Here is a 114038-nt window from a genome sequence, read left to right on the forward strand (position 1 = left end):
GTCGGCGCGTCGGCCGGTCGGTGATCGAGGGACGGATGCTGGCGGCGGTCGGACCCGACTACATCGACCGCACGCACCGCTACTTCGAGCGTTATGGGCCGCTGACCGTCTTCTTCGGCCGTTTCATCGGCGTCGTGCGGACGCTGACCCCGCTGGTCGCCGGGTTCAGCGGCATGCCGCATCGGGTGTTCACCCTGTTCTCGATCCTCGGCAGTTTCTGCTGGGCCGCCGGGATCATCCTCCTCGGATACTTCCTCGGCCAGGTACCGCTGATCCGCGATCACCTCGAGGTGTTCATCATCGCGTCGGTCCTGACGGTGGCCGTTCCGATGGCGATCGGGGTGACGCGCCGTTATCTGCAGCGGCGGCGGGGAGCGGCCCGGAACGAGGTGGGTGATCGCGAGGCGGGCGGTCAGCCGTAGAACGGCTCCTCGTGCCGCATCGGGGCGAAGTCGTCGGCCACCGTCGCCGCGAGGTCGACGAAGGCGTGGCGGGTGGCCTTGCTGACCAGTTCGAGGTCCACATCGGCACCCTCGGAGAGGTGGTCGTCGAACGGGATGACGTGTACCGCACGGCAGCGGGTGAGGAAGTGCTGCGCGAGTTGATCGGTGTCGATCGTCGACGCCCCGGGACGCGACGCGCTGAGCACGACGATCGCTCGGGACACCAGATGCCCGTGCCCGTGCGCCTGTAACCAGTCGAGCGTCGCGCCGGCGCTGCGGGCCCCGTCGAGCGCCGGTGAGGACACCAGGATGATCGTGTTCGCGAGGTCGAGCACGCCACGCATCGCCGAGTGGGACAGTCCGGTGCCGCAGTCGGTGATGATCAGGTTGTAGAACCGCTGCAGGATGGTGATGACGCCGCGGTACTCCTCTTCGCTGAACGCCTCGGCCATCGCCGGATCCCGTTCGGAGGCGAGAACCTCCAGTCGGCTCGGCGCCTGCGACGTGTGGGCCCGGACGTCGCTGTAGCGGTAGACATTGTCATCGGCGAGCAGGTTGCGCACCGTCGACGCGGTCTGCTGTGGGACGCGCTGGGCGAGGGTCCCGAGATCCGGGTTTGCGTCGACGGCGATCACCCGATCACCACGCAGCGACGCGAACGTCGAGCCCAAACCGACTGTGGTGGTGGTCTTTCCGACGCCGCCCTTGAGGGAGAGCACCGCGATGCGATAGTCGCCGCGGACCGGCCGGCGCAGCCGCTCGAGGAGCTGCTGATGGCGCAGATCCTCGGCGGAGTCGCCCGGGTTGATGGTCCCCGCCGAGAGGGTGTGGACCGCACGTCGCCAGCCTCGGCTGGGCGCCCGACGGGCCTTGCGCAGCAGCGCGACCTCGTCGAGGGTGGGCCCGGGCGCATGGAATCCGTTCGGCGCCGGTGCGGGAGTCGGTGGTGCGGATGCGTGTACGGGTGCGAGGTTCGGCGACGGGACGAATGCCGGTGGGGGCGGGCCGAATCCGGTCCCGGGTTGCGGGTGATGGGTCGCGGGCATCGGCTCGGGTGGGGGAGCCGATGGCGGAGTGGCCGGCGGGAACACTCCCGTTTCCGGTGCGACGGTCGGGTGCGGCATCGGATACCCGGGGGCCACCGCGACCGGTGCGCCCGGTCCCGGGGCGGCGTCGGGCGGGGTCGGGTGCACGGGTGGGGTCGGGTCGACGGGCGGCACCGGAGCGAACTGCAACCAGGGCGGCGGCATCGGTGCCGGGAGATCCGGTCGGGTCGGTTCCTGTTGCGCCGTGTGGTCGTGAGTCATCGTTCCCCCTGCCCTCGATGGGACCTTGGTCATTGCTCCTGGGTCCATTGCTGCTGGTGATCGCAGTTCGGCGAGTTTATACACGGCGCCGCCGTCGACGAACGGTCTCGGGTGAGATTCGCCGAACCGGGGGCCTGTGGATTGTTGCGCTGCACGGCCTGTGATCTGTGGCATCATCTCATCTCACTGTGATCGGCGCCCGATTCATCCCAGTCGACCGAGATGCCGGTGAAAAGAATTTCGGTCGAGATGGAACCGATGAGGCGGGACGCGCGTCCAACGTGAGGAATCAAGAGGGGGACATGATGATTGATCACGCCGACCCGCCGGTGCACGGCGGTGACCATCCGACGTCGAGCGCGCGATCCCGAGATGGCGGTGTCTCGGTGGTGACCACCGCCGAGGGACTCCCACTGACGGTGCGCATCGCCGACGCGCGGTTGTCGAGCCCGCCGCAGGCGCTGGCCGACGAGATCCTCCGGCTGTGCCGACAATCGTCGATGGCGGCCGGGATCGCGCTGCGCCTACAGTTGGCACAGTCGGGCACTCCTGCCGACGTCCTGGACTCGCTGGGCCTGCCCACGCCGGACGATCTGGCCGGGCAGGAACTCCGCGATGATGACGATCACGGCGCCCCGGCGTCCTGGCTGCGGTCGGTGTAGGCGAGATGACCTGGGCGATGGACGAATTGGAGGCCCGCGCGGCGTCGCAGTTGGGACGTCTGCAGGATTTCTCGGAGGCGCTGGCCGGGATTCGGGTGCGGGAGACCTCGGCCGACGATCTGGTGACCGTCGAGGTGGACGGGGCAGGGGCACTGACCGGACTGTGGCTTGCCGATGTCCCCGCCGGATTCGGCGGGATGCGCCTCGGCGAATCGATCGCGGCGACCGCGATGCGCGCGGCGCATCGCGCCTTCGCCCGGCGGGCCGAACTGACCGAGGATTTCGCGGCCGCGTTCACCGGGTGAACCGGCAACCACATCACCACGCACCACATCAACACGCATTCACATCGACCACGCCGGCGACGTAGGTGTGTTGGATCAACGAAGTCGATCAACCCAGCCGATCAACAAGGGGGAGAACGTGGACGACGTCACAGTCACTCCGGGAACGCTCGAAGGTTTCGCGGCCACCCATGCCGCGATCGGAGCCGCGGTGGCCTCGGCGGGGGCGGTGAACGCTGCGGCCACGACAGCGGCCATGGTCCCCGTCTTCGGTCTCATCGGGCAGGAGTTCTTGGGCGCCTTCATCGGCGCACAGGCCAATCACCTTCTGTCCGTGGGCAATCTCGCGGCGGTTCACGCCGCCACGGCGGCCGGGGCGGTGGCCGGTCTCGCCGAGTTCGAGGCCGTCGACGCCGCCAATGCCGCCACGCTCCGGGCGGGGCGGTGACCGGCGGGAACCCCGGCGCCCCGGGGCCGGCGCCGGCGATCCCCGCCGCATCGGAGATGTCGGTCAACGACATGATCGCCGCGACACCGCTGGGACCCATCCTCGACCGGCCGGTCGGCGAGGTGCTCGCCGGGCTGGGACTGCCGCCACTGCCCCAGTTGCCGTCACTTCCGCCGATGCCCGGTCTACCACCGCTGCCCGTCATCGACGTGGGTCAGCTCGTCAAACCCATCGTCGATCTGCTCGGGGGCTTCGGTACCGGCGACCTGTCGGCGGCCGAGTTCGACCCCACCACGATCTTCGACGGACTGTCGACGGTCCTCGAGACGTCGATGTCGATGGCCCAGGCGGCGATGAAGATCGGGGACCAACTCTGGAGCGGTCAGGCGTCGATGTCGGCGATCGCGAAGACGGGGGAGGCCGGAGTCGACGGTGGGCGCCTGGCCACCCAGGGCACCGGGATGTCGATCGACATCCAGGCCGCCGCGGGCATCGTCGCGGCCGGTGTCGCGGCGCTGCAGGCGGTCCTGGTCGCCACCATCGGCCGGATCACCGCCGCGGTGGCGTTGTCGGGTCCCGCCGCGCTGCCGGTGGCGGTGTCGCTGGCCGGGGCCGGGCTCGCCGAGGCGTCCGCGGTCGTGGCCGCCACGCGCGCCCAATTGCTGGCACCCACAACGCATATGACGGTCAACGGTGCACCCGTCCCGGTGACCGGGGCACCCGCGGTGACCGCGGGATCGTCGCCGTCTCCGTTCGCGATGGCGGGCACGGTTCTCGATGCCCTGTCGCCGCTGGTGTCCACCGCGGGGCAGGTCCCGTCCATGGTGGCCGCACCGCTTCGGCAGGCGCTGACCGCGGCCGGCCCCGCGATGCGGCCCGCGGCGTATGAGACCACGACCACGACGGCCGGCGCCCCCGTCGGCGGACGAGGCGCCGAGGCCGGCCGCACGATGACGGCGGGCGGCGGAAGCGCGCCGAACGGCGGTGGATCGGGCGGCGGTGGTGTCGGTGTCCCGGCGGTGCCGTTGGGCGCGGCCCGGCCGTCGGTACCGACGATGGTCGGCGCCACCGAGCCGGCCGCCTTCTCCCCGGGATCGGCCGTGCGAACCGCGGCGGTGGCGAGTGCACCGATGCCCGCCTCGATGGCGCCGCTGGCGGCGGCCGGCGCGGCCCGCGGAGCTGGCGTGTCCGGCGATCCGCACGACATCCCCGACTATCTGGTCACCGAGGACAACGGGGTGCGGGTGGTCGGCCTGGTGCCCGACGTGGCACCGCCGGTGCTCGGCGCCGACGCGGAGGCCGAGACCGAACCCGGCCCCGACATCCGTCTGCAACTCGGTCTGGACCTCCCACGGTCCTGATGGCCGTCATCCCTCGTTCCCTCGAACCCGCCCCCGATCCCCTGGAGTCCTCATGTCATCTCGGTTCCTCGCCATCGATCCATCCGAAGTGGCCTCCGCTGCAGCCGATCTCGACCGGATCGCACAGCGATTGACCGATGCGCTCGGAATGGCGCGACCAGTCACCGCGGTGACCGCGCCGGCGCGTGACGAGGTGTCGGTGGGCACCGCCGCGGCGGCCTCGGAACTCGGGACGCAGTTCGGCGTCGACGCCGCCTCGGGAATCCACGAGTTACGCAAGATCGCCGCGGTGCTGCGCGCTGCGGCCTCCGGCATGGACGCCGCCGACGATGCGAACGCGGCCGGGTTCCGATGACCGGATTCACCGGAGTCATCTGGGATGCGCGGACTCCTCGGCGCCTCGCCGACGATCTCGGTGCCGGACCGGGCGCCGCGCCACTCCACGAGGCCGCCGCGTCCTGGCTGGCGCTTGCCGACGAATTCGGCACGGCGGCAGCGGAATACGCATCCATCGTCTCCCGGCTGCGTGAGCACTGGGAATCGGGGGCGGCGCAGCCCGCGCTGGATCACCTCGCGAGGGTCACCGGGTGGCTGGTCGAGGCCGCAGCACGTGCCACGACCACGGCGTTGACGCTCGGTGCCCAGGCCGCCGCCGTGGATGCCGCCCGCCTGGCGATGCCCGACCTCGGTGAGATCGACCTCCTCGCCTCGATCGCCGACGCCGCGCTGTCGGTGACGGCACTGACGCCCCTGGCGACCGGCGCCGCCGCCCATGCCGAGCGGGCGGTCCACGACCAACGGATGCGCGCCGCCCGGGTGATGGAGGCCTATGAGGCGGCCGGAACGCCGCTGTGCACCCGGCCACCGGAGGCCGCACCGGCGCCGATCGTGGTGTCCGATGCCGCCCTCGTCGCCGAGCGGCACCCGGCGCCGCGGCCTCCGGTCCAGGAGCATCACCACCCGAACGCCGCGAGCGCCTCCGGTGCCGGATCGCTTGCCGCAGCCATGATTCCGGCCGTCGCGGTGCCACGCGGCAACTACCACCCGGTGGTGCCGACATCGTCTCCGGTGGCACCGGTGGCGACGGCGCCGAAGGTCTCCGACGACGCGCTCGCCCCCTCCGCCGGTCTGCCGCCACCGGTGTCGCCGGCGGCGCCGACCGTCGGTGAGCGGGCCACCGTACGTACGGTCGTCGACGCCGAGACCATGCCGGCGGCCGGGGACTCCGCGGAGGTGCCGCAGACGTGGGCGGAGGTGGCGGTGGCCGCGGGGCCCGCGCCCGGCGCGCCGGATTCCCGATACATGACCCAGACGGTGACGCCGGCCGAGGGGAGCGGTCGATGATCGCGACCTCGATCCGACTCGACACCGGTGCCGCGGTCAGGCTCGCCCAGCGGTGTGGGATGACCGACTGGCCGGTGGCGATGGCGGTGTACCCGAGCGCGGACCGGATCGACGAGGCGACGGCGGCCGCAGCTCACGCCGATCGCATCCTCGAATCCTCCGGGCTGCTGGACGCGGGCCGGCCGGCCGCGTGGGTGAGCGACGCCGTCGAGGTCCTCGCAGACCCGGAGCGTGAGCTCGAGATCCGCACCGTCGCAACCGATACGGTACGCCGCGCCTGCCTCGTCCGGCGCGGCACCCTGCACACGCTCGTCATCGACGATGGTGCGCAGATGGAGCTGGGGCTCGTCGAGGCCGCCGACACCGCGCGACTCGGCGAACTGGTGAGCCGCGACGTGATACCGGCGCTACACGGGGTGTGCCCACCGCTGCGGATCGGCGATATCAGCGCTCCGGCAGACGAACTCGCACAAGTACTGCGGCATTCCGGGGACCGGGCGGCGCTGGGTTCGGCACTGGCCGGCATCGGTGCCGATCCGGCCGACACCGCGCAGCTGTGCGCGGCCCTCCTGTCGTGCCGGCGGAGAACCGAGATCGTGGCGGTCGGCAGGGCCGATCACCGCGCGGTGCACAGTCGTGGGACCGTCGGCATCGCCGACACCGAACGTGGACGAATCCTGTTCAGTCCCAACAAATCTCCTGACGGGAGCGTGTGGACCACCATCACCTCCGGGATCGATTCTCGCATCGGCCGGGCCATCGCCGGGCTGCTCGAGACCATCCCGGGCGGTGGGTGGTTTCCGTGACCTCGTCAGGTCCCGACGGGGTCACCGCCCCGACGGGAATCATTCAGTGGCACCCGCCCGGGTTGTCGCTTCGGGGGCATCGCGATGCCGGTGCCGACATCTATGAGGAGGAGCACCGATGAATCTCAATGGAGCTGTTGATCTCGACGTCGCGTCGGGAATGTCCACCGCGCAATCGGTTTCGCAGATCGTCGACGAGATGCAGGGCATCATCCGGCAGATCGCCGGCACCGCGTCGACCGGCATGGCCAGTTGGAACGGCCGGGCGTCCACCGCCTTCGACTCCACCCACTCGGACTGGAACTCGTCGGCGACGGCACTGAACCAGGCCCTCGACGACATCCGGACGCAGTTGACCGCCGGTTTCACCGGTTACGAGGACCACGACGGGGCCGCGGCGGGAGGGTTCGGCGGTCAGGGTCCGCTCAACCTGTAGACCCGCCCCGACCCCGGCACACCCATTCACCCACTCATACACATCGCATCACGACAGAAGGAGATCGACATGTCCGGAAGAATCCGATACGACTTCGGCGCCCTCGGTGACCTCGAGGGCGGTCTCGGCGCCCAGTTCAACCGCCTCGAAGACCTCGCATCGCAGCTCAAGACCCAGGTGGCCGCGCTCGACGGCAACTGGCATTCGCCAGCGGCGAAGCAGGCCTACGACCAGGCGCAACAGACCTGGGACCGGGTCTTCAGCGGGTCCCGGGAGCAGTTGCTGGGCATCCAGCGCGGCGTCACCAACGCCCGCACCGTCATGGCCGACACCGACAGCACCATCGCGCGGGGCTTCGGTGGACTCGCCTGAGGTCTGAGGGCGAAGACTCTCGATCCCGTCGCCCGGCCGGGCGACGGGATCGAGAGCGGGCGACGGCGGCCGGTCGGAGGAGGACCGCGCGCCCACCCCGGCCGCGCTCATCCCGGCTAGAGTCGGTGTGTTCATCGCCATCTGGGCATGTCCGGCAATTGGGAGGAAGTCGTGTCCGCCGAGGGGTCCAAGAAGGCCATCATCGCGGCGCTGTCGGCCAACGCCGGCATCGCCGTCGCCAAATTCGCCGGATTCGCGATCACCGGTTCGTCGTCGATGCTCGCCGAGGGTGTGCACTCGGTGGCCGACACCGCCAACCAGGGATTGCTGCTCGTCGGCCAGAATCGGGCGGGCAAACGCGCCGACAAACTGCACCCGTTCGGCTACGGCCGCAGCCGCTACTTCTACTCCTTCATCGTCGCACTGGTGATCTTCGCCCTCGGATCCCTGTTCGCCCTGTACGAGGGTGTCGAGAAGATCACCCACGCACACGATCACGGCCTGGAATCGCCACTGGTCGCCGTGATCATCCTGCTGGTCGCGATCTGCCTGGAGTCCTACAGCTTCGCCACCGCCGTGCGCGAATCCCGACCGCTGAAGGGATCGGCGAGCTGGTGGCGATTCATCCGCAACTCCCGCAATCCCGAACTGCCGGTGGTGCTGCTCGAGGACACCGGGGCGCTGATCGGTCTGGTCCTGGCCCTCGGTGGTGTCGGGTTGACCATGATCACCGGCGACGCGATCTGGGACGGCATCGGCACCGTCTGCATCGGTGTGCTGCTCGGCGTCATCGCGATCGTGCTGATCGTCGAGATGAAGAGCCTGCTGATCGGTGAGGGTGCCACCGACGAGGAGGAACGCCAGATCCTCGACGCCCTCGCCGCCGACGGCGTGGACCGGGTGATCCACATGAAGACCCAGTACCTCGGACCCGACGAACTGCTCGTGGCGGCCAAGATCGCCATGCCGCCCTCGGCGGACCTGGCCACGGTGGCCACCGCGATCGACGATGCGGAGGGACGGATTCGCGCGGCGCTACCGCAGGCGCGGATCATCTACCTCGAACCCGACATCGACCGCAGCGGTCTCGGCCAAGGGTGAGCTGCCGGGCCGACATGTCCTTGGGCCGAAGGCGAATTGCGCGCGGGTGAGCTGTCGGTCCGATAGCGTCGGGGAGATCACGTCCACACCGGCGCTCACGTGCGCCGAGGAGATGAGGAGGTCGAGCGCATGGCGAACCCGTTGACGCGCATAAAATCGGTGGAACAGTCGATGGCCGACACCGACGAGCCCGGCCACCAACTCCGCAAGAACCTCACCGCCTTCGACCTGATGGTCTTCGGCGTCTCGGTGGTGATCGGTGCCGGTATCTTCACCATCACCGCGACGACGGCGGGCAACAAGGCCGGACCCGCGATCTCGTTGTCGTTCATCATGGCCGCCATCGCGTGCGCGCTCGCCGCGCTCTGCTACGCGGAGTTCGCCTCGACGGTGCCGGTGGCCGGCTCGGCCTACACCTTCGGCTACGCCACCTTCGGGGAGTTCCTCGCCTGGATCCTCGGATGGGATCTCATCCTCGAATTCGCGGTCGGCGCATCCGTGGTGGCCAAGGGGTGGTCGTCGTATCTGGGCAGCGTCTTCGGATTCTCCGGCGGCACAGTCGATGTCGGATCGGTGACGATCGACTGGGGAGCGGTCATCATCGTCGCGGTGGTGACGACGCTGCTGGTCCTGGGTACCAAACTGTCGTCCCGGTTCAGTGCGGTCATCACCGCCATCAAGGTCGCCGTCGTCCTGCTGGTGATCGTGGTCGGGTTCTTCTACGTCAAGACCGAGAACTACAGTCCCTTCGTGCCGCCGGCCGAAACCGCCGGGGACGCACACAAATCCGTCGACTCCTCGCTGTTCTCCCTCATCACCGGCGGCGGTGAGAGTTCCTACGGCTGGTACGGCGTCCTCGCCGCGGCCTCGATCGTCTTCTTCGCCTTCATCGGATTCGACGTGGTGGCCACCACTGCCGAGGAAACCCGCAACCCGCGCAAGGACGTGCCGCGCGGCATCCTCGGGTCACTGGCGATCGTCACCGTCCTCTACGTGCTGGTGACGATCGTGGTGACCGGCATGGTCAGCTACAAGGACCTGGCCACCTCTGCCGGCGACGGGGAGCCCAAGAATCTGGCCACCGCCTTCGCCCTCAACGGCGTCACCTGGGCGGAGAAGACCATCGCGATCGGCGCACTCGCCGGTCTGACCACCGTGGTGATGGTGCTGATGCTGGGGCAGTCGCGGGTGTTGTTCGCGATGTGCCGCGACGGTCTGCTGCCGCGCGGGCTGGCCCAGACCAGCCCGCGATTCGGCACCCCGGCCCGGCTGACCATCCTGATCGGCGTGGTCGTGGCCGTCGTCGCCGGGTTCTTCCCGATCGACAAGCTCGAGGAGATGGTGAACGTCGGCACCCTGTTCGCGTTCATCGTGGTCGCCGCGGGCGTGATGATCCTGCGCGCCAAGCGACCCGATCTCGATCGCGGGTTCACCGTCCCCGGCGGACCGATCATCCCGGTGCTCGCGATCATCTCCTGCGTCTGGCTGATGCTGAATCTGACTGCGCTGACCTGGATTCGGTTCGTGGTCTGGATGGTGATCGGGGTGGCGATCTACTTCCTGTACGGCATGCGGCACTCGATGGTCGGCAAGCGGGAACGCGGCGAGGTCGACGACGAGGTCAGCCTCGACAAATCCTGACCGACGGCGCCGGTGGCGGCGCGGTCTGTGTCCGATAGCCTGATGCTCGGACAGCGCGGTGGTGCGCCGATGCGCGCGAGGGGACCACTGCACCGACAGATCTGACCATCACCGACCAGATACGCCGATACGCAAGGGGACCAGATGACCGCACTCCAGGCAGAGCACAGCAACGGAATCGACTTCAAGGTCGCCGACCTCACGCTCGCCGATTTCGGCCGCAAGGAGATCGAACTCGCCGAGCACGAGATGCCCGGACTGATGTCGCTGCGCCGGGAGTACGCCGACGTCGCACCGCTCAAGGGGGCCCGGGTCTCCGGGTCGCTGCACATGACCATCCAGACCGCGGTTCTCATCGAAACCCTGGTCTCGCTGGGCGCCGAGGTCCGGTGGGCGTCGTGCAACATCTTCTCCACCCAGGACCATGCCGCTGCCGCCGTCGTGGTCGGACCGCACGGCACCCCGGATGCGCCCGCGGGCGTTCCGGTCTTCGCGTGGAAGGGTGAGACCCTCGAGGAGTACTGGTGGGCTGCCGAGCAGATGCTCACCTGGCCCGATGAGCCGGCCAACATGATCCTCGACGACGGTGGCGACGCCACAATGCTGGTGCTGCGGGGCGCCGAGTTCGAGAAGGCCGGTGTGGTGCCCTCGGCCGACGAGAACGATTCCGCCGAGTACAAGGTGTTCCTCGACCTGCTGCGCGCGAGCTTCGAGAAGGACGCCACCAAGTGGAGCACCATCGCCGAATCGGTCAAGGGTGTCACCGAGGAGACCACCACCGGTGTGCTGCGGCTGTACCAGTTCGCCGCGGCCGGTGACCTCGCCTTCCCGGCGATCAACGTCAACGACTCGGTCACCAAGTCCAAGTTCGACAACAAGTACGGCACCCGCCACTCGCTGATCGACGGCATCAACCGCGGCACCGACGTCCTCATCGGCGGCAAGAAGGTGCTGATCTGCGGTTACGGTGACGTCGGCAAGGGCTGTGCGGAATCGCTCGCCGGCCAGGGCGCCCGCGTGCAGGTCACCGAGATCGACCCGATCAACGCCCTGCAGGCGCTGATGGACGGATTCGACGTCGTGACGGTCGAGGGTGCGATCGGCGACGCCGACATCGTCATCACCTCCACCGGCAACAAGGACATCATCCTGCTCGATCACATGAAGCAGATGAAGCATCAGGCGATCCTGGGCAACATCGGCCACTTCGACAACGAGATCGACATGGCCGGACTCGAGCGGTCCGGCGCCAAGCGGATCGTCATCAAGCCGCAGGTCGACCAGTGGATCTTCGACGACGGTCACTCGATCATCGTGCTCAGCGAAGGACGTCTGCTGAACCTGGGCAATGCGACCGGCCATCCGTCGTTCGTGATGAGCAACAGCTTCTCCAACCAGGTCATCGCGCAGATCGAACTGTGGACCAAGAACGACGAGTACGACAACGAGGTCTACCGGCTGCCCAAGCACCTCGATGAGAAGGTCGCACGCATCCACGTCGAGGCGCTCGGCGGGGAGCTGACCAAGCTCACCAAGGAGCAGGCCGAATACATCAACGTCGACGTCGAGGGCCCGTACAAGCCGGAGCACTACCGCTACTGATCGGCGCCTTCACCTTTCGATCGAGATGACGACAGCCCGGCGGATGCCCGCCGGGCTGTTGTCATCTGTAGGTCTCAGGCGGTGATGCCGGGTTCGGCGCCCGGGCAGTAATACCAGGTGGCGTCCTCACGACGGAACGTCGCCGCGTTCTGCTCCGGACTCGTCTGCTGTGAACCGAGCTCCAGGTGGGTGGTCACCGTCGACTCGGCGATGTCCCCGTTGACCGAGCGCAGGGCGAGTCGTTCCAGCACCAGCGTGCCCTGCTCGGTGGGCACCTCGACCGCGCTGCGGGCCTCCGAGCACACGGTGCCGGCGATCCGGTTGCGGTCCCGGGTGTTGAGGGCGTCGACGTAGCGCTGCATCGCGTCGCCGATCGCGTAGAGCGTGGCCTGATCCGGACTGCCCGACTGCTCCGAGGTCGTCGGGGGTTCGGTCCCGTCCGTCGGATACGACCCGCCGCCACCCTGCGGGAGGGTGGTCGTCGAGGTGGTCGGGTCGTCGGCGACGGTGGTCGAGGAGTCGCCGGTGTTCACCACGATCAGCGTCACCGCGAGCACGACGATCACCACCACGGCCAGCGCACCACCGATGATCGCGACGAGTGCGCCGGTGTTGCGCGGCGGCGGTGGGGTGCCGGGCGGGACCCCGGGACCGGGGCCCGGCACATACTGCGGTGGCGGGCCCTGCGGCGGAGCGCCGAAGGGCTGGGGTGGCGGGCCCTGCGGAGCAGCGCCATAGGGTTGTGCGGGAAACCCCTGCGAGGGTGGCCCCGGCGGGACGAATGCCGGGCCCGGCGGTGCCGCCTGCGGAGGAACCGGGGCCGCCGAACCGCCCTGGTGAGGTGCCATCGGGACCTGATGGGTCGTGGTCGGGCCGTAACCACCCGTCGGACCGGTGGGGCCGGGGGTGCCACCCTGAGATGGCGGATAGGTCATGAATCATCCTCGCGACGTGGGGTCGGCACCAGGCTATCCGACGTCGCCGCCGACCGGCCGTGACCCGTCATTCGGTGAGCAGATCACCGAGCACGGCCGGGTCGTTGTCGCTGACCAGCGTCCACGGCGACACCCACGATCCCGCCGCCAGCCGACGGTAGATCTCGTCCACCCGCACCTGCAGATCGGCATCCTTCTCATAGTGATCGCGGGGCCGGCCGGGGTCGGCGGCGGCACGGGAGGCCGCGCGATCCATGGCCACCTCGGCGGCGACACCGAGGAGCAGGGTGTGGTCGGGCCGGGGGATCGCGAACCGTTCGAACTCCAGGTCGTGCACCCAGCAGACGACCGCGCCGTCGGCGGGCTCGCGCAATCGCGCGGCGCTGTAGGCGGCATTGGACGCGACATACCGGTCGGCGACGACGACGTCGTGGGTGGCCAGCGCCTCACGGAGCTCGGCGGCGGCATCGCGGCGATCGAGGGCGAACAGCAAGGCCATCGCATACACGCTGTCCCGCAGGTCGCCGTGATCACCGTGTAGCGCCTCGGCGGCGATGTCGGCGTGCACCGATCGGTGATAGCGCGGAAAGGTCACCGTGGCGACCCGCGCACCGAGGCCGTTCCAATGGTCGAGAAGTCCGGTCACGAGTGTGTTCTTACCGGCGCCGTCGAGTCCCTCCACAGCGATCAGACGACCCAACGTGTTCTCCTCCGCGATTCTCGCCCCGACGATGCACGCCCGGCGCGTCGATCATGGCCGGACGGTCACAACAGTGTCACCATTGTCACCATGAAGCCACGGATCCTCGTCGTCGATGATGATGCCGCGCTCGCGGAGATGCTCACAATCGTGTTGCGGGGTGAGGGTTTCGAACCGTTCGTCGTCGGCGATGGGACGCAGGCGCTCACCGCGGTGCGCGAGATCCGGCCCGACCTGGTGCTGCTCGACCTCATGCTGCCGGGGATGAACGGCATCGACGTGTGCCGCGTCCTGCGCGCCGACTCGGGTGTACCGATCGTGATGCTCACCGCCAAATCCGACACCGTCGACGTGGTGCTCGGCCTCGAATCGGGTGCCGACGACTACATGGTCAAACCGTTCAAGCCGAAGGAACTCGTCGCCCGCGTGCGCGCCCGGCTGCGCCGCACCGACGAGGAGCCGGCCGAACTGCTGTCCATCGGGCCCGTCGAGATCGACGTCCCCGCCCACAAGGTCACCCGCGACGGCGTGCCGATCTCGTTGACGCCGCTCGAGTTCGACCTGCTGGTGGCGCTGGCCCGCAAGCCGCGTCAGGTGTTCACCCGCGACGTCCTGCTCGAGCAGGTGTGGGGTTACCGGCATCCGGCCGACACCAGACTCGTCAACGTGCATGTCCAGCGGTTGCGGGCAAAGGTCGAGACCGATCCGGAGAACCCGGAGGTCGTGTTGACGGTGAGGGGGGTCGGCTACAAGGCCGGCCCGCCGTGATCGGCCGCAACAGACGACGCGTCAACAGCACCTTCGGGCGACTCACCCGCTCGGCGAGTTCGCTGGCCTCGGTGTTCGGCCGGATCTGGCGTCGATCCCTGCAGTTGCGGGTCGTGGTGTCGACGTTGGTGCTGTCCGTGGTGGTGCTGCTGATCCTCGGGTTCGTCCTGATGAGTCAGATCACCGACCGGCTCCTCGACGTGAAACTCAGTGCCGCGACCGAGGAGGTCGAGCGTGCCCGCATCGCGGTGGAACGCGACCTGGCCGGTGGCGACGCCAACATGTCGGTGCAGAACCGGCTACGGCAGACGCGGTCGCTGCTGACCGACCGTGACGCCGACAGCCCGCAGACCATGGGAAATGTCGGCACCTTCGACACCGTGCTGATCGTGCCCGGGCCCGACGGCGCGGTCACCGGCGTCGGCCCGATCACCGAGATCCCGAGCAATCTGCGTGACATGGTGGCCGGCGGGCAGATCGCGTATCAGTACTCGTCGGTGCCGGCCGCCGGTGGCGGGACACAGCCCGCGTTGATCATCGGCACGCCGACCAATGCGTCGGTGCCGGGACTCGAGTTGTATCTGGTCTTCCCGCTCACCACCGAGGACAACACCGTCGCCCTGGTGCGCGGCACCCTGCTCACCGGCGGTCTGGTGTTGTTGGGGCTGCTCGCGGCCATCGCGTGGCTGGTGTCGCGGCAGGTCGTCATCCCGGTGCGGTCGGCGTCCCGGATCGCGGTGCGGTTCGCCGACGGCCGGCTCAAGGAACGCATGCCCGTCCGCGGTGAGGACGACATGGCACGACTGGCCATGTCGTTCAACGACATGGCCGAGAGTCTGTCCAAGCAGATCACCCACCTCGAGGAATTCGGCGGCCTGCAACGCCAGTTCACCTCCGACGTCAGCCACGAACTGCGCACGCCGCTGACGACGGTGCGGATGGCCAGCGATGTGCTCTACGAGGGCCGCGACGAACTCGACCCGGTGCGCCGGCGGTCGGTGGAACTGCTCGACAAGGAACTCGACCGGTTCGAGACGCTGCTGAACGAACTGCTCGAGATCTCGCGTCACGACGCGGGCATGGCCGAACTCGCCGCCGAACGCATGGACATGGCGATCCCCATCGATGCGGCGTTGGCGACCGTCAGCCACCTCGCCGACGAGACCGGCACCGAACTGGTCCTCGATCTCCCGGCCGAACCCGTCCTCGCCGAGATCGATCCCCGACGCGTCGAACGGATCCTGCGCAATCTGCTGGCCAACGCCATCGACCACGGCGAACGCCGCCCGGTGACGCTGACCATGCGCTCCGACGGCGACGCGGTGGCGATCACCGTCCGTGATCAGGGCATCGGCCTGCGCCCGGGAGAGGAGAAACTCGTCTTCAACAGGTTCTGGCGGTCGGATCCGTCCCGGTTCCGACGATCCGGCGGTACCGGTCTCGGATTGGCGATCAGCATCGAGGACGCCCGACTGCATCAGGGACGACTCGAGGCGTGGGGTGAACCGGGGCAGGGCTCCTGCTTCCGTCTCACCCTGCCGCTGGTGCGGGGGCACAAGGTGCTGGGCAGCCCGCTGCCGCTCAAGCCGGTGGGGTCGGGCAAGGCATCGCGCACCGCGGCCACCACGACCGCCGGGCGTGAGGATGCCGATGACTGAGCCGATGCGACGACGGCTGATGGTGGCGGTGTGCGGCGTGGTGGCCGCGCTGACGCTCGCCGGGTGCGGGGGAGTGCCCGACGATTCCGCACCCCAACCGATCAGTTCGTTCGCACGTGAGGGCCCGACCAACTCGGTGCCCGAACCGGAGTCGGACATGGACCCGGAGGCGTTGGTCCGGGCCTTCCTCAAGGCGTCCGCGTCACCGACCGACGCGCACGCGGCCGCGCGCAAATTCCTCAGCCGTGCCTCGGCGTCACAGTGGGACGACCGCGGCGATTCGATCGTCGTCGAGAAGATCAACACCTACGTCGATCAGCGCAGCGAGACCGCCGTGCGGATGCGGCTCGTCGGCGACACCGTCGGTGTGCTGCGTCCCGACGGGCAGCTGCTGCCGTCGAGCGGGCAGGTGGAGGCCACCATCACCATGATCCGCGTCAACAATCAGTGGCGCATCGACGGCACGCTGCCCGACCAGACACTCATCGACCGGGATCAGTTCGAGGTCAGCTATCGGCAGGTGTCGGTGTACTTCACCGACCGCACCCGCACCCATCTCGTCACCGACCCGCGCTGGATGTATTCCGGACAGGACTCCGACCCGACGACGTTGATCACCACACTGATCAACGGTCCGGCCACCGATCTCGCGCCCGCGGTGGATTCGGCGTTGCCCGCCGGTGCGGCGTTACGCGGTCCGGTCACCCCGATCCCCGGTGGCGGCGTACGAATCGATCTCACCGGCATCGGCAACCCCGACGTCCGGGATCGGACCGTGCTGGCGGCCCAGCTGGTCTGGACGCTGAGCGGTGCCGAGATCGGCGGACCGTATGTGATCAACGCCGACGGTGCGCCGCTGGTCGCCGACCGCTCCGGGGGATGGCAGACGGCCGACGTCCGGTCGTTCGATCCGAACGCGATACCGACCACCGACGTCGGACTCAACATCGTCCGCGACGGCGCGCTGCTCGACGTGATCGACAACGGAACGACCCCGGTCACCGGCGAACTCGGGACTTCCCGTCTGGTGCGTGCGGCCGCGATCGCCCCCGACGGCACCCGGGTGGCCGCGGTCCTCGCGGTCGCCGGGGATCCGGCCCGGCGGGACCTCGCCATCGGCGACTACGGCGGCGACGTCGTCACCGTCACCTCCGGGACCTCGATGACCCGCCCGTCGTTCGGGTCCGGGGACAACACGGTGTGGTCGGTCGTCGACGGTCGGCCGATCGAGTGGATGCGCGACGACGGCGGTGCCACCCGCATCGTCAATGTCAACGCCGATCAGGTGACCGGCCTGGTCCGTGGCCCGATCACCGAACTGCAGATCGCCCCCGACGGTGTGCGCGCGGCGATGATCGTCGACGGACAGGTTCTGTTCGCGGTGATCGCGACCAACGACGACGGCCAACTGTCCCTCGAGCAGCCGCGGATCGCCGCGTACAACATCGGCAATCGCGCGGTGTCGCTGGACTGGGCGTCGCCGACCACGCTGGTCATCGCGCGGGATGCGACCGATTCGCCGGTGGCGCAACTGTCGATCAACGGCACCCCGGCGGTGGGATTGCTCAGCGGGAACGTGTCACCGCCGGTCACCGCGGTGGTGGCGAATTCGTCGACGGTCTACATCGCCGACCAGCGTGGCGTGCTGCGCCTGGGCAGCACCAACGGCCAGGCCGACGAGTACTGGACCGAGGTCGAACCGGCGATGACGCCGGGCACGATCCCGGTGATCCCCTGACGCTCACGCGCCGGCCAGCACCAGCACCGCCGCGACGTCGATGCCGTGCGCACGCAGGACCCGGACGGATTCCGCGGCGGTCGCCCCGGTGGTGAGCACGTCGTCGACGAGGACGGTCGTACCCGCCGGCAGGGGATCGATCCGACGCAGCCGGATACGGCCGCGCAGGTTGTCCCGGCGGTCCCGCGCATCGAGTCCGGCCGAGTCTCGGGTGGTCGGCGCGGTGACCAGGGCGCTGATCACCCCGGCGCGCGGGCCGATGCGTCGCGCGGCGACCCGCGTCATCGCGGTGACCGGGTCGCCGCCGCGTCGACGGGCGGCCAGGGTCCGGGTGGGCGCCGGGACCAGATGCAGCCGCGGGGCGTCGGGGAGCTCACCCCAGCGGGCCAGGGTGATCAGCGCCGAGCCCAGCACCGCCCCGAGCGGCTCGGCGAGACCGCGACGTTGATGCTCCTTCAGGTCGAGGATGCCCCGTCGCAGCGGACCCCGGTAGCGGCCCGCCGCCCACACCGGGATGTCGATCGGCACCCGGGGGCGCAGTTCCACCGGGGCGTCGTGGGTTGCTCTCGCGCATCGCACGCACCAGTCCTGGCCCTGCGCGCCGCATCCGGCGCAGCGTCGGGGCAATGCCAGATCGGCGCCGTCGACGACGATCTGACGCAGCGTCGCATACAGGTCCGAGGTAGCCGACACGGGCGCCAGTGTGACAGGCGGCCGGCGGTGACGTGCCGGCCCGCACCGGCCCATCGGCACCGGGTGTGGAGGGCGGGTGATCTGGGGATCGCGGCGCATCTCCAGCGGCCGTCCGACGGGTCCGACCGGCCCCGTAGAGGACCTTCGTCCCCTCTTCGGCGGGAGATTGTGACGCACTGATCGGAAACATGGCCGCGGAGCGAACATCCGACTACGGTCGAAGGTACAAGAGGTTGACAGGTCATCGCGGACCGCGGGGATGTGGTTCGCGCGGGAGGTGAGGCCATCTGCGTCATGGGTGCCGACCGTCGGTCGGTACTGACTCGGTTCCTGCTCCTTCACTGCCGGGCGAACACCAGAATCGTCGAATACGCAGGGCGCCAACAATTTTCACATCCTCTTGGGCGTCCGAGGTTCGATCCGCCGGGTTCGCGGCATCGTGGGGGCGCACTTTCCAGGAGGTAGTTGAATGTCATCTGTCATCCACCGCAAGGGCCAGCGCGAATCCAAGGTCGCCGCGGTCGACGACTACGACAACGATTCCGCATTTGTCGTTCCCCCCGGGACCGTCGAGTCGGAAGAACCCGCCGAACCCACCGCGACAGTGGTGTTCAGTGGTCGCAACGTCGACATCCCTGACCATTACCGGATTTACGTCGGCGACAAGCTCGCGCGACTCGAACGGTATGACCCCAGCATCATTCGCTTCGACGTCGAGCTGAACCACGAACGCAACCGTCGGCAGTCCAAGGTCTGTCAGCAGGTGGAGATCACCGCGGCAGGCAAGGGCCCGGTGGTCCGCGCCCAGGCGCACGGCGAGAACTTCTACTCCGCTCTCGAGTCGGCACTCGACAAGATCGAGTCCCGGTTGCGTCGGGTGAAGGACCGCCGCAAGGTGCACTACGGTAATCGGCGTCCCATCTCGGTGGCCGAGGCGACCGAGGTCGGCGCCCCACCGCTGAAGGACAACCAGCTGTCGGTGGACGGGCCGCTCCCGGATTCCGCGGAACCGCAGTGGGATGACGGGGTCGCCGAGCGCACGCCAGGGCAGATCGTTCGTGTCAAGGAGCATCAAGCGGTGCCGATGACCGTCGACGACGCGCTGTACGAGATGGAACTCGTCGGACACGACTTCTTCCTGTTCCATGACAAGGAGACCGACAAGCCCTCGGTGGTCTACCGGCGGCATGCATTCGATTACGGCCTGATCCGTCTGGCCTGACCCGATCGAGCCGAGGACTCGCTGGTCGGCACACCGGCCGATCAGTTGGTCCTCAGGCGACCTCGGTACCATGAGAACCGGTCTGTGCGCTGCGCAGGCCGGTTCTCCACGTTTGTCGACATGAGTTAGGGACTCGATCCACGGTGCTGAACAAGCTGCTGCGCGTCGGTGAAGGCCGCATGGTCAAGCGACTCGATGCCATCGCATCGCACGTCGAATCACTCTCCGACGAGGTCGAGGCGCTCAGCGACGACGAATTGCAGGCGAAGACAGCCGAATTCAAGGAACGCCACGCCGACGGCGAGTCGCTCGACGAACTGTTGCCGGAGGCCTTCGCGGTCGCCCGGGAGGCGGCCTGGCGCGTGCTCGACCAGAAGCACTTCCACGTGCAGATCATGGGTGGCGCGGCCCTGCACTACGGCAACATCGCCGAGATGAAGACCGGTGAGGGCAAGACCCTCACCTGTGTGCTGCCCGCCTACCTCAACGCCATCTCCGGCGACGGCGTGCACGTCGTCACCGTCAACGACTACCTGGCCAAGCGCGACTCGGAGTGGATGGGCCGCGTCCACCGCTTCCTGGGCCTGGACACCGCGGTGATCCTCACCGGGATGACCCCGGACCAGCGTCGCGAGGCCTACGCCGCCGACATCACCTACGGCACCAACAACGAGTTCGGCTTCGACTACCTGCGCGACAACATGGCGCATTCCCTCGACGATCTCGTCCAGCGCGGCCACACCTTCGCCATCGTCGACGAGGTCGACTCGATCCTCATCGACGAGGCCCGCACCCCGCTGATCATCTCCGGCCCGACCGAGGGATCGAGCAAGTGGTACGTCGAGTTCGCCCGCATCGCGCCGCTGCTCGAGCGTGACGTGCACTACGAGGTCGACATCAAGAAGAAGACCATCGGTGTCCACGAGGCGGGCGTGGAGTTCGTCGAGGATCAACTCGGCATCGACAATCTCTACGACACCGCGAACTCGACGCTGGTCAGCTACCTGAACAACGCCATCAAGGTCAAGGAACTGTTCCACCGCGACAAGGACTACATCGTCCGCAACGGTGAGGTCCTCATCGTCGACGAGTTCACCGGTCGTGTGCTCGACGGCCGGCGCTTCAACGAGGGCCTGCACCAGGCCATCGAGGCGAAGGAACGCGTCGAGATCAAGGCCGAGAACCAGACCCTGGCGACGATCACCCTGCAGAACTACTTCCGCATGTACGACAAGCTCGCCGGCATGACGGGTACCGCCGAGACCGAGGCCGCCGAGTTCGACCAGATCTACAAGCTCGGGGTGCTGCCGATCCCGACCAACAAGCCGATGATCCGCAAGGACCAGGGCGACCTCATCTACAAGACCGAAGAGGCCAAGTTCGCCGCGGTCGTCGACGACATCACCGAGCGGCACGAGCTGGGTCAGCCGGTGCTCATCGGTACCACCAGCGTCGAGCGGTCGGAATACCTGTCACGCCAACTCAAGAAGCGCGACATCCCGCACAACGTGCTCAACGCCAAGTTCCACGAGCAGGAAGCCCAGATCGTCGCCGAGGCCGGACGCACCGGCGCGGTCACCGTCGCCACCAACATGGCCGGTCGCGGCACCGACGTCGTGCTCGGTGGCAACCCCGACATTATCGCCGACATCCGGCTGCGCAAGGCCGGACTCGACCCGGTCTCCACCCCGGATCAGTACGAGGAGGCGTGGGAGGAGGCCATCGAGACCGCGCGTACCGACGCCGCCGAGGAGGCCGAGAAGGTCCGCGACGCCGGTGGTCTCTACGTGCTCGGCACCGAACGGCACGAATCCCGCCGCATCGACAACCAGCTGCGTGGCCGGTCCGGCCGTCAGGGTGACCCCGGCGAGTCGCGGTTCTACCTGTCCCTCGGCGACGAACTCATGCGCCGATTCAACGGTGCCGCCCTCGAATCCATCATGAACCGGGTCAATCTGCCCGACGACGTGCCGATCGAGGCCAAGATGGTCACCAAGGCCATCCGCAGTGCCCAGACGCAGGTCGAGCAGCAGAACTTCGAGGTCCGCAAGAACGTCCTCAAGTACGACGAGGTGATGAACGAGCAGCGCAAGGTGATCTACGCCGAGCGCCGCACCATCCTCGAGGGCACCGATCACCGGGAACAGATCCTGGAGATGATCGCCGAGGTCGTCGGCGCGTACGTCGACGGCGCGACCGAGGTCGGGTACGCCGAGGACTGGGATCTCGACGAATTGTGGTCGGCACTGAAGACCCTCTACCCGGTCGACCTCGATCCGAAGGAGGTCGTCGGCGAGAACGAGTACGGCGAGCGTGACGACATCTCCGCCGAGGAACTCAAGACCATCCTCATCGCCGACGCGCAGGCCGCCTACGAGGGCCGCGAAGAGCAGATCACCGAGGTCGCCGGTGAGGGCGCGATGCGTCAACTCGAACGCACCATCCTGCTCAGCGTCCTCGACCGCAAGTGGCGTGATCACCTCTACGAAATGGACTACCTGCGCGAGGGTATCCACCTGCGGTCGATGGCCCAGCGTGACCCCGTCGTGGAGTATCAGCGCGAGGGCTACGACATGTTCAGCGGCATGCTCGAGGGCCTGAAAGAGGAGACGCTGCAGTTCCTGTTCAACGTGCAGGTGCAGACCGAGGCCCCGCCGGTACCCGCACCGGCCGCCGCGACCCGCCGCGAGCCGGCCCCGGCACTGGCCGGTGCCGCCGCCGGGAACGGGTCCGCGAATACCGCCGCGCGTCAGGCACCACCGGCACTACGGGCGGTCGGGGTGTCCGACTCGGCCCCGGATGAGTCGGAAATCAGCTACTCCGGTCCCGACGAGGACGGATCGACCGTCGTGCACAGCGAGGCCGACGAACTCGAGGATCCGGCACTGGTGTCGGCGACGCGGCGTGAGCGTCGCGCCGCGGCCCGCGCCCAGGGCAAGACCACGGGTGGCAAGCCGCCGAAATCCAAGAAGAAGCGCCGCTGAGGGACGCCCGCGAAAAAAACTTCGCAACGGATGGAACCGAAAGGGCGTGCGCTGCGTCCGATCTTGCATGACGCGCACTTTCATCCGGACCCAGCAACCCCCGGCACCGCACGCCGCCGCCGACCCAAGGCCTGATCGCGACAGACCTGATCCCGACGGCCCGCCCGTACGACTGGAGATCGTCCCGGCGCCGGCGTGTGAACCCGTCGGCGTGCCCAGCAGCGCCGGCGACACCACCGCGGTGCTCGCGTCGGCGCCACCGCCCCCGGTTGCGCCGGCGCGGCGGGCGCCCGTCGGCGTACCGGCGGCGACGATCGAGGCGCGTCGCTTCGCCATCGCGATCATCACCGCCGTGTTCGAGGTGATCGACCGGCGACGCCCCGCCCATCACCTCGAACCGGTGATGTCGGCGCACCTCGTCGAACACGTCGACACGTTGGTGCGGGCCGATCTCGCGCATACCGATCCGGCGGGCGTCGGTGAGGCGGCACATGTCCGGCGCGTCCACATCCAGATGCGCGATGCCACCACCGCGGAGATCTTCGGCAGCTACGAGCGGGGACGCCGGGTGCGGGCCTTTGCCGGCCGGATCGAACGGGTGCCGTGCCGGGTTCGCCAGGCGCCCACACGCAATCGCCCCACGATCCCGGTGCGCGTCGCATACCGTTGGCGGCTGGTGGAATTCGCGCTCACGTGAGCGTGGTCTAGAGGCCCGCCCCGGACGGGGAGACGAGGATCTTCACGGCGGTCTCGTTGTGATGGAGCAACGTGTCGAATCCGTCGTCGACGAGGTTGTCGAGGCCGATGCGTCCGGTGATGAACGGTGCCAGGTCGATTCGGCCCTCCTCGACCAGTCGGATCGTCGCCGGATGACTGTTGACGTAGGCGATGGTGCCGCGCACGTCGAGTTCCTTGAGCACCAGTCTCTGCATGTCGATCGATCCGGGATGGCTCCAGATCGACACCACCACCGCCACGCCCCGGGGTGCCAGGGCATCGACGAGGGCGTCCAGACCGGGCTGGACCGACGTGCATTCGAAGCCGACATCGGCGCCCCGACCGTCGGTGATCGCACGCACGCGCGCGGCGACGTCCTCGGCGGACGGGTCGATCACATGGTCGGCGACCTTGGCGTCGAGTGCCTTCTGACGGCGCAGCGAACTCGGTTCGCTGATGATGGTCCTCACCCCTTCGGCCTTGCACACCGCCGCGGTGAGCAACCCGATCGGTCCGGCCCCGGTGATGAACGCGGTGTCGCCGCTGCGCGCACCGCTGCGTTCCACGGCGTGGAAACCCACCGAGAGCGGTTCGATCAGGGCCGCCTGATCGAGCGGGATCGTCGGCGAGATCGGATGTACCCAGCGACGTTTCACCACGATCTTCTCGCCCAGCCCGCCGCCGCATCCGCCGAGGCCGATGAAGTTCATGTCCGCCGACAGGTGATAGTCGTGACTGTCGGGTCCGGTGTCGACTCCCTCGCCGATGATGTAGGGCTCGACCACCACGTGATCGCCGACCGCGACGTCGTCGACGCCGTCGCCCACGGCGTACACCACCCCCGACATCTCGTGGCCGAGCGTCACCGGCGCGCTTTCCCCACTGATCGGCTGCGGATGCCCGGCCGGTGGGATGAAGATCGGGCCGTCGGCATACTCGTGCAGGTCGGTTCCGCAGATGCCGCACCAGGCCACGTCGATGCCGACGGTGCCCGGTGTCACCACGGGTTCGTCGATGTCCTCGATCCGGATGTCGCCGCGATCGTAGTAGCGGGCTGCACGCATGGAGATCTCCTTTGATCGGGTGCGGCGCTCGGCGATGACCACCGCATCCCCGGAGTCAAACCGCCGTCGCGGCGGAGAGTCAAGCGTTGCCGGGAGTTGCAGCGGGGGCTGCGACGGCAACCGCTCGCGAAGGGAAGTGTGAGACATGTCCTAGGATCGGCGACGTGGTCAATCGGCTGTCCCCGCGTGAGGCGATGTACTACTTCATGGATCCGACGGGGGCCACGAGTCATCTGGGCGCACTGCTCGTCGTCGACGAGGCGTCGTCGGAGCAGGCCGATCAGACACCCCCCGTCGATTACCCGTCGCTGGTGTCGCTGGTGGAGAACCGACTGCAGATCGCGCCGCGCTACCGGCAGGTCGTGTGCCCGGTGACGCTGGGTCTGGCCCGGCCGGTGTGGGCCGACGACCCCGATTTCGACATCAACTTCCACATCCGGCGATCCGGTCTGCCGCGTCCCGGTTCGATGGGCGATCTCGCCGATCTGATCGCCCGGGTGATGTCGCGGCCGCTCGACCGCTCGCGGCCACTGTGGGAGATGTATCTGATCGAAGGTCTCGGCGACGGCGGCCATGCCCTCCTCACCAAGACCCATCGATGCCTCGTCGACACGTACGGGCCGGAGATGTCGGAGGTGATCACCGACGAATCGGCGCAGGTCCGCCACCTCGATCCCGACGTGTGGATGCCCGGCCATCCCCCGGGCGCCGCCGCGCTGGCGATCGGGGCGGTCGCCGAGGCGGTGTCGCGTCCCGGTGAGTTGTTCGAGTCGGTCGTCGCCGGCAACGGTGTCATCGGCGGGGTCCGCTCGCTGGTCGGTTTCACCGTCGACCGGGTGGGAGACCTGCTGGCCCAGGTGACCGACTCGACGCCGTCGAGCCCGCTGGACGCACCGGGAACCTCGTCGCAGATGTTCGCGGTGGCCTCGGTGCCCCGGCGGGACTGCGCGAAGATCGCCGAGCGGCACGGCTGCACGGTCAACGACGTGGTGCTGGCGATCATCGGCGGCGTCCTGCGGCGGTGGCTGCTGTCCTACAACGTGGCCGCCCCCATCACCGACACCGTGCGGGTGGAGATCCCGTTGACCACCCGCGATCCCGGGGTGATCACCTCCGCCGAAGCCGGTGATCGGTGGGTCGACGTCGGCGCGCCGGGTTTCGTCACCGATCTGCCGATCGGGGAGGACAACCCGACCGTGCGACTCGCGCAGGTGGCCGGGCTGGCCGATCGGTACTCGCAGTCGTCGCGGCGGGTCACCCAGGGGCCTCGCCCGATCCTGTCGGAGCTGGGCGTGGTGCCCTTCCCCGAGCTGGGTTCGTGGGCGTTCCGGTCGTGGGGAAAGCGCGGTTACAACGTCCCGATCGCCATCGGGGCCGCACCCGTCGCCGATCGGTATGTGTTGGGGCGCAAGGTATCCGGCATCTACTCGATTCCCGGGCTGGTGGCCGGGCATTCGCTGTCGATCGGCGTCGTGGAGTATGCCGGAGCGTTGCGGTTCGCCTTCACCGCCGACCGGGGCGTCATCGCCGACCTGCCGGCGCTGGCCGACTACGTCACCGAGTCGTTCGAGGAACTCGTCGGTGCCGACTGACCCGGACCGGCGGCCGGTCGGGGCGTCTCCTACGCTGATCGGCGTGTGGCGCAGCGGCGGCGAGTGTGACGAGGTGTGGCGATGAGGGTCTATTTTCCGGCGACGTTGACGATGCTGACGGCGCTGCAGTCGACGGGGGAGTTCACGCCGGTCAGTGGCACCGGGTTCGCACTCACCCCGGCGCTGCGGGAGTCGTTCCTCGCCGGCGACGACGAGGAACTCGCCGAGGTCGCCATGCGGGAGGCCGCGCGGGCGTCGCTGCGGTTGCTCGCCGACGATTCCTCGGAGCTGCCGATCCGGCGGGTGGTGGTGGCCGCCGACGTCTCCGATGCCACGCTGCGGCCCGATCTCGACGTCGCGGTGGTGCGGGTGGCGGGCCCGATCCCGCGGACCTCGATCGCCTCGGTGCACGTCGACGGCACCGACGCCGAGCCGGCGGTGCGGACGGCCGTCGAGGTGATCGATGCCGCCGATCTCGGTGACGAGGACGCCGAACTCGCCGTCGGCGACGTCGAGGACTTCGATCTCGCCTGGTATGCCACGCAGGAGCTGCCGTTCCTGCTCGAGTTGCTCTGAGTCCTGCTCCCCGGACCGCCATCGCGGATCAGGTTTCGGTGGCGTAACCTACGGGTGCGTAGGTTACGCCTCGATCGTCGGTCGGGGCGCACGGATCGAGAACTAGAGGACGGTGATCGATGGGCATCCGGGATCGCTTCGAGGCGCCGGTATCGGGAATCGCGGCACGCAGCCGGGCCGGCCAGTGGGTGCGCGCCGCCGTGGCGCGGATGACCACTCCGCTGCTGCCCGACGACTATCTGCATCTGGCGAATCCGCTGTGGTCGGCGCGTGAACTGCGCGGCCGGATCGAGTCGGTCACCCGGGAGACCGATGACACGGCGACCATCCGCATCCGGCCGGGCTGGGGATTCACCTTCGACTACGCCCCGGGCCAGTACATCGGCATCGGCGTCCTCGTCGACGGCCGCTGGACCTGGCGGTCGTACTCGCTCACCTCGGTGCCCGACACCACCCGGACCGACGGCCTCGTCGCCATCACGGTGAAGGCGATGCCCGAGGGATTCCTGTCCTCGCATCTGGTCAACGGACTGACACCGGGCACGATCGTCCGGCTGGCCGCCCCGCAGGGGGAGTTCGTCCTGCCGGATCCGCTGCCACCGAAGATCCTCTTCGCCACCGCGGGCAGTGGCCTCACGCCGATCATCTCGATGCTGCGGACCATGACCCATCGTCATCAGCGCACCGACATCACGCTGATCCACTCCACCCCGACGCCGGAGAGTCTGCTGTTCGCCACCGAACTCGACGACCTCGCCGCGTCCGGGATGATCGACCTGCACGTCCGCCACACCCGGGTCGACGGGAAACTCACCCCCGCCGATCTGACCACCCTGTGTCCGGACTGGACCGGGCGGGCCACCTGGGCGTGCGGGCCGTCGGGCTTCCTGGAGATGCTGACCGGGGCCTTCGATTCCGCCGGGGTCGCCGGGAACCTGCACATCGAGCGGTTCGCCCTCGAACGCGGGGCCGTGGGGGCACAGGGCGGCACGGTGACCTTCGGACGGGCCGGCCGCAGCGTAGAGGTCGACGGGGCGACGACCCTGCTCGAGGCCGGCGAGTCGGCCGGGGTCATCATGCCGTTCGGCTGCCGGATGGGGATCTGCCAGAGTTGCGTGGTGATGCTCGACAAGGGCTGCGTGCGTGACCTGCGGTCCGGCGCCGAACACGTCGAGGGGGAACGCATCCAGACCTGCGTGAGCGCCGCGGCCGGGGACTGCACGATCGACGTCTGACACGCATCGCGACCGGGGGTCGATACCGGTGTTCGCGCCGCCGTCCCCGCCGACGGGTTAGGCTCGATGGGCGACGCTGTCGACCACGGAGGAGATCCGCGTGCGAGCCGAACTGATCGAACTGACGACGACGAGCGATGTGCCGGTCCTGTCCGACGGCGTCATCACGCTGCGGGCACATCAGACCGACGACGTCGAGAGAGTGGTCGGGTACGCCACCGACCCGCTGACGATGCGCTGGGCGAAGATGCCCTCACCCTATGGCCGATCCGACGCCGAGCGTTTCATCATCGGTGCGCTGCAGGGCTGGCGGGACGGCAAGTCCATGATCTGGGCGATCGAACACGAGGGCCGATTCATCGGCAGCATGGATCTGCGGGGTTCCGGCCGGATCGTCGACATGGGTTTCGGTCTGCACCCCGATGCGCGTGGTCTCGGCCTGGTCCGTCGGGCGATGGTGCTCGCCATGGAGTACGCGGTCGCCGAGCGTGACGTCGAGGTGGTGCGCTGGGAGGCGGCCGAGGGCAACCTGTCGAGCCTGAAGGCCGCCCACGCTGCGGGCTTCACCCTGGTGGGGCGGCTGCCGGACTGGCTGGAGATGAACAGCGGCGTCGTCGACGCATGGTGCGGCAAGTGGCATGCCGGCGACAGCTTCGACCCCAAAACCACCTGGCAAGCAACGACTTTCGAGACCGAACGGTTCCGGCTGCGGCCCCTGGAGGTCAAGGATGACGAACGGATCCGGGAGACCCTCGACGACCCGATTTCGCGTAGATACCTGTTCGGTCGTCCCGATCCGCTGACGATCGAGCATGCCGCCGCCGAACGCACCCGCAAGTGGTGGACCGCCGCGTGCGGGCAGACCTGCACCTGGGCGGTCGCCGACCGCGAGACCGACAAGTACATGGCCGACATCTCGCTGTTCAAGATCGATCCCGTCGTCGGTGCCGAGGCCGGCTTCTACACCCACCCCGAATCCCGCGGTCTCGGCGTGCTCGGGGAGACGTTCCCGGCGGCGGTCCGCCACAGCTTCGATGTGCTCGGGCTGCGCCGGCTGACGATGTTCGCCGCGGACTCCAACGAGGGCAGCAAGAAACTCGCGCTGCGCGCCGGATTCCACGAGTTCGGTACCCAGCCACTCGCGGCCAGCTCCGACGGGCACATCGAGGACCTCGTCGGATACGAGTTGCTGCGGGACTGATCCGCCCCCCGGCGCGAACCGCCCGGTGGTCCGCGCCACACCTCACCATCGTTCATTGCAATGGCTGGACACCACGCCCGGCGACAACCTACGCTGTCGTAAGTTACGGAAACGTAGCCGTAGGCACGAGGGGTTTGTGCCCGCGGCGTGAGTCGAGAGGGAGCGCATGGCAATCACCGACATTCCCGAATACGCCCACCTGTCCGAATCCGACATCGAGGCCCTCGGGGCCGAACTCGATGCCATCCGCGCCGACATCGAGGCGGCGCGCGGCGAGCGGGATGCCCGCTACATCCGCAACACCATCCGCTTCCAGCGAGGTCTCGAACTGGCCGGGCGGACGATGATCGCCGGATCACGCAACCGGACCCTGTGGTGGGCCGGTGCGGCCACCCTCGGGGTCGCGAAGATCGTCGAGAACATGGAACTCGGCCACAACGTGATGCACGGGCAGTGGGACTGGATGAACGATCCCGAGGTGCACTCGACCACCTGGGAGTGGGACAACACCGACCCGTCGGCGCACTGGAAGCACACCCACAACTACATCCATCACAAGTACACCAACGTGCTGGGTATGGACGACGACGTGGGCTACGGACTGCTGCGCGTGACCCGCGATCAGCGCTGGCGGCGGTTCAACTACGGCAACCTGGTGTACAACACCCTGCTGGCCCTGCTGTTCGAATACGGCGTCGCCGCACAGCATCTCGAACTCGGCAAGAAGCGCAAGACGCCCGAGGCCAAGGAACAGTTCCGCCGCGACCTGAATGATGTCGGCCGCAAGGTCGGCAAGCAGGTTGCCAAGGACTACCTCATCCACCCGTCACTCGTGGCCGCGGCCGCGGTGGCCGTCGGTGGCGACAAGCGCTCGGCGGCAACGGCTTTCCGTAAGGCGGTGACCGCCGATGCGATGGCCAGCGCCATCCGCAACGTGTGGAGCAACGCGGTCATCTTCTGCGGTCACTTCCCCGACGGTGCCGAGAAGTTCACCAAGCAGGACGTCGACAGCGAGACGCAGGCCGAATGGTATCTGCGACAGATGTTGGGCAGCGCCAATTTCCGGTGCGGTCCGATCCTGGCCTTCATGAGCGGGAACCTGTCGTATCAGATCGAGCACCACATCTTCCCGGATCTGCCGAGCAACCGGCTCGCCGAGATCGCGGTGCGGGTGCAGGCGCTCTGCGAGAAGTACGACCTGCCCTACACCACCGGCTCGTTCCCGCTGCAGTACGCGAAGTCGTGGCGCACCATCGCCAAACTGTCGCTGCCGAACAAGTACCTGAAGGCGACCGCCGACGACGCGCCGGAGACCGCATCCGAGCGCCGGTTCAAGCAGGATCTGCCGGCCGGGGCCCGGTTGGCGTCGACCACCGATCCGATGACCGGGCGTCGCCGGGGACTGCGGTCGGCCATCAGGGCGCTGCGTGACCGTCGAAACGGGGGCCGTCGCAACCGACTTGGACGGTCGTCCCAGGTCATCGGGTCGCGGGCGGCCTGAGTGCAGGTGGCCCCGGTGGGTGTGGTGAGGGCATAATCGACGGCGATGGCAATCACCGAGATCAATGAGTACGCGCACCTGACCGACGCCGACGTGGAAGCGCTCGGCGCCGAACTCGAGGCCCTTCGACGGGAGGTCGAGGCCGACCGCGGTCTGCGCGATGTCAGGTACCTCCGCCGCACGATCCTCGCCCAGCGGGCCCTCGAGGTCACCGGCAGGGCGTTGCTGCTCGGCAGCCACAAGCGTCCGTTGTGGCTGCTCGGGACGGGTTCCCTCGCGCTGGCCAAGATAATCGAGAACATGGAACTCGGGCACAACGTGATGCACGGGCAGTGGGACTGGATGAACGATCCCGAGGTGCATTCGACCACCTGGGAATGGGACATGGTGTGTGCGTCGCCGCACTGGAAGCACTCCCACAACTACATCCATCACAAATACACCAACGTCGTCGGCATGGATCACGATGTGGGCTACAAGGTCCTGCGGGTGACCCGAGACGAGCCGTGGGCACCCAAGCGTCTGATGCAACCCATCTCCAACATCGTGCTCGCCGCGACGTTCGAATGGGGTATTGGCCTGCACGACATTGCCGTAGGCGACGTGCTCACCGGTAAGAAGTCCCGCGCGGTCGGCATTCCCCAGATCCAGGAGTTCGGCCGCAAGATCGGCAAGCAGGTCGCCAAGGACTACGTACTGTTCCCGGCCCTGACCGGACCCAATTTCCGGCACACGCTGACCGCGAACCTCACGGCCAACCTGATCCGCAACCTGTGGGCGTATGTGGTCATCTTCTGCGGTCACTTCCCCGACGGGGCCGAGAAGTTCACCGTCGACACCCTGGACAACGAGACCCAGGGCCAGTGGTATCTGCGACAGATGTTGGGCAGCGCCAACTTTCGGGCCGGACCGGCGATGGCGTTCATGTCCGGGAACCTCTGCTATCAGATCGAACACCACCTCTACCCGGATCTGCCGAGTAACCGGCTCGCCGAGATCGCTGTCCGAGTGCGCGCGCTGTGCGACAAGTACGACCTGCCCTACACCACCGGCTCGCTGTCGTTCCAGTACCTCAAGACGCTGCGGACCATCAACAAGCTCGCCCTGCCGGATCGGTTCCTGCGTGACACCGCCGACGATGCCCCGGAAACCGCCTCCGAGCGCCGCTTCGTCGGCACCGACCGGGCTCTCGGTCTCAAGACGGCCATCGCCGAGGTGCGTCGGCGTCGGCGGTTACGCCGTCGCGCGAGCGCGTAAGCGTCCCTGGGCCGCGACACCCTGGACCTCGTGCCCGCGCTCGGTGATGGCGAACCACCCCCACAGCGCCAGTCCGGCCGCGGCCGCGACGGCCCCCGCGGCGCAGACCAGTGACCACCCGCCGGTCTGATAGGCCCAGCCGCCGAACGCGGAACCGAGGACGCCGCCGGTGAAGTAGGCGACCATGTACGCCGTCGTCAGGCGAGAGCGGGCCTCGCCATCGAGTGAGTACACCGCCGCCTGGTTGGCGATCTGCACACCCTGCACCCCGAAGTCGAAGACCAGCAGGGCGATGATCAGCACGATCACCTGATGCGCACCCACCCACAGCAGGCCCCAGCTCACCAGCTGGACCAACCAGACGCCGTACTGGGTATGCCGTAGGAAACCGCGGTCGGCGAGCCTGCCGACCCGGGGTGCGGCCATCGCGCCGGCCACGCCGGCGAGACCGAACAGCCCGATCGCGGCGTCGGAGAAGTGATACGACGAGCCGTGCGCCCCGGCGAGCAGGAATGCGATCGCCGTCCACATGGCGCTGAATGTCGCCATGTTGAGTCCACCCAGCAGCATGCGGTGACGCAGGACGTTCTCGGTGCGGATCAGGGTGAAGATGGACCCCAGCACCCGCAGATAGCTGTTTCCGCCCGTCGACGTGGCCGTCTGCGGGGCCCGGAACCAGACAGCAAGGGCCATCGCGACCTGCACGACCGCGGCCACGACAAGGACCGTGCGCCACCCGCCGGCCTCGGCGATCAGGCCGGCGATGACCCGGGAGAACAGGATGCCGATGAGCAGACCGCTCATCACCGTGCCGACCACCGCGCCACGCTCGCCCGGTCCGGCGATCGCGGCCGCCCACGGGACGACCACCTGCGCCGCCGACGCGGAGATCCCGACGGCGAACACCATCACCATCAGGACCGCGTACGCAGGTGCCGCGGCGGCGATGGCCAGGCCGACGCACGAGACGATTAGCAGACCGCTCACCAGGCGTCGCCGGTTGACGAAGTCGCCGAGCGGGACGACGAGCGCGAGGCCGATCAGATAGCCGGCCTGGGTGACCGAGATGATCAGCCCGGCGGCGGTGGTGGAGACCCCGAAATCGGAACCGACCTCATGCAACAGTGGCTGCAGATAGTAGAGACACCCGGCCGACGATCCGGCGGTCAGCGCGAACAGCAGGACGACGACGCGACTCAGTCGGGTGCTCGTCGATGAGGGCGTCGTATCGATGGACGAGTGCATGTCACCATCGTGGCGAACATCGGCCATGATGAAAAGCGATAGATTTCGATATAGACATCTCGTCGGGAGATGGTCCGCGACCGGAGGGTGATCATGGAACTCCGACAACTCGAGTACTTTCTCGCGTGCTGCGATGCCGGCACGTTCACCGCGGCCGCGAAGTCACTGCACGTGGTGCAGTCGGCGGTGTCGTCGTCGATGGCCAAACTGGAGAAGGAGGTGGGTGCGCGATTGTTCGATCGCACCACCACGGCGCTGGTCCTGACCGAGGCCGGACAGGCGATCGTCGAACCCGCCCGCGCCGCGCTACGCGCGCGGTCGGAGATCGTGGAGGCGATCGGGGCGTTGCGCGGTGACATCTCCGGGCATGTGTCGGTGGGTGCCCTGATCAATATCGCCACCATCGATCTCGCCGAGGCCTTCGGCGAGGTACACCGGCGGCATCCGGGGATCACCATCGCGATGCGCCAGAATCAGCAGGGCAGTGCCGGCAACGTGCGCGGAATCCGGGACGGGACACTCGATCTGGCTCTTCTCGGTGGATTGCCGGACCTGGTCCCCGGCGTCGTTGCGCACCGATTGGCCGCGGAACCGTTGGTGCTCGTCGGCTCTCCGGATCATCCTCTGGTGCAGGCCGGCTCGTTCTCGGTGGCCGATCTCGCCGACGAACGCACAATCGATTTCCCTCCGGGGTGGGGGACGCGGGCCATCACGGATCGTTATGTGCCGAATCGGCGGTCGGTCATCGAGGTGGCAGATCAGGACTTTGGAATCCAGTTGGCGCTCAACGGTTTCGGACTTAGTCTGGTACCCGTCAGCGTGGTGGCCGGACATCCGCGGGCGCGTCCGGCGCACTGCCGGGACGCCGACCTGACCTGGGTCATCTCCATCGCGCACTCGGCCACCCGGACGCCGTCCACGGTGGCGCGGGCGGTGCTCGACATCGTGCGCGAGGTGACGACCGATCCGCCTATCGAGAACGGTTCTCAACACGTCTAGGATCTGAAGGCATGAGCGGACCGACCCTTGCCGATGTCTTCAACTCCACCAGCGCGGATTTCGACGCCGTGACGCCGACGGTGTGGGGGCCCGCCGGTGCTGCGCTCGCCGCCGCCGCGGACCTGCGCGCCGGCGAATCCGTGCTCGACATCTGCTGTGGCACCGGCGCCAGTGCACTGGCCGCCGCCCGCCTCGTCGGTCCCGAGGGTTCGGTCACCGCGGTCGATTTCGCCGCCGACCTGGTCGAGCGGGCCCGCGCGAAAGCGGACACCGAAGGCTTGCGCACCATCGACTTCGAGGTGGGCGACGTCACCGCCCTGCCTCAGCGATACCGGTCCGACTTCGACGCCCTGGTATGTGGTTTCGGTGTGTTCTTCCTCCCCGACATGGACGACACGGTGCGCAGTCTCCTGGCTGTGCTGCGCCAGGGTGGTCGGGTGGCCTTCGCGGTCTGGCATGAGGACGCACTGCACGATTTCACCGCCGCATACTTCGCCGAGGTGTCCCGGGTGACCGGTGCACCGCCACCGCCGTCGTTGCGCGCACCGTCGGACGGCCCGCGGCATCCGATCACCCGTATCGACACGGTGGACAAGATCACCGTCTGGCTCGAATCCCTCGGCACAGTGCACACATCGGCGACGGTGTTGCCGTTGCGGGTACCCCGTACTGACGACTTCTCGTGGGCGATGGTGCTCGGCAGCGGAATGCGACGTGCGCTCCTCGATCTGGATGCCGGGCAGGTGACCGACATCCGAACGGGATTCCTGCGTCGTCTCGCCGACGACGGCATGCTCGAGGTCAACTGCGACACCATCATCGCGACCGCGACCCGACCCGGGAGTGATTGAGCGGGAGCTGGAATGTCCGATACGCGGGTGCGGTGACGTCACGACGTCAACGCGCCCGAGATCCGAGATGCGTTGGTCCGCATCATGTTCAGGTAGGTATCGGCCTCGGTTCCCGGGCGATCGAGGGATTCGGAGTACAGCGCGACGATCTCGATGTCGGACCCGGTCTCCTTGGCAAGTGCCTGGGCGAGGCGGTCGGGCTGTGAGGTGTCGACGAAGATCGCGGGGACCGATGATTCGTTGATCGCGCCGACCAGTGAGGCGAGATCGGAACTACTGGGTGAGGCCAACGTGGTTCCGCTCGGGATGATGGCGCCGACGACCTCGAAGTCGTATCGGTCGGCGAGATAGCCGAAGACGTGGTGATCGGTCACGAGTTTGCGCCGGTCGGCCGGAATCGTGGCGAACTGGTCGGTCATCTCCTGATCGAGTCGGGTGAGCTCGGCGAGATAGTCGTCGGTGGCCTGCCGCAGCCGGTCCGTGACGATCCCGTCCACCTCGGCCAACGCCCGCGAGATGGCTTGTGCCGCATCCTTCATGCGGGTGGGATCGGTCCAGAAATGGGGATCCTGGGCACCGGCCGCGTCCCCGGTGGTGTAGGCCAGCGGCCGGGCCGCCGCGGCCGCCTCGACGGTGGGCACCCCGTCGTCGGCGGCGGCGCTGACGTGTTGTTCGATGCCTTCCTCGAGTCCGAGGCCGTTGTAGACGATCAGACCGGCGGTGCGCATGGTGTTCGCCTCGCGCGCCGAGATGCCGAAGGAATGGGGGTCGGCATTGGGTTTCATCAACGTGGTCACGGTGGCCTGGTCGCCGACGAGCTCGGTGACGACGTCGCCGAGGATGTTGGTGGTGACCACCACCTGAGGGTGATCATCGGCGTCGGTGCCACACCCGATCGCGGCGACGGCCGCGACGAGGACCACGAGCATGGCCACAAGGCGACGCGTCGAGTGTGTGATCGCGCGTCGTGGGGTGGTTGTCATCGACCGACCTCCACCATCAGCTCCGGTGCGCCCTCGGTGGGAAACGTCCGCGCGACCCGCAAGGCGTCGGCGTGGTCGACCTCGACGATCTGATCGGTGGCCGGGGCCGAGAGGTAGGCACGAGCGGAGTCGACGGTCAGCGCGGAGTCCGCACCGGCGCCGGGTATCTCGGCCGCGGCGATCAGCCGCCCGTCACCGATGGTCACACTGCGCAACGTTGCGGCCTCGGTGAGTTCGACGAGGTTCGCGTCCCGGCCCGGCGCCACGGCGGTCGCGATCGGGTCCGCCGACGCCGTCCACTCGAGGGTTCGCGTGGCGGAATTGATCGCCCACACCCCGGCCGGGGTGGGTGCCGCCGCATAGTTGCTCCGGGGCCGGAAGGTGAGGTCGGTGGCCCGTGGTCCGCGGGAACCGTACTCGAGGAGCTGACTGCTGACCCGGCCGACGGTGGTGGTGAACAGGGCGATGCCCTGTTCGCAGGAGACGGCCACCACGTTGCGCAGCATCGCGGCGCCACGGGGATCCGCACACCGTTGCTCGGTACCGAGCGACGTGCCCTGCGCGTCGGCGTGGACGAGGGTGTCCGCGGGCTTGCCCGGATCGGTGCCCCGGGCCATCACCAGACCGTCGCGGTAGGGGACCGCGAACCCGGACGTGCTGCCGGTGGACAGGGTGCGTAGCTCCGTGACATCGCCGTTCTCCAACGCTTTTCGGTCGAGGAGCATGACGCTGCCGTCCTCGGAACCGATTGCGGTGAGCGGGCCCGCCCCGGCGATCGAGGTGACCGCGGCCGACGCCGTCACGGTGCCCAGTGCGGCGGAGGGGGCCCGGTAGTAGTGGACGTGATCGCTGTGATCGACGGTCCAGCCGCCACTGTCGACCACCTCGATCGTGGTGCCGTCGGTGGCGTAGACGAACCGCCCGTCCTCGTCGAGACGCCGAGCGGGGATGCTCAGGTCGACGGTCGACGTCGCTTCCGTTGCCACGTCGATCAGCCGGAGCCGCCGGTCGCCGGTGGCGGTATACGCGAGCGAGATCTGGGGTTCGGGCTTCTCCTGTGCGCCTTCGACATACCCGTGCGGCGTCGTCTCATCGGAAGCGTCCGAACCGGTCTGATCATCCGCGCCGCACCCCGACAGCGCGACGGCAGCGCCGGTGATCATCGCGATTGCGGCTGGTCGGATTCGATTGCGCACCTGCGCACGTCCTTTCGTGTGTGAGTGCCCACGTCCCCGATGGTGACGCGGCGCAATGCCCGGGCGGCGGTCCGGACGACGAGGGTGAGGAAGAACAGGATCACCGCGGTGGTCGCGATGGTGGCGCCGGCCGCGGTGGCGGCGTGCCACGAGACCAGCAGGCCGATCACCGTCGACGCCGAGCCGAATACGAACGCCACCCCCATGGCGGCCGGTACCCGACGCACGATCAGCAGCGCACTGGCCGACGGCGCGACGAGCATCCCGAAGGCCAGCAGGGTGCCGACGACACTGAAGGCGCCGGCCATGGCAACCGCAAGCGTGAGCACCATCATCAGATTGGTGGTCACCGGCCGTAGCCCGAGGGTGCGCGCCTTGCGCTCGTCGAACGTCACCGCCAGGAACGCCCGATAGAACGCCGTGGTGACGAGCGCAACCATCGCGACGAGCGCCAGGAGCCGGATGATGTCGCCGGTGGTGATGGCGAGGACGTCGCCGAACAGGAATGCGGTGAGATCCGTTGCGAACGACGAGGAGTAGGACACGATGATGACACCGATCCCCAGCAGTCCGACGAACAAGAGGCCGATCGAGGTGTCCCTGCCGAAATCCTGATGGGTTCGCATGGCCTCGACCCCGAGGACCATGACCACCGCGCTCGCCGCGGCGCCGATGACGAGGTCGATGCCGAACAGGGAGGCGATCGCGACGCCGGGGAGCATGGCGTGTCCCATGGCCTCACCCAGAAATGTCAGCCCGCGGGCGATCACCCAGACGCCGACCAGTGCGCACAGTGCCGACAGGGCGATGCCGCCCCAGAGTGCTCGCTGGACGAAGGCGACACCCAGTGGTTCGAAAAGTCCGACAAGCACAGCATAATGCTATCGGTTGTCATTTGCGGTAAAGAATGGGGGTGTGTGCGGTGTCGGGCTTCGACGTTCGTGGATTGGGTTTCGGCTACGGCGCCACGGCGATCTTCGACGGCTTCGATGCCGACGTCCCCGCGGGCCGCGTGACCGCCCTCGTGGGTGGCAACGGATCGGGAAAGAGCACGCTGCTCAACATCTTTGCCGGCATCCTGCGGCCGGACGCCGGGGAGATTCGACCACGTCCGCAGCGCCCGGCCATGCTGGCCCAACGCACCGAGCACATCGACGGGCTTCCGTTGACGGTCCGGGATTGCGTGCGCATCGGTCGCTACGCGCAGGTCCCGTTCTGGCGTCCGCTCGGTGCGCGGAACCGTCGGGCCGCCGACGAGATGATCGAACGTGTCGGCATGATCGACCACCGGAACGCGCGGTTGCGCGACCTCTCCGGCGGGCAGCGGCAACGGATGATGATCGCGCAGACGATGGTGCAGCAGGCCGACCTCTACCTCCTCGACGAACCGTCGGCTGCTCTCGACACGGCGGGTAAGCAGGTGCTGTTCACGCTGCTGCGAGAGAAGGCTGAGCAGGGGAAGGCCATCCTGATCGCCACCCACGACGATGACGAGGTCGACTTCTGTGATCGGGTGATCGACCTGGGCCGGCCGACGGGCGGGTGACAGTACAGACTTCCCTGAATACAGAATCGGGTGTACCGTCACGGGCATGGAGACTGTGGTCGCGGCCCGGGACGCCTTGACGAGATTCGGTTACGCCCTGTCGGATTCGACGCGCACCCAGGTTCTGCTGCGGCTGCGCAGCGGCGGCGCCTATCCGTCGGAGCTGGCCGACTCGATCGGCGTCACCCGGCAATCACTGTCCAATCACCTGAGCTGCCTGCGTGGATGTGGGTTGGTCGTCGCGGTGCCCGAGGGTCGCCGGACGCGCTACGAACTGGCCGACCAGCGCATCGCGCACGCCCTCGACGACCTGCTCGGACTGGTGTTGGCGGTCGATCCGGCGTGCTGTGCACGTTCGGCGGACGAAGGGTGCTGCTGATGGCCTCAGAACTGGGCATGCCCGCCATCGGTGCGTCGACGGACCGCGACGAACGACGAGAACTGTTGCAGCGCCGCATCCGGTGGTTCGTCGCCGCGACGATCACCTACAACGTGATCGAGGCGGTCATCGCTCTCGGCGCGGGGACGCGGGCATCCTCGGGCGCGTTGATCGGGTTCGGGCTGGATTCGGTGATCGAGGTGTCCTCGGCGGCCGCGGTGGCCTGGCAGTTCGCCGGGAAGGACCCGCAGCATCGGGAGAAGATCACCCTACGCATCATCGCGTACTCCTTCTTCGCGCTCGCCCTCTACGTCAGCGTCGACGCGACCCTGTCGCTGGTGGGTGTCGGCAGCGACGCGCGGCCGTCGACGGTCGGGATCGCCGTGGCCGCAGCCAGTCTCGTCATCATGCCGGTGCTGTCGTGGGCGCAGCGTCGAGCCGGGCGGGAACTGGGCTCCCTCACCGCGGTGGCCGATTCGAAACAGACCCTGCTGTGCACCTACCTCTCCGCGGTACTCCTGGTCGGGCTGGTTCTCAATGCGGCGCTGGGCTGGTCGTGGGCCGATCCGATCGCGGCCCTGGTCATCGCGGCGATCGCCCTGCGTGAAGGTGTCAACGCGTGGAAGGGGGATGCGTGCTGCGCGCCGTCGGTCGGAGCACATGCCTCCGCCACCGCCCACGATTGCGACTGCTGTGATGACTGAGTGGTCAACGCGGGCATGAATGCGGTTGTCGCGGATCAGCTTTTCGGTGCTGATTTCGTGACCGAAACCGCGGCGTGCGCCTGCTGACCGTGCCCGACGACGCCCTTGTCGTCCAGCGCCGCGGCGGTCGCGCGCACCCGATTGTTGCTCAGCCACACGATCAGCCAGACGGCGCACACGATGGTGACGATCAGGAAGCTCGGGGGAGCGTTGAACATCGCCGCGAGCATCAGACCCGCCCAGACCGACGCGACGGACAGGACGGTCGAGCCGATCATCGCGCGCAACGGGCGGGGCGTGAGCATGATCGCCGTCGCCGCCGGCGTGACGACCAGGGCGAACAGCAACAGCGTGCCCACCGCCTGGACGGCCATGGTCACGGTCAGACCCAACAGGGCCATGAAGACGATCGACAGCGCGCGGATCGGGACGCCCTTGGCCTCGGCGACACCGGGATTGACCGATGTGTAGAGCAGCGGCCGGTAGATGAATCCCATGCACAGGGCCAGAAACACCAACAGTCCGGCGAACACGAGGAGTTGATCGTGGGTGATGGCCAGCAGGTTGCCGAACAGGACGTTGGTCATCGTCGAAGAGTTCTTGGTGGCCAGTGAATTGAAGAACAATCCCAGGCCCGTCGCGAACGACAACACGGTGCCGGTCACCACCTCGCGTTCGCCGGCCTTCTTGCCGAGGAACCCGATGACCAGTGCGCCACCCACGCAGAAGACGCCGAGGCCGAGGGTGACCGGAACCCCGATCAGTACCGCCCCCGTCGCGCCGGGGAGGCCGATGTGCGCCAGCGCATGTGCGGCGAAGGCGGTGTTACGGACCACCACGAAGTAGCCGATCAGGCCGGCGGCCAGAGCCGCCAGCGTGCCACCGATGAGGGCATTCTGCATGAACGACGTGGTGAAGATGGTCCACCAATTGGATTGATACCCGATCGCGTACGCCGTCATGGGATCACGCGCTCCTGGTGTAGAGCTCGCCCTGCGGCGTGCGGAGAACCTGAATCCGGGTGCCGTACAGGTGGGTCAGCAATGCCTCGTCGATCACCTCGCCGGTCGCCGCATAGTGCGCGTGGCCGTCCAGGAGATAGATGGCACCGGTGAGGAACGGCAGGAACGGATTGAGGTCGTGTGCCACCACCACGATGGTCATCGAGTACTCGACCTGCAGTCGATGGAGCAGGTCGACGATCTCGTGCTGGCTGCGCAGATCCAACGAGGCGAGTGGCTCGTCGAGAATGAGCATCGTGGGGTGGCCGACCAGTGCTTCGGCGATGGCCACCCGCTGTCGCTGACCGCCGGAAAGGGTCGCCAGGCGACGGTCGGCGAACTCCTCGGCGTTGACCGCCGCCAGTGCCTCCGACACGCGGCGTCGATCCGCCGCAGACGTGCGACTGAACGCCCACCGGGTGCCGTTGAGGCCCAGGAGAACCGCATCCCGGGCCCGGATCGCGCCGCCGGATTCCTCGGCGTAGTGCTGGGGGACGTATCCGATCCGATCGCGGTCCTCACCGGGAGGGCGACCGAACACCCTGATCGTGCCCCGCGCGGGAATCAGCCCCAGGATCATGTTCAACAGGGTGGTCTTGCCGGAGCCGTTGGTTCCGATCACCGCGTAGATCCCGTCGGCGGGCACCGAGAAGGTGCCCTGGGACCAGATCACCCGGCCCCCACGAACCGCACTGACGTCGTCAAACGTCAGTGCGGGTGGAGTCGTCGGGTCAGGACTGGACACCGAGTGCCTTGGCCAGCGACGTCAGTTGGTCGACCTGCCAGGACTCGAAGGAGTTCTGGCCCGGCGGCACCGTCTCGGTCACCTCGACCACCGGAACCCCGGCACTCTCGGCGGCGGCCCGGATCTGCTCGGGGGTCGATCCCTCGGTCTGGGTGTTGTAGATCAGCACGTCGACCTGACGATCGGACAGGGTCTTGATGAACGCCGCGAGGTCGGCCGGGGACGGATCGCTCTCGTTGGCCGCGGCGGCGGCGAACCCGGCCGGGGTCTTGTCCACCAGCCCCACCGCTTGCGCCATGTAGTCGAACACGCCCTCGGTGGCGGCAAAGGTCTTGCCCGATGCGCCGGCCTTGATCTTGGCGATCAGATCGTTGTACTCCGACAGCGAATCGGTGAACGTCGAACGCTGCGTGGCGAAGTAGGCCTGTGCGTCCGGGCTGATCTTCGACAGTCCTTCCGTGACGGCGTCGGCGACCTTGGTGACCGCGGTCGGGCTGTACCAGAGGTGCGGGTTGGCGCCGTCGGCGGTGCCGGTGACCTGCGCGGCGTTCACCACCGGGGCATCGGGTGCCGATGCCGCGGCCAGCTTCGACGCCCACACGTCGTAGTCGGCGCCGTTGACGACGACCATCTGCGCATCGGTGAAGGCGGCGCCGTCGGCCGGACTGGGTTCGTAGTCGTGGGGATCGACCGAGCTGCTGGCCACGATCGTCTTCACGTCGGCGCACTTACCGCCGAGTTCGGAGACGATGTCACCCCACTGGTCGACGCTGACCACCACGTTCACCGGGGTGGTCGGGCATGCGGGGGCGTTGGCGGCGGGTCCGGAACTGCTCGACGACGCGGTATCGGAGTCCGAACTGCATGCGGCCAGTCCGAGTGGGACCAGAAGGGCCGCGGCCGCGACGAGTCCCAGCCGCCTGGAGAAGAAGGTCATAGCCGGTAATGATAACCGGTGCCAGCAAGGCGGGTGCGGTCACCCGGGCGGTTCGTCGTCCGGATGGCGATCACGGCCCGGTCGTCGTGGCGATCATGCTTGGCCCATCCCTCGAACCGATCACGCCGCGGTACCCGGCTATCGCAGCGCTGCCGCGATGGCCGGGTACGCGATCTCCCCGGTGCCCGGCTCACAGCGTCCCGGAACATCTTGAATCTCCCCGACGAAAGACAGTGCGGCGCGGGTTGATTCGATCAGATTCCGCTCGCCGATCTGTGCGTGATACAGATCCAGGTTCATCCGGAGGTGGGGCCAATCCACCTCGCGCACCAGCACCATGGTGTCCGCGGCGCGCGCGAATGGCACACCCGGATGATCGACGGCGAGATTGAGGTTCTCCAGCGTGAACACCCGGTCGTGGCGTTCGCCGATCTCGGCGAGCCGACTCGGCGTGGCGACGGCGGTCCGCCACAGCTCGTCCGTCACGACCTCCACCGGGTCGACCGGTAGCCCACACGAGCCCCCGAGGGCATCATTTGTGATAATGTCCGGACAATTTACCCGGAGAGGTGAGCATATGCGTTTGGGTCTAGTCGGTTACGGGGCGGGTGGACGGATCTTCCACGCCCCCTACATCTGCGCGGTGCCGGAGATCGAGCTGGTCGGAGTCGTCACCCGCAATGCCGACCGTCGCACCGAGGTTGCTCGTGACCTTCCGGGCACGCCTGTGTTCGACTCGCTGTCGGATCTGATCGACGCCGGCGTCGACGCGGTGACCCTCACGACACCGCCCCAGACGCGACGTGAGCTGGTGCTCGAGGCGGTGGCACGTGGCGTGCACGTCGTCGCCGACAAGCCATTCGCGCCGGATGCCGCGGGTGGACGGGAGCTGGCGCAGGCTGCGTCGAAAGCCGGTGTGCTGCTGAGTGTGTTCCACAACCGCCGGTTCGACGCGGACTTCGCGACCGTCTCCGGTGTGGTCGGTGAACTCGGTGAGTTGTGGCGGGTCGAATCGCGCTATGACCTCGACGAGCCCGGCGGCCTCGACGCCGGTCCGACCGGTGGGCTGCTGCGTGATCTCGGTGCGCATCTCGTCGATCAGATGCTGGTGCTGCTCGGTCCGGTGGCGGCGGTGTCGGCGCACCTGGACTGGATCGACCTCGAGGCCGGCCGTACCGACGTCGGTTTCAGCGTCTCGATGCGGCACCGCAGCGGGGTGTTCTCGACGGTCACCGCGAGCAAACTCAATCACATCGCCGCTCGGCAATGGCGGCTCTACGGTTCGCGCGGTTCCTACGTCAGCGACGGCACCGATGCGCAGACCGAGCAGATCCTCGCCGGCCGACGCCCGGCGGACGATCTGGCGACTTGGGGCTTCGAGCGTCCCGATCGCCTCGGCGTCCTGCATACCGGCGTCGGCGCCGTCACCGTCCCGTCCGCGCAGGGTCGCGCCGACGAGTTCTATCGGCGCTTCGCCGCGGCCGTCGATCACGGTGCACCGCAACCGGTCCCGGCTGCCGAGGGGATCGCGGTGCTCAAGGTGCTCGACGCTGCGCGGCGAAGCGACACCGAGGGCACCACGATCCACCTCTGAACTCAGGCCGCGACGCCCGGCGCGGCGATCCGTGCGGCGAGCCGGGCGTCGTGGTGTGCCTCGAGATGTTCTTCGAGCTTCTCCAGCGACACTCCCTTGGTCTCCGGCACCGAGCGGTAGACGAACACCAGGGACGCGATGTTGACGAGCACGAACAGTCCGAAGGTTCCGGTCGATCCCAGTGCCGAGTTGAGCACCGGGAACAGGAACGAGATCAGTGCGTTGGTGCACCAGAGCACGAAAACCGCGATGCCCATGGCAAATCCGCGCACGCTCAGCGGGAAGATCTCCGAGAGCAATAGCCAGACGCAGGTGCCGATGAACATCTGGACGAAGCCGACGAACAACACCATGGCGGCGAGGATGAGATAGCTGCGTGAGGTGGATTGCGGCAGTAGGAATGCCAGAGCGAGGGCGGCCTGCGAAAGTGCGACGCCGGCGAATCCGATCAAGAGCATGGTTCGGCGTCCGAGGTAGCCGAGCAGGATGATCCCGATGATCGTGGTGACCACGGAGGTGACGCCGACCGCGATGGTGGCCACCAGCGCGGCGCTCACCCCGAGGCCGCTCTGCTCCAAGATTGTTGGAGCGTAATAGTTCACGGTGTTGATGCCGGTCGCCTGCTGGATGATCGCGAGGCCGCAGCCGATCAGCACGATGCGGCGAATCCACGGGACGTCGCGCAACACCGATAGCGGTGTCCGGGATGACCCGGTCATGTGCTCGGTGTGATCGACGATCATGGCGTACTCGGCGTCGGCCTCGGCGGGAGTCCGCGACAGTCCCAGGACGGTGCGCGACTCGTCATAGCGACCCTTGAGGGCGTACCACCGCGGCGAATCCGGCAGCACCGTCATGCCGACGAGCAGGGCGATTGCGGGGACCGAGGCGACGGCGAGCATGATGCGCCAGACGTGCGGGTCGGTGACGATCTGGTCGAGCAGTGCGTTGATGGCGAACGCCAGCATCTGGCCGGTGACGATCATCAGCTCGTTGATGGTGACCATGCGTCCGCGTCGTTCGGCCGGTGCCATCTCGGCGAGGTAGAGCGGGCAGGTCACCGCCGCGGCGCCGACGCCGAGGCCGAGGACGATGCGTGCGATGACCATGATCGGCACGTTGGGTGCCAGGGCGCAGCCGACGGCCCCGACGAGAAAGATCACGCCGCAGGTCAGGAGCATGCGTTTGCGGCCGATGCGGTCGGCGACGCGTCCGCCGAAGAGGGCGCCGAAGGCGGCGCCGGGGAACAGGAGTGCACTGACGACGGTGGCCTCGGTGAAGGGCGTCAGGTGCAGGTCGTCCTTCATGTAGAGCAGTGCGCCGGAGATGACGCCGGTGTCGTAGCCGAACAGCAGACCACCCAGGGTGGCGATGACGGTCAGCTTGGTGAGAAATAGCCCATTGGAGGCGGTGGAAGTCGCACTGGACATGAGAACCTCGATTACCTTGATGACTAACGCGCGTTACTAATGCGAGTGAGGTCTACTATGTCCTGACATGGATAGTGTGTCAAGGGTCACTCTGAAAGGGGTGCGGTGATGACCGCCAACGGTGATACCCGGCGGCGCCGGACGACGATGGCCGACGTGGCCGCACATGCGGGTGTCTCGCGCACGTTGGTGTCGTTCATCCTCGACGGCAAACCCGGTGCCAGCGAGTCGACGCGGCAGCGCGTGCTCGCGGCCGCGGAGGAACTGGACTACCGCCCGGACTCGGCGGCGCGGATGCTCGCCCGCGGACGCAGCCGCACGCTGGGTGTGGTGATCGACGTGGCCCAACTCTTCGAGGCCGAACTCGTCGCCGACATCTACCCGGCAGCCGAGGCCCTCGGCTATGACGTATTGCTTTCGGCGAGCCTTCCGGGGCGCGCCGAGGATGTGGCCGGCGCCGCCCTGCTCGACCACCGGTGCGGAGCATTGATCCTGCTCGGGCCGTCGCTGGGGGCCGAACGCATCGAGGAGATGGCCGGACGCGCGCCGACGGTGGTCGTGGGCCGCTGCCTACCGCCGGCGCTGCTCGCCGGAACGCTGGCCGCGTCGCGCACCGACGACGCCGTGGGAATGCGATTGGCGGTCGACTACCTCGCCGACCTGGGTCATCGCGACATCGTGCATGTCGACGGCGGCGGGGAGCCGGGTTCCGCGGAACGCCGAGAGGGCTATCGCGTGGCGATGGTCGATCGTGGTCTCGGTGATCGGGTGGCGGTCGTCGCGGGAGCGCATGACGAGCGGGCCGGTGCGCATGCCGCGCGAGAAATACTGGCGCGCAATGCCTTGCCCACCGCCGTCATCGCCGGCAACGATCGATGTGCGCTCGGCATCCTCGATGTCTTCACACGCGAGGGTGTGGATGTGCCGGGCGAGGTGTCACTCGTGGGATACGACGACAGCAAATTGTCGGACAACCCGCGCATCGACCTCACCACCATCCACCAGGATGCACCGGCGCTGGCCCGAGAAGCGGTGCGGCTGGCCACGGGCATGGTGGAGGGTGCGGCCATCGACGTCCATGACGTCGTGCTGCAGCCGTCGCTGAAGGTGCGTGGTACGACGGCGGGTCCGCGGTGAGACACTGTCGACATGGCGGACGAACTCATCGAGCGATTGGACCATCTGGTACTCACTGTTGCCGACATCGATGCGTCGATCCGCTTCTACACCGAGGTGCTCGGGATGAGCGAGGAGACCTTCGGTGAGAACCGAAAAGCGTTGCGGTTCGGCACGAGCAAGATCAATTTGCACCTCGCCGGCCACGAGTTGCAGCCGGCCGCACGAACGCCCACGCCCGGAAGCGCGGATCTGTGTTTCGTGATCCGTCGGGATCTCGATGACGTGCTGCGCGCGTTGACCGACAAGGGCGTCGCGATCGAGGAGGGGCCGGTGGAGCGGACCGGGGCGCTGGGGCCCATCCGCAGCATCTACCTTCGGGACCCGGACGGCAACCTGATCGAACTGTCCACCTACGGATGAGCGACAGCCCGGGTGCGCGAACCTCTCGGTTGCGCACCCGGGCTGTCGTCGTCGAGAGTTGCCGGATCAGGTAGCCGCCGTACCGGCGCGTCTCACGTCACTTCCCAGATACCTCAGCCGTTCTGTGGGAAGCCCAGATTCAGACCACCGTGACTCGGGTCGAGCCACCGGCTGGTGACGGCCTTGGCGCGGGTGAAGAAGTTGACTCCTTCGGTGCCGTGGGCGTGGGTGTCGCCGAACAGCGAGGCCTTCCAGCCGCCGAAGCTGTAGTAGGCCATCGGAACCGGGATCGGCACGTTGATGCCGACCATACCGACCTCGACCTCATTTTGGAACCGCCGTGCTGCGCCACCGTCGTTGGTGAAGATCGCGGTGCCGTTGCCGTAGGGATTGGAGTTGATGAGTTCGAGTGCCTCGTCGTAGCTTTCGACGCGCACGACCGACAGGACGGGGCCGAAGATCTCGTCGGTGTAGATGGACATGTCGGTGGTGACGTTGTCGAACAGGGTCGGGCCGAGCCAGAAACCGTCCTTGCCGCCATCGGCCTCAACACCACGCCCGTCGAGAACGACTGTGGCCCCGGACTTCTCGCCGGCGTCGACGTAGGAGGCGACCTTGTCGCGGTGCGCGGCGGTGACCAGCGGTCCCATGTCGGAGTTCTTGGTGCCGTCACCGGTGCGGATGGTCTGTGCGCGTTCGGTGATCTTGGCGACGAGATCGTCGGCGACATCGCCGACGGCCACGGCCACGCTGATGGCCATGCATCGCTCACCGGCCGAACCGAATCCGGCGTTGACCATGGCGTCGGCGGCCAGGTCGAGGTCGGCGTCGGGCAGGATGATGGCGTGGTTCTTGGCCCCGCCCAGCGCCTGCACGCGCTTGCCGGCGGCGGTGCCGGTGGCGTAGACGTACTGCGCGATCGGGGTGGATCCGACAAAGCTGATCGACTTGATGCTCGGGTTGGTCAGCAGCTCGTCGACGGCGGTCTTGTCGCCCTGCAGGACATTGAAGACGCCGGCAGGCAGGCCGGCCTCCTTCCACAGTTCGGCCAGCCAGATCGCGGCGGTCGGGTCCTTCTCCGACGGCTTGAGGACGACAGAGTTGCCGGCCGCAATCGCGATGGGGAAGAACCACATCGGCACCATGGCGGGAAAGTTGAAGGGTGAGATGATGCCGACCGGGCCGAGCGGCTGACGGATGTTGAAGACGTCGACCTTGGTGGAGGCGTTCTCGGTGAACCCGCCCTTGAGAAGATGCGGAATGCCGCAGGCGAATTCGGCGACCTCCTGGCCACGGGAGATCTCGCCGAGGGCGTCGGAGAGTACCTTGCCGTGTTCGGCGGTGATGATCTCGGCCAGCTCGCCCTTGCGCTCGTTGAGCAGCTCGCGGAACCGGAAGAGGATCGCGGTGCGCTTGGTCAGGCTGGTGTCGCGCCACGCGGGGAATGCCGCTGCGGCAGCATCGATCACGGCGCGGGCGTCCTCGACGTTGGCCAGGGCGACCTCGCCGGTGACGGCACCGGTCGCGGGGTTGGTGACCGGCGCGGTGTTGCTCGACGTGCCGGGGAAGGCCTTGTTGTTGACCCAGTGGGAGATGGTGGTGGGCATGGTAGGTGCTCCTGGGATGTGTTGTCGTTGGGTTGGTCTCGATATGCCTCGGGCTCGCTGCGCTCGCTCGTGGCTACTCGACCAGCGGGGAAGGAAAGGAGTGGGGTGGGCGGGGTGGTGACTCAGCTGCTGAACTTGGTGACGTAATCGGTCATGGTCTTGAGCTGGTAGCGCGAGACCTCGTCGGCGTTCTCGTTCTCGGCGAACACGCTCGACACCATGACGGTATCGTCGCGGTCGTAGAAGCCGATCTCGCCGAGTGTGCCGAAGAACTCGTCCCAATTGACGTCACCGTCACCGATCTTCAGGTGCTGGTGGACGCGGACCGCGTTACCCGGCGGGTTGGTGATGTACCGAAGACCATGGGAAGCATGGTGATCCATGGTGTCGGCGACGTGCACGAGACGCAGCATGTCGCCGGCGGTCGTCATGATCTCACGCATGTTGCCGCCCATGTGGAACGAATGGCAGGCCACGTAGACCAGGCCGAAGTTCTTCGAATTGATCCCGCGGATCATCCGGATCGCGGCGAGACCGTCCTCGACGAAATCGTCTGGGTGCGGATCGATCCGGACGTCGATTCCCTCACGTTCGATGATGGGGACGAGTTCCTCCATCGACCGGTAGAAGGCCCGTTCGGATTCCTCCGGCTTCTCCGGGCGACCGGAGAATTCGGTGTTCATCACGTTCACACCGAGATCGACGGTGATCTGGATGGCGCGCTTCCAATAGCGCACCGCCGCCTCGCGGGCGTCCTCGTCGGGGCCCGACCACCGCAGCACCGGCAGCACCGAGGCGATACCGACGCCGGCATCCTTGCACGCCCTGCGGAACCTGGCAACGAGGTCGTCGTCGGCCTTGGGGTGATTGAAGAACGGGATCATGTCCACGTGCGGGGTCAACTGCAGATACTCGTAGCCGAGATCGGCGACGACGCGGGGGAGTTCGAGGAGCGAATAATCGTGATGATACGGGGTGGGATCGAGTGCGACCTTCATCGTCATGCTCCTTCGATCGAATTGCGCGACACCATGTCCACGGCGACTACCTCACCGGTCTCGAGGGCCTGCACACCGGCCGCACACACGGCGGCAGCGGCGTAGCCGTCCCACGCACCCGGGCCGTCGACGTTGGTCCCGGCCTTGACCGCGTTGACCCATCGTTGGATCTCCGCGTCATAGGCGGCACCGAAACGTTCGACGAACGACGGCGTGATGTCGCCTCCCCAGATCCCGGCCACCTTCCGGCCGTCCCCGGATACCGCGACACCGGGATTGCGTTGCTTGCGGATCACCCCGCCCTGGTCGAGACCGATGAAGGCCGAACCGAATTCGCCGACGACCTCGGTGCGCACCTCGTAGGCTACACCGGTCGTGACGAAGCACTCGACGTCGATGTGCCGACCCGATTCGGTGGTGAAGATCGCGATCTGCGGATCCTTGAGGCCCTGGGGTGCCGAGGGATTCGAGCCCGGGGCGTTGATCTGCACCGAGGCGATCTCCTCGTCGAAGAGGAAGCGGGTGACGTCCACCTCGTGCACGATCGAATCCTTGACGATCATCGCCGAGTCGAAGCTCGGCGGCACCGCGGGATTGCGGTGCACGCAGTGGGCGACGAGGAGCTGACCGAAGGTGCCGGCGTCGATGAGGTCCTTCAGTTGCGCGTACTCGGCGTCGAATCGGCGCATGAAGCCGACCTGGATCAGCTTGCGGCCCAGCTCTGCTTCGCGCTTGACGATCTCCAGCGAGGTCGCCACATCGGTGGTCAGCGGCTTCTCGCACATCACCGGTTTGCCTGCCTCGAGGCACGCCAGCAGCTGCTTCTCATGGGTGGGGCCGGGGGTGGCCAGGATGACAGCGTCGACATCCGCGTCGGCGATCGCATCGAGCGGGTCGTTGATCACCCGGCACCCGGGAATGGTGGCCGCGAGTTCCTCGGCCTTCTCCGGGAGGTAGTCGTTGAGGACGGTGACGGTGGCGCCCTTGATGCGGTCGGTGATGCGGGCGACATGATCGGCACCCATCATGCCAACGCCCAGGACTGCGATACGCAGGTCGGTCATGGTGTTCTCCGTGAAATGTGTTGTCGGACTGAATGACTATCGGAACGCGACGGCCGGCACCCCGCACGAACCCAGGTACTTCTGGGTGCGCTGGGCGATCGGCAGCGGAGCGTCGGGTGAGCACGGGTACATGTCCTGCTCGACGATGCCGAAGATGTCGATGTCGAGGTCGGCCACGGCCTCGAGCAGCGGCGGCATCTCCGGGATGCCCATCGGCGGTTCGGTCATGGCGCCGAGTTTGACGGCCTCACCGAAGGGCAGGTCGTCGGCGGAGACCTTCGCGCGGACCTCCTCGTTGACCTGCTTGAGGTGCAGGTACCCGATGCGTTCGGGATGCTTGCGGATGATGGCGATGTTGTCGCCTCCGCAGTAGCTGACGTGGCCGGTGTCCAGGCACAGGTTCACGAACTCGCCGTCGGTGTTCTCCAGGAACCGGTAGATGTTCGCCTCGGTGTCCACGTGCGAGTCGGCATGCGGATGGTATTGCGCACGGACACCGTACTTCTCGAACATCGCCTTGCCGAGCTCATTCATGCCGTTGGTCTTCTTGCGCCACTGCTCGTCGGTGAGGTCACGGTCCTCGAGGACCGCGCCGGTGGCGGGATCACGCCACATCTCCGGGATCACCACGACGTGCTTACCGCCGACGGCCGCGGTCAGCTTGGCCACATCCTCGATCTGGCTCCACACCGCATCCCACGAGTCGTCCTGATGCAGATGTTCGAAAACCGTTCCGGCCGAGAGCTTCAGACCGCGCGCTCCGAGTTCGGTGAGCAGCTGATCCGGGTCGGTCGGCAGGTATCCGAAGGGGCCCAACTCGATCCACTCGTAGCCGGACGCGGCGACCTCGTCGAGGAATCGGGTGTAGGGGGTCTGCTGCGGATCGTCGGGAAACCAGACTCCCCACGAGTCGGGGGCTGAACCCACGAGAATCTTCGACATCACTGAGCTCCGTTGATCAGAGTGGGGGTGTTCTGGGTGTTGGTGGGGGACAGGTACGGTCGCTGGACTGCCTTCCACTGTTCGTAGACGACGTAGGCCTGCTGGGTGGAGTCCAGCGTGGAGACCTCCGATACCGGTACATCCCACCAGGATTCACTGTCGGGGGCGCCGATCAGCGGATCGGTCTCGACGTGGATGACGGTGGTGCGCTCGGCTGCCTTGGCCGCCTTGATGGCATCGGTGAACTCCGCGGCGGTGGTGGCACGGATGACGTCGGCGCCCAGCGATGCGGCATTGGCGGCAAGGTCGATCGGCAACGTCGAGCCGTCGAGTCGTCCGGAGTCGCCGCGGTAGCGGTAGTCGGTGCCGAATCGCTGGGACCCCAACGATTCCGACAGCGATCCGATGGAGGCGAAGCCGTGGTTCTGGACCAGCACGACGATGACCTTCAGATTCTCCTGGACCGCGGTGACCAACTCGGTTGCCATCATCAGATAGGAGCCGTCGCCGACCATCACGAAGACATCGCGGTCCGGGCTGGCCATCTTGACCCCGAGTCCGCCGGCCACCTCGTATCCCATGCAGGAGTATCCGTATTCGACGTGATAGCCCTTGGAATCGCGAGTGCGCCAGAGTTTATGCAGGTCGCCGGGCATGGAGCCGGCGGCGCACACCACCACGTCGCGGGGATCGGAGGTCTCGTTGACCAGCCCGATCACCGAACCCTGGGTGAGGGCCTCCTCGCCGGTGGCGATGTTCACACCGGTGGTCGTCGGCGAATATGCCTGCTCGACAATGCGATCCCACTCGGCGGCGAGCTCAGCGACCCGTGCACGATACGCCGGGTCGACACTGTGGCCGTCGAGCAACGCATCGAGCGCCTCGATCGACTCACGGGCGTCGGCGACGACGCTGTAGCCGGAGTGCTTCACCGAATCCAGGGAGGCAACGTTGATGTTGACGAACCGCACGCCCGCACCGGTGAATGCGGTACGCGACGCGGTGGTGAAATCGCTGTAGCGCGTGCCGATCCCGATCACGACGTCGGCGTCGGCGGCCAGGGCGTTGGCGGCGGTGGTGCCGGTGGAACCGATGGCACCCACCGACTGCGGGTGGTCATAAGGCAGTGAGCCCTTGCCTGCCTGACTCTGTCCCACGGGAATGCCGGTGCGCGTGCAGAATTCGGCCAGGGCCTCGGTGGCTCCGGAGTAGATCACGCCACCGCCGGCGACGATCAGCGGTCGCTTCGCGGAGCGGATGATCTCGGCGGCCTCGGCGATGACGCGCTTCTCCGGGAGCGGGCGGGCGATGTGCCAGGTGCGTTCGGCGAACAGTGATTCCGGGAAGTCGAAGGCCTCGGCCTGCACATCCTGCGGGATGGCGACGGTCGCCGCCCCGGTCTCCACCGGGTCGGTGAGCACCCGCATCGCACCGAGTAGGGCGCCGGGCAGTTGTTCGGGACGCCAGACGCGGTCGAAGTAGCGCGACACCGGCTTGAAGGCGTCGTTGACGGTGACATCGCCCGACGACGGGAGCTCGAGTTCCTGCAGCACCGGGGAGGTGGCGCGGGTGGCGAAGGTGTCGGCGGGCAACAACAGCACCGGAATGCGGTTGATGGTCGCCAGCGCGGCACCGGTCAGCATGTTGGTGGCGCCGGGACCGACCGAGGCGGTCACGGCCCACGCCTGCAGCCGATCCTTCATCCGGCCATAACCCACCGCGGAATGCACCATGGCCTGCTCATTGCGGCCGAGCACATACTTCAGGGAGGGCTCCACGCCTGCGTTGACGTCGTCGACCTCCTGCTGCAACAGCGCCTGCCCCAGTCCGGCGACATTGCCGTGGCCGAAGATGCCGAAGCAGCCGGCGAAGAACTTCGACCGCTGCCCGTCACGTTCGACGTACTGGTTGGCCAGGAACCGCACGGTGGCCTGCGCGACGGTCAGGCGGATGGTCGGTTCACCGTGTGCGGTACGGACGCCGGTCACGCCGCCGGCGCGTCCCTGGTTGATCGGTGCCACGATGGGCCTTCCTTCTCGGTGGGTGATGGTCGGTGATCTCGATACGCCCTCGTTCCTCGGGGCTACTCGATCAGCGGGTGGTGGGTTGGGGTGCTACTCGATTGGCGGTGGGGTGGGTGCTACTCGACCAGCGGAAAGGGTAGACGCGGGTCGATCTCCTGGTGCTCCCAGCTGTCCCGCAGCCAAGTGTGTGCGGGATCGTCACAGATCTTCCAGGCGCGCTCCTCGCCCGGTCCGGCCATCACATTGAGGTAGTACATGTGATAGCCGGGCGCGGCGATCGACGGGCCGTGATAGCCGTGGGGCACGAGGACGACGTCACCGCTGCGCACCTCCTCGAGGACCTCGATCGGGCGTTCGGGGGTGCCGTACACGCGGTGATAGCCGAAACCCGCTGTGCCGCTGTTCTCCTGGATCTCGAAGTAGTAGATCTCCTCGAGCTGCGACTCGACCTCGGAGTTCTCGTCGTGCTTGTGTGCGGGATAGCTCGACCAGTTGCCGCCGGGGGTGATGACCTCGCAGGCGATCAGCGAATCGGCCTCGAAGGCATCGGCGGTACCGAAGTTGTGGACCTGCCGGCTGCAGTTCCCCGCGCCACGGAGTTCTACGGGCACAGCGGCTTTCGGGCCGTACCGGAAAGGGAGCGTCGTCGATGCCCGCGCTCCGCACAGGGCGAAGCGGCCACCGTCGGCGCTGGTGACGGAGAACTCGGAGTCGCGGCCGACGTAGGCGAAGTCGCTGGGACCGTCGAAAACGCTTGCCCGGCCCTCGAGTTCGAACTGCCGGCCGTCACACGCGACGACCGCCGATCCGGACAGCGGGATGACGATGATCTCGTCCGGTCCCGACCGCCGCGTCACCGATTCGCCGGCATCCAATTCGACCACCCAGAGCGAGGACTCGGTCCAGCCGGCCGACTCCGGGGTGACATCGACGGCCAATGGGGCCGTCGCACTTCCCGCGGGGATGTAGTACTTGCTGTTCACGCCTGAGACCCTCACTTCACCAGATTGACGGCGGTGTCGACGGCGATGGCCACGTCGTCGTCGGCGGGGTAGAGCAGGGTGCGGCCGACGATGAGCCCCCGGACCGACGGGATGGCCAGTGCGCGTTCCCAACTGGCGTATGTCTCCTCCGGCGCGGTCTGCGGGTCGCCGCCGAGCAGCAGGGTCGGCATGGTGGTGGCGTCCATGACGCGCTCCATCTCGTCGACCACCGGCAGCTTGAGCCAGGTGTAGGCCGAGGTGGAGCCGAGGCCCTGGATGATGTGCATCGACTTGATCACCGCGTCGGCGGTGAGGTCGTTGCGGACCTTGCCCTCGATCCGGTTGGACAGGAACGGTTCCAGCATCGCGATGACGTTGCCGGCGGCGAGCTCATCGACGGCCGCGGCACACGAGGTCATCATGTTCAGGGTGCCGGGGTCGTCGAGGTCGACGCGGCAGAGCATCTTGGCGCCGTTGAGTCCGGCCTCGACGGTCCAGCCCGCGGTGGCGGCGGTCATCCGGTCGTCGAGTTCGAACGAGGCGCCGGCGAGGCCGCCGCGGTTCATCGATGAGAACACCACCTTGCCCTCCAGCGCGCCGAGCAGCAGCAGGTCCTCGAGGATGTCGGACGTGGCCAGCACCCCGTCGACACCGGGATTGGCCAGCGCCGTCCGCAACCGGTCGAGCAGATCGGTGCGGCTGTTCATCGCGGTCTGATTCTTGCCGACCGACAGGGCACCGCGGGCGGGATGGTCGGCGGCGACGATCATCAGGCGGTCGTCGCCGATGACGGTGTCGCGGCGCCGGCGCCGGGCCCACGCCTCGGCGATGACGTGCGGGCGCTGCGCCCGGATCGCGGTGACGTCGGCGTAGTCGGCGCACAGGGGCGCGTCGGCGAGGTAGTCGGTGGGGGCGGGGGTGATCGCGGTGGCGAGTTCAGGCATGGATGTGCTCCTGGGCTGTGGCTGCGAGTGCGGCGACCTCGTCGGCCGTCGGCATGGCGGTGGAACATTCGAGGCGTCCGGCGACGATGGCGCCGGCGGCGTTGGCGTGCAGGAGGATCTTCTCCAGCGGCCAGTCGGCGAGCAGGCCGTGGCACAGCGATCCGCCGAAGCTGTCGCCGGCACCGAGTCCGTTGATCACATCGACGGGGATCGGTGCGACCTCGACCGTTTCATGGCGGGTCTTGCCGAGCACGCCGCGCGGGCCCTGCTTGACGATGGCGAGTTCGACTCCGAGGTCGAGCAGCGCGTCGGCGGCCTTGTGGGGATCGGTTTCACCGACGGCGATCTCGCACTCCTCGCGGTTGCCGACGGCGACGGTCACGTGTCCCAGCGCGCGCTGCACCTGCTCGGTGGCGGCGGCGGGGGTGTCCCAGAACATCGGCCGGTAGTCCAGATCGAGTACGGTGAGCGGCCGGCGGGCGCGACTTTCCCACGCGGCGAAATGTGCACTGCGCGAAGGCTCTTCGGACAGGCCCGTCACCGTCGACCAGTAGAGACGGGCATCGGCCACGGCGTCGGTGTCGATGTCGGCGACCTCGACCTGCAGGTCGGGGGCGGTGGGCTTGCGGTAGAAGTACAGCGGGAAGTCATCCGGCGGGTAGATCTCGCAGAACGTCACCGGCGTGGCATAGGTGTCGTCGACGCCGACGTAACGGTTGTCGACGCCGAGGCGGCTCAGTTCGGCGCGCACGAAGCGGCCGAACGGGTCGTCGCCGACGCCGGAGATCAGGGCCGAGTGATCACCGAGACGGGCCGCGGCGACGGTCACGTTGGCGGCGCTGCCGCCGAGGAACTTGCCGAAGCTGGTGACGTCCTCGAGGCCGACGCCGATCTGCTGCGGATAGATGTCGACGCCGCTGCGTCCGATCGCCAGCACGTCGAAGCGGGCTGATGGGCGGTCTGTGGTCACGAATCGCTCCTGGTCGAAAGTCATGTGCGGTGGGCGGGCCACTCGGGCGGTGCCCCTCCACTGTGCGACAGACCACAACCAAAAGTCAAGACTTTGTCAGGACATTCGAACCTGGCATGATCGGTGGTACGGATCACAACACCCTCATGTGACGAAAGGATGCGTTCCCATGACAGCAACCACGATTCCCGATGCCCAGCCGACGGCCGACGGTTCGGCGGCCACTGCACTACCGGTCGGCATCATCGGATTCGGGTGGATGGGCCGGGCGCATGCCCAAGCGTATGCGCGCCTGCGGCATCACTATCCGCACCTGACCCCGGCGCCCCGGCTGATGACCATCGCCGACGAGGTCGCCGACCGCGCGGCCACCGCCGCCGCACAGTTCGACGCCGGCTTCGTCACCGACTGGCGAGATCTGGTCGCCGACAACTCGATCGCCGCGGTCAGCGTGACCGCGCCCAACTTCCTGCACCGCGAGATCGGTTGCGCCGTCGTCACTGCCGGCAAGCATCTGTGGATCGAGAAGCCGGTGGGACTCTCGTCGGCAGATGCACGTGCCGTCGCCGACGCGGCCCACGCCGCCGGTGTGGCCACCGCCGTCGGATTCAACTACCGCAACGCTCCGGCGGTCGCCGCGGCCCGCGAGATCATCGGCGCCGGTGAGATCGGCGAGATCACCCACGCCCGCTTCCGCCTGTTCAGCGACTACGCCGCCCACCCGGACGGCGCGTTGAGCTGGCGGTTCGCACGTGAGCGCGGCGGCAACGGTGTGCTCGGAGATCTTGCGTCGCACGGCGCCGATCTCATCTGGTATCTCCTCGGCGACATCGACTCCCTGGTGGCCGACACCGCCATCTTCATCGATTCCCGCCCCAAACCCACCGGTGCCACCTCGGGACACCAGTTGGCCACCGGTGGGGAACGTGGGCCGGTGGAGAACGAGGACTACCTGTCCGCGCAACTGCGCATGGCCTCCGGCGCCCGATGCGTCCTCGAGGCGAGCCGTGTCTCGGTCGGGGAGCAGAACTCCTACGGTTTCGAGATCCACGGCACCACCGGCGTCCTGCGGTGGGACTTCCGGCGCATGGGCGAACTCGAGATCGGCCGCAGCGGAACCTCCGGGGTCATCCAGGATCTGCCGACCTCGACGGTATACGTCGGGCCCGGCCACGGCCAGTACGCCGCATTCCAGCCCGGTTCGGCCACCGCGATGGGCTACGACGACCTCAAGGTGATCGAGGCCGCGCGATTCTGCGCGTCGATCATCGGTCCCGACGCCGTCGCGGCCGTCGGTGCCGGTGCCACGATCGACGACGCGGTGCGGGCCGCCGAGGTTCTCGACGCGATGACGGCGTCGGTGGAACACGGCGCGTGGGTGTCACCGGCATCGGTGTCGTCGGTATCGGTGTCGTCGGTATCGGTGTCGCACGACGGGTGACCGGTGTGGGATCCGACGACGTGGCATCGGAGGCGGCGGCCACACCGCACGCGGATTTCCCTCGCGCGCTTGCCCTTCTGGGGGCGGGCGCGATGTTCATGGAGATCCTCGACGCCACCATCGTGGTCACCGCGTTGCCGTCGATGGCCGCCGATCTCGGGGTCGACGCCATCGACGCCACCGGCGTGGTCACCGCCTACCTGATCACACTCGCCGTGCTCATCCCGCTGAGCAGCTGGCTGGCCGACCGCTTCGGGATGCGGCGGGTGTTCCTGACCGCCCTCGTCGTGTTCACCGTGGCATCGCTGGGATGCGCGCTGGCGCCGTCACTTCCGGTGCTCATCGGGATGCGGGTGGCCCAGGCCGCCGGCGGCGCCATGATGGTCCCCGTCGGTCGGCTCGCGGTGTTGCGGGCGGTACACGTCGGTGACGTGGCCCGCGCGATCGCCTACCTCACCTGGCCCGCACTGGTCGCCCCGGTGCTCGCGCCACTGCTCGGCGGGCTGATCGTCGAGCACGCCGACTGGCGGGTGATCTTCGCGATCAACATTCCCATCGGAGTCCTGGGAGTCGTTGCGGCCCTCAGGATTCTGTCGCCCGACGGGCCGCGCGCAGACACGCCGCTCGACGCGATCGGCGCCGCCGGCGCGATCATCGCGATCGGCGCCGCGATGGCGGTCGCCGAAATGCTGACGGCCGCCCCGATCCGGTGGTTGGTAGTCGCGATCGGCGTGATCGTCGCGGCAGTGGTCGGTGCGCTGACCATCCGGCACCTGCGACGCGCTGCCCATCCACTGCTCAATCTCGCTGTCCTGCGCGTGAAGTCGTTCGGTTCGGTGATCGGCTACGGCACCGGTTACCGGATGGCGATCAGTGCCGTGCCGTTCGTGGTGCCGCTCATGCTGCAGTTGCGGCTGGGTTGGTCGCCGGTGACCGCGGGCGCGATGGTCACGGCGCTCTTCGCCGGCAACGTCGTCATCAAACCGGCCACGACCCCGCTGATGCGCCGGTGGGGGATTCGGCAGGTGCTGCTGGCCGTCGCGGTGGCCTCGGCGATCACGTTCGCGGGTCTGGCGTTGATCGGTGAGCAGACCCCGCCGGTGCTCATCGCCATCGGGTTGTTCGTCTCCGGCATGCTGCGCTCGATCGGATTCTCCGCCTACAACACCGTGGCCTTCGCCGACGTCGACGCCACGCAACTCGGCGACGCCAATGCCCTGCACGCCGCCGTGCAGGAGTTGGGGAATGCCTTCGGTGTCGCACTGGCGTCGGTGACCATCGCGCTGGTGGGCGGTGGCGTGGGTGCTCTCCCGGCCGGCGGCTACTCGGTGGTGTTCCTGGCGCTGGCGGTGGTGATGATCATCTGCGGTGTCGGTGCGGCCCGGCTGCCGTCTCGGGTGGGAGCCCACGCCCTGGGCGGGAATTGATCCGAATGTCCGGACAAAGTATTGACATTCGGTTGTGATCGGTATTACATCAGTGGCTAATCCCGACGGAAAGGATCGCGACATGACGCAGAGCGTGTCCCCGGAGTGTGTGTCCCGGGAGCCGGTGCGATCGCCGCTCATCGGGCTGGTCTTCGACGCGTCGAATCCCTTCGAGGCCGACCTCGTCGACGCCGTCTACGCCGCCGCCGACGCGCGTGCCGTCGCCGAATCCGCAGCGGGACAGTCGCACCCGCGCTACCGTATCGCCTCGAGCATCCACGGCCGCGCACGCAACCGGGCCCGCGCGATCGCCGATCTCGTCGACGTCGACTGCGACGCGCTCATCGTCGTCGGCGCCACCCACGACGACGCCCTCGACCTGCCGCTGCCCACCGTCATCATCGGCGAACGGATCGCCGATCTGCCCGCACTGACCATCGGGACCGACGAATGGCAGGGTGCGCACCTGGCCGTTCAGCATCTGATCGATCTGGGGCACAGCGCCATCACGCATATCGGCGGCGGTGACCATCCGTGCGCGGCCGAGCGGCAGCGCGGGTACATCGGGGCGATGACCGCCGCCGGATTGCAGCAGAACTGTCAGATCCTGCGGGGTGATTACACCGAGGAGGCCGGCGCCCGGGTCGCCCGCGAACTCCTCGATCGATTGCCGCGGCCGACCGCGGTGTTCCTCGCCAACGACCGCATGGCCTTCGGCTTCATCGATGTCATGCGAGCCCACGGGGTCTCGGTGCCCGCCGAGATGTCGGTGGTCGGTTACGACGACGGTCATCTGGCCGGCGTCGATGGCGTCGACCTCACCACGATCCGGCAGGACATCGGAGGTCTGGCGGCCGCGGCGATCGATGCGGTCGGTCGAGTGCTGACCGATGATTCCGTCGAACCCGGCGGATGCGGCTTTCTGGGTGACGTGGCACTCGAACCCGAGTTGATCGTTCGGGCGACCACCGCGGCGCCCAAGCGTCGTCGGCGGCCGCCGCGCGAACGCGATGAACCGCGCCTCCGGTGGGGCCTGATGGTCGAGCACCTCGACGACACCGTCATGAACTCCCTCGCCGACCCCGCTCTGGTCAGCGGCTCCATCGAGGTCGTCGCGAGTGCGTCGACCATGAACGCCTGGCAGATCGCCGACCGGCTCGGCATCCTCGCCAGCTACGGGCTGTACGGGGATCTGCTCGACGACCCCGACATCGACGCGGTGCTCATCGCCCTCGATGACGACCTTGCCGACGAGTGGGCGCTCCGCTCCGCGGCGGCCGGCAAGCAGGTACGTCGCATCGTGTCATCCACCGATCGCCCTGTCGCTCTCCCTCAGTTGAAAGGTATTCCGTGACATACTCTCTGCCCGCCGCACGCACACCCGATGCGCGTTCGGCGCCGGTGATGCGCTGGGGGATCCTGGGCCCCGGCTGGATCGCATCCCGATTCGTCGCGGCACTGCACAAGCACACCGATCAGCGGGTGACGGCTGTCGGTTCCCGCTCGGCGGCGCGCGCCGAGGAGTTCGCGCGGCAGTTCGACATTCCCGCGTCGCACGGCGCCTACGCGGACCTGCTCGCCGACCCGAGCGTGGACATCGTCTACGTGTGTACGCCGCACACCGAACATCTGGCGGGTGCCCTGGCGGCGCTCGACGCCGGTAAGCATGTGCTGGTGGAGAAGCCGCTGGGTATCAACGCCGATCAGGCCCGCACCGTCGCCGCGCGATCCGCGGAGACCGGGCTCTTCGCCGGTGAGGCGATGTGGACTCGATTCCTGCCGAAATTCGATGTCCTGCAACAGGTCCTCGACGCCGGAATCCTCGGGGAGATCCGGACCGTGATGGCCGACCACGGCGAGTTCTTCACCGCCGACCACCGCATCTACGATCCGAGCCTGGCCGGCGGGCCGATGCTCGACCTCGGGTCGTACCCGGTCGCCTTCGGACAGTGGGTGCTGGGTCGGCCATCGGAGATCACAGCGCTCGGTACACCCGCGAATGACGTTCTCAACGGTCAGGTCTCGGCGCTACTGCGGTCGACCACAGGCGGGCACGCACTGCTCAACACGACCATCATGTCCGATACCCCGACGACGGCGGCGATCTGCGGCGTCGACGCCGAGGTGATCATCCCCGGACCCTTCTATCAACCGGGACCGTTCGAGATCCGCCTCCGCGACGGCGCGGTGCTCTCCTACGACGAGGAGCACGGCTCACATGAGGACGGGCTGCACTACTCGGCGGTCGACGCCGCGCGCCGAATCGGTCTCGGTGCCAACGAATCCGAGGTCCATCCACTGGCCGACGCGGTGGCTGCACTCGAGACGATGGATGCCATCCGCGCGCAGATCGGCATCGTGTTCCCCGGGGAGGCCGTCGCATGACGGTCCGGGTCGGGATCATCGGAACCGGCATCATGGGTGCCGACCACGCCGAGAACCTGCACCGTAACGTCAGCGGTGCCGCGGTGACCGCGGTCGCCGACGTGAACTCCGACGCCGCGCGCCGGGTGGCCGCCGCGGTCGGGGGAGCGCGGGTGTTCGGCGACGCCACCGCGCTCATCGTCGACGACGCCGTGGATGCCATCGTCATCGCCTCACATGACTCCACCCACGCGGAACTGACCCTGGCGGCTCTCGACGCCGGGAAACCGGTGCTGTGCGAGAAGCCGCTGGCGCCCACCTCGGTGGAATCCCGCGAGGTGTGCGAGGCCGAGATTCGAGGCGGGCAGCGGCTGATCAGCGTCGGATTCATGCGGCGCCACGATCCGTCCTACGTCGATCTTCGTCGGGTCGTGAGGTCCGGGGATCTCGGCGAGATCCTCGTCGCGCACTGCGTCAGCCGCACCGTGTCGGCCGATCCGCGCGGTGACTCGGCGTCGACCATCACGAACGCGGCCATCCACGAACTCGATGTGATGCCGTGGCTGCTCGGCTCCCCGATCGTCGAGGTGAGTTGGCATGCGGGACGGTCGAGCCGCAACGCCGGACGCCGAGTCGACCCGCAGATCATGCTGTTGCGCACCGCATCCGACGTGCTGATCACCGTGGAGGTCTTCGTCAACGCGGGCTACGGCTATGACACGCGCTGCGAGGTGGTCGGCGAGGACGGCGCCGCGGCACTGACCTTGCCCGCCGCGGTGGTGATCGATCGGGCCCGGACGCGATCAGTCGGCTACCCGGCCGACTGGCGCCCCCGCTACGCCGACGCCTACCGACATGAGTTGTCCGAGTGGATCAGTGCCATCGCGGACGGCCGACCGCCGACGCTGGCCACCGCCGCCGACGGGCTCCGCGCCGCGGTCGTGGCCGACGCACTCATCGAATCGATGAACAATGGTGGCAAGGCCGTCCGGGTCGGCCACGACGTCGCCGAGGTCCCCGCGTAACCCTGATTGCGTTGACAGCGCTCTCTCTGACGTTGACAGCGCTTTGCTTGTAGCCGACTGTGCTCGCTGGGCGCTGTCAACGGAATACGGAGCGCTGTCAACGGAATACGGAGCGCTGTCAACGTAATTCGGAGCGCTGTCAACGGCGCTCGGTTAGTCGTACGCGCCCGGGATGGTCTGATCCCAGTCGATCACCGAACCGGTGACCACGCCGCTGCGATCGGACAGCAGGAACACCACGAAATCGGCGATCTCGTCGGGCTGGCCTAGCTTGCCCATCGGCACCGATCCATTGGCCTCCTCGATCCACGAGTCATCCGCACCGTGAAAGCGCTTCTGCACCTGCGCCTCTCCCTCGGTCTCTGTCCAGCCGATGTTGAGCCCGTTGATGCGAATCCGATCCCAGCGGTGGGCGTGCGCGGCGTTGCGGGTCAGGCCGATGAGGCCGGCCTTCGACGCCACATAGGGTGCGAGGTACGGCTGACCACCGTGCGCGGACATCGTGATGATGTTGACGATCGTGCCCGGGGCGCCGCGGTCGGTCATGTCGCGGACCGCGGCCGCCATCGTGAAGAACCGGGCACGGAGATTGACCGCGACGTGTTGTTCGAAGAGCTCCGGCGTGGTGTCGAGAAGTGTTCCACGACTGGTGGTTCCCGCGGCATTGACCAGGCAGTCGATCCGGCCGAACTCGGCGACGGTGGCGGTGACGGAATCGGTGGCCCCCTGCGGGTCACTCAGATCGGACTCGATGAATCGGACGGGGCACTCGGTGAATTCGTCGGCGAGGCGCTTGCCCTTCTCGGCGTTGCGGCCGCTGAAGGCGACACGCGCGCCGGCTGCGGCGGCGGTGCGCACGATCTGCGCGCCGAGGCCCTGCGTTCCGCCGCTGACGAGCACCACCTTGTCGGTGAGGAGTTGGGCACGGGCAAGCGACAGATCGGCGGTCATGGCAGGGGTCCTCTCTGGTGAACCGGGTCACAGAAAGATAATCATGATGTCAGGACAAAGTCGAGTCCTGGGCAGGACCCGTCGTGGCTCGCACGACCAGTTCGGGTGTGAGCGTGGCGGTCGACCGCTCGGTGCGATCTCGGTCGAGACGTTCGATGACGGCGGCGATCGCACGGTCGGCCTGTTCGGCAGGGCGTTGCGAGACGGTGGTGAGCGCGACGTTGCCGAGTCGTGCCAGCGGACTGTCGTCGTAGCCGGTGATCGAGACCTGCTCCGGCACCGCGACTCCCGCGGAGCGGAGCACGTCGAGGGCCCCGACCGCCAGTAGGTCGTTGGCACACACGACGGCCGTCGGCAGGTCTCCGGCGAGCAGCGAGTGTCCGGCCGTCATGCCCGCGGCCTCGGTGAAGCCGTCGGATTCGATGACCGACCCGGAGTGTGCGAGATCGTAGGACCGTAGCGCGCGCAGAAAGCCGGCGCGACGGTCGGCGGCGATCGCGCCCGACCCGCCCGACACGTGGACGATCCGGCGATGCCCCAGTCGGTAGAGATGGTCGACCACCTGCGCGATGCCCTGCGCATCATCGGTGCGCACGGCATCGACGTCCGGACCGCCGACGCGACGGCCCACCGCGACGGTCGGTACGCGTGTGGCCAACTCGCCGATCTGGGCGTCGGGCAGTTCGGTGCCGATGAGCAGCATTGCCTCGCAACGGAAATCGAGAAGTGTGTCGACGACGCGATTCTCGCCGTGCGTCGGGGTGACCGCACCGAGCACGATCTCGTATCCGGCGGCATCGGCCGCGCGGACCAACTGCTCGACGAGTTCGGCGTGAAAGCTGTTGCGGATCTGGGCGACCGCGCCGATCAGGTGCGTGCGCCGCGCGGTCATCAGTGCCGCGGTGCGATTGACCCGGTACCCGAGTTCGTCGGCGGCGGCCATGACCGCGGCCCGGGTGTCGTCGCCGACCCCGGGCGCCTGCCGGAACACCAATGAGACGGTCGCCTTGGAGACGCCGACGTGATCGGCGACATCGGCCATCGTGACGCGCCCGCGAGTGGCCATCGGCGGTCGTTCTCCTTCTTCGGTGCGGCGTGGGTGTTGACAGCGGCGGGTGACCGCCGTCATAGTATCGTACTATACCGGTCTACTAAACCGGTCTAGCGCGCTCGACGTGCGCATTCACATCGCCTCTTGCACTTCAAGGAGAAACCATGAGCCAGGATCCCGTTGGCGTCGCCGTCATCGGCGGCGGCATGGCCGGCCGCGCGCACGCGGCCGGCTACCGGATGGCGTCGACGCTGTTCGACGTCGACCGCCCCGACGTGCGTCTGGTGGCCATCGCCGACGCCAACCCCGCCGTCGCCGACGAAACCGCCCGACGCTACGGCTATGAACGCGCCGAATACGACTGGCGGGCGCTCGCGGATGCGCCGGACGTCCACGCGGTGAGCGTCGTCGTCGCCAATCACCTGCACCGGGAGATGGTGGAGGGCCTACTTGCCGCGGGTAAGCATGTCCTGTGCGAGAAGCCGCTCGCCGCGTCACTCGCCGACGCCGAGGCCATGGTGACCGCAGCCGAGGATGCGCCGGATTCGGTTGCCGCCGTGGGCTACACGTACCGTCGCTCACCGGCGGTGGAACAGATCCGCCGCGAAGTGGCCGCACAGACCATCGGCGCGCCGATCCATTTCAACGGCCACTACTGGTGCGACTACGGACTCGACCCGACCTCGCCGATCACCTGGCGCCACCGTGGCGGACCGGGGACCGGTGCGCTCGCCGACGTGGGTAGCCACCTGCTCGATCTCTCGGAATTCATCTTCGGGCCGATCGTGGAGGTGTCCGGAGCGGTTTTCCACACCGTGATCACCGAGCGACCGATCCCGCTGGGCACCACCTACGGTCACACCAAGGGCGCCGTAAGCGACGAGAACGCACCGGTCGAGAACGACGACATCGCCACCTTCACGGCCACTTTCGCCAATGGCGCCGTCGGCACCTTCTCGGCTTCGCGGGTCGCGCACAACCTGCCCGACGGCCTGGGCTTCGAGGCCTTCGGCACCGAGGGATCGGTGTCCTGGGACCTCTCCCGGCCGGCCGAGTTCCAGATCTCCCTGGCCGGCGACAACCCGGCGCTCGGCGGCTCCCGGCGCGTCATCATCGGACCCGACCATCCCTACATCCGAGGTGGGCTGCCGATGGACGCCGGCGGCGTCGGCCACGGCAAGGCGGAGTTCTTCGCCTACCAGGCGCGCGCCTTCCTCGACCAGATCGCCGGGATCGATGCCCTCGGCCCGCTGCCCGGCTTCGACACCGGGGTCCACAGCATGCGGGTCGCCGCCGCCATCGCCGGCTCCGCCGCCGCGGCCGGCGCCACCGTCAAGATCGTCTGACCCGTATTCACCTGCACCACAATCCATCCGAAAGAGGCATCATCATGAAACTCGGTGTGTACACCGCCATCCTGCACGACCGTTCCCTGCCCGAGACGCTGGAGGTCATCGGCTCACTCGGCCTGACCGGCGCGGAGATCAACGCCGGCGGTTTCCTGGGTACCCCGCACCTCCCGGTGGCCGAACTGCTGTCCGGGGAGGTGAGTGTCCGTGACTACCTCTCGACCTTCGACGGCACCGGCGTGTCCCTGGCCGGCCTGAACTGCAACGGCAATCCGCTGCATCCGGACCCGGAGGTGGGCCCCGAGGACGCCGACGACCTGCGTAACGCGATCCGGGTGGCCGGGCTGCTCGGCGTCGACCGCGTGGTCACCATGTCCGGACTGCCTCATGCGCATCCGGGTGGCCAGTGGCCGGCCTGGCACGTCAATACCTGGGATTCGGGCTACCTCGATTCGCTCGACTACCAGTGGGATGAGGTGGCCCTGCCGTTCTGGGCCGAGATCGATGCGCTCGCCCGCGAGAACGGCGTCACCGTCGCCATCGAGATGCATCCGCAGAATCTGGTGTTCAATCCGCCGACGATGAAGCGGCTCGTCGACCGGCTCGGCGCCACCAACATCGGTGCCGAGATGGATCCGTCGCATCTGTTCTGGCAGGGCATCGATCCGGTGGCCGCCATCGAATGGCTCGGCCCGCTGGTCGTCCATGCCGCAGCCAAGGACACCCGGATCAACGACAACTGCTCGATCTACGGCGTCCTCGACGAGCGGTTCACCCGAATCCCGCTGTCGGAGAACCCGACCGGACTCGGCGGCAAGCATGTGGTCAACAAGTGGCCGGAGGACTCCGCCTGGGACTTCGTCGCCGTCGGCCGCGGTCACGACATCGGATTCTGGACGCGATTCCTCGCGGCACTGGCGGCCGTCGACCCGAACATGGCCGTCAACATCGAGCACGAGGACGTCTCCCTCGGCCAGATCGACGGACTGCGTGAGGCCGCCCAGACCCTGCGTGCCGCCGACTCGGCGTTGGTGAGCTGACAATCTGACACACGGACAACTGCAGCGCGGCCCGAATTCTCGGGTCGCGCTGCAGTTCTCTGTCGGTGCCCACCCAACACTCGACCCGCGGCGGATACGAACGCGGTGTGACGAGCGGCTGGTGTCGATATACGGCGCGAGTGACCTGTGTGGCCGCATCTATATCTGCTGTGATGGCCGGCGGCGTTCAACTCCGGGTTCGGTTGTGGGAATCCGGTTGGAGAGTGAAGGCGTACTCGTCACGCAATCCGAAAAGCGCGATTCCCGCACCGGTATCCGGTGCGGGAATCGCGCGTGTTCGGGTGATGTCTTGGCTGCTCAGATGAGTTCCCTGATCCGTCGGCTCGGGTAAATACGGCCGGTGGACACCTCGTCCTCGACCTCCTCGAGGGTCTTGCCGCGGGTCTCGGGGGCCTGGGTGATGACGAACAGCAGCGCGATGATGCCGATGCCACCGAACATGAAGAACGTGCCGGTGATGCCGGTCGCCTCGACCAGGGTCGGGAAGAACAGTCCCAGAAGGGCATTGGTGATCCACAGGCAGAACACCGAGATGCCGATGGCCAGACCACGGATGTGCAGCGGGAAGATCTCCGACAGCAGGACCCAGGTGGCCACGTTGAGGAAGGTCTGCATCGATCCGACGAAGATCACCACGAGAGTCAAGATCACCCACGGACGGGCGGGATTGCCCTCGGGCAACGCCAGCGATGCGATGCCGATGAGGAAGTGGCAGGTGGTGGTGAGGCTGTAGCCGATGATGAGGGTGGTGCGCCGATTGATCTTCTGCGCCAGCCAGAGTGCGGTGATCGAGCCGACGACCGCGATGACGCCGGGGGCGATGTTGGCGATGAGTGCGGCGTTGCTGGCGAATCCGGCGTCCTTCAGGACGGACTGGCCGTAGTACATGATCGAGTTGATGCCGGTGAGTTGTTGGGCCACACCGATTCCGATGCCCACCAGCACGATGCGCCGAATCCATTTGTTGTCGCGCAACGCCGTCCAGCTGCCGTGGATCGCGGTCTCCTCCATCTCGTGGAGTTCTTCGACCATGTCGACCTCGGCCCGGGCGCGCTGCTGCGAACGAATGGTGGCGAGAACGTCGTAGGCCTCCTCGCGGCGGTTCTGGGCGATCAGCCAGCGCGGTGACTCGGGTACGCGGACCATGCCGACCATCAGGCAGATCGCCGGGAGGGCGGCGACGGCGAGCATGATGCGCCAGACCCCGTCCTCCTCGCCCCAGATGTTGCCGATGATGGCGTTGACGATGAAGGCCGCGAGCTGACCGACGACGATCATCACCTCGTTGCGGCCGGCGAGGGAGCCGCGGATCTCATACGGCGCGAGTTCGGCGAGGTAGACCGGGACGACGGTCGACGCGGCGCCGACGGCCAGTCCGAGCACCACACGTCCGACCACCATGACACCGAATCCCGGAGCGAACACGCAGATGAGGGTTCCGGCGAGGAAGAGGACCGCCAGGCCCATGATCGACTTGCGGCGGCCGATGGCATCCGACAGCCGACCGCCGATCAGCGCACCGAACGCGGCGCCGAACAGCAGGGAGCTGGTGACCACACCCTCGGTGAAGGCGGTGAGGCCGAGGTCGGTCTTCATCGGCTCCAGTGCGCCGTTGATGACACCGGTGTCGTAGCCGAAGAGCAAACCGCCCAGCGTGGCGATCAGGGCCACGGCATGAAGACGCCGCCGGAACGGTCCCGTTCCCAGCGGCGGCAGAGTCGACTGATCGTGTTTCAGACCCGGATGGTCATCGGTGGTGGACATGGTGCTCCTTGCCTTGGGTTACATCTTCCACTGTCAGTGATGACAGTCACAAGAGGATCGTAACCCAGTTTGTGCAAATGTCCTAACAAATAGTCGTCAATGGATCTCCGATCGGTGACTCAGCGCGGCATCAACCCGGCGGCACGATAGGCGGCATCGATGAACTCCATGGTGGCGACGGCATCGTCCGGCCCGATCGGCAGCGATTCGCCGGACCGCAATGCGGTGGCAAGTGCCTCGAGCTGAAAGGTGTAGGTCGCGCGGGTACTGACGTGCTCGACGTGCTCGGTGCCGTCTCTGATGATGGTCAGGCGGTCGTCGCGCTTCGGCGAGAGGTAGTCGTGCAGGATCAATTCACCGGTGTCGCCGACGATCCGACACCGGAAGGTGTAGTCGGCGTCGACCATCGACGTGGTCGTGGCGCCGGTTGCCCCGGACGGATACCGCACGTCGATCGTCGCCGATTCGTCGACCTGGCCGTCGCGGACCACGGCCGATGCCGCGGTGATCACCGGCTCACCCCCGGCGAACTCGCCCAGATGCCGAAACACATGGACGCTGTAGCAGCCCAGATCCATCAGCGAACCGCCGGCAAGATCGTAGGACCATCGCGGATCCGTCGGAGCCGGCTCGGGCATGCCCATCACGACCTCCACGCGCCGGAGATCGCCGATTATGCCGTCACCCAGCAGTTCCCGAGTGCGCGCCATCAACGGATGGAACAGGTAGTGGAACCCCTCGAGTATCGGAACGCCGGCCCCGCGGGCGGCATCGGCCACCTCGCGGGCCTCGGAGGCATTGCGGGCGAACGGTTTCTCGGTCAGCACCGGTTTGCCGGCCCGGATCGCAGCCAGATTCCACGGCGCGTGAAGCGAATTGGCGAGCGGGTTGTAGATCATGTCGACGTCGGGGGCCGCAATCACCTCGTCATAGGTGTCGACGACCCGCTCAACGCCGTACGTCGCGGCGAAGTCCTCGGCGCGACGCCGGTCCCGGGCGGCGACCACGACCAGTCGATGGCCGAGTTTGCGTGCGGGGCCGACGATCGCGTTCTCGGCGATCCGGGAGGCGCCGAGGACGCCGATCCGCAACGGTTCGTCAACCGAACTTGCGCGGTTCATACGTAGATCTCTCCGCGGGCCACGCGGCGCAGATACGACATGGAGACCGCGACATCGGCAGCGGCCGAGTCGGCGGCGGCCTCGTCGGCGAGAATCGTATCCTGTTCGAGGACAAACCATCCCTGGTATCCGGCGTCGGTGAGCGCGCCCACCACCTTGGAGATGCGGGCCCGGCCCGCGCCGAGCGGGACATACATACCGGCGGCGACGGCCTCGGTGTAGGAGAGTTCACCGCGCTGTACTTGTTCCGCGAGGTCGAGACGAACGTCTTTGAGATGCGCGTGCCGGATGCGGTCGGTGAAGGCTGCGGTGATCTCGAGTGGATCGGATCCGCCGATGAGCAGGTGACCGGTGTCCAGGCACAACCCGATCGATGAGTTCTCCAGCACTCGATACACCTCCTCGCGATTCTCGATCAGCGTGCCGACATGCGGATGCAATGCTGCCACTACACCTCTGCGCGCAGCCATCCGGTCGAGGCGATCGAGGTTGGCCAGCAGAGTGGACCATTGCGCATCGTCGAGATCGGGCCGTGCGTCGTAACCGTCGACACCGGTGGCGGCAGCGAGTACGACGACGTCACCCCCGGAGATCTCGAGTCTGTCGAGAACCTCGGAGACCTCCGGTTCCGGATCGTGGTCGGCATCGTGCAGGACCACGGGCACAAAGGAACCCACACAGGTCAGCTCGAACGACGCGAGGGTGTCGCGCAGTTCCTGTGGGGCAGAGGGCAGGAAGCCCTCCGGGCCGGTTTCGGCGGCGGTCACGCCGAGTTCGCGCATCTCTCCCAGGACCCGATCCCGGTGAACCTGGTAGCCCCAGTCGGGCACCTCGCATACACCCCAGGAGATGGGGGCGGCGGCGATACGGAGGCCGGTCGTGGTGCTCATGCGGTGTGCCGCCGATCGAGTTCGGCGAGTTCGCGGGAGAAGCGCTCCGCGTCGAAACCGCCGGCGAGGGCACGATGGACCAGTTCGGCCTGGGTTTCGCCGGCCAGCCCCGACAGTGGCTGGTCGAGGTCGAGGTTGCTGGGGAAGGCGTATCCCTCCGCGGCGGCGGCGATGACGTGGTCGACGCCGGACTGGTCGCCGGAGGCCGCCAGGTCGAGCAGCGACGGATACAGCGATCGCAGCATCGCCGACCGGTCGACGGCATCCATCGCGCGCCCGAACGCCGACGACACCTGGAGCAGATTCGCCATGCGCTTGATGTCGGTGGAGGTGTTGTGGCCGGCGGCATGGAACAGTGCGGGATTGAAGAACACCCCGTCGCCGGCACGGAGCGGAATCTGGATGTGGTGGGCGGCAAAGTAATCGCGGAACTCGGGCAGGTTGAACGCGATGTATCCCTGTTCGTATCGCTGTGAGTACGGCAGGTACGTCGTGGGACCCGACTCGAGCGGCATGTCGACGTGGGCGACCGCACCCTGCAGGGTCAGCGCCGGCGACAACCGGTGGATGTGCGCGCGGAACTGTGCGGCCGTGTCGGTCGACATGAAACCCAGGTGGTAGTCGCGATGCGGATTCTGTGCGGCGCCACCGGGATTGACGACGTTGATGGCCGAGGTCACCTGATACATCGGGCCCAGCCACGCCTCGCAGATCAACGCGAGGATGTCGTTGGCGTAGTACCGGGTGAAGGTCTCCGGGTTGCGGATGGCGAGTTTCTGCAGGGCATTCCAGATGCGGTCGTTGGCTCCGGGTGCGGCGAAATGGTCGCCGAAACTGCGGCCGGCGGCGTGCTGTTCGTCGATGATGTCGGAGAAGATCCGGGTGGATTCGCCCAGTCCGTGCCGCTCGTCGAATGCGCCTGCGAACACGACGATGCCGGGCCCGGTCAGCAGCGCTCGTGCCAACTCGTCGCCGACCCTGATGCGGACGGCCGGATCGGCGATCTGTGACCGCAGGGCAGCCGCGTCGTAGACGAGGACGTTGTGGTCGACCGATGTCGCGTACGGGTAGTCGGCGAGATCGGTCTCGGCGTCGATGGCGGTGACGAAGTCGTCGATGCGGCATTCGTCGAGCCCGAAGCGGTCGGCGCGGTGAGTCGAGGTGCGCTCGCCGGAGGGGTTGTGCACGGTCATGGGGTGTGCGCTCCTGTCCATAAAAGGAGGGATCGATGGGGAATCCCTTGCCACAACCCTGGCAAGATCCTAATGTCCTAACAAGGGCAGATATCCATCAAAAATCCCTCAGGAGTGGGCCATGCCACATCGCTATCCGGTGCGCGACATCGCCAGGCAGGCGGGCGTCAGTGAGGCAACGGTCGACCGCGTGCTGCACGGGCGATCCGGCGTGCGTGAGGCCACCGGCCGTCAGGTCGAGCAGGCCATCGCTGACCTCGACCGGCAGCGCACCCAACTCCGGCTCTCCGGTCGGCAGTTCATGATCGACCTGGTGATGGAGACCCCGCAACGGTTCTCGTCCATGGTGCGCACCGCGTTGGAGCTCGAGATGCCGAGCCTGCGACCGGCGACCTTCCGGGCGCGCTACCACTGCCACGAGCAGTGGGAGGTCGAGGCGATCGTCGCCGAACTCGACGCCATCGCGCGTCACGGGAGTCACGCGGTCATCCTCAAGGCGCCGGACGCACCCGAGGTCGCGGCCGCGATCGGCAGGTTGAGTGCCGCGCGTATTCCGGTGATCACGCTGGTGAGTGATGTGCCGATGAGCACGCGGATCGGCTATGTGGGCATGGACAATCGGGCGGCCGGCGCGACCGCGGCCTATCTGATGTCGCAGTGGCTGCGGCACGTCGACGCTGACATCCTGGTGATGACCAGCAGCGCGGAATTCCGGGGCGAGGAGGAGCGGGAGAAGGGTTTTCGTGCCGCGATGCGCCGCGACGATCCGCACCGGCACATCACCTACGTCTCCGGCTCCGACGGGCTCGACGTGACCAGTCGGAGGCTGACCACCACGGCGCTGCACCACAATTCACGGATCGCGGCCGTCTATTCGATCGGCGGCGGGAACAAGGGAATCGTCGCGGCGCTCGCCGCCGCGGATCGGACATGCCAGGTGTTCCTCGGCCACGACCTCGGGCCGTCGAATCGCGATCTGTTGCGTAGCGGACATCTCACCGCGGTGCTGCATCATGACCTGCGCGCGGACATGCGACAGGTCGCCCAGACGGTGATGAGTCACCACGGTGCGGTGCCCGGGGAGTATCGACCGCGCGCGACGGAGATCCAGGTGATCACGCCGTTCAACATGCCGCCGGAATGAACCGAGGCCAATGTTTGGTTGTTATGACATACTGTGAGGCATGACACAGGCCACCCAGCTGCAGGTGGATCTCGACCGTTCGACCCCGGTGCCGCTCTACCATCAGCTCGCCCAGGCCATCGAGTCGGCGATCATCAATGGCGAGCTGACCCCGGGCGATCGGCTCGAGAACGAACTCGATCTCGCCAAGCGACTCAAGCTCTCCCGGCCCACGATCCGGCAGGCGATCCAGGAACTCGTCGACAAGGGTGTGGTGGTCCGTAAGCGGGGAGTCGGCACCCAGGTGGTCCAGAGTCCGGTCAATCGTTCGGTCGAGCTGACCAGCCTCTTCGACGACCTGAGTTCCGCCGGGATGCATCCGGCGACGCAGCTGCTGGAGTATCGCCGATCGGTACCCGACGACGACCTGCGCACCGAACTCGGCCTCGACGCCGACGCGGAGGCCGTGACGATCCGGCGTCTGCGCAGCGCCGGTGGTGAACCGCTTGCGGTGATGACCAACCATCTGCCCGCCGACATCTGCCCACCGCCGGGTGACCTCGAGGACGGGGGTCTCTACAAGGGGCTCCGGGCCAACGGTGTGCACATCCGGCTGGCGCGTCAGGTCATCGGTGCCAAGGCTGCCGATGCCGACGAGGCGGCCCTCCTCGACGTCGACGAGGGTGCGCCGCTACTCACCATGCAGCGCACCGCATTCGACGATGCGGGCAAGGTGGTCGAGGTCGGCCGGCACGCCTATCGCGCGGACCGGTACTTCTTCGAGACCACCGTCGTCGACCGCTGACGTCACTCGGTGGGGGACTCGGGCGCCGCGTCGTCGCCAGTGCCGATGTCTTTGCCGCCGCCACTGCCGCTGACCGCGATCAGCAAGTGCCGCACCGCCATTGCCCGCCGGTACGACGGGCCGGTCAACTCGTCGAGAGCGCATTCCGGATCGGCGGGCGGGCCGACATGGGTGCAACCCCGCGGGCAGTGCTCGATCGCCTCGTGCAGGTCGTCGAAGGCGTCGATGATGTCGTCGGGTTCGACGTGGGCCAGCCCGAAGGACCGGATGCCGGGTGTGTCGACCACCCAGGACCGTTCGCCGTCCGGATCCTCCGCCGACGCGGGGAGCGGTAACGCCACCGACTGCGTCGACGTATGGCGCCCCTTGCCCACCCCGGAGACCACACCCGTGGCGCGATCGGCGTCCGGCACCAGGCGATTGACGAGGGTGGACTTGCCCACCCCGGAGTGTCCGATGAAGGCGGCGAGGTGCCCGCGCAGGATGGCGAGGAGGTCGTCGAGGGCATCGTCGCGTCCGGCACGGACGATCGGCAGATCGAGGCCGTCGAAGGCCGCGACGAACTCCGTCGGGTCGGCGAGATCGGATTTGGTCAGGCACAGCACGGGTTCCAGCCCGCCGACGTAGGCGGCGGCCAGGGCGCGTTCGACGAAGCCGGTGCGGGGAGGGGGATCGGCCATGGCGGTGACGATCAGCAGGCGCTCGGCGTTGGCCACCACGATGCGTTCGTAGGGATCGGTGTCATCGGCGGTGCGGCGCAACACCGTTCGCCGGTCGGCCACCTTGACGATGCGGGCGAGGGTGTCGGGCTTTCCGGAGAGGTCGCCGACCACCGACACGTCGTCGCCGACGACCACCGGTGTCCGGCCCATCTCCCTGGCACGCATCGCCACCACGATGCGGTCCGGATCGCCGCCGAGGGCGCAGCCCCAGCGGCCGCGGTCCACGGAGACGACCATCGCCGATTCGGCGTCGTCGTGGGCGGGGCGTGTCTTGGTGCGCGGCCGTGAACCCTTGCCCGGTCGGATCCGGACGTCGGATTCGTCGTAACTCGCCGCGCGGCGACTCACGGACGGCCGATCATCTTCTGCCACATGCCCGGAAAGTCCGGCAGCGTCTTTGCGGTGGTCTCGATGTCGTCGACGGTGACCGCCGGTACCCGCAGCCCGATGATGGCCCCAGCGGTGGCCATCCGATGGTCGGCGTAGGACTCCCAGCGCCCGCCATGGAGTTCCGCCGGTCGGATGATCAGGCCGTCGTCGATCTCGGTGACATCGCCACCGAGGCGGCCGATCTCGGTGGCCAGTGCGGCGAGCCGGTCGGTCTCGTGTCCGCGCAGATGCGCGATCCCGGTGAGACGTGATTCGCCCTCGGCCAGCGCCGCGAGGGCGGCGACGGTCGGGGTCAGCTCGCCGACCTCACGCAGATCCCGGGTGATCCCGGTCAGCCGTTGCGGCCCACGCACGGTCAGCGTCCCGTCGAGAAGTTCGACGGTGCAACCCATCTCGGCGAGGATGTCGGCGATCTGCGCGCCCGGCTGGGTGGTCACCGCCGGCCAGCGCGGCACGCCCACCCGGCCGCCGGTGGCCGCGGCGGCGGCGAGAAACGCTGCCGCATTGGACAAGTCGGGTTCCACGATCCAATCGACCGCGCGGATCGTCGACGGTGCGATCCGCCAGACGTCGGGTTCGCTGACGTCCACGGTGACCCCGGCGGTCTCGAGCATCGCGATGGTCATCTCGATATGCGGCATGGACGGTACCGGGGGACCGACGTGCCGGATGGTGAGGCCGTCGGTGAACCGCGCGCCGGTCAACAGCAGACCGGAGACGAACTGCGACGACCCGGACGCATCGATGGTGACCTCGCCGCCGCGTGCGGACCCGGTTCCGTTGACGGTGAACGGCAACGAGTCGCCGTCGACGTCGACTCCGAGATCACGCAGCGCGTCGAGGATCGTGGACAGGGGGCGCTGGCGTGCCTGTGCGTCACCGTCGAAGTCGACCCGCCCGGTGGCCAGCGCCGCGACCGGGGGCAGGAATCGCATCACCGTTCCGGCGAGCCCGCAGTACACGTCGGTGCCGTGCATGTCGCGGGGTTCGATGGACACCGTGGTCGGGTCGGCGGCGTCGACGCGGATGCCGACACCGAGCCCGGTGAGCGCGGCGAGCATCAGGTTGGTGTCACGGCTGCGGAGGGTGCCGGTGATCGTCGACGGCCCGTCGGCGAGGGCGGCGAGCAGCAACGCACGATTGGTGATCGACTTCGAGCCGGGCAACTCGACGATGGCGTCCACCGATCCGCCGACGGTGGGCGCGGTCCACGTGCTCATGCGGTCCAGTCTGTCATGGGGCGCCGACACGACCGGGAGCGACGGTCACCGGTTGTCGAGCCGCAGGGGATGGCTCGCGGGGACCTCGACGACGATCAGCAACCGCCCGTCGGGGTCGCGGACGTGCATCTCGATCAGACCCCACGGCTCGGTCACCGGTTCACGCTCGATGTCGACGTGCGCGGCCCGCAACTCACGTTCGGTCGCGACGGCATCGCGCACCTGCAGCCAGAGTGCTCCGGACGGTTCGACGCCCGAGCTGATGTCCGAACTCATGTGGCCGGGGATCTCGATGAGTCCGTTGCCCGCATGAAAGACCATGCCGCCGGGGTACTCGCGCGCCACCGAGAGCCGGAGTTGATGTCGATAGAAGTGCTGCAGCTTCTCCGGATCGGCCGAACGCAGCAACACGCGGCTGGTGAGGACCTCCATGTCTAGAGTGTCTACACCGCTACCGGCGGGTCGGACATGACTCGGCCCGGCGCGTCGCACCGGTCGTGGTGTTCGACGCGCCGGGCCGGGCGGTCACTGGCCTTCGGTGGTCCCGTCACTCCCGCCGAGGGCATGGCCCCGGTTCAGGTCGTTACCGTGGCGGGCCGCCTCGTAGATGGCCCGTTCGCGGGCGATGCGGTCGGTCTCGCCGATCGGCGTGGCGTCACCGAAGGCGAACGCCGATTCGTGTGGGGTGTCATGCGGGATGTCGGGATCGTCGACGGCGGGGTCGAGTTCTTCGGGCTGTGGGCTGGGGGGCATGGGTCAAGTTTACGGCCGCAATCGCCTCGGCACCGGCGGTACCGGCGCCGAGGCACACTCCTAGTCGACGGTCATCGATCCCTCACCACGACTGGAGAATTTCCCGTCGGTGACGCCGTCCCAGCGGTCCAGCACAGCCGTCGCGGTCGGATCGCCCTGGCTCCTGATCCACTCGCACAGTTCCTTGGGTGCCGACTGGTTGGTGACGATGAATCGGTGCAGTCCGGGATCGTGTTCGGCGAGGACCTTGAGGGTCTCCGGCGGGGTGTTCGGGTCGGCGGCGGCCAGTGCGTCGCGCGGGTCGAACGCGCCCCCACGCGGTGCGTCGGAGCCGGACAGTCCCTCGGCCTCGGCGACGTCGATCTCGCCGGTGTTGTGGTAGTCGACCGGGTCGGGGGAGGTGCTGCGCCAGTTGAGCAGCAGGTTCAGCACGATCGCGGTGATCGCGCCGGCGGAGATCCCGGAGTGGAAGATCGTCTGGAACCAGTCGGGGAACTGGTGATACAGGTCGAGGGAGACGTTGACCGGCGCATCACTGAGGGTGCGGTCGGTGTAGTACAGCTTGGCCTCGGTGAGCATCGCGACGCCGACGGAGATGGCGACGACCAGGATGTTGGTGTTGTTGAACTTGACCTTGGTCAGGGTCCGGACACCGCTGGCGGCGACCATGCCGAACAGTGCCACGCCCGCGCCGCCGAGGACCGGTTGCGGGATGCCCTCGATGATCGCGGCCATCTTCGGCAGCAGACCGAGGATCACCAGGATGACGCCGGCGCACGTCGCGACGTGGCGTGTCTTGACCCCGGTGATGGCGACGAGCCCGACATTCTGGGCGAACGCGGTGTACGGGAAGGTGTTGAAGATGCCGCCGAGGACGGTGCCGACACCGTCGGCGCGCATGCCGTCGGCGAGTTTCTGCGGGGTGATCTTCTTGTCGACGATCTCGCCGACGGCGACGATGTCACCGGTGGTCTCGGTCATGATCACCAGAGCGACGATGATCATCGCGATGATCGAGCTGACGTTGAAGGTGGGCAGGCCGAAGTAGAACGGCTCGGGGATCGCCACCCAGGAGGCCGAACCGACGTTGCTCCAGTCGGTCATCCCGAACGGGATGGAGATCAGGGTGCCGATCACCAGGCCGACGAGCACCGAGACGCGCTTGATCGTCGCCGGGGCGAAGCGCTCCAGCAGGATGATGATCAGCAGCGTCAGGAAGCCGAAACCGATGGCCTTGGGTGCGCCGAAGTCCTCACCCTGGGCGGTGCCGCCGCCGAACCAGCCGGCCGCGACGCGCATCAGCGAGACGCCGATGATCAGGATGATGGTTCCGGTGACCAGTGGTGGGAAGAATCTGATGAGCTTCCCGACGATCGGGGCCACCAGGATCATGAAGAGGCCACAGGCGATCACCGAACCGTAGATGGCGGTGATGCCGTGCCCGAGGCCGATGGTGATCATCGGTCCGACCGCGGCGAAGGTGACACCCTGCATCAGCGGCAGCCGCACGCCGAAACGCCAGAACCCGACCGCCTGCAGCAGCGTGGCGATACCGGCGACGAAGAGGTCGGCGGTGATCAGATGCACCATCTCGTCGGATTGCATCTGTCCCGCGCTGATCATCGCGCCACCGACGATCAACGGCACCGCGACGGCACCGGCGTACATTGCCAGGACGTGCTGCAGGCCGAGGGGGAAGAGCTTGGCGAACGGGGGGATGTCGTCGACCGGATGGTCGGTGCTGCGCCCGTGCTTGATGGTGTCGAGAACTGACATTCCCCATGTCTACGAGGGCGAGATTTCCGATTTGACGCGCTCGTGTGTCGAATGTGTTTCCGGCAGAATATATCCGCATGGCGCCTCGAACCTCCCAGCTCAGTTCGGGGCTGCTGATGTACCGGCGGTCCGGCACCGGGATCGAGATCCTCATCGCCCATCCCGGCGGACCGTTATGGGCACGCAAGGACGACGGCGCGTGGTCGATCCCCAAGGGCCTCGTCGACGAGGGTGAGGATCTTCTGGCCGCCGCCCGACGCGAATTCGCCGAGGAGATCGGGCAACCCGCTCCTGAGGGCGAGGTCCTTGATCTCGGCGTGGTCCGGCTCAAGAGCGGTAAACGGGTCGTCGCCTTCGCCGTCGAGGGTGATCTCGATGTGTCGATGGTGGCGAGCAACACCTTCGAGATGGTCTGGCCGCCGCGGTCGGGGCGGGTGCAGAAGTTTCCGGAAGTCGATCGGGCGCAATGGGTTTCGACTGCGGATGCGGCTATCAAGCTCAACCCTGCCCAGGTGGCGTTCGTCGATCGCCTCCGCGAGTTGATCGGGGCCTGAGTCCGAGCCGGACCCGATGGTGGCGCGGGCGCCGTCCCGTGCTGTTCGGTACCGCCCTCTCCAATGCAGCCCTCTTGCGTGTCGTCATCGCGTGTCGTCGCGCGTCGGTTCACGCCCGTAAGCGCCAGACATAGAGCCGCTATCAGTTCCCTGAGTGTACAAATACATGAGTTGCGTCTAGACAACGAATCAATCACCATCTATTGTCATGTTCATTCGTGATGCACAACACACCAGGAGGTAATCGATGAGCATCGACGACTCGACGTCGACGAGCGCGCCCACGCTCGAGTGGCGAGACAAGAAGCGGTATCTGTGGTTGCTGGGCCTGATCCCGCCCACGGCACTGTTCGTGGCGGCCGGGCTGGTCGCCGCATTCCATGCGATCGGCTGGGGTGTGGCCGCCCCGGTGTGGTGGTGGATCGGACCGATCCTCATCTACGTGCTACTGCCGATCCTCGACATCTTCTTCGGCCCCGACGGCGAGAATCCGCCGGATGAGTTGATGGAACAACTCGAGAACGACAAGTACTACCGGTACTGCACCTACGCGTTCATCCCGTTCCAGATCGCCAGCCTGATCTTTGCCTGCCACCTGTGGACGGCGTCGGACCTGTCCTGGCTCGGCATCGAGGGCGGCCTCGGTCTGGCGTCGAAAATCGGTGTGGCACTGACCATCGGCGCGATGGGCGGCATCGGCATCAACACCGCGCACGAGATGGGTCATAAGAAGGACGAACTCGAGCGCTGGTTCTCCAAGATCACGCTCGCCCAGACCGCGTACGGCCACTTCTACATCGAGCACAATCGTGGACATCACGTGCGGGTGGCCACCCCCGAGGATCCGGCGAGTTCACGATTCGGGGAGTCGTTCTGGATGTTTCTGCCGCGCAGCGTCTTCGGTAGCCTGCGGTCGGCGTGGGAGCTGGAGGCCACACGCATGCGGCGTCTCGAGCGACCGGTCTGGCATTACAGCAACGACGTGCTCAATGCCTGGGCGATGACGATCGTGCTGTGGGGTGTGCTCGCGGCGATCTTCGGCTGGCAGGTCCTGCCGTTCGCGGTGATCCAGGCGGTCTACGGATTCTGCCTGCTCGAGGCGGTCAACTATCTCGAACACTACGGACTTTTGCGGCAGAAGACCTCCAGCGGGCGTTACGAACGCTGCGCACCCCGGCACAGCTGGAACTCCGATCACATCTGCACCAACATCTTCCTGTATCACCTGCAGCGACACAGCGATCACCACGCGAATCCCACCCGGCGATATCAGACCCTGCGGTCCTTTGAGGAGGCACCGAGCCTGCCGAGCGGCTACGCCAGCATGATCGGCCTCACCTACTTTCCGCCGCTGTGGCGGCGGGTGATGGATCACCGCGTCCTCGATCACTACGACGGCGACATCAGCAGGGTGAACCTGCATCCCCGCAAGGCGGAGCGCATCATCGCCCGCCACGGCGGGTCCGCGACCGGCGCGGGGGTCACCCGATGAGCGCGTACCGATGCCCCGTCTGCGACTACATCTACGACGAGACGACCGGCGCTCCGCGCGAGGGCTTTCCGGCCGGCACCACGTGGGACGGCGTCCCCGACGACTGGGCCTGCCCCGACTGCGGCGTCCGCGAAAAGGTCGACTTCGAGCCCGTCCGCGCCGCGGTGTGAGCGATCGCCCGCCCCTCATTCCTCAACTCACTCCAGGAGAACGATCATGAACTTCAAGCTGTTCCGTTGCGTCCAATGCGGTTTCGAATATGACGAGGCACTCGGCTGGCCCGACGACGGGATCGCGCCGGGCACTCGCTGGGACGACATCCCCGACGATTGGAGTTGTCCGGACTGCGGCGCCGCCAAATCCGACTTCGAGATGATCGAGGTGGCTCGGCCGTGACGGGTGGTGTCGTAATCGTCGGTACCGGGATCGCCGGGATGACGGCGGCCCAGACATTGCGGGACAACGGGTTCGGTGGTCCGGTGACGGTGATCGGAAGCGAACCCGAGGATCCCTACCGGCGCACCGCACTGTCCAAGGATCTCTTGCGCGCGGATCTGTCGGCAGATCGGATAAGGCTGCGGCCGTCGGCGTTCTGGACCGAGAAGAATATCGAGGTGTGCTGTGGGGTGATGGCCTCCGACCTCGACACCGCCGGCCGGCTGGTCGGACTGTCCGACGGACGGACGCTGCCCTACGATGCGCTCATCCTGGCTACCGGCGGTCGCGCCGCCAGCGCGGAACCGATGGCCGGGGTGCCGACGCTGCGTACCCGGTCCGACGCGCAGCGAATCCGGGAGTCGATCGCGGACACCGGGCGTGTGTCGGTCGTCGGCGGTGGGCTCATCGGCCTCGAGATCGCCGCATCCGCGGCGGCCGCCGGATACCCGGTCGATGTCGTCGAGCGCGCCCATCGTGTCATGGAACGCGTTGTACCCGAGATCGTTTCCGAGGTGATTGCCGAGCTGCACAGCGAGCGGGGGGTGGTGCTGAGATGCGGCGCCCGGGTGGCTTCGGCCGACGCTGCCGGACTCACCCTGAGCGGTGGTGCGCGACTCGACGGTCCGGTGGTGGCGGCGCTGGGACTGCGCCCGGATGTCACGCTGGCCGTTGCCGCGGGGATCGAGGTGGCTGCGGCGGGAATCGCCACCGACGACCACCTGCGCACCAGCGCCGACGGCGTCTACGCCGCAGGCGATGTGGCCGCGCCGCCGCACCCGCGTACGGGGCGGCCCGCCCGCACCGAGAACTGGATGTCGGCCACCAAGCAGGGCATGGCGGCCGCGCTGAGCGTGTCCGCCGATCTCGCCGGAGGGTCGGCGCCGGCCTACCGCGAGGTCCCACTCGCCTGGACGATTCACTACGGAGTCAACTTCCAGATCGCCGGGTGGCCCGCCTCGGGGACGCGGTATGAGATCGACGGCTCGCTCGCCGAACGTGATGCGGTGGTGCGGTGCTTTGACGACCGACAACTCGTCGGCGCGGTGGCGATCGGGCGGCCGCGAGCGGGTCGTACGGCGCGCGAGGAGATGACCGCCGAGCTGACCCGGCTGACGGTATGAGAGCCCCGACCCCGGCGAGGCGGGCGGCCGGGGAGTGCCTCGGTAGTCTCGTCGGGGTGAGGACGAGGCGGACATTCGCAGAGGCGAGCAAGGAACTCCTGCGGACGACGCTGCTCGACGGCCTGCATGACCTGCTCCTCGAACAGGATTGGCCGTCGGTGACCGTCGCCGACGTGGCGCGGGTGTCCGGGGTGAGCCGCCAGACCGTCTACAACGAATTCGGCTCGCGGCACGGGATCGCCGAGGCCTACGCCATGCGGTTGGCTCAGCAATTCTCCGCGATCGTCTCCGACGCGATCACGCGTACCGCAGGCGATGTCGACGCCGCGCTGTATCAGGGATTCACCGACTTCTTCGGCACCGCAGCCGACGACCCTCTCATCGGTTCCCTCCAGCGGGGCGAGGCCAAACCCGACCTGCTGCGCCTGATCACCACCGACGCGGGTCCATTGATCACCACCGCGAGTGCGGCCCTCATCGACACGCTCACCACGTCGTGGATCGGACTCGGTGACGACGACGCCCTCCCGATCGCGCGGGCCATCGTCCGCATGGCCCTGAGCTACGTGGCGATGCCACCGGAGAGCGACCGCGACGTGGCCGCCGACCTCGCCGTGGTGATGGCGCCGGCGATCTCGGCGGCGCGGGCCCGCGGTGGCGATGACGCGGGGGCCGACGACGACGCCGGTGACTGAGTGATCGGTCAGTCCAGCCGATACCGGATCAGCCGGGCGGAGTTCCCGACCACCGCCACCGACGAGGCGTTGTGCAGGATCGCCGCCAGGACCGGGGACAGCGCACCACCCGCCCCGATCAGCAGACCGATGGCGTTGACGGCGATGGCCATTCCGTAGTTCTGCCGGATCACCCCCAGGGTGTGATCGCCCAGATCGCCTACGGCGGGCAGCATCGCGAGATCGTCCCGGGCCAGCGCGATGTCGGCGGTCTCGACGGCCACATCGGTGCCGGCCAGACCCATGGCGATGCCGACGTCGGCCGCGGCGAGCGCCGGTGCGTCGTTCACTCCGTCGCCGACCATCGCCACGACGTGGCCCTGCGCCTGTAGTTCGCGTACGGCGGCGAGTTTGTCGTCGGGGAGGACCTCGGCACGCCACTCGTCGATACCGAGCGACTCGGCGATCGCGGCGGCGGTGGCGGCATGGTCGCCGGTCAGCATCGCGATGCGTTCGACACCGCGTGACCGCAGGACGTCCAAGACCTCGCGCGCATTCTCGCGGACCTCGTCGCGCAGGCTCACCAGACCGACCAGCCGACCGTCGACGGCCAGCAGAAGAGGTGTCTCGCAATCGTTTCGGAGCCGATCGACCCAGTCCCGGGCGTCGTCGCTGAGGGCGACGTCATGCTGGGCGAACAGGGCCGGGCTACCCAACAGCAGTTCCCGGCCGTCATCGGCCAGCGTACGCATCCCCAACCCGACGATGACCTCACATTCGGCGTGTGTTGGGATCTCGATGCGACGGTCGGTGGTGGATCGGATCACGGCCTCGGCCAACGGATGTCGCGAGTGGATCTCCGAACTCGCGGCGTGCGCGAGCACCTGTTCGGGGGTCCAGGCGTCGTCGAAGGAGATGACGTTGGTGACGATCGGACGCCCGGTGGTCAGCGTTCCGGTCTTGTCGAACACCATCGCCGTGACGCGTCCGGCGGCCTCGAGATGCGAGCCGCCCTTGATCAGGATGCCGCGCCGCGCGCCGTTGCCGATGGCGCCGCTGATGGCCGTGGGGGTGGACAGGCCGACAGCACACGGGCAGGCGATGAGCAGCATCGTCATCGCGCGACGGAGATCCCGGGTCACCAGCAGGGTGGCCGCCGACAGCAGGAAGGATGCGGGCACGAACCGCCGGGAGAACTGCTCGCCCACGGTCTGGATCGGCGCCCGGTCGTGCTGGGCCTCCTCGACTCGGGAGATGATGCGACCGATGGCGGTGTCGGTCCCGACCGCGGAGGTGCGGATCACCAGTCGTCCGCTGACCACCACCGAGCCGGCGTGCACGTGATCACCGACCGCCGCGGTCACCGGCAGATTCTCGCCGGTCAGGGCGGACTGATCGACCACCGCGACGCCGTCGACGACCGTCCCGTCGGCCGGCACGGCGACGTGGTCGTGGATGACGATGACGTCGCCGACGGCCAGCGAGTCGATGGGCACCTGCACCTCGGTACCGTCGTCGAGCTGGATCCAGGTGGTGTCGGTGTTGCCGCGCAACAGATCCGAGATGGCCCGGCGGGTCGGCGAAGCGTCAGATCCTGCAGGAACTCACCGATGTTCAACAGCCACAGCACCGTCAGTGCGACGACGTTCTCGCGCAGCAGCAGGCTGGCGACAGTGGCCGCGGAGACCAGTGCGTCGGTGCCGGCGCGACCACCGCGCAGCGACCGCAGCGCACCCTTGAGGAACGGATACCCGGAGAAGATGGTGACGCCGGTGGCAACGGTGCGTGACGCGGGCCCGAGGAGCCGCGGACGCCGGAAACCGTAGCGCCGCAAGCCCAGAAGCACGAGAGCCCCGGCGCCGATACCGAGCCGGACCAGCTCGGTGTTGGTGATGTCGGCCGAATGCGGGTGAGCCCGCGCGACGCTGGTCAGGTCGACCGACAGCCCGTCGGCGAGCGCCGAATGCAGTGCGGCGCGATCGGTGGTCGAGCGATACCAGACCACCACCGATCCGGTGCGCGGGTAGACGTGTGCGGCACGGACACCGGGCACGGCCATCAGTGCGTCCTCGACGGCCACCGCCCGCCGGGCAGGGGCGCCACGGAGATCGGGTGTGATCAGCCGGAGTCGGCCGGCGGCATCCGAGCGGATGTCGGCTGCGACGACGGTCACCGCGGATCAGTGCTCGTGATCGTGCGGTTCCGACACCCCGGGTGGATTCGCCTCTTCGCCGATGCGATCCTACGCCTCGGCGATGATGTCGGCGGTGCGCAGGCGTGCGTCCTCGGCGATGGCCTCGGCCTTGCGGGTTCCCAACAGTCCCCACGAGGTGACCACCACCGCACCCTCGCGCAGCGGGGCCTTCGCCACGGCCTTGCGGGCGAGGTCATACGCCGCGGCGCCGACAATCCCGGTGGCCACCGCCGAACCCGCCTTCACCAACAGTGCATGCATCGCCATCTGTGGAACCTCTCCGTCGACCTGTAATGCAAATGATTTCCAGAACGACGAGTTCTAGCGCCAGCGCGCGGAGAATGCGACGTCGGGCGACGCTACGTGACGGTGATCCCACCATCGACGGGCAGTGTCTGTCCGGTGACGTAACCGCCGGCCGGTGAGGCCAGCCAGACCGCGGTGGCGGCGAGTTCGGTGGGGTCGCCGGTGCGGCCGAGCAGCACGCGCGGCATCTGCGAGTCCAGGTAGCCGTCCTTGTAGCCGTCGGTCATCTCCGATTTGAAGAAGCCCGGCGCCAGGGCGTTGACGCGAATGCCCTTGCGGGCGCCCCACTGCTGGGCGAGGTCGCGGGTGAGACCGATGACCCCGGCCTTGCTGGCCGCGTACGCCGCCTGCGGCAGGGATGCGGTGGTGATGCCGAGGATCGAGGAGATGTTGATGATGGAGCTGCCCGGAGTCATCACCCGACCGGCGGCCTGCGCCATCCAGTACGACCCGTTGAGGTTGATGTCGATGACGCTGCGGAACTGTTCCGGGGTTTCCCGGGTGGCGGGGACGGCGGTGCCGACGCCGGCGTTGTTGATCAGCACGTCGACGTGACCGAAGGTCTCCATCGCGGTGTCGATGACCTTCTGGCACGACTCCGGATCGGCGACGTCGGCGGTGACCGACAACGCCTTTCGGCCGATCGCCTCCACCTTGGCGGCGGTGTCGGCGAGCTTGTCGGTGCGGCGGGCGGCGAGCACCACGTCGGCGCCGGCCTCGGCGAAGGTGGTGGCGAACGAGACGCCCAGACCCGACGATGCGCCGGTCACGACGACGACCTTGTCGGTGAGGGAGAACAGGTCGAGAACGGACACGCGGTCACTCCTTGGTTGTCGAGAAGCTGTTGTCGAGAAGCTGTTGAATGATTCAGATTCGCTGACTGTATCGGGCGCGCTACAGCCAGGCCGGGTCGGTGTTGAGGGTGGTGCGGTCCAGGGCTGCCAGCAGGGTGAACTGCACCGCGGTCTTGGGCAGTTCGTAGCGGTAGAAGTATGCCGCAGCGGCTCGTTTGCCGTCGTAGAAGTCCCCGGACTTTCCGCCCACGGCGAGGAGTTGCTCGAGCCACATCCAGGCGATGACGAGATGTCCGGTCGCCTCGAGGTAGGCGGTCGCATTGGCCAGTGACACCGCGACGTCGCCGGCCGACCAGACCGTGGCCGTGGTCGCGACGAGGGTGTCGATCGAATCACGCAGCGCCGCAGCATATTCACTGAGTTCAGGAACCCGGCCTGCGCGGGTGATGGTGTCGCCGATGGTCTCGGCGAGCAGCGCGAGCCCGGCCCCGCCGGCCATCGTGACCTTGCGGCCGAGCAGGTCGAGGCCGTGAATGCCGTGCGCGCCTTCGTGAATGGGATTGAGGCGGTTGTCGCGGTAGTACTGCTCGACCGGGAATTCGCGGGTGTATCCGTAGCCGCCGAGGACCTGGATGGCGAGGTTGTTGGCCTCGAGGCACCACTGCGACGGCCACGACTTGGAGATCGGGGTGAGTACGTCGAGCAGCAGTCCGGCGCGGGCGCTCTCGGTCTCGTCGCCGGTCTGCTGCAGGTCGACGAGCTTGCTGCAGTACAGCCCGAGTGCCAATGCGCCCTCGACATAGGACTTCTGCGCCAGCAGCATTCGCTTGACGTCGGCGTGCTCGATGATCGGGATGGGCTTGGCGTCTGGGTCCTTCTGGTCCACCGGGCGGCCCTGGGTGCGCACCTTCGCGTACTCCAGTGAGGCGAGGTATCCGGCGTAACCCAGTGAGGTGGCGAGGAATCCGACTCCGATGCGGGCCTCGTTCATCATGTGGAACATGTAGGACAGGCCCTTGTGCTCCTCGCCGACCAGGTAGCCGACCGCGCCGGGAGCGCCGGGAGCGCCGTCGGCAAACGTACCGTCGCCGAAGTTGAGCAGGCAGTTGGTGGTGGCCCGGTTGCCCATCTTGTGGTTGAGGCCGACGAGTGCGACGTCGTTGCGGGTGCCGTCGGGCAGGAACTTGGGAACGATGAACAGTGAGATGCCCTTGACGCCCGGGCCGCCGCCGGGGGCCTTGGCGAGGACGAGGTGGACGATGTTCTCGCCGAGTTCGTGATCGCCCGCGGAGATCCACATCTTGGTGCCGGTGATGCGGTAGGTGCCGTCGTCGGCGGGGGTGGCCTTGGTGGTGATGTCGGCCAGGGAGGAGCCGGCCTGGGGTTCGGACAGGCACATGGTGCCGAAGTAGCGGCCCTCGACCATGGGGCGGACCCAGGTGTCGATCTGTTCGGGGGTGCCGTATTCGGCGAGGAGGTTGGCGTTGCCGACGGTCAGGAAGGCGTACGACGACATCGCCGCGTTGGCCGCCTGGAACCATGCCGAGGAGGCGCGGCCGACGACGGTGGGCAGTTGCATGCCGCCGAGGGCGTCGTCGAAGGAGCCGGCCACCAGGCCGGCCTTGAGGTATTCGTGGATGCCCGCGGTGATCTCGTCGGGCAGTACCACCGTGCCGTCGTCGCCGACGAATGGCTCGTGGGCGTCGCCGAGACGATTGAACGGTGCGAACCGGCCGATCGCGATGTCGGCGGAGAGGTCGAGCACGGCGTCGAAGGTCTCGCGCGAGTGGTCGGCGAAACGCGGCCTGCTGGTGAGGGATTCGACGTCGAGCCACTCGTAGAGCAGGAACTCGAGGTCGCGCCGCGACAGTGGGTCGGCCATCACATCTCCGTTCGGTCGTGCGTGCACCTAAGCACTCGCTCAGTTATGAGCACTCGCTTATACTGCCCGGGAACCCCGGATTGGTCAACAGTGCCGGGTGTCGACGAAGGGGAGGCGTACACGGTGAGTACGGTTCGCGTCGCGGAATCCGCGGCCGCACAGCGCATTCGTGAGGCCGCGACGGCGTCCTTCGCCGAATTCGGCTATGCGGGCACCTCGACGCGGCAGATCGCGGCCAGTCTCGGGATGAGTGCGGCGGCGATGTATCCGCACTTCCGGTCCAAGGAGGAACTGCTCTACTCGATCGCGCTGGACGGGCATCGGTCGGTGAACGAGGCGATGGCCGCCGCCGACGACGCGAGTGCTTCGCACACCGACCGCCTCGCCGCGGTGGTGGCGGCCTTCGCCGGCTGGCAGGCGCGCCACCAGCAACTGGCCAAGGTTGTGCAGTACGAGATGCGGGCGTTGACGCCCGCACACTTCCGGACGATCGCGGCACTGCGGCGAAAGACCACCGCGATGATCGCGACGATCGTGACCGGCGGGGTCGAGGCGGGTGAGTTCACCGCCGACGACCCCGACGATGTCGTCCTGGCCATCTCGTCGCTGTGCGTCGACGTGTGCCGATGGTTCCCCACACGGACGCACCGGGACCCGGCGGCGGTGGGGCAGATGTATGCGCGGATGGCCTTGCGGATGGTGCTCGCGACCTGAGGTCGGCCATCGGTGATCAGTGATCGGTGATCAGTGATCGGTTCCGGGGAACGGGGTGTAGTACTGCCGCGCGGCCGAGGCGACGATCTCGGTGAGCTGGGCACCGTCGAGCGCGGCCGGTGTGCCGGCGCTGACCGACCGGAGGTAGACCTCGCACAGCCAGTCGAGGAGTTCGAGATGCTCACATGCCGTCTCGATGTTGCTGCCGACCGCGATCGAACCGTGGTTGCGCATGAGGGCGGCGGTACGTTCGTGCAGAGCGGCACCCACCAGCTCGCTCAGCTCCGGGCTGGTGAAGACGGCGTACGGCGCGACGCGCACGGCGCCGCCGAGCATGGCCGCGGTGTAGTGGATGGCCGGCAGCTCGTCGACGACGGTGCCTGCCGACACCGACGCGATCGAGTGGGCGTGGGCCACCGCGGACACCGAGGTGGTGCGGTAGATCTCCAGGTGCAGGCCGAGTTCACTGGTCGGGCGGTACGGCGTCGGAACCGCGACGACGCCGTCGAGGTCGACGATGACCAGCTGATCCGGTGTGACCGCGTCGAGCCGGCATCCGGTCGGTGTCAGCAGGACGTGATCGCCGCTGCGAACCGACAGGTTGCCGTCGGTGCGGGAGGTGAGCCCGGCCGAGGCCGCGAGATGATGCGCGGCCGCGCACAGAGAGGCGCGGTGATCGTCGATGCCCACCCCATCGACGTTAGACCCATCGACATGCATGTGGAGGACAAGCGGCTCGATTGTGCCCGAGGTGCGCGGCCGCGGGGCTCACTTCTGGCGTGCCTTGAATCGTGGATTGTTCTTGTTGATGACGAAGACACGGCCGCGTCGTCGGATGACCTGGGCGCCCGGTTGATTCTTGATGGATCGGAGGGATACGCGAACCTTCATGACAGCTCCTTGTTGAAAATGACTGTCATGAACAATAGCGCGCGCCGACGCAAAAAGACGAAATGGGTCGTCGTCAGGTGACGATCCCGAACTCCTTGATCTTGCGGTAGATCGTCGCCCGCGAGATGCCGAGTGCGGCCGCGGCGTCGGCCTTGCTGTTGCCGTTCTCCTCGAGGCTGCGCACGATCGCGTCGCGTTCGAGGGCCTCGATGCGGGTCAGGGTGTGCCGGCTGGTGGTGCGACACCGCGGTGGCAGCTGACCGACGCCGATGACGCCGGAGCGTTGATGGGTGACCACCTCACGCAGTGTCTGGCGCAGTTCGGCCACATTGCCCGGCCACGAATACTTGCTGAGTTGGCGCATCGCATCCGGTGCCACACTCAGTTCACGGCCGCGCGTCAACTGCCGCAGCAACGTCGGCACCAGATCCTGCAGATCCTCGATCCGATGCCGCAGTGGGGGGAGTTCCACGGTGTGGCCGAAGAAGGGCAGCAGCGTGGTCCCCGCCTCGACCGCGGACGCCGCGGTGGTGACGCCGAGCCACCCGGCGTGTTCGCGGCCGGGAAGCAGGTCTGCGATGGCCGCCTGGGCGTCGGCGCCGATGGTGTCGATGTCGCGGATGATGACGCAGAAGCCGTCCCGATCGAGTTCGGTGGCCAGCGCGTCGAGGGTGTCCTCGGCGACGCCCGTGGTGTCGTCGAGGGCGTCGGTGGCGAAGTCGTCGGCGGCGAAGTCGTCGGCGGCGAACACCCGGGTGGTGGCCGGTTGGTAGCGTTCGGCGGCCGCACGCAAGGTCGCGGTCCGCCCCGATCCCGCCTCGCCCGACACCGCGATCCATTGGCCGGCCCGCACGTGACCGACGATCCGCGAACAGCATTGCCGCCACGACGAACTACGCCCCACCACTCCGGGCAGGGTTGCCGTCGGCGTTTTCGGCGCGGCCACCGACGGTGCGGGTGCGGCGTCGACGAGATGCACCCGGAAGACCGCGATCTGCGCACCGTCGTCGCAGTACTCCGACACCGGTGACAGCCGCGCGACCCGCCCGCTGGGCAGCGTGCTCACCCGGCCCGGTGTTCCGCGCGTGGGCGACTGGTCGACGGCGTGCTCGAGGATGGCGAGTTGGTCGGCCGGGTCGACGCTGTGACGCAGGCGCCGGTTCATCAGGACCACGTCGCCGGAGATCGCGAGCACCATGGCATTCGGTGCCCGCCGGCAGGTGGCCAGGTACGCGTTCAACAGTCGTGATTCGCGCTCGCTGGCCTGCGACACCATGCGCTGCACTATCTGCGAGGTCGCTGACTTGGCCAGCGAGAGCAACAACGTCGACGGCTGCTCGAGTTCGCTGCGACAGGTCAGATCGAGAGCGCCGACCACCGCTCCGGAGATCGGATGCACGATCGGCACGCCCGCGCAGGTCAACGGGCCGAGGCTGTCGGCGTAATGCTCCGAGCCGCTGACCACGGTGGGTTGGCGGGTCTCGAGTGCGGTGCCGATGCCGTTGGTGCCCGCGAACTCCTCGCTGTAGCTGTATCCCGGTGCGAGACTCACCTCGTCGAGCATCCGACGCAGTCCGGTACTGGCGGTGGTGCGTGAGAGCACCACGCCGTCGGCCGAGGTCAGGATGATCGACATCGGCTCCGACGACAGATCGCCGGCGAGCTGATCGATGATCGGGCGTGCGGCCGTCATCAACGGCCCGTCGGTGTTCGGTTCCCGGACGAAAGGCAGTTCGAGGCGATCGGCGCGGACATTGAACGCGCGGGATCGCCGCCACGACGTCGAGATCGATTCTCGGACGGCGTCATCGAGTCCGTCGTCGCTCAGGAATTTCTCCCGGGCGCGGGCGACCGTGGCGGTGGACGTACTGGGCTGGGCTGGGGGCTGTGAAATCACCGAGCAAGCGACTCCTCTGTGATCTGTATCTCACCTCTCCGACGAGTCTACCTCGTCGGGGGAAGGGGAGGGCCGACCGCGATCAACGCCGCGAACGGCAGATGCCGTTCGGATCGCGGTCGGCCCAGTCCGGGGCTGGTCGGGAATCACCTCACCGGGCGAACGCGGTGTCCCCGACCGGACAAGATCAGATCAGTTCAGTAGATGTTGGACGGGCGGACCATACCCTCGGCCAGGTCACCGAAACCGGGCGCCGGGATCGCGCCGGGATTGCCCATGACCTCCTCGACCACGGCGGTCTCGGTGGTGATCAGCAGCGCCGCGATGGACGCCGCGCTCTCCAGCGCGGCCCGGGTGACCTTGCACGGATCGATGACGCCCTCGTCGAACATGTCGCCGTAACCACCGGTCAGGGCGTTGAAGCCGTGTCCGAGCGGTAGTCCGGAGACCACCGTGACCACCTCGTCACCGTCGAAGCCGGCGTTGGTGGCGATCCAGCGCAGCGGTTCGGCGAGGGAATCGCGGACGACCTCGATGCCGACCTTCTCGTCGCCGGTGGCCTCGAGGGATTCCAGCGCCCGATGCGCCTGGGCAAGCGCGGTGCCGCCGCCGGAGACGATGCCCGCCTCCACCGCGGCGCGGGTGGCGGCGAGGGCGTCCTCCACCCGCAGCATCCGCTCCTTGAGTTCGACGCTGGTCACACCGCCGACCCGGATCACCGCGACCCGGCCGGTCAATCGTGCGATGCGCAGTTCGAGGGCGTCGCGATCGGCGTCGATGCGGGCACGTTCGAGTTGGGCCTCCAGATGCCGGACCCGGGAGTCGACGAGTTCCTGATCGCCGTGCGCCCCGACGATGGTCGTCTCGTTCTCGGTGACGGTCACCCGATCGCAGGTGCCGAGGTGTTCCATCGACACCTCGTGCAGATCGATGCCGGTGTCCTTGGCGATCACGTGGCCGCCGAGCGCCACCGCGAGGTCCTCGAGTTCGGCGATGCGGCGATGTCCGAAGCCCGGTGCGCGCACCACCACCGACAGCATCGTCTTGTGCATGTTGCCACCGACGAGCAGTTGCAGCGCCGGTCCGTCGACGTCCTCGGCGAGGACAAGCAGCGGGCGGTCGGCGCGTTTGGCCGTCTCGATGGCCGGCATGATCTCCTGCACCGAGGTGATCTTCTTGTTGGTCAACAAGATCACCGGATTGTCCAGGACCGCCTCCATCCGTTCCGGATTGGTGACCATGTAGCCGGAGATGTAGCCGTGATCGAATTCGATGCCGTCGACGACGTCGACGGACAGGCCGAGGGTGTCGCTCTCCTCAGTGGTGATCACCCCGGTCTTGCCGACATGTTCGACGGCGGCCGCGATGACCGCACCGATCACCTCGTCATCGCTGGCGGCCAGCGATGCGATGCGCTCGAGGTCACTGCGACCACCGATCTGAACCGCCTGGGATGACAAGGATTCCAGTACCGCGGCGACGGCCCGTTCGATGCCGCGGCGCACCCGCATCGGGTTCGCGCCGGCCTCGACGGCCCGCAACCCCTCGCGCACCATCGCCTGCGCCAACACGGTTGCGGTGGTGGTGCCGTCACCGACGACACCGTTGGTTTTCATCGCCACCTCCTTGACCAATTGGGCGCCCATGTTGGCGAATGGGTCGCGCAGCTGGATCTCCCGGGCAATGGTGACACCGTCGTTGGTGATCGTCGGGGGACCGGTGAGCTTCTCCAGGACCGCATTACGGCCCTTGGGGCCCAGTGTCACCTTGACCGCGTCGGCAAGGGCGTTCACGCCCCGCTCCAGCCGCAGCCGCGCTTCGGCGTTGTAGCGCAACTCTTTGGCCATGTCGTCAACCTCTTCTCTGTGTTCGGTGTTGTTGTGGTCGGGCTGTATTCAGTTGTCCGCCCGCCCTCCGAGTGCCGACGAGCGAAGCGAGGAGGTGTATCGAGGACACCTCCGTGACTCGACGTGTCAGCCGGGAAGCTCGGGGCAGGTCCCGTGACGGAGTTCTAGGGAATCAGGATCGCGCGGCCCCGCACCCGACCGGCATCCAGATCGTCGAGAGCGCTCTGGTAGTCGTCGAGTGCATAGGTTGCTGTGTGCAGCTTGACCTTTCCCTGCGCGGCGAGAGTCATCAGCTCGGTGAGATCGTTGTAGGAACCGACGAGATTACCGATGAAGTTGATCTCGGTGGAGATGATGTCGATGGTGGGGACGTTGATGTTCTCGCCGTAGCCGACGACGAAGTAGTTGCCCGCCCGATGCAGCATCGCCACCCCCTCGGCGGTGGCACCGCCCTCACCGACGAAGTCGAGGACCGCCTCGGCGCCCTTGCCGTCGGTCAGTGCGAGCACCTGGTCGACTTGAGTGCCGTCGGCGACGATGCCCTTGTGCGCTCCGACTTCGAGAGCCAGGGCCACCGCATCCGGGTTGCGGTCGACCACCACGATGGTCACCCCGGAGATGGCGGCGAGCACCTGAATCCCGATGTGCCCCAGGCCACCTGCGCCGATGACCACGCAGGTGTCGCCGGGACGCGTCATCCGGGCCACCTTGGCCGCGGCGTGATAGGCGGTCAGGCCCGCATCGGCGAGCGCGGCCACATCCGACGGCTCGAGTGAATCGTCGATCTTGACGACGCTGCGGGCGGTGGTCTTGAGATAGTCGGCGTAGCCGCCGTCGGTGTCGATCCCGGGGAACTGGTTGTTCTCGCAGTGGACGTCGTCGCCGTCGCGGCAGGCCCGGCACAGTCCGCAGGTGATCAGCGGATGCAGGATCACCTTGTCGCCGACGGAGACGTTGGTGACCGCATCTCCGATCGCCTCCACCCAGCCGGCGTTCTCGTGTCCGATGGTGTAGGGCAGTGTGACACCGCTTTTCGCCTCCCACTGACCTTCCAGGATGTGCAGATCGGTGCGGCACACCCCGGCCCCGCCGATCCGCACGATCACGTCGAGCGGACCGGTGATCGTCGGGTCGGGGATCTCGTTGAGTTGCAGTTTGTCGTGATATCCGACGACCTGGACGGCTCTCATGATGACCTCTCCTGAAGGAAATTGCTGTCGGGGAGTGCGCGGGTGCGCACGTTGGTGATGACCGGTCCGCTGGTGCCGTCGCATGCATCGTCGTCGGCGTAGCGGGTGGCGAGTAGGCCGCGGCAGAAGTGCGAGTTGCCCTCCACCGAGATCCGCACCGACCGTGCGAATCTCAGCCGCACCGGCACCTGCTCCGGTGGCAACGGACTGCCGTCCTCGTCTACTACGACCCGGCAGTTCGGGCACACACCCAGACCGATCTGTACCCGTCGCCGTAGCAGTGCGTACTTCGCGGGCCCGTCGGGCAGGTCCCGCAGCAGCAGATGCTCGCAGTCGGCGGCGGTGGCCGCCCCCGAGGCTATGAGCGCACTGACCGCGCGTTCCATCGACGCGGTGTGGGCCTTGCGCAGGAAGGTCATCCGCAATTCTTCGAGATCCTGCTCGGCCTCGACCCCGAAGGTGCCCTTGTAGCCGGCGTGCGCGGCCAGACCGGCGTTGATCTTGTCCGAGTCGTGGTGATCATCGAGCATCACCCGCACCTGACCGACGTCCTCGATGTCCTCGAGGGCATCCAGCGAATCCGAGGCCATCAGGTACGCGAAGTTCGGTGAACAGAAGGACGTGGGCAGCCGCAGATGGACGGTGACCCCGTCGTCGTCGATGAAAACCGAACGGACGAAGTTCAATTCGGTGATGGGTTGGTCGAGTTCCGGATCGAGAACGGTATCGAGTGCGCCCAGCACGGCGTCGGTCATCATCACCGTGTCCTCGATCTGCACCGTCCCGCTTTCGACGTGGTGGCGGTCCGACAGCGCGGTCATGCGTTCACCGCCTCCTGCGCGCCGGCCGCCACCTCCGCACCGGGATCGGCGGCGTCGGTGGGGATCCGCAGCTCCTCGGGAACCTCGATGTGCGGATACAGCGCTGCGGCGTTGAGGCCGAGGATCTTCCGCTTCTGATCGGTGGTGATCGGCGCGTATTCGGTCATGTCCTCGGGGATCTGGAAATCCACGAACCGTTCGACGAGCCACTGCGGGGTCCACAGCGCGTAGTCGCTGGCGAAGAGGATCTTGTCCTCGCCGATCCAGTAGAGGAGTTCGCCGATGATCTGCGCGAAGTAGCGGGGCCGGGTGTGGATGAACGGGATCGCCACGGCCAGTCCGCCGTACACGTTGGACTCCTGGGTGGCGATCCAGCAGAAGTCCTCCAGGCGGGGCAGGCCGACGTGCTCGATGATGAAGTTGAGGTCGAGGTAGTCGGTGGCCACCTTGTCGACGTCGGCGACATCGAAGGCGTCGCGATCGAGCGGACGGATCGTCGGTCCCTTGTGTACGTGAACGTTCTTGATACCCAGCTCGATGCACTCCTCGAGGTAGCGTCGCGACCAGTGATCGTCGAGTTTGTACCCGCGGGAATCGCCGTGCCATTCGGCGGTGTAGAGCTTGACGCCCTTGAGGTCCATGGTATCGGCGTCACGACGCAACTGCTCGAGGCCGTCCTCGCCGTCGCGCGGATCGTAGGCGTGGTTGTAAGTGAGCTTGCCCGGATTGTCCTGGCACAGCTTGAGTGAATCGTCCACCTGCGCAAAGCCGTTGACGTAGAAGTCCTTGAGGATCGTGGCCTGGAAGATCGCGTGGTCGGCCGGCCCGTCGACGAAGAGATCCTGCATGAGCCGTTCGGGACCGTAGTAGCAGTAGGTGTCGTAGTCCCACAGCTCCGATTCCGGGCTCAGGTTGCGGTGGTAGTCGTAGAAGCAGTCGATGAACTGCTTGCCATGGATGTTGCGGTGGTTGGACTCGCGTCCGTCCCAGAGGTGCACATGGGCATCTACGATGAAATACTTCTCGCCGTTCTTCTCATACATCGGTCTCACTCGCTCTCTCGCGGCGTTGACGGGGCTGTGGGGGCTGGTACTGGGCTGAAAACTGTGGGGCTGAAAACTGTGGGGCTGGAAACTGTTGGCTGAGAGGTGGATCGGATGGAATTCGCCGCCGGGGCCGACAAGGGGGCGGGCGGGGCCCCGGCGGCGAAGTCTGATCCGCTACCCGATCAGGAAGCGGTGAGGTCGAAGCCGATGAACTCGGCCGCGTCCTCCGGGCTGGCGAACAGGATGGTCTGTTCGTCGAGGTGCACCATCCGTCCGTAGTGGGTGGAGCTGATCTCCTCGAAGATCGACCCGTCGAATTCCTGGCCGAGGGCGTCGGTCAGTTCGTCGTAGTCGAAGATGAGGCGGTTGACGCCGTCGACGCGGATCATCGACGGGTACTCGGTGAGTTCGACGCCGTCCTTGGCGCCCATCACGTCGGCAACGATCCGGCCGATGGGGGTGTTCATCAGCGTCACCCCACACATGTTGGAGAACTCGGTGTCGGCCCCGAATTGCATTGTGCTCACTTGTTCAGCTCCTCTGGGATGTCGAGGCCGATGGCGGTCAGCACGTCGGCGAACTTGGTCTTGGCGTGATCGAGGCTGGAGGAGAAGGTGACCGACTTGTCCGCCGGCTGCGACCAGATCGGCTGGAGTCCGCGGGCCGCGTCGAGGCAGCGTGGTACCCACACCGCCATCCAGTCGGCGAACAGCTTCTGGTTGTCGACCCCGTACTTCTCGTCGCGCGCGAGCATCTGGAACAGTGCGCGGGAGTAGTTGAGATCGCGGTCGTAGTCGTACTCACCGGTGCCGACGATCGTCGGGGTGATGTAGTCGCCGTTGCGGGCGGCCACCTGCATCACCAGTTCCGACCGGAAGAGCGAGCCGACGAGCTGCTCGAAGACGATGTTGGAGCAGAACAGCAACTCGGCCCAGTCGCCGATCGCGGTCAGTCGTTCCACGGCCTCGCGGGTGGGCTGCCATTCCGGGGCGGACTGCCAGACCTCCTTGTGTGCCGATCCGTCGAAGGCCTCCTCGGCATCGGCCAGGTCGAGGTTGAACAGGGCCAGATCCTGGGCGAACCGCAGCTTGTGGGCGGCGTTCACGCAGACCGCGTTGTTGATCATGTTGGTCGGCGCGGAACGCTGGATCGAGGTGAACACGTGCAGGCCCATGCCGCTCTCGGCATGCATCCAGGCACCGAGGTTGCGTTCGATGAACTTGAGCCAGGCCGAATTCCAGCCGTCGTAGGCGCGGGCGCGTTTGGCATTCTGAAGACACAGGTCGACCTGATGGACCACCGCCGAGTTGTTGCGGTAGATCGTCTGCTCCCATTCCTCGTTGGGGTCGAGGAACTGATGCCAGTTGGACGACTGCGCCGACGTCCACTCCTTGGGGTAGCCGCCCGGGCCATCGCCGAAGCCGTAGATCCAGCCTTGGGTCAGGTGGCGTTCGGGATCGGGCTGGACGTCGATGGTGACGTCCTCGTAGATCGTGGCCCGCTTCTTGGCCGGCTGATAGTAGTTGTACTTGCGGCTGCGGCTGCTCGGGAATTCCCGTGCGCCGGCCTCGGCGTCGGTGAACTCGATGGAGGGGAAGCTGCGTTCCCGTGGTTGTGCTGGTGCGGACATACCTTTCGTTCCTGTCGTTCAGGCGGACTCGGCGACCAGGGGTCAGGAGTCGAATGCCGGGCTGGTGAACTTGTCGTAGAAGATCTGGTCTCTGGGCATCGAATGTTGTTCAGCCAGTGCGAGAGCCGCGTCGACCATGGGTGGGGGACCGCAGAAATACACCTCCGTTCGGGCCAGGTCGGCTTCGTTGTCGTTGACGATGTCGGTGACGTTGCCCGCCGCGACGGTGACGCCGTCGGGGGCACCGTCGACCGATTCCGACAGGCAGGCGGTGAAGGTGAAGTCGGCGATCTTCTCACCGAGAGTGGCGATCTCGTCGAGATAGAACAGATCGTCGGCGGTGCGTGCGCCGTAGTAGAAGCGCACCGGCCGGCTCAGGCCGGTCTCACTGATGTGGCGTACCAGGGAGAGAAGTGGTGCCATGCCGGCACCGCCGCCGATCGCGACGATCGGCAGCACATGACCGCTGCGCAGGGTGCAGGAACCGTACGGGCCGTTCACCTTGATCTCGTCGCCGACCGACAGTCCGTCCTCGAGCATGCCGGCGAACAGACCGCCGGGATACTTCTTGATCAGGAATTCCAGGCGGTCGGGGGTGGCCTGGGTGGTGGCGATGGAGAAGGACCGCTTCTCCTCGGTGCCCGGTACGAAGAGGTCGACGTACTGACCCGATTTGAACTCGATGGTCTCGGGTTCGACGACGTCGAGCTTGAGCGAGACGATGTCCCGGGTCACCGGTTCGATCGCCGCGACGCGGGTGAGCACATCCTGGATGGGTGCGCCGCCGAGCAGCTCGTCCTCGTCGAAGTTGAGGAGTTCGATCTCGCAGTCGCTGTATGCGTATGTGCGACAAAGGAGTACGTACCCCTCGGCCTCTTCGGAGTCGTTGCAGGCAAAGGTGGAGTAGTCGTCCATCTGCACGTCACCGTCGAGCATGTAGGACTTGCAGGCCGAACACCGTCCCTCCCGGCATCCGTGCATGAGGTGGATCCCCTGCCGGAATGCGGCGTCGAGGATGGTCTCGTCCTCGGTCACCTCCATCTCGATGTCGACGGGTTCGAAACTGATCCGATGCGTATCGGCCATGAAATCTCCTGGGCTGGGGCGGTCGATTCCTGATCCGCGTGCCCGTCGGTCGAGTAGTCGCCCCACAGGGCTCGGACCACTCGACCGACGGACGCAGACGGGTCAGACCGTGACGGCGCCGTTCTTGTTGGCCATGTACGCGGCGATGTGCGACTGGCGTTCGTCGTCACTCATCTCGTTCAGCAGCACGTTGGGGCTGGCGAACGGGATGCCGCGGACGTCGTCGAGCGTCCACATCTTCTTCGGATCGAGATCCAGATGCGGCTGCGGGATGAGCGTCTTGCCGTCGTCACGGACGTAGCCGAGATCGGTGATGATGTCGGCGAGATCCTTGCCGTGGTGCAGGGTCTCCCATTCACGGAATCCGGTGAGGCGTCCCATGTTCGGGGTCGGCCGGCCCTCGTACTCGGGGCGGAAGGCCACCTTATCGGTCCACGCGCAGGTCTCCGAGCAGTAGGTGCGCCACTGGCCGTCGACCTTGTCGGTGACCATGTCCTCACGGATGAGGCACGGCACCATGCAGGTCCAGCAGCGGTGCGGGTACTCGTAGTCGACGTCCTCGAAGGCGATCGGCTTGTTCTTGCCCGGGTAGGCGAGACGGTTGTAGTTCTCCCACCACTTGCCGAACTTGTTGTACCACCCGGGGTACTTCTCCTCGAACCACTCGAAGTCGGTGTCGGTCATGGCGTCGATGCGCCAGTAGTTGACCGGCCAGCCGGTGGCGAAGAAGCGGGCGACCTCATGCACATAGTGCTTGTTGACGATCCGGTTCCAGGCCTCCTCGACGAGGTCGTGGGGGATGGTCAGGCCGTACTTCTCCAGCGGGAGCAGGTAGCTGCGGTAGTAGTCGTCGTAGATCCACCGACGCCACATCTCGGCGTAGCTCTCGCGGTCCTTGCGGCGGTCCTTGGTGCCGTACTCGATGAAGGTGCCGATCGCGGCGTCGACCACACAGTGGTTGTTCCACCAGGCGTAACGCAGATCGCGTTCCAGCAGTGGACGATTGCGCTCGTCGGCCAGGGCCATCAGCAGGATGGAGTAGCCGTTGGAGATGTGGCGCGATTCGTCGGACTGCACCGAGTGGAAGACCGTCGGCAGCAGGTAGTCGCCGTTGGCGGCGGCCTCGTCGGGCATGGCGACGAACAGTGTGTTGGTGAATGCGGTCTCGGCGACCACCGTCAGGTAGATGTTGGCGGCGGTGATGGCGTCGCCGGTGATGAAGCCCTCACCGAACTGGCGGCCGATGGTGCCGGCGTAGTTGTTGGCGAACGCCTTCTCGGTGATGTCGAACCCGGCCGGATCGACGTAGTTGTTCATGTACAGCTTCTTGAGATTCATCTGGATCGTCGAGTGCCGGACCTCGTCGATCATCTGCACCGCGAGACCGTTGTGGATCTCGGGGTTGGGTACCGCGTCGATGGCCATAGGCATCGCGCGGGCGGCCGAGATCTCCGGGAACGGGATGATCGACAGGAACAGCTTCTGCCATTCCAGCCAGCGTTCCTGCACCTGACGGAACATGTTGCCGCGGATGGCACCGTCCATCGCGCCGTAGACGCGGTTGTCCTTCTCCTCCTCCATCGGGAAGTACGACCGCATGATCTGCTTGAGCGGATCCTTCTTCGGTGCCTTCTCAAAGGTGTAATCGGTTCCGAACCGGGTTGCCGGGGTGGCGAAGGTGGGCTCCCACGACAGCTCGGTGATCTTCGCATGGGCCTTGGTCAAGCTCTGCCTGCTCAATGTGCGCCTCCTGTAGAAGAGCCGGCTACGTGCCGGCCTGCGGGCTGAAGCGCTATTGATACAACCTCGTGATGGCAATCACACCCGTCTCACTGTGAGACTGACCACACATTCACTGACCTGGATCGGTGGTGTGTTGGGGGTGGGTGACCAGCACAAAGTGGGTCCTGTTGGGGAAAATGGGTGGTACAGCACCCAGGTTCTCTCACACGACCCAGGTTCTGTTGGCGGTGGGCGACCGGGCCTATGCCGCCGCCATCTCCAGTTGGACCAGCCACTGCCGGATGAGTTCGACGACGCGGCCGGCCTCGAGGTCTGCCCACGTCCAGCGGATGACCATGATGTTCATGCTGCGGAGTTTGTCCTCGCGGGCCTTCTCGCGCAGGACGACCTCGGTGACGTCCTCACCCGGCTTGAGCAGCTTCTGATACTTGACCTTGCCGTCGAACTCGCCGACGAGTCGGCCGTCCCAGTCGAAATCGGTGCGGGCGACGTGCTGATCGCCGTCACGGAATGTGTGCTGGAGTCGTGGGAGCCGAAGTCCGGCCTCGATCATCTGTGCCCGGCTCCACGACTCGCCGGGATTCTCCGACGAGCCGTCGGCGAAGTGGAGTGCGCGCCGTGCGACCGCCACCCCGCGCCGCTTCTCGATCAGCATCTCGGCCATCACCTCACGCTTCGCCCCGAGGCGCAGCGCGGAGTCGAAGACGGCCAGGGCTTGCGGGAAGGTGGCTGTGGCACAAGCGATGTCGACCGCTGTTCGCTCGATGCTGGTGACCGCGATGCCGTCCACCTCGACGACGTCATCGTCATCGAGGGTGGCGACGTGGCAGTGAGCGGTGGCGGTGCGATACCCGGAGTCAGGGGCGGTGGTGTGGACGCGCCGAAAGTTGGGCTTGAGCATCTCGAGGCCGTGCATGACCGCCGCGGACTGGTGGCTCAACGGATGCTTTCGGGAATTGGTGGTCGCGGTGGCGATGGACTGGAGACGATGGCATGTGGTGTGGTCACGGATCGCGGCGACGGCGAAGACGCCGCGGATGACGCGGACGATCTCGTGCCGTCGCAATGACCGACGAAGGTCATCGTCGGTGAGTCCGGCCTTGATGACTGCGGAGCGGTGGATGAGCCCGTGGGCGTCCTGCGGGAAGGTGGTCATGCGGGATTGGACGCAGGGGCGATGGCAACGGTTCCGTCGGTCAGCAAAGTTGTGTCCTGTATGCGAACCTGGGTGCTGTACCACCCATTTTCTCCAACAACACCCATTTTCTCCGGCGGTGCTGCTCAGCGCTGCGGCGGGAGTTCCAGGGCGCGGGAGTGCCGCATCCGCCAGGTCAGGAACGCCACACCCAGACGCGCCCGGCCCATACCGTCCAACGGGTCGAAACCCAGTCCTGCGCTGACGGTTTCGAGCCTCGTCTGCATCGTCGAGTGATGGATGTCGAGCGCTCGGGCGGCCTGCCGGACGCTGGAGGCATCGAGCAGCGCGGCGATGGTCGGGCGCGCCCACGCGTGCGTCATCAGCGACTCCAGGCTGTCGGCGTCGGGGTTGCGGGCGTCCGACGGTGACTCGGCGAGCAGGTGCACGAGACCGCCGTACTCGGCCGCGTCGACGACGGTGGTGGGTCGCTCGCACAGCTGCAGGGCGATCAGGGCGGTGCGAAACGAGTCGGCCAGTCCGTCGATCGTCGTCGTGACGCCCAGGCCGCACGGTGTCGACGGGGCCGTCGCCACGTCGAGATCCCCGGGGGCGATCACGGCGTGGATGGTGCCGATGGCGGTGGCGGTCACATCGGCCGGCCACGACGGATGGCTGGACCAGTCGGCGAACAGCGGTGTCGCCAGCGCACGGTAGGACGCGGTCGGGGACAGATGCAGGCGCGCCGCCGCCTCGCGTCGGCGATCGAGATCGGCGTCGCGATCGAGCAGCCGTGCGACGTCGCGGGTGGCGCCGCCCGACGCTCCCGAGTATCGGATTCCGACGGCCAGCGCCAAACGCTCCACGATGATGGCGTCGTTGGCCAGTTCGGGGCCGTGCCGTTCCAGCCACACCTGGGTGGCCACACCGCCGGTACCCCCGTCGACAACCAGCGCGTGCACCTCATCAGGGGCATCACCGCTCAGCGCCTCACCGAGCACCGACACCCGCGTCACCGCATCGCCGCGGCGCACTCCGGCCGGGCATCCGGCCAGTGCGGCGGCGGTGGCGAGCAGTCCGTGCAGGTTGACGTTGCCCACCACGAGTTCGTCGAAGCAGGCGATCACCCGCAGGCCGAGGCTCGCGGACGGGTCCAGCGCCGCGATCCGTCCGAGGAGTTCCTGCACGGTGTGATTGTCCTGTCGTCTCTCGGGCCGACGATGATGCGTCGGCCGGGTGCGCGCTCCAGTGTCTCGCGCTCGGGGCGACCGCGTCGGGAAATCGTCGGGGTGCGACGACTCCCGGCGCGATCGCCGGGTGCGTCAGCCCTCGAGCGCGCCGTACACGGCGGTCTCGAAGTCGAGGTATCCGCCCACCGAGATGGCATCGGCGAAGGGGAAGATCTGGGTGGCCCAGTAGCCGCCGATCTTGTTGCGCCGATCGATCCAGTAGTAGAGATTCGCCAGACCGGCCCAGGCCAGGGAGCCGGCCGGACGGCCGGTGGGGGCGACCTCGTCGTTGAGCATGAAGGTCAGCGCCCACGACTTGGGCATGCCGGGGAAGAATTCGGCGTCGTTGGACAGGCTCGGGATGACGCCGGGCAGCATCTTCACCTTCAGTTCGCCGAGATGGTTCTGCTCGGCCAGTGACACCGTCTCGGCTCGCAGGATCTGCTCCCCGGAATCCGAGCGGCCGTCGTTGAGCCACATCCGGATGAAGGTGAGGTAATCACCGACGGTCGAATACAGGCCGTGCCCACCCATGTGCACCTCCGGATCGTCCGGCAGGGCGAAGTCGTGATCGGGTGTCAGGGAGCCGTCGGCGTTGCGGTGATGCATGGTGGCGGTGCGTGCACGCATGTCGTCGGTGCGGGTGAAGGCGGTGTCGGTCATCCCGAGTGGTTCAAGGATCTCGGTCCGCATCACCTCCCCGAGGCGTTTGCCGGTGATGGCCTCGATGACCAGTCCCGTCCAGTCGATGTTGGAGCCGTATTCCCACTGGGTTCCGGGGTCGAACAACAGCGGCGACCGCAGTGCGGCCATGCTGGAGGTCACGATGCTCGGCTGGCCGTGCTCGGTGGCCAGCCGGGCGTAGGTCTCGTTGAAGAAGTCGTAGCCGAATCCTGCTGTGTGGGTGAGCAATTGGCGGGTGGTGATGTCGGATTTCGGGGCGCGCAGTCGGGGTTGGCCGGCGTCGTCGAAGCCCTCGATCACCTGGATCTCGCCGATCCGCGGTTCGTACTCGCGGGCGGGGGCGTCGAGGTCGAGTTCGCCGCGTTCGAGCAACTGCAGTGCGGCGGTCCCGGTGATCGCCTTGGTGGTCGAGAAGATCGCGAACACCGAGTCGGTGCTCATCGGGGTGTCCTCGTCGAGTGCTCGCAGACCCGATGCGCTCAGATGGATCGTCTCGCGGTCGGTGGTGACGCCGGCGACCACGCCGGGCACTCGATCGTCGCCGGTGGATGCGGCGGCCACGACGGCGTCCGCGGCGTCGGCGACCCGCTTGAAACTGACGGTGGGTGTACTCATGGTGATTCCTCTTTCTCGTGAAACCGATGGGGGGGAGACGGTTGGTGTCGGATCAGTCGGCGAGCATGCGGGCGATCCAGGCGAATCTGGTGTGCAGCATGGATTTCGCCAGGGCGGTGTGCGGGGCGAAGATGTCGCAGGCGTGAAATGCGCCGGGCCACACGTGGAGTTCGGTATTGACCCCCGCGCCCCACAGTGCGCCCGCGTAGGCGATGGCCTCGTCGCGGAAGATCTCGCAGTCGCCGACGTCGATGAACGCGGGCGGCAGATCGGTGAGGTCGGTGGCGCGGGCCGGGACGGCGAGCGGGCTGACCTCGGGTGACCGGTAGGCCTCGCCGAGGTATGCGCGCCAACCGGTTTCGTTGGATACTCGGTCCCACACCCCGACGCCGTCGAATTGTGTTGTCGATGGCGCGATTCCGCGGTCGTCGAGCATCGGATAGCTGAGCAGTTGGGCGCGAATCGCCGGGCCGTCGCGTTCGCGTGCGGCCAGGGCCAGGCCGGCGGCCAGCCCACCGCCGGAGCTCGCGCCGGCGACCATCAGCCGCCGCAGGTCGATTCCGAGCGAATTCGACTGGCCGGCAGCCCATTCGAGCGCTGCGTACATGTCCTCACGCGCATACGGATCCCGGTACTCGGGGGCCAGGCGGTAGTCGGGCGTGATCAGGACGGCGCCGAGACGCTCCACCCAGTCCAGCGTCGCGTCGAGCGCGTTGAACCGGTCGCCGAACATCAGGCCACCGGAGTGGGCGTAGACGATGGCAGGTCGCTCTCCGTCGGCTCGGGGTGATCGGAACACCGACACCGTGATCGGGTCGCCGCGGTAGCCGGGAATCTCATACTCGGTGTGGGTGACCTCGCGGCCGCGCATCGTCTCGTCGAGGGGGCGGGACGCATAGGACTGCCGCATGAAACCGATCAGCTCGGGTGTGACGGTGGGTGGGAACATGCCGCCGACGACGGCGAGACCGGCGCGCAGTTCGGGATCGAACTCGGGCCGCGGACGTGTCATGGATCACAGTCTAGGCAGGGCTGTGGCGTGCCCGGTACCGCCGACCCGACGCGAAATCGGTGGAGTTTGCCCGCCGAATGGCGGGTGGGGAAGGTGTCAGGCCGGTCCGTAGCTCAGATGCACGACGCCGTTGTCGAAGGCCTCCTGGTCCAGGAGCTGCAAGCCCACCTCGCCGATGCCGTCGAACAGCCGGGCGCCCGCACCGAGGATGACGGGATAGACGAGCAGGTGCAGTTCGTCGACGAGGCCGTCGGACAGCATCGCGCGCACCAGCCGGCCGCTGCCGCTGATGTAGATGTCGCCCTCGGCGCGGTCCTTGAGGTCGGCGATGGTGGCCGGGTCGTAGGCGCCGAGCACCGTCGAGTTCTGCCAGGAGCCGGCGTCGGTCAGCGTTGACGAGACGACGTGCTTGGGGGAGTCGTTGAAGAACCCGGCACCCGGATCGTCCTCGACGGTGCGGGTCGACCAGGCCGGTCCGAACATCTCGAAGGTGTTGCGGCCCAACAGGATGTCCGAGGCCGGCGCGGTGAGAGAACCGATCACCTCGCCCATCCGTTCGGTGAATCCGTAGGGCATGGTGAAGGCCGGGTTCTCGAAGACGCCGTCGGCGGTGATGAATTCGTGGACGCGGATCGTTGCCATTGGTGTGCTCCCTGTCGGTGGTGATGTGGTGATGCGGTGAGGTCAGGAGGTTGGACCGATCCCGGCTCCGGAATTCATCGCGCGGTACACCGACGTCTCGAATTCCATGGCCGCGTGCAGGGCCACCGGATCGGCGAACGGGAACAGTTGGGTCGCCCACACACCGGCGATCTGCGCCCGGCGGTCGATCCAGAAGTAGGTGTTGGCCAGACCCGCCCAGCCGAGGCTGCCCGCGGTGCGTCCGGTCGGGGCGTCGAGTTCGTTGGTCATCGCGACGAGTGACCAGCCCTTGCGGAGTCCGGGGAAGAACTCCATGTCGTGTGTACGTCGGGGATCGATCCCGGGAAGCGCCGTCACGGTGAGATCGCCGAGCTGATTGGCCGTGGCCGCGCGCACGGCGTCGGGGCGCAAGATCTGCTCGCCGTCGTCGGATCGGCCGTCCGACAGCCACATTCGCAGGAAGCGCAGGATGTCGTCGACCGTCGAATACAGCCCCTGACCGCCGAGATCGACCGCGGGAGCGTCCGGCCGGGTGGGTCGACGCAGCGGTTTGAGGCTGCCGTCGGGTAGCCGCGCATGCAGGCTCGCGGCCCGCTCGAGCATCGCATCGTCACGCGCAAAAGCGGTGTCGCGCATGCCCAGTGGGTCGAGAAGGCGTTCCCGCATGACCTCGCCGAGTCGGCGTCCGGTGACGGCCTCGATCACCAGGCCCACCCAGTCCACGCCGATCCCGTACAACCACCGGGTCCCCGGATCGAAGACCAGGGGAGTGCCCAGCGACTCGACGCTGCCGGCGGCGACGTCGGGAACCGACAGTGCCTCTGCCGCGCGGGACGTCGCCTCGTCGAAGAAGGTGTAGCCGAAACCGGATGTGTGCGTGAGCAACTGCCGGGTGGTGAGCGGCGTTCGGGCCGGACGGAGTCGGAGGGTGCCGTCGGTCTCGAATCCGTCGAGCACCTCGACGTCGCGAAGGCGGGGCTCGTACTCGGCGGCCGGGACGTCGAGATCCAGGAGTCCGTCGTCGGCGAGTTGCACGGCGACGGTCGCCGTCAACGACTTGGTGACCGAATACATCGCGAGGATGGCGTCGGTGCGCAACTCCTCGGGCTCGCCGACGGTCCGCGGACCGTGCGCATCGAGGCGGATCGTGGCGTCGCGGTTGGTCACCCCGGTGATGACGCCGGGCAGGGTCGGATCGTGGCTCATCTCAGCCATCGTGCCCCGTGGGTGCCGGCACCTCGCCGGAGGGGTCCGAACGGCGACGGTGCGCGTTGATCTTGCGGGTGACCAGGTGCGCTGACGACAACCCGATGAGCACGCTCGCCGACCCCACGACGATCAGGATCACCCCGACGATGCGCTGCGACCGGATCACCTCGTCGGGTGTCCGGCCTTCCGCCGCCGGCACGTCCTGTCCCGGATGTGCGGGGTCGAAGGCCGGTGGCACCAGCAGTTCCGGATGCGTGTACTTGGTGCCCGGCATCGAGACGCACCGATCCAGCGGCCCCATCGGTCGGTCGGCGCACGTGGGTCCCTGCACGAAGCCGCCGACGATCCCCATGGTCAGAAACAGCGCCCCGACCGCCAGACCGCCGACGGCGATGATGACCTGCCAGACGAGCATCGTCCGGGCCGACGGTTGCTTCTTTCCGGTCATCACACGGTTCGCGACAGCCGGCCGATGAACGCGTCCAGCCGCGACAGGGCCTCCTCCAGGTCGGCGGTGGACGCCGCGTAGGACAACCGCACGTGATCGTCGGCGGTGGCGATGCCGAAATCCTTGCCCGGCGTGAGTGCAACGTGGGCGTCGGCGAGTGCCCGGTCGCAGAACTGCGCCGACGTCAGGCCGGTGTCGGAGACGTCGATGTAGACGTAGAACGCGCCGTCGGGCTGCACCGGAACCCGCAGCCCGATGCGTTCCAGACCGTCGAGCACCAGGCGCCGGCGGTTGACGAACTCGCGGCGACGGTCCTCCGACACCGCCAGCGACTCGGGCGTGAAGCAGGCGAGGGCCGCGTACTGCGCCGGCGTCGGCGGGCTGACGTAGAAGTTCTGCGCCAGACGCTCGGTGACATCGACCAGGGAGTCCGGGAGGATGGCCCACCCCAGTCGCCAGCCCGTCATGCCGAAGTACTTCGAGAAACTGTTGATGACCACGGTGTTCGCGGTATGCGCTCCGGGTTCGGAGAGCACGCTGTGCGGCGGATGGCCGTCCGGGCCCGGATCGGCGAGCCCGAGGTAGATCTCGTCGACGATGCTCCAGCCGTCGCGGGCGGCCACCCGAGCACACAGTTCGACCAGATCGTCGTGCGGCACCGAGGTGCCCGTCGGATTCGACGGTGACGCCACGATGACACCACGCGTCGACGGCCGCCACGCGGCGTCGACGAGGTCGGGGGTCAGCTGAAAGCGGGTGTCGGGTGTCGTCGGCACGAGGGTGACGTCGGCGCCGAAGCTCTCGGCGAACTGCCGATTGCACGGATAGGACGGGTCGCCGATGAGCACCCCGTCACCGGGGTCGACGAGGGCGGCGCAGGCCAGCAGCAGCGCCGCCGATGCGCCGGTGGTGACCGCCACCCGCGACGGATCGACGTCGGCGCCGAAATGCGTCGCATAGAACCCGGCGATGGCCTCGCGGAGCTGCGCGGTACCCAGCGCGTCGGTGTAGGTCATCGGCCTGCCGTCGGCGGCCTCCCGAGCCGCGGCCAGGAACTGCGGAGTCGGGCCGAAGTCGGGTTCGCCGATGTTGAGCCGGATCACCCGATGCCCGGCCGCCTCCACGGCGCCTGCCTTCTTGGCGAACTCCATCGCGTAGAACGGCGCCACGTGCTGCGCCCGTCGCGAGATGTGCATGGGCACATTCTGCGCGACGGGCGCGGTGGGTTCGGCCGGTGGTGTCAGATCAGGGCACCCAGTTGAACGTGTCCGGGTCGGGGCCGCGGCGCTTGTTCTTGTTGAGGCCGTCGATCGCGGCCACGTCGGCCGGGGTCAGTTCGAAGTCGAACAGCGCGAAGTTCTCCTCCACACGCGACCGGGTCACCGACTTGGGGAAGACGATGTCGCCGCGCTGGATGTGCCACCGCAGGGTGACCTGCGCGGTCGATCGTCCCTTCTCTTCGGCGATCTTCACCAGGACCGGGTCGTCGAGGACGTCGCCCTGCGCGATCGGCGACCACGCCTCGGTGGCGATCCCGTGATCGGTGTTGAAGGCGCGCAACTCGTCCTGCGTCAGATACGGATGCACCTCGATCTGGTTGGCCGCCGGCACGATCTCTGTTTCGGCGAACAGACGCTCGAGGTGGTGCTTCTGGAAATTGGAGACGCCGATCGCCCGGGCCTTGCCGTCGGCGTAGATCTTCTCCAGCGCCTTCCAGGTCTCGACGAAGTCACCGACCTCCGGCAGCGGCCAGTGGATCAGGAACAGGTCGACCTGATCGACGCCGAGCCGCTCCAGGGTCTCGTCGGTCGCGGCGAGGGCGTCGTCGTAGGCGTGTTTGTTGTTGTTGAGCTTGGAGGTGATGAAGACCTCGTCGCGGGGCAGGCCGGACTTGGCGAACGCCTCGCCGACCTCCTTCTCGTTGCCGTACATCTGCGCGGTGTCGATGTGGCGATAGCCCACCTCGAATGCCGAGAGGGTGGCCTCGACGGTGTCCTGCGGCTCGATCTGGAATACCCCGAAGCCGAGCTGCGGGATCTGGACACCGTTGTTCAGGGTGATGGAAGGGACTGTCATGGAACACCTTTCACTGTTGTGGACGTGGTTGATGGATCGTGATGTCGATGATGCCGGTGGTCAGGGCAGCAGGATGAACTTTCCGCGCGAATGCCGCGCGGTCAGGTCGGTGAGCGCGCGGCCGGCCTGCTCCAGCGGATAGGCGGCCGCGACCTCGGTGATCAGCGAGCCGTCGGCGGCCGCGGCGATGAGCGGCTCGATGGCCTCTGCGTGGTGGCGTTTGGTCGCGTCCGACGATCCGCTGATCAGGATGATGCCGTCGTCGGTGCGGCCGAATGCGGCGATGCTGACGATGCGCGACGCGTCGATGCCGAGTTTCAGCGAGACATCGATCGCCTCGTCGGTGCCTGCGGTGTCGATGGCGGCGGTGACCGCCGATGGTGCGGCGGCGCGCACGCGGTCGGCGAGGCCGTCACCGTAGGTCACCGGGATCGCCCCGAGTGCGCGCAGAGCGTCGTGATTGGTCTCGGCGGCGGTGGCGATCACGGTGGCCCCGGCGCGCAGCGCCAGCTGCACCGCGATCGACCCGACCGCGCCGGCACCGCCGTGGACGAGAACGACGTCGCCGTCGGTGACGCCCGCGGTGGCGACCGTGTCGGCGGCCGTGACGCCGACGAGCAACAGGCCGGCGGCATGTTCGACGTCGAGGGATTCCGGTCGCCGGTGCAGTCGGTCGACGCCGACGACCACGTGGTCGGCGTAGGCGCCGGCCACCGGGTAGCCGATCACCGCGTCGCCGACGGCGAACTCGGTGACGTCGGGCCCGAGTGCCTTGACGATTCCGGTCAGTTCGCTGCCCGGGTGCAGCGGGAGTTTCGACTCGTCGGTGCCCATCACCCCGCTCACAGTCTTCGCGTCGAACGGGTTGACACCGATGGCCTGCACGGTCACCACGACCTGGCCGGGATCGGGCACCGGTAACTCGATCTTGACGACCTCCATCACCTCCGCGGGATCGCCGTAGGCGGTGGCGACGATCTGCCGCGCGGTGACGGCGGCGGAGTCGATATCGAGGGTGTTCTCGTTGGTCTCACTCGTGTCGGCCATGACAGCTACAAGGCGGCCGGGGTCGCCGACTATTCCGTTGCGATCACAATTGTCGGAAATGCCTGACCCGAGTTGTCCACAGGCAGTTGTCCACAGGCGGGTGCACGACCGCCGGCAGCGGGACACATTCCCCGTATGGTCGGCGCAGCCGGGAGGCCGCCAGATACGCGAAGGGGGACAGCGCATGACCGAAAGACGCGTCGAGGCCGTGGGTTCGGAGCTCAGGTGGATGTCGTCGGTGTTCGTCGCGGGCGCCGACGACGCCGCGCGCGAGTTCGACGGCCATCATCAATCGTTGTGTGAGATCTCAACCGGATTGTGGGACAACAGCGGTCAGGCGCTGATGACTCTCGCCGAATCGTGGCGACGGCGGGGCATGGGGCTGGCCGGCGTGGTCGGTGACCACGGCACCATGCTCACCGCGGCCGATACCGCCTTCCTCGCGGCCGACGACACGAGTGCCGCATCGTTGCGCGTGATGCCTTATCGGCCGGATGCATCAGGGTCGTCCGACATCGAATTGCGGTTGTAGATGGTCGGTTTCGGTGATGTGTTGCGGTTCGACCCGGGGCAGATCTCGTCGATCTTCGCGATCTGCTCCGCGCAGCAGGCGACCTGCTCGACGCTGGGCACCACCCTCGGCTCACTGGACAGTCTGTCGACGTGGCAGGGTGATGCCGCCGACGCGGCACGCGCGGCGGCGGGGCGGGTGCGCGTCGACATCGACAGCTACGGTGTGGAGAACGCGAAGGTGGCCGCGGCCGCCCGGGATTGTTTCAACGAGGCGACGGCGCTCGTCCGGGACGCGAGAAGTGTTCAGGCGCAGGCCGATGTGCGAGGATTTGTCATCGATCCGGTCAGTGGTGCGGTGACCGACCTGCTGTGGCCGTCGGTGCCGGGGTGGTCACCGGCGGAGCGGCAGGCCCATCAGGATGCCATCACCGAGATCACGCGCCGCGTCGCCGAGATCTGCAGCCGGGCAGAGCGTTTCGACGACGATCTGGCGGCGCTGCTCAACGCCGCGAGCGGCGGGATCGCACTGACCGCCGACGGCGAGAATCCGGATTTCAATCCAGCTGCGCGACAAGCCAACCAGATCGCGGCGTTCCGGTCGCTCTATGGGCGGCCGCCGACCTCGGAGAACGACTGGCGGGTCGCCGAGGTGCTCGATCCGCACAGTTACTCCCCGAAGAACAACGGGGTACCACCGCAGATCAGCGTGTTGCGTATCAATCCGGTTCCGGGGCAGGGGGTGGTGGCCACCGGACTGTTCATCCCGACTGCGACGGTGCACGGCGGCATCGACGATCACCTCGGTGACAACCGCGGTTTCGACCCGACCTTCGATCCGGAGGACACGAGGGTGACCTACGTCGTCGACTACGAGACCGGACTGGTGATCGCCCGGCAGAATCCGTCGGCGACCGCCGACGGGACGACCGTGCGCACCGGGACACCGCGGGTCCGGGCCTCGCAACTGGACGACGGAACCGTTCTCGTCAACTACGACGCCGCGGATCCGCTTGCGCCGCCGGGGACGGCGGAGGCCGGCTGGTCGGTCAACGGTCAGACGATCATCACGCCCGGTGAGGGTGACGGGGGCGGTGCCCGCATCTCGGGCAACGTGACCGATTACCCGTCGATGGAGACCTACCAGTACCTGCCCGACGGTCAGACGCGAGTCCTGCACACCGACGGCGCCGGCGACCACACGTCCTTCGGCCCGTTCCTCAATCTCCCGCTCCATCACGAGTTCGGCGACTACGACCGCGATTTCGAGCAGTTTCCGGGGGAGACCCGAGTCCTCGGCCAGGTCGGCAAGGCGCCGACCGGCGTGGCAGCCGACACCACCCCGCTCGGCCCGGTGGGTGATCCGCCCGCGGTGCCGGGTGTGCGGTGACGGGCGATCTTCTCAGCGGTGGAACCAGGCCTGCGGGTCGCCGGCGAGCGCCTTGTCCAGGCGCAGTCTCGACGTCTGAGCGAGCGGTTCGGGGAGGGCGTCCGGAGCGAACCAGGCGACCGCGGTGTTCTCGTCGTCGGCGACCCGCGGCTCACCCGAGACATGACGGGCGAGGAAGCACACGTCCAGATACCGGGTCTGATCCCCATTGGGGTAGGTGATCATGTCGGTGACGTCGACGCTGGTCAGGCGGATGACCTCGGCACTCACCCCGGTCTCCTCGGTGATCTCCCGGACGATCGCCCGGGCGGGCTCCTCGCCGGGTTCGAGGACCCCGGAGACCACGGCCCACTCGTCGGTGTCGGCACGGCGGGTCAGCAGCACGCGTCCCGCGTCATCGGTGACCACCCCACTGACACCGGACAGCCAGAGCGGCGCATGTCCGACGTGGGAGCGCAGGTCGCGGATGAACTCGGGGATCGGCATGGGTGCCATCTTGCCCGGCGGGCGACGCGCGCGTCGGATCGGGCCGCGGGCATCGGTGATCGTGGGAAGATCGCCGGGTGAACACTCCTCAGGGCGGTAGCGCACCGAGCGCGCAGGGCGGCGTCGGGATCTGGCTGGTCATGGTCGTCATCGGTCTGACCGGAGTGGTGTGGGCGCTGGTGGACGTGATCAACCGCGGGGTGGGTGACGTCCCGGGAAGCACCTGGCTCTGTGGAGTGCTGGGACTGGTGCTCGCCGCCTTCGCCCTCTACCGGGAGTTCGGCGGCGAGCCGCTCATCACCTTCGACGACGAGAACATCGCCGAGGAGTATGAGCAGCAGAAGCGGGATTCCGCCCGGGAGCGTGGTGAGACCGGGGACGACGCCCGGTAGGGAAGGCCTCGTCGACGCTTCGCACTCGCGTTCGACGAACTTGTCGGTGGCCGGTGCTTCACTGTGGACATCCGATCTTCTCCAGGAG

The 114038-nt window shown here is 67.4% G+C and carries 110 protein-coding genes and 1 pseudogene (1 of these 111 cut by a window edge); 52 read left to right on the forward strand and 59 right to left on the reverse strand.

Annotated elements, in window-relative coordinates; all coding sequences use genetic code 11:
* A protein-coding gene (locus tag ABLE94_RS15735) for a DedA family protein (protein WP_348809222.1) crosses the window boundary here: on the forward strand, window positions 1-422 show its 3' portion. Its footprint begins 232 nt before the window's first position; 422 of the gene's 654 nt are visible here — the last part of the coding sequence; the start codon falls outside the window, past its left edge; the stop codon is at window positions 420-422.
* On the opposite strand, the gene ABLE94_RS15740 is transcribed toward ABLE94_RS15735, so the two are convergent.
* Entirely contained in the window at window positions 413-1798 is a 1386-nt protein-coding gene (locus ABLE94_RS15740; RefSeq protein ID WP_425476216.1) for a MinD/ParA family ATP-binding protein, read from the reverse strand. The genes ABLE94_RS15735 and ABLE94_RS15740 overlap by 10 nt on opposite strands.
* 254 nt (window positions 1799-2052) lie before the next feature.
* On the opposite strand from ABLE94_RS15740, the gene ABLE94_RS15745 reads away from it, so the two are divergent.
* From ABLE94_RS15745 to ahcY, 12 genes are all read left to right on the forward strand, one after another.
* Entirely contained in the window at window positions 2053-2412 is a 360-nt protein-coding gene (locus ABLE94_RS15745) for a hypothetical protein (protein WP_348804501.1), read from the forward strand.
* Between the two features lie 5 nt (window positions 2413-2417).
* Window positions 2418-2717, forward strand: a complete 300-nt coding sequence (locus ABLE94_RS15750) for a YbaB/EbfC family DNA-binding protein (protein ID WP_348804500.1) — start codon at window positions 2418-2420, stop codon at window positions 2715-2717.
* A 118-nt stretch (window positions 2718-2835) separates the two neighbouring features.
* A complete protein-coding gene (locus tag ABLE94_RS15755; RefSeq protein WP_348804499.1) occupies window positions 2836-3144 on the forward strand; it encodes a type VII secretion target in 309 nt (102 codons plus the stop codon).
* 56 nt (window positions 3145-3200) lie between these two features.
* Window positions 3201-4505, forward strand: a complete 1305-nt coding sequence (locus ABLE94_RS15760; RefSeq protein ID WP_348804582.1) for a hypothetical protein — start codon at window positions 3201-3203, stop codon at window positions 4503-4505.
* A gap of 52 nt (window positions 4506-4557) precedes the next feature.
* Window positions 4558-4860, forward strand: coding sequence for a PE family protein (locus ABLE94_RS15765; RefSeq protein WP_348809223.1), 303 nt, complete (start codon window positions 4558-4560; stop codon window positions 4858-4860).
* Window positions 4857-5849, forward strand: a complete 993-nt coding sequence (locus ABLE94_RS15770) for a PPE domain-containing protein (protein ID WP_348804497.1) — start codon at window positions 4857-4859, stop codon at window positions 5847-5849. Before ABLE94_RS15765 ends, ABLE94_RS15770 begins: the two co-directional genes overlap by 4 nt.
* On the forward strand, window positions 5846-6655 hold the full coding sequence (locus tag ABLE94_RS15775) for an ESX secretion-associated protein EspG (protein ID WP_348809224.1): 810 nt from the start codon (window positions 5846-5848) through the stop codon (window positions 6653-6655). The genes ABLE94_RS15770 and ABLE94_RS15775 overlap by 4 nt, the downstream gene beginning before the upstream one ends.
* A gap of 118 nt (window positions 6656-6773) precedes the next feature.
* A complete protein-coding gene (locus tag ABLE94_RS15780; protein WP_348809225.1) occupies window positions 6774-7091 on the forward strand; it encodes a WXG100 family type VII secretion target in 318 nt (105 codons plus the stop codon).
* 69 nt (window positions 7092-7160) lie between these two features.
* On the forward strand, window positions 7161-7463 hold the full coding sequence (locus ABLE94_RS15785; RefSeq protein WP_348804494.1) for a WXG100 family type VII secretion target: 303 nt from the start codon (window positions 7161-7163) through the stop codon (window positions 7461-7463).
* Window positions 7464-7634: 171 nt separating this feature from the next.
* A complete protein-coding gene (locus ABLE94_RS15790; protein WP_348809269.1) occupies window positions 7635-8564 on the forward strand; it encodes a cation diffusion facilitator family transporter in 930 nt (309 codons plus the stop codon).
* Between the two features lie 129 nt (window positions 8565-8693).
* On the forward strand, window positions 8694-10205 hold the full coding sequence (locus ABLE94_RS15795; protein WP_348809226.1) for an APC family permease: 1512 nt from the start codon (window positions 8694-8696) through the stop codon (window positions 10203-10205).
* Between the two features lie 144 nt (window positions 10206-10349).
* Window positions 10350-11807 carry an adenosylhomocysteinase gene (ahcY, locus tag ABLE94_RS15800; RefSeq protein ID WP_348809227.1) on the forward strand — a complete coding sequence of 486 codons (1458 nt, stop codon included), beginning with the start codon at window positions 10350-10352 and terminating at the stop codon, window positions 11805-11807.
* A 74-nt stretch (window positions 11808-11881) separates the two neighbouring features.
* Here the strand turns inward: ahcY and ABLE94_RS15805 are convergent, their stop codons facing one another.
* Complete coding sequence (locus ABLE94_RS15805; protein WP_348809228.1) at window positions 11882-12742, reverse strand: hypothetical protein; 861 nt, start codon at window positions 12740-12742, stop codon at window positions 11882-11884.
* Window positions 12743-12809: 67 nt separating this feature from the next.
* A complete protein-coding gene (locus tag ABLE94_RS15810) occupies window positions 12810-13442 on the reverse strand; it encodes a dTMP kinase (RefSeq protein WP_348809229.1) in 633 nt (210 codons plus the stop codon).
* 81 nt (window positions 13443-13523) lie between these two features.
* Between ABLE94_RS15810 and mtrA the strand changes: the two genes are divergently transcribed.
* From mtrA to lpqB, 3 genes are read left to right on the forward strand one after another with little or no spacing between them, the layout of a single operon-like run.
* Window positions 13524-14210 (forward strand): MtrAB system response regulator MtrA, encoded by a 687-nt coding sequence (gene mtrA / locus ABLE94_RS15815; protein ID WP_348804580.1) that lies wholly within the window; start codon window positions 13524-13526, stop codon window positions 14208-14210.
* Window positions 14207-15868, forward strand: a complete 1662-nt coding sequence (gene mtrB / locus ABLE94_RS15820; RefSeq protein WP_348809230.1) for an MtrAB system histidine kinase MtrB — start codon at window positions 14207-14209, stop codon at window positions 15866-15868. The genes mtrA and mtrB overlap by 4 nt, the downstream gene beginning before the upstream one ends.
* Window positions 15861-17606: an MtrAB system accessory lipoprotein LpqB gene (gene lpqB / locus ABLE94_RS15825; RefSeq protein ID WP_348809231.1), complete on the forward strand. Its 1746-nt coding sequence runs from the start codon at window positions 15861-15863 to the stop codon at window positions 17604-17606. Before mtrB ends, lpqB begins: the two co-directional genes overlap by 8 nt.
* Before the next feature lie 3 nt (window positions 17607-17609).
* Here the strand turns inward: lpqB and ABLE94_RS15830 are convergent, their stop codons facing one another.
* Window positions 17610-18299: a ComF family protein gene (locus tag ABLE94_RS15830; protein ID WP_348809232.1), complete on the reverse strand. Its 690-nt coding sequence runs from the start codon at window positions 18297-18299 to the stop codon at window positions 17610-17612.
* Between the two features lie 469 nt (window positions 18300-18768).
* Between ABLE94_RS15830 and hpf the strand changes: the two genes are divergently transcribed.
* The 3 genes from hpf (at window position 18769) to ABLE94_RS15845 (ending at window position 23202) form a co-directional block, all read left to right on the forward strand.
* Window positions 18769-19521, forward strand: coding sequence for a ribosome hibernation-promoting factor, HPF/YfiA family (gene hpf / locus ABLE94_RS15835; protein WP_348809233.1), 753 nt, complete (start codon window positions 18769-18771; stop codon window positions 19519-19521).
* 143 nt (window positions 19522-19664) lie between these two features.
* Window positions 19665-22505 carry a preprotein translocase subunit SecA gene (gene secA, locus ABLE94_RS15840; RefSeq protein ID WP_348809234.1) on the forward strand — a complete coding sequence of 947 codons (2841 nt, stop codon included), beginning with the start codon at window positions 19665-19667 and terminating at the stop codon, window positions 22503-22505.
* Window positions 22506-22572: 67 nt separating this feature from the next.
* Window positions 22573-23202 carry an Rv3235 family protein gene (locus ABLE94_RS15845; RefSeq protein WP_348809235.1) on the forward strand — a complete coding sequence of 210 codons (630 nt, stop codon included), beginning with the start codon at window positions 22573-22575 and terminating at the stop codon, window positions 23200-23202.
* A 7-nt stretch (window positions 23203-23209) separates the two neighbouring features.
* Here the strand turns inward: ABLE94_RS15845 and ABLE94_RS15850 are convergent, their stop codons facing one another.
* A complete protein-coding gene (locus tag ABLE94_RS15850; protein WP_348809236.1) occupies window positions 23210-24286 on the reverse strand; it encodes a 2,3-butanediol dehydrogenase in 1077 nt (358 codons plus the stop codon).
* Window positions 24287-24450: 164 nt separating this feature from the next.
* Here ABLE94_RS15850 and ABLE94_RS15855 point away from each other — a divergent pair, with 164 nt between their 5' ends.
* The 6 genes from ABLE94_RS15855 (at window position 24451) to ABLE94_RS15880 (ending at window position 31648) form a co-directional block, all read left to right on the forward strand.
* Window positions 24451-25878: a wax ester/triacylglycerol synthase domain-containing protein gene (locus tag ABLE94_RS15855; RefSeq protein ID WP_348809237.1), complete on the forward strand. Its 1428-nt coding sequence runs from the start codon at window positions 24451-24453 to the stop codon at window positions 25876-25878.
* 81 nt (window positions 25879-25959) lie between these two features.
* Window positions 25960-26454 carry a DUF6912 family protein gene (locus ABLE94_RS15860; RefSeq protein ID WP_348809238.1) on the forward strand — a complete coding sequence of 165 codons (495 nt, stop codon included), beginning with the start codon at window positions 25960-25962 and terminating at the stop codon, window positions 26452-26454.
* A 119-nt stretch (window positions 26455-26573) separates the two neighbouring features.
* A complete protein-coding gene (locus ABLE94_RS15865; RefSeq protein WP_348809239.1) occupies window positions 26574-27689 on the forward strand; it encodes a ferredoxin reductase in 1116 nt (371 codons plus the stop codon).
* A 100-nt stretch (window positions 27690-27789) separates the two neighbouring features.
* Window positions 27790-28890 (forward strand): GNAT family N-acetyltransferase, encoded by a 1101-nt coding sequence (locus tag ABLE94_RS15870; protein ID WP_348804480.1) that lies wholly within the window; start codon window positions 27790-27792, stop codon window positions 28888-28890.
* A gap of 166 nt (window positions 28891-29056) precedes the next feature.
* Entirely contained in the window at window positions 29057-30391 is a 1335-nt protein-coding gene (locus ABLE94_RS15875) for a fatty acid desaturase family protein (protein WP_348809240.1), read from the forward strand.
* A gap of 45 nt (window positions 30392-30436) precedes the next feature.
* Entirely contained in the window at window positions 30437-31648 is a 1212-nt protein-coding gene (locus ABLE94_RS15880) for a fatty acid desaturase family protein (RefSeq protein ID WP_348809241.1), read from the forward strand.
* Here the strand turns inward: ABLE94_RS15880 and ABLE94_RS15885 are convergent.
* A complete protein-coding gene (locus tag ABLE94_RS15885) occupies window positions 31625-32881 on the reverse strand; it encodes an MFS transporter (protein WP_348809270.1) in 1257 nt (418 codons plus the stop codon). The two genes, ABLE94_RS15880 and ABLE94_RS15885, sit on opposite strands and share 24 nt — an antisense overlap.
* 105 nt (window positions 32882-32986) lie before the next feature.
* On the opposite strand from ABLE94_RS15885, the gene ABLE94_RS15890 reads away from it, so the two are divergent.
* Window positions 32987-33892, forward strand: coding sequence for a LysR family transcriptional regulator (locus ABLE94_RS15890; RefSeq protein ID WP_348809242.1), 906 nt, complete (start codon window positions 32987-32989; stop codon window positions 33890-33892).
* An 11-nt stretch (window positions 33893-33903) separates the two neighbouring features.
* On the forward strand, window positions 33904-34743 hold the full coding sequence (locus ABLE94_RS15895; protein WP_348804475.1) for a class I SAM-dependent methyltransferase: 840 nt from the start codon (window positions 33904-33906) through the stop codon (window positions 34741-34743).
* A 38-nt stretch (window positions 34744-34781) separates the two neighbouring features.
* On the opposite strand, the gene aztC is transcribed toward ABLE94_RS15895, so the two are convergent.
* The 3 genes from aztC to aztB are packed head-to-tail and all read right to left on the reverse strand — an operon-like array spanning window position 34782 to window position 37794.
* The gene (aztC, locus tag ABLE94_RS15900; RefSeq protein WP_348809243.1) at window positions 34782-35726 is read right to left on the reverse strand and encodes a zinc ABC transporter substrate-binding protein AztC; all 945 of its coding nucleotides are present in this window, start codon (window positions 35724-35726) and stop codon (window positions 34782-34784) included.
* Window positions 35723-36922, reverse strand: a complete 1200-nt coding sequence (locus ABLE94_RS15905) for a hypothetical protein (protein WP_348804473.1) — start codon at window positions 36920-36922, stop codon at window positions 35723-35725. Before ABLE94_RS15905 ends, aztC begins: the two co-directional genes overlap by 4 nt.
* Complete coding sequence (aztB, locus tag ABLE94_RS15910; RefSeq protein ID WP_348804472.1) at window positions 36886-37794, reverse strand: zinc ABC transporter permease AztB; 909 nt, start codon at window positions 37792-37794, stop codon at window positions 36886-36888. The genes ABLE94_RS15905 and aztB overlap by 37 nt, the downstream gene beginning before the upstream one ends.
* Before the next feature lie 50 nt (window positions 37795-37844).
* Between aztB and ABLE94_RS15915 the strand changes: the two genes are divergently transcribed.
* From ABLE94_RS15915 to ABLE94_RS15925, 3 genes are read left to right on the forward strand one after another with little or no spacing between them, the layout of a single operon-like run.
* On the forward strand, window positions 37845-38468 hold the full coding sequence (locus ABLE94_RS15915; protein ID WP_348804471.1) for a metal ABC transporter ATP-binding protein: 624 nt from the start codon (window positions 37845-37847) through the stop codon (window positions 38466-38468).
* Window positions 38469-38514: 46 nt separating this feature from the next.
* Complete coding sequence (locus ABLE94_RS15920; RefSeq protein WP_348804470.1) at window positions 38515-38847, forward strand: ArsR/SmtB family transcription factor; 333 nt, start codon at window positions 38515-38517, stop codon at window positions 38845-38847.
* A complete protein-coding gene (locus ABLE94_RS15925) occupies window positions 38847-39551 on the forward strand; it encodes a cation efflux transmembrane domain-containing protein (RefSeq protein WP_348804469.1) in 705 nt (234 codons plus the stop codon). The genes ABLE94_RS15920 and ABLE94_RS15925 overlap by 1 nt, the downstream gene beginning before the upstream one ends.
* 35 nt (window positions 39552-39586) lie before the next feature.
* Here the strand turns inward: ABLE94_RS15925 and ABLE94_RS15930 are convergent, their stop codons facing one another.
* The 4 genes from ABLE94_RS15930 to ABLE94_RS15945 form a co-directional block, all read right to left on the reverse strand.
* Window positions 39587-40513: a metal ABC transporter permease gene (locus ABLE94_RS15930; RefSeq protein ID WP_348804468.1), complete on the reverse strand. Its 927-nt coding sequence runs from the start codon at window positions 40511-40513 to the stop codon at window positions 39587-39589.
* Between the two features lie 4 nt (window positions 40514-40517).
* A complete protein-coding gene (locus tag ABLE94_RS15935) occupies window positions 40518-41297 on the reverse strand; it encodes a metal ABC transporter ATP-binding protein (RefSeq protein WP_348804467.1) in 780 nt (259 codons plus the stop codon).
* Window positions 41284-42234 (reverse strand): metal ABC transporter solute-binding protein, Zn/Mn family, encoded by a 951-nt coding sequence (locus ABLE94_RS15940; protein WP_348809244.1) that lies wholly within the window; start codon window positions 42232-42234, stop codon window positions 41284-41286. Before ABLE94_RS15940 ends, ABLE94_RS15935 begins: the two co-directional genes overlap by 14 nt.
* Before the next feature lie 138 nt (window positions 42235-42372).
* Complete coding sequence (locus ABLE94_RS15945) at window positions 42373-42720, reverse strand: TIM barrel protein (RefSeq protein WP_425476217.1); 348 nt, start codon at window positions 42718-42720, stop codon at window positions 42373-42375.
* Between the two features lie 91 nt (window positions 42721-42811).
* Here ABLE94_RS15945 and ABLE94_RS15950 point away from each other — a divergent pair, with 91 nt between their 5' ends.
* Window positions 42812-43828 carry a Gfo/Idh/MocA family oxidoreductase gene (locus ABLE94_RS15950; protein WP_348804465.1) on the forward strand — a complete coding sequence of 339 codons (1017 nt, stop codon included), beginning with the start codon at window positions 42812-42814 and terminating at the stop codon, window positions 43826-43828.
* A 2-nt stretch (window positions 43829-43830) separates the two neighbouring features.
* On the opposite strand, the gene ABLE94_RS15955 is transcribed toward ABLE94_RS15950, so the two are convergent.
* A complete protein-coding gene (locus ABLE94_RS15955; RefSeq protein ID WP_348809245.1) occupies window positions 43831-45258 on the reverse strand; it encodes a sugar porter family MFS transporter in 1428 nt (475 codons plus the stop codon).
* Between the two features lie 108 nt (window positions 45259-45366).
* Between ABLE94_RS15955 and ABLE94_RS15960 the strand changes: the two genes are divergently transcribed.
* Together ABLE94_RS15960 and ABLE94_RS15965 are read left to right on the forward strand one after the other, a co-directional pair.
* Window positions 45367-46395: a LacI family DNA-binding transcriptional regulator gene (locus ABLE94_RS15960; protein WP_348804463.1), complete on the forward strand. Its 1029-nt coding sequence runs from the start codon at window positions 45367-45369 to the stop codon at window positions 46393-46395.
* Window positions 46396-46407: 12 nt separating this feature from the next.
* Complete coding sequence (locus tag ABLE94_RS15965; RefSeq protein ID WP_348809246.1) at window positions 46408-46797, forward strand: VOC family protein; 390 nt, start codon at window positions 46408-46410, stop codon at window positions 46795-46797.
* 113 nt (window positions 46798-46910) lie between these two features.
* Here the strand turns inward: ABLE94_RS15965 and ABLE94_RS15970 are convergent, their stop codons facing one another.
* From ABLE94_RS15970 to iolC, 8 genes are all read right to left on the reverse strand, one after another.
* Complete coding sequence (locus ABLE94_RS15970; RefSeq protein WP_348809247.1) at window positions 46911-48404, reverse strand: CoA-acylating methylmalonate-semialdehyde dehydrogenase; 1494 nt, start codon at window positions 48402-48404, stop codon at window positions 46911-46913.
* Between the two features lie 122 nt (window positions 48405-48526).
* Entirely contained in the window at window positions 48527-49402 is an 876-nt protein-coding gene (locus ABLE94_RS15975) for a sugar phosphate isomerase/epimerase family protein (protein WP_348804460.1), read from the reverse strand.
* 2 nt (window positions 49403-49404) lie between these two features.
* Window positions 49405-50466: a Gfo/Idh/MocA family protein gene (locus tag ABLE94_RS15980; protein ID WP_348809248.1), complete on the reverse strand. Its 1062-nt coding sequence runs from the start codon at window positions 50464-50466 to the stop codon at window positions 49405-49407.
* Between the two features lie 36 nt (window positions 50467-50502).
* Complete coding sequence (locus ABLE94_RS15985) at window positions 50503-51408, reverse strand: sugar phosphate isomerase/epimerase family protein (RefSeq protein WP_348809249.1); 906 nt, start codon at window positions 51406-51408, stop codon at window positions 50503-50505.
* The gene (gene iolD / locus ABLE94_RS15990) at window positions 51408-53420 is read right to left on the reverse strand and encodes a 3D-(3,5/4)-trihydroxycyclohexane-1,2-dione acylhydrolase (decyclizing) (protein WP_348809271.1); all 2013 of its coding nucleotides are present in this window, start codon (window positions 53418-53420) and stop codon (window positions 51408-51410) included. Before iolD ends, ABLE94_RS15985 begins: the two co-directional genes overlap by 1 nt.
* Window positions 53421-53548: 128 nt before the next feature.
* Window positions 53549-54415, reverse strand: coding sequence for a 5-deoxy-glucuronate isomerase (iolB, locus tag ABLE94_RS15995; protein ID WP_348804457.1), 867 nt, complete (start codon window positions 54413-54415; stop codon window positions 53549-53551).
* 11 nt (window positions 54416-54426) lie between these two features.
* On the reverse strand, window positions 54427-55359 hold the full coding sequence (locus tag ABLE94_RS16000) for a Cgl0159 family (beta/alpha)8-fold protein (RefSeq protein WP_348804456.1): 933 nt from the start codon (window positions 55357-55359) through the stop codon (window positions 54427-54429).
* Window positions 55352-56353, reverse strand: a complete 1002-nt coding sequence (gene iolC / locus ABLE94_RS16005) for a 5-dehydro-2-deoxygluconokinase (RefSeq protein ID WP_425476218.1) — start codon at window positions 56351-56353, stop codon at window positions 55352-55354. The genes ABLE94_RS16000 and iolC overlap by 8 nt, the downstream gene beginning before the upstream one ends.
* A 145-nt stretch (window positions 56354-56498) precedes the next feature.
* On the opposite strand from iolC, the gene ABLE94_RS16010 reads away from it, so the two are divergent.
* From ABLE94_RS16010 to ABLE94_RS16030, 5 genes are all read left to right on the forward strand, one after another.
* Window positions 56499-57770 (forward strand): Gfo/Idh/MocA family protein, encoded by a 1272-nt coding sequence (locus ABLE94_RS16010; protein ID WP_348804454.1) that lies wholly within the window; start codon window positions 56499-56501, stop codon window positions 57768-57770.
* Entirely contained in the window at window positions 57749-59197 is a 1449-nt protein-coding gene (locus ABLE94_RS16015) for an MFS transporter (protein WP_425476221.1), read from the forward strand. Before ABLE94_RS16010 ends, ABLE94_RS16015 begins: the two co-directional genes overlap by 22 nt.
* Before the next feature lie 82 nt (window positions 59198-59279).
* Window positions 59280-60551: a LacI family DNA-binding transcriptional regulator gene (locus ABLE94_RS16020; protein WP_348804452.1), complete on the forward strand. Its 1272-nt coding sequence runs from the start codon at window positions 59280-59282 to the stop codon at window positions 60549-60551.
* Window positions 60548-61582 carry a Gfo/Idh/MocA family protein gene (locus ABLE94_RS16025; RefSeq protein WP_348804451.1) on the forward strand — a complete coding sequence of 345 codons (1035 nt, stop codon included), beginning with the start codon at window positions 60548-60550 and terminating at the stop codon, window positions 61580-61582. The genes ABLE94_RS16020 and ABLE94_RS16025 overlap by 4 nt, the downstream gene beginning before the upstream one ends.
* Window positions 61579-62586: a Gfo/Idh/MocA family oxidoreductase gene (locus ABLE94_RS16030; protein WP_348804450.1), complete on the forward strand. Its 1008-nt coding sequence runs from the start codon at window positions 61579-61581 to the stop codon at window positions 62584-62586. Before ABLE94_RS16025 ends, ABLE94_RS16030 begins: the two co-directional genes overlap by 4 nt.
* 153 nt (window positions 62587-62739) lie before the next feature.
* Here ABLE94_RS16030 and ABLE94_RS16035 read toward each other — a convergent pair whose 3' ends face one another.
* Together ABLE94_RS16035 and ABLE94_RS16040 are read right to left on the reverse strand one after the other, a co-directional pair.
* Window positions 62740-63537, reverse strand: a complete 798-nt coding sequence (locus ABLE94_RS16035) for an SDR family oxidoreductase (RefSeq protein WP_348809250.1) — start codon at window positions 63535-63537, stop codon at window positions 62740-62742.
* Between the two features lie 49 nt (window positions 63538-63586).
* Window positions 63587-64603: a LacI family DNA-binding transcriptional regulator gene (locus tag ABLE94_RS16040; protein ID WP_348804448.1), complete on the reverse strand. Its 1017-nt coding sequence runs from the start codon at window positions 64601-64603 to the stop codon at window positions 63587-63589.
* A 149-nt stretch (window positions 64604-64752) separates the two neighbouring features.
* Here ABLE94_RS16040 and ABLE94_RS16045 point away from each other — a divergent pair, with 149 nt between their 5' ends.
* Window positions 64753-65934 carry a Gfo/Idh/MocA family protein gene (locus ABLE94_RS16045; protein WP_348804447.1) on the forward strand — a complete coding sequence of 394 codons (1182 nt, stop codon included), beginning with the start codon at window positions 64753-64755 and terminating at the stop codon, window positions 65932-65934.
* A 44-nt stretch (window positions 65935-65978) separates the two neighbouring features.
* Complete coding sequence (locus ABLE94_RS16050; protein WP_348804446.1) at window positions 65979-66977, forward strand: sugar phosphate isomerase/epimerase family protein; 999 nt, start codon at window positions 65979-65981, stop codon at window positions 66975-66977.
* Between the two features lie 318 nt (window positions 66978-67295).
* On the opposite strand, the gene ABLE94_RS16055 is transcribed toward ABLE94_RS16050, so the two are convergent.
* The 4 genes from ABLE94_RS16055 to ABLE94_RS16070 all read right to left on the reverse strand — a co-directional run bounded on the left by ABLE94_RS16055 (window position 67296) and on the right by ABLE94_RS16070 (window position 71966).
* Window positions 67296-68762, reverse strand: a complete 1467-nt coding sequence (locus ABLE94_RS16055) for a sugar porter family MFS transporter (RefSeq protein ID WP_348804445.1) — start codon at window positions 68760-68762, stop codon at window positions 67296-67298.
* Between the two features lie 119 nt (window positions 68763-68881).
* Window positions 68882-69883, reverse strand: a complete 1002-nt coding sequence (locus tag ABLE94_RS16060; RefSeq protein ID WP_348809251.1) for a Gfo/Idh/MocA family protein — start codon at window positions 69881-69883, stop codon at window positions 68882-68884.
* Window positions 69880-70773, reverse strand: a complete 894-nt coding sequence (locus ABLE94_RS16065) for a sugar phosphate isomerase/epimerase family protein (RefSeq protein ID WP_348804443.1) — start codon at window positions 70771-70773, stop codon at window positions 69880-69882. The genes ABLE94_RS16060 and ABLE94_RS16065 overlap by 4 nt, the downstream gene beginning before the upstream one ends.
* Entirely contained in the window at window positions 70770-71966 is a 1197-nt protein-coding gene (locus ABLE94_RS16070) for a phytanoyl-CoA dioxygenase family protein (protein ID WP_348804442.1), read from the reverse strand. The genes ABLE94_RS16065 and ABLE94_RS16070 overlap by 4 nt, the downstream gene beginning before the upstream one ends.
* Before the next feature lie 121 nt (window positions 71967-72087).
* Here ABLE94_RS16070 and ABLE94_RS16075 point away from each other — a divergent pair, with 121 nt between their 5' ends.
* Both ABLE94_RS16075 and ABLE94_RS16080 read left to right on the forward strand, forming a co-directional pair.
* On the forward strand, window positions 72088-73110 hold the full coding sequence (locus ABLE94_RS16075) for a LacI family DNA-binding transcriptional regulator (RefSeq protein ID WP_348804441.1): 1023 nt from the start codon (window positions 72088-72090) through the stop codon (window positions 73108-73110).
* A 40-nt stretch (window positions 73111-73150) separates the two neighbouring features.
* Window positions 73151-73894 carry a GntR family transcriptional regulator gene (locus ABLE94_RS16080; protein ID WP_348804440.1) on the forward strand — a complete coding sequence of 248 codons (744 nt, stop codon included), beginning with the start codon at window positions 73151-73153 and terminating at the stop codon, window positions 73892-73894.
* Between the two features lie 2 nt (window positions 73895-73896).
* Here ABLE94_RS16080 and rsgA read toward each other — a convergent pair whose 3' ends face one another.
* From rsgA to ABLE94_RS16105, 5 genes are all read right to left on the reverse strand, one after another.
* Complete coding sequence (rsgA, locus tag ABLE94_RS16085) at window positions 73897-74964, reverse strand: ribosome small subunit-dependent GTPase A (RefSeq protein ID WP_348804439.1); 1068 nt, start codon at window positions 74962-74964, stop codon at window positions 73897-73899.
* Window positions 74961-76226 carry a 3-phosphoshikimate 1-carboxyvinyltransferase gene (aroA, locus tag ABLE94_RS16090; protein WP_348804438.1) on the reverse strand — a complete coding sequence of 422 codons (1266 nt, stop codon included), beginning with the start codon at window positions 76224-76226 and terminating at the stop codon, window positions 74961-74963. The genes rsgA and aroA overlap by 4 nt, the downstream gene beginning before the upstream one ends.
* Before the next feature lie 45 nt (window positions 76227-76271).
* On the reverse strand, window positions 76272-76658 hold the full coding sequence (locus ABLE94_RS16095; protein WP_348804437.1) for a VOC family protein: 387 nt from the start codon (window positions 76656-76658) through the stop codon (window positions 76272-76274).
* Between the two features lie 93 nt (window positions 76659-76751).
* Window positions 76752-76979: a hypothetical protein gene (locus ABLE94_RS16100; RefSeq protein WP_348804436.1), complete on the reverse strand. Its 228-nt coding sequence runs from the start codon at window positions 76977-76979 to the stop codon at window positions 76752-76754.
* A 60-nt stretch (window positions 76980-77039) separates the two neighbouring features.
* On the reverse strand, window positions 77040-78755 hold the full coding sequence (locus tag ABLE94_RS16105) for a nucleobase:cation symporter-2 family protein (RefSeq protein WP_348804435.1): 1716 nt from the start codon (window positions 78753-78755) through the stop codon (window positions 77040-77042).
* 77 nt (window positions 78756-78832) lie between these two features.
* Here ABLE94_RS16105 and ABLE94_RS16110 point away from each other — a divergent pair, with 77 nt between their 5' ends.
* From ABLE94_RS16110 to ABLE94_RS16135, 6 genes are all read left to right on the forward strand, one after another.
* Window positions 78833-79309: an NUDIX hydrolase gene (locus ABLE94_RS16110; RefSeq protein WP_348804434.1), complete on the forward strand. Its 477-nt coding sequence runs from the start codon at window positions 78833-78835 to the stop codon at window positions 79307-79309.
* A gap of 247 nt (window positions 79310-79556) precedes the next feature.
* Window positions 79557-80801: an alkane 1-monooxygenase gene (locus tag ABLE94_RS16115; protein ID WP_348804433.1), complete on the forward strand. Its 1245-nt coding sequence runs from the start codon at window positions 79557-79559 to the stop codon at window positions 80799-80801.
* Complete coding sequence (locus tag ABLE94_RS16120) at window positions 80798-80971, forward strand: rubredoxin (protein ID WP_348804432.1); 174 nt, start codon at window positions 80798-80800, stop codon at window positions 80969-80971. Before ABLE94_RS16115 ends, ABLE94_RS16120 begins: the two co-directional genes overlap by 4 nt.
* 43 nt (window positions 80972-81014) lie before the next feature.
* Window positions 81015-81197 (forward strand): rubredoxin, encoded by a 183-nt coding sequence (locus ABLE94_RS16125; protein ID WP_348804577.1) that lies wholly within the window; start codon window positions 81015-81017, stop codon window positions 81195-81197.
* A complete protein-coding gene (locus ABLE94_RS16130; protein ID WP_348804431.1) occupies window positions 81194-82360 on the forward strand; it encodes an NAD(P)/FAD-dependent oxidoreductase in 1167 nt (388 codons plus the stop codon). The genes ABLE94_RS16125 and ABLE94_RS16130 overlap by 4 nt, the downstream gene beginning before the upstream one ends.
* 56 nt (window positions 82361-82416) lie before the next feature.
* Window positions 82417-83055 (forward strand): TetR family transcriptional regulator, encoded by a 639-nt coding sequence (locus ABLE94_RS16135; RefSeq protein WP_348804430.1) that lies wholly within the window; start codon window positions 82417-82419, stop codon window positions 83053-83055.
* 8 nt (window positions 83056-83063) lie between these two features.
* Here ABLE94_RS16135 and ABLE94_RS16140 read toward each other — a convergent pair.
* The 4 genes and pseudogenes from ABLE94_RS16140 to ABLE94_RS16155 all read right to left on the reverse strand — a co-directional run bounded on the left by ABLE94_RS16140 (window position 83064) and on the right by ABLE94_RS16155 (window position 88210).
* Window positions 83064-85186, reverse strand: a pseudogene (locus ABLE94_RS16140) (heavy metal translocating P-type ATPase).
* 90 nt (window positions 85187-85276) lie between these two features.
* On the reverse strand, window positions 85277-85495 hold the full coding sequence (locus ABLE94_RS16145) for a DUF1490 family protein (RefSeq protein ID WP_425476219.1): 219 nt from the start codon (window positions 85493-85495) through the stop codon (window positions 85277-85279).
* Window positions 85496-85587: 92 nt separating this feature from the next.
* On the reverse strand, window positions 85588-86349 hold the full coding sequence (locus ABLE94_RS16150) for an SDR family NAD(P)-dependent oxidoreductase (RefSeq protein ID WP_348804429.1): 762 nt from the start codon (window positions 86347-86349) through the stop codon (window positions 85588-85590).
* Window positions 86350-86428: 79 nt separating this feature from the next.
* On the reverse strand, window positions 86429-88210 hold the full coding sequence (locus tag ABLE94_RS16155; RefSeq protein ID WP_348809252.1) for an acyl-CoA dehydrogenase: 1782 nt from the start codon (window positions 88208-88210) through the stop codon (window positions 86429-86431).
* Window positions 88211-88333: 123 nt separating this feature from the next.
* Between ABLE94_RS16155 and ABLE94_RS16160 the strand changes: the two genes are divergently transcribed.
* Window positions 88334-88924, forward strand: coding sequence for a TetR/AcrR family transcriptional regulator (locus tag ABLE94_RS16160; protein WP_348809253.1), 591 nt, complete (start codon window positions 88334-88336; stop codon window positions 88922-88924).
* A gap of 30 nt (window positions 88925-88954) precedes the next feature.
* Here the strand turns inward: ABLE94_RS16160 and ABLE94_RS16165 are convergent, their stop codons facing one another.
* The 21 genes from ABLE94_RS16165 to ABLE94_RS16265 form a co-directional block, all read right to left on the reverse strand.
* Window positions 88955-89614, reverse strand: coding sequence for a class II aldolase/adducin family protein (locus ABLE94_RS16165; protein ID WP_348809254.1), 660 nt, complete (start codon window positions 89612-89614; stop codon window positions 88955-88957).
* Between the two features lie 78 nt (window positions 89615-89692).
* Window positions 89693-89815, reverse strand: a complete 123-nt coding sequence (gene ykgO, locus ABLE94_RS16170; RefSeq protein ID WP_348804425.1) for a type B 50S ribosomal protein L36 — start codon at window positions 89813-89815, stop codon at window positions 89693-89695.
* A 73-nt stretch (window positions 89816-89888) separates the two neighbouring features.
* A complete protein-coding gene (locus ABLE94_RS16175) occupies window positions 89889-91712 on the reverse strand; it encodes a sigma-54-dependent Fis family transcriptional regulator (RefSeq protein ID WP_348804424.1) in 1824 nt (607 codons plus the stop codon).
* Window positions 91713-91909: 197 nt separating this feature from the next.
* Entirely contained in the window at window positions 91910-93559 is a 1650-nt protein-coding gene (gene groL / locus ABLE94_RS16180; protein ID WP_348804423.1) for a chaperonin GroEL, read from the reverse strand.
* A gap of 164 nt (window positions 93560-93723) precedes the next feature.
* Window positions 93724-94749, reverse strand: coding sequence for an NAD(P)-dependent alcohol dehydrogenase (locus ABLE94_RS16185; protein WP_348809255.1), 1026 nt, complete (start codon window positions 94747-94749; stop codon window positions 93724-93726).
* Window positions 94746-95570, reverse strand: coding sequence for an iron-sulfur cluster assembly protein (locus ABLE94_RS16190; protein ID WP_425476220.1), 825 nt, complete (start codon window positions 95568-95570; stop codon window positions 94746-94748). The genes ABLE94_RS16185 and ABLE94_RS16190 overlap by 4 nt, the downstream gene beginning before the upstream one ends.
* Window positions 95567-96613, reverse strand: coding sequence for an amidohydrolase family protein (locus ABLE94_RS16195; protein WP_348809256.1), 1047 nt, complete (start codon window positions 96611-96613; stop codon window positions 95567-95569). The genes ABLE94_RS16190 and ABLE94_RS16195 overlap by 4 nt, the downstream gene beginning before the upstream one ends.
* A 185-nt stretch (window positions 96614-96798) precedes the next feature.
* Window positions 96799-97134: a propane 2-monooxygenase effector subunit MimD gene (mimD, locus tag ABLE94_RS16200; protein WP_348809272.1), complete on the reverse strand. Its 336-nt coding sequence runs from the start codon at window positions 97132-97134 to the stop codon at window positions 96799-96801.
* A gap of 5 nt (window positions 97135-97139) precedes the next feature.
* Window positions 97140-98246 carry an aromatic/alkene monooxygenase hydroxylase subunit beta gene (locus ABLE94_RS16205; protein WP_348809257.1) on the reverse strand — a complete coding sequence of 369 codons (1107 nt, stop codon included), beginning with the start codon at window positions 98244-98246 and terminating at the stop codon, window positions 97140-97142.
* Between the two features lie 42 nt (window positions 98247-98288).
* On the reverse strand, window positions 98289-99332 hold the full coding sequence (locus ABLE94_RS16210) for a 2Fe-2S iron-sulfur cluster-binding protein (protein ID WP_348809258.1): 1044 nt from the start codon (window positions 99330-99332) through the stop codon (window positions 98289-98291).
* Window positions 99333-99434: 102 nt separating this feature from the next.
* Window positions 99435-101072: an aromatic/alkene/methane monooxygenase hydroxylase/oxygenase subunit alpha gene (locus ABLE94_RS16215; RefSeq protein ID WP_348809259.1), complete on the reverse strand. Its 1638-nt coding sequence runs from the start codon at window positions 101070-101072 to the stop codon at window positions 99435-99437.
* Between the two features lie 244 nt (window positions 101073-101316).
* A complete protein-coding gene (locus tag ABLE94_RS16220; protein ID WP_348809260.1) occupies window positions 101317-102231 on the reverse strand; it encodes a hypothetical protein in 915 nt (304 codons plus the stop codon).
* Between the two features lie 125 nt (window positions 102232-102356).
* On the reverse strand, window positions 102357-103397 hold the full coding sequence (locus tag ABLE94_RS16225; protein WP_348809261.1) for a helix-turn-helix domain-containing protein: 1041 nt from the start codon (window positions 103395-103397) through the stop codon (window positions 102357-102359).
* Window positions 103398-103532: 135 nt separating this feature from the next.
* Window positions 103533-104738, reverse strand: coding sequence for a methyl acetate hydrolase AcmB (acmB, locus tag ABLE94_RS16230; RefSeq protein WP_348809262.1), 1206 nt, complete (start codon window positions 104736-104738; stop codon window positions 103533-103535).
* 52 nt (window positions 104739-104790) lie between these two features.
* Complete coding sequence (locus tag ABLE94_RS16235) at window positions 104791-105750, reverse strand: alpha/beta hydrolase fold domain-containing protein (RefSeq protein WP_348809263.1); 960 nt, start codon at window positions 105748-105750, stop codon at window positions 104791-104793.
* A gap of 96 nt (window positions 105751-105846) precedes the next feature.
* Window positions 105847-106392: a dihydrofolate reductase family protein gene (locus ABLE94_RS16240; protein WP_348804414.1), complete on the reverse strand. Its 546-nt coding sequence runs from the start codon at window positions 106390-106392 to the stop codon at window positions 105847-105849.
* Window positions 106393-106434: 42 nt separating this feature from the next.
* Window positions 106435-107598: a serine hydrolase domain-containing protein gene (locus tag ABLE94_RS16245; RefSeq protein WP_348804413.1), complete on the reverse strand. Its 1164-nt coding sequence runs from the start codon at window positions 107596-107598 to the stop codon at window positions 106435-106437.
* A 1-nt stretch (window position 107599) separates the two neighbouring features.
* Entirely contained in the window at window positions 107600-108049 is a 450-nt protein-coding gene (locus tag ABLE94_RS16250) for a hypothetical protein (RefSeq protein ID WP_348804412.1), read from the reverse strand.
* Complete coding sequence (locus tag ABLE94_RS16255) at window positions 108049-109245, reverse strand: aminotransferase class I/II-fold pyridoxal phosphate-dependent enzyme (RefSeq protein WP_348804411.1); 1197 nt, start codon at window positions 109243-109245, stop codon at window positions 108049-108051. Before ABLE94_RS16255 ends, ABLE94_RS16250 begins: the two co-directional genes overlap by 1 nt.
* A gap of 49 nt (window positions 109246-109294) precedes the next feature.
* Entirely contained in the window at window positions 109295-110125 is an 831-nt protein-coding gene (locus ABLE94_RS16260; RefSeq protein ID WP_348804410.1) for an aldo/keto reductase, read from the reverse strand.
* A gap of 60 nt (window positions 110126-110185) precedes the next feature.
* Window positions 110186-111172 (reverse strand): NADP-dependent oxidoreductase, encoded by a 987-nt coding sequence (locus ABLE94_RS16265; RefSeq protein WP_348804409.1) that lies wholly within the window; start codon window positions 111170-111172, stop codon window positions 110186-110188.
* Window positions 111173-111356: 184 nt separating this feature from the next.
* On the opposite strand from ABLE94_RS16265, the gene ABLE94_RS16270 reads away from it, so the two are divergent.
* Together ABLE94_RS16270 and ABLE94_RS16275 are read left to right on the forward strand one after the other, a co-directional pair.
* Complete coding sequence (locus ABLE94_RS16270) at window positions 111357-111704, forward strand: hypothetical protein (RefSeq protein ID WP_348804408.1); 348 nt, start codon at window positions 111357-111359, stop codon at window positions 111702-111704.
* Entirely contained in the window at window positions 111705-113072 is a 1368-nt protein-coding gene (locus ABLE94_RS16275) for an Rv0964c family protein (protein ID WP_348809264.1), read from the forward strand.
* A 12-nt stretch (window positions 113073-113084) separates the two neighbouring features.
* Here ABLE94_RS16275 and ABLE94_RS16280 read toward each other — a convergent pair whose 3' ends face one another.
* Window positions 113085-113558 carry an NUDIX hydrolase gene (locus ABLE94_RS16280; RefSeq protein WP_348804405.1) on the reverse strand — a complete coding sequence of 158 codons (474 nt, stop codon included), beginning with the start codon at window positions 113556-113558 and terminating at the stop codon, window positions 113085-113087.
* 77 nt (window positions 113559-113635) lie between these two features.
* Here ABLE94_RS16280 and ABLE94_RS16285 point away from each other — a divergent pair, with 77 nt between their 5' ends.
* Window positions 113636-113950, forward strand: coding sequence for a hypothetical protein (locus ABLE94_RS16285; protein ID WP_348804404.1), 315 nt, complete (start codon window positions 113636-113638; stop codon window positions 113948-113950).
* The last annotated feature ends 88 nt before the right edge of the window (window positions 113951-114038 follow it).

Source organism: Gordonia sp. VNK1, assembly GCF_040049135.1.
In the GTDB taxonomy this organism is placed as follows: domain Bacteria; phylum Actinomycetota; class Actinomycetes; order Mycobacteriales; family Mycobacteriaceae; genus Gordonia; species Gordonia oleivorans.

What these genes read in the sequence shown, in the direction of transcription:
- ABLE94_RS15740 (WP_425476216.1), bottom strand. Translation starts at nt 1,798, where the DNA reads ATGGACCCAGGAGCAATGACCAAGGTCCCATCGAGGGCAGGGGGAACG.
- ABLE94_RS15745 (WP_348804501.1), top strand. Translation starts at nt 2,053, where the DNA reads ATGATGATTGATCACGCCGACCCGCCGGTGCACGGCGGTGACCATCCG.
- ABLE94_RS15750 (WP_348804500.1), top strand. Translation starts at nt 2,418, where the DNA reads ATGACCTGGGCGATGGACGAATTGGAGGCCCGCGCGGCGTCGCAGTTG.
- ABLE94_RS15760 (WP_348804582.1), top strand. Translation starts at nt 3,201, where the DNA reads ATGTCGGTCAACGACATGATCGCCGCGACACCGCTGGGACCCATCCTC.
- ABLE94_RS15765 (WP_348809223.1), top strand. Translation starts at nt 4,558, where the DNA reads ATGTCATCTCGGTTCCTCGCCATCGATCCATCCGAAGTGGCCTCCGCT.
- ABLE94_RS15770 (WP_348804497.1), top strand. Translation starts at nt 4,857, where the DNA reads ATGACCGGATTCACCGGAGTCATCTGGGATGCGCGGACTCCTCGGCGC.
- ABLE94_RS15775 (WP_348809224.1), top strand. Translation starts at nt 5,846, where the DNA reads ATGATCGCGACCTCGATCCGACTCGACACCGGTGCCGCGGTCAGGCTC.
- ABLE94_RS15780 (WP_348809225.1), top strand. Translation starts at nt 6,774, where the DNA reads ATGAATCTCAATGGAGCTGTTGATCTCGACGTCGCGTCGGGAATGTCC.
- ABLE94_RS15785 (WP_348804494.1), top strand. Translation starts at nt 7,161, where the DNA reads ATGTCCGGAAGAATCCGATACGACTTCGGCGCCCTCGGTGACCTCGAG.
- ABLE94_RS15795 (WP_348809226.1), top strand. Translation starts at nt 8,694, where the DNA reads ATGGCGAACCCGTTGACGCGCATAAAATCGGTGGAACAGTCGATGGCC.
- ahcY (WP_348809227.1), top strand. Translation starts at nt 10,350, where the DNA reads ATGACCGCACTCCAGGCAGAGCACAGCAACGGAATCGACTTCAAGGTC.
- ABLE94_RS15805 (WP_348809228.1), bottom strand. Translation starts at nt 12,742, where the DNA reads ATGACCTATCCGCCATCTCAGGGTGGCACCCCCGGCCCCACCGGTCCG.
- lpqB (WP_348809231.1), top strand. Translation starts at nt 15,861, where the DNA reads ATGACTGAGCCGATGCGACGACGGCTGATGGTGGCGGTGTGCGGCGTG.
- hpf (WP_348809233.1), top strand. Translation starts at nt 18,769, where the DNA reads ATGTCATCTGTCATCCACCGCAAGGGCCAGCGCGAATCCAAGGTCGCC.
- ABLE94_RS15845 (WP_348809235.1), top strand. Translation starts at nt 22,573, where the DNA reads ATGACGCGCACTTTCATCCGGACCCAGCAACCCCCGGCACCGCACGCC.
- ABLE94_RS15850 (WP_348809236.1), bottom strand. Translation starts at nt 24,286, where the DNA reads ATGCGTGCAGCCCGCTACTACGATCGCGGCGACATCCGGATCGAGGAC.
- ABLE94_RS15860 (WP_348809238.1), top strand. Translation starts at nt 25,960, where the DNA reads ATGAGGGTCTATTTTCCGGCGACGTTGACGATGCTGACGGCGCTGCAG.
- ABLE94_RS15865 (WP_348809239.1), top strand. Translation starts at nt 26,574, where the DNA reads ATGGGCATCCGGGATCGCTTCGAGGCGCCGGTATCGGGAATCGCGGCA.
- ABLE94_RS15875 (WP_348809240.1), top strand. Translation starts at nt 29,057, where the DNA reads ATGGCAATCACCGACATTCCCGAATACGCCCACCTGTCCGAATCCGAC.
- ABLE94_RS15880 (WP_348809241.1), top strand. Translation starts at nt 30,437, where the DNA reads ATGGCAATCACCGAGATCAATGAGTACGCGCACCTGACCGACGCCGAC.
- ABLE94_RS15890 (WP_348809242.1), top strand. Translation starts at nt 32,987, where the DNA reads ATGGAACTCCGACAACTCGAGTACTTTCTCGCGTGCTGCGATGCCGGC.
- ABLE94_RS15895 (WP_348804475.1), top strand. Translation starts at nt 33,904, where the DNA reads ATGAGCGGACCGACCCTTGCCGATGTCTTCAACTCCACCAGCGCGGAT.
- aztC (WP_348809243.1), bottom strand. Translation starts at nt 35,726, where the DNA reads ATGACAACCACCCCACGACGCGCGATCACACACTCGACGCGTCGCCTT.
- ABLE94_RS15920 (WP_348804470.1), top strand. Translation starts at nt 38,515, where the DNA reads ATGGAGACTGTGGTCGCGGCCCGGGACGCCTTGACGAGATTCGGTTAC.
- ABLE94_RS15925 (WP_348804469.1), top strand. Translation starts at nt 38,847, where the DNA reads ATGGCCTCAGAACTGGGCATGCCCGCCATCGGTGCGTCGACGGACCGC.
- ABLE94_RS15930 (WP_348804468.1), bottom strand. Translation starts at nt 40,513, where the DNA reads ATGACGGCGTACGCGATCGGGTATCAATCCAATTGGTGGACCATCTTC.
- ABLE94_RS15940 (WP_348809244.1), bottom strand. Translation starts at nt 42,234, where the DNA reads ATGACCTTCTTCTCCAGGCGGCTGGGACTCGTCGCGGCCGCGGCCCTT.
- ABLE94_RS15950 (WP_348804465.1), top strand. Translation starts at nt 42,812, where the DNA reads ATGCGTTTGGGTCTAGTCGGTTACGGGGCGGGTGGACGGATCTTCCAC.
- ABLE94_RS15955 (WP_348809245.1), bottom strand. Translation starts at nt 45,258, where the DNA reads ATGTCCAGTGCGACTTCCACCGCCTCCAATGGGCTATTTCTCACCAAG.
- ABLE94_RS15960 (WP_348804463.1), top strand. Translation starts at nt 45,367, where the DNA reads ATGACCGCCAACGGTGATACCCGGCGGCGCCGGACGACGATGGCCGAC.
- ABLE94_RS15965 (WP_348809246.1), top strand. Translation starts at nt 46,408, where the DNA reads ATGGCGGACGAACTCATCGAGCGATTGGACCATCTGGTACTCACTGTT.
- ABLE94_RS15970 (WP_348809247.1), bottom strand. Translation starts at nt 48,404, where the DNA reads ATGCCCACCACCATCTCCCACTGGGTCAACAACAAGGCCTTCCCCGGC.
- ABLE94_RS15975 (WP_348804460.1), bottom strand. Translation starts at nt 49,402, where the DNA reads ATGAAGGTCGCACTCGATCCCACCCCGTATCATCACGATTATTCGCTC.
- ABLE94_RS15980 (WP_348809248.1), bottom strand. Translation starts at nt 50,466, where the DNA reads ATGACCGACCTGCGTATCGCAGTCCTGGGCGTTGGCATGATGGGTGCC.
- ABLE94_RS15985 (WP_348809249.1), bottom strand. Translation starts at nt 51,408, where the DNA reads ATGTCGAAGATTCTCGTGGGTTCAGCCCCCGACTCGTGGGGAGTCTGG.
- ABLE94_RS16000 (WP_348804456.1), bottom strand. Translation starts at nt 55,359, where the DNA reads ATGCCTGAACTCGCCACCGCGATCACCCCCGCCCCCACCGACTACCTC.
- iolC (WP_425476218.1), bottom strand. Translation starts at nt 56,353, where the DNA reads ATGACTTTCGACCAGGAGCGATTCGTGACCACAGACCGCCCATCAGCC.
- ABLE94_RS16010 (WP_348804454.1), top strand. Translation starts at nt 56,499, where the DNA reads ATGACAGCAACCACGATTCCCGATGCCCAGCCGACGGCCGACGGTTCG.
- ABLE94_RS16020 (WP_348804452.1), top strand. Translation starts at nt 59,280, where the DNA reads ATGACGCAGAGCGTGTCCCCGGAGTGTGTGTCCCGGGAGCCGGTGCGA.
- ABLE94_RS16030 (WP_348804450.1), top strand. Translation starts at nt 61,579, where the DNA reads ATGACGGTCCGGGTCGGGATCATCGGAACCGGCATCATGGGTGCCGAC.
- ABLE94_RS16035 (WP_348809250.1), bottom strand. Translation starts at nt 63,537, where the DNA reads ATGACCGCCGATCTGTCGCTTGCCCGTGCCCAACTCCTCACCGACAAG.
- ABLE94_RS16040 (WP_348804448.1), bottom strand. Translation starts at nt 64,603, where the DNA reads ATGGCCACTCGCGGGCGCGTCACGATGGCCGATGTCGCCGATCACGTC.
- ABLE94_RS16045 (WP_348804447.1), top strand. Translation starts at nt 64,753, where the DNA reads ATGAGCCAGGATCCCGTTGGCGTCGCCGTCATCGGCGGCGGCATGGCC.
- ABLE94_RS16050 (WP_348804446.1), top strand. Translation starts at nt 65,979, where the DNA reads ATGAAACTCGGTGTGTACACCGCCATCCTGCACGACCGTTCCCTGCCC.
- ABLE94_RS16055 (WP_348804445.1), bottom strand. Translation starts at nt 68,762, where the DNA reads ATGTCCACCACCGATGACCATCCGGGTCTGAAACACGATCAGTCGACT.
- ABLE94_RS16060 (WP_348809251.1), bottom strand. Translation starts at nt 69,883, where the DNA reads ATGAACCGCGCAAGTTCGGTTGACGAACCGTTGCGGATCGGCGTCCTC.
- ABLE94_RS16065 (WP_348804443.1), bottom strand. Translation starts at nt 70,773, where the DNA reads ATGAGCACCACGACCGGCCTCCGTATCGCCGCCGCCCCCATCTCCTGG.
- ABLE94_RS16070 (WP_348804442.1), bottom strand. Translation starts at nt 71,966, where the DNA reads ATGACCGTGCACAACCCCTCCGGCGAGCGCACCTCGACTCACCGCGCC.
- ABLE94_RS16075 (WP_348804441.1), top strand. Translation starts at nt 72,088, where the DNA reads ATGCCACATCGCTATCCGGTGCGCGACATCGCCAGGCAGGCGGGCGTC.
- ABLE94_RS16080 (WP_348804440.1), top strand. Translation starts at nt 73,151, where the DNA reads ATGACACAGGCCACCCAGCTGCAGGTGGATCTCGACCGTTCGACCCCG.
- aroA (WP_348804438.1), bottom strand. Translation starts at nt 76,226, where the DNA reads ATGAGCACGTGGACCGCGCCCACCGTCGGCGGATCGGTGGACGCCATC.
- ABLE94_RS16095 (WP_348804437.1), bottom strand. Translation starts at nt 76,658, where the DNA reads ATGGAGGTCCTCACCAGCCGCGTGTTGCTGCGTTCGGCCGATCCGGAG.
- ABLE94_RS16100 (WP_348804436.1), bottom strand. Translation starts at nt 76,979, where the DNA reads ATGCCCCCCAGCCCACAGCCCGAAGAACTCGACCCCGCCGTCGACGAT.
- ABLE94_RS16105 (WP_348804435.1), bottom strand. Translation starts at nt 78,755, where the DNA reads ATGTCAGTTCTCGACACCATCAAGCACGGGCGCAGCACCGACCATCCG.
- ABLE94_RS16110 (WP_348804434.1), top strand. Translation starts at nt 78,833, where the DNA reads ATGGCGCCTCGAACCTCCCAGCTCAGTTCGGGGCTGCTGATGTACCGG.
- ABLE94_RS16115 (WP_348804433.1), top strand. Translation starts at nt 79,557, where the DNA reads ATGAGCATCGACGACTCGACGTCGACGAGCGCGCCCACGCTCGAGTGG.
- ABLE94_RS16120 (WP_348804432.1), top strand. Translation starts at nt 80,798, where the DNA reads ATGAGCGCGTACCGATGCCCCGTCTGCGACTACATCTACGACGAGACG.
- ABLE94_RS16145 (WP_425476219.1), bottom strand. Translation starts at nt 85,495, where the DNA reads ATGGCGATGCATGCACTGTTGGTGAAGGCGGGTTCGGCGGTGGCCACC.
- ABLE94_RS16155 (WP_348809252.1), bottom strand. Translation starts at nt 88,210, where the DNA reads ATGGCCGACCCACTGTCGCGGCGCGACCTCGAGTTCCTGCTCTACGAG.
- ykgO (WP_348804425.1), bottom strand. Translation starts at nt 89,815, where the DNA reads ATGAAGGTTCGCGTATCCCTCCGATCCATCAAGAATCAACCGGGCGCC.
- groL (WP_348804423.1), bottom strand. Translation starts at nt 93,559, where the DNA reads ATGGCCAAAGAGTTGCGCTACAACGCCGAAGCGCGGCTGCGGCTGGAG.
- ABLE94_RS16185 (WP_348809255.1), bottom strand. Translation starts at nt 94,749, where the DNA reads ATGAGAGCCGTCCAGGTCGTCGGATATCACGACAAACTGCAACTCAAC.
- ABLE94_RS16190 (WP_425476220.1), bottom strand. Translation starts at nt 95,570, where the DNA reads ATGACCGCGCTGTCGGACCGCCACCACGTCGAAAGCGGGACGGTGCAG.
- ABLE94_RS16195 (WP_348809256.1), bottom strand. Translation starts at nt 96,613, where the DNA reads ATGTATGAGAAGAACGGCGAGAAGTATTTCATCGTAGATGCCCATGTG.
- mimD (WP_348809272.1), bottom strand. Translation starts at nt 97,134, where the DNA reads ATGCAATTCGGGGCCGACACCGAGTTCTCCAACATGTGTGGGGTGACG.
- ABLE94_RS16205 (WP_348809257.1), bottom strand. Translation starts at nt 98,246, where the DNA reads ATGTCCGCACCAGCACAACCACGGGAACGCAGCTTCCCCTCCATCGAG.
- ABLE94_RS16210 (WP_348809258.1), bottom strand. Translation starts at nt 99,332, where the DNA reads ATGGCCGATACGCATCGGATCAGTTTCGAACCCGTCGACATCGAGATG.
- ABLE94_RS16220 (WP_348809260.1), bottom strand. Translation starts at nt 102,231, where the DNA reads ATGACCACCTTCCCGCAGGACGCCCACGGGCTCATCCACCGCTCCGCA.
- acmB (WP_348809262.1), bottom strand. Translation starts at nt 104,738, where the DNA reads ATGAGTACACCCACCGTCAGTTTCAAGCGGGTCGCCGACGCCGCGGAC.
- ABLE94_RS16235 (WP_348809263.1), bottom strand. Translation starts at nt 105,750, where the DNA reads ATGACACGTCCGCGGCCCGAGTTCGATCCCGAACTGCGCGCCGGTCTC.
- ABLE94_RS16240 (WP_348804414.1), bottom strand. Translation starts at nt 106,392, where the DNA reads ATGGCAACGATCCGCGTCCACGAATTCATCACCGCCGACGGCGTCTTC.
- ABLE94_RS16245 (WP_348804413.1), bottom strand. Translation starts at nt 107,598, where the DNA reads ATGAGCCACGATCCGACCCTGCCCGGCGTCATCACCGGGGTGACCAAC.
- ABLE94_RS16250 (WP_348804412.1), bottom strand. Translation starts at nt 108,049, where the DNA reads ATGACCGGAAAGAAGCAACCGTCGGCCCGGACGATGCTCGTCTGGCAG.
- ABLE94_RS16255 (WP_348804411.1), bottom strand. Translation starts at nt 109,245, where the DNA reads ATGCACATCTCGCGACGGGCGCAGCACGTGGCGCCGTTCTACGCGATG.
- ABLE94_RS16260 (WP_348804410.1), bottom strand. Translation starts at nt 110,125, where the DNA reads ATGACAGTCCCTTCCATCACCCTGAACAACGGTGTCCAGATCCCGCAG.
- ABLE94_RS16265 (WP_348804409.1), bottom strand. Translation starts at nt 111,172, where the DNA reads ATGGCCGACACGAGTGAGACCAACGAGAACACCCTCGATATCGACTCC.
- ABLE94_RS16270 (WP_348804408.1), top strand. Translation starts at nt 111,357, where the DNA reads ATGACCGAAAGACGCGTCGAGGCCGTGGGTTCGGAGCTCAGGTGGATG.
- ABLE94_RS16275 (WP_348809264.1), top strand. Translation starts at nt 111,705, where the DNA reads ATGGTCGGTTTCGGTGATGTGTTGCGGTTCGACCCGGGGCAGATCTCG.
- ABLE94_RS16280 (WP_348804405.1), bottom strand. Translation starts at nt 113,558, where the DNA reads ATGCCGATCCCCGAGTTCATCCGCGACCTGCGCTCCCACGTCGGACAT.